This is a genomic window from Methylocystis sp. SB2, assembly GCF_049817085.1.
Lineage (GTDB): Bacteria > Pseudomonadota > Alphaproteobacteria > Rhizobiales > Beijerinckiaceae > Methylocystis > Methylocystis rosea.
This window is the reverse complement of the sequence record NZ_CP187401.1, coordinates 2412010-2520070: the sequence shown is the minus strand read 5'-3', so window position 1 is coordinate 2520070 and position 108061 is coordinate 2412010. Positions and strand designations below refer to the sequence as shown.

Below are 108061 nucleotides of genomic sequence, written 5' to 3'. Positions count from 1 at the left end.
CGGCAAGGCAGGCAATACGGCGGCGATCGGACCGAAGCGCTCGCGCAAGGCATCCAGCTCTGCCCCGCCGATTTCGTTGGTCTCAAGAGTTTCGGCGGGCGCCGCGTCAGACTTCGACTCGAGCGCCTTCGCCATACGCGCGACGCTGCGGCACTCGAAGATGTCTCGCGGCCGCAACAGAGCGCCACGCCGACGCAGCGCCGCGCAAAGGCCTGTCGCAGAAATGCTGTCGCCGCCAAGAAAGAAGAAATCGTCATCGGCGCCGACGTGGTCCACGCGCAGGATGCCGGCGATTAGATCGGCCAGCATCGCTTCGGGTCCAGGAAGCGGCTGGCGGCTTTTCGATTGAGCCGTTTCAGACGGATCGGGCAAAGCCTTCCGATCGAGCTTGCCGTTGGCGCTCAGCAGCAATGCCTCCAAAACCACGATCGCAACCGGCGTCATATAGGCAGGAAGGCGCTTGCTCAGCGCCGCGCGCAGCGCGTCGCCGTCGAGTTCGTCGCCGCGCGTCGCGGGCGTGACATAGCCGATGAGCTGTCGAGCGTCAGAAGCAAGCGCCGACGCATGTCCGGAGCCGAAAATGCGCGCGATAACCGCCGCCTGCCCGACGCCAGGCTGATCTCGCAAAGCGCTTTCGATTTCGCCGAGCTCGATCCGCTGGCCGCGAATCTTAAGCTGATCGTCGCTACGACCGAGATAATCGACGGTTCCGTCGGGCAGCCAGCGCGCGATGTCGCCGGTGCGATACATGCGTTCGCCATCGGCTTCAGGGTCGGCGACGAAGCGGCCGGCGGTCAGCGAAGCTCGGCGCCAATAGCCTTGCGCGAGTTGCGCGCCCGTCAGATAGAGATCGCCGGCGACGCCGATCGGCGCGGGGCGCAAGCGCGCGTCCAATATGCGCACGCCTGTGTTCCACAAAGGCCGCCCGATCGGCACGCCCGGTCCCCGCGCCGACGCGAGCGCCTGACCGAATGCAGGTTGATAGGTCACCTCGACCGTCGCTTCGGTCGGTCCGTAAACATTATGTAGCGGCGCGTGAAAAAGAATTTCGAAGGCTTCGGCAAGCTCTTTGGACAGAGCCTCGCCAATGCAAAACACTGCTCGCAGGCTTACAGCGTCACGCGCGGCGTTCGCCGTCGTCCGAACGCCGGCGACAAAGGCGGCGAGCAGCGAGGGCACGAAATTCATCGTCGTGACCCGATAGTCGCGGATGACCTGAAGCAGCGCTTCCGGATCACGGTCAACTTCTTCCGGAGCCATCACAAGACGCGCTCCGCATGTCAGGGGCCAGAAAAACTCGCCGACCGAGACATCGAAGCTGCAGGCCGTCTTCTGCAGAACCACGTCGTCGGCGTTTAGCGCATATTCGTCTTGAAGCCAGCAAAGGAGATTGACGACCGCGCCGTGAGAGACAACGACGCCCTTCGGTTTCCCGGTGCTGCCTGACGTGTAGATGATATAGGCCGGGTGGCCCAGCGTGAGCGTCGTCTTTGGCGCTGAGGGATGTCCTTCGACGCCGGGCGCAAGCTCATCGAAGATCAGAACCGGTCCCATGTTTTCGAACCGGCTTCGCAGAGTCTCGCTGGTGATGATCACACGCGGCGCTGCGTCCTCGGCCATATAAGCCAGTCGCTCGTCGGGATAATTGATGTCGAGGGGCAGGTAGGCGGCGCCCGTTTCAAGCACCGCCATGATCGCAAGACTTAAGTGAACAGTCCGGGGAAGCGCGATCGCGACACGATCCTCGGCGACGACCCCCGCATCTGCAAGCATCTGCGCAAATCGAGAGATCTGCCGTCGAACCTCTCGGTAGGTCAGCGTATGGTCTGCATCAACGAGCGCTATAGCGTCTGGCGTCTTTGCTGCCTGGGCGGCCAGCATGTCGCATAATGTCAGCCGTGGAACATCTTTCGCCGTGTCGTTCGCCGCCGCGATCAGCGCGCGCTCGCCTTCGGTCAGGAGCGGCGCCGCGCCGATTGCAAGCTTGGGATCTGCCGCAAGGCGCTCCACGAGACAGGCGAGCCTGTTCGCGTGCAGTTCCAGATCCTGCTCGTCGTAGCGATCGCAATTGCCGACGAGATCAATCGTCAACCTGCCGTCGTCGACATAAAGATCGATTTCCACATCTTCGACTGGCCCCGACGCCAGCTGATGCGTCACACCCGCGACGCCATCGAAATCGAGCCTATAGTCGAACATTTTTAGATTGAGCATCGGCCCGTAGAGAGAGCGATCCGAACCGACCAGCCCGAGATCTCGCCGCAGCTGTTCGGCTTCGTACCGTTGGCGTCGGCGCACCGCCTTCAATTCGGAGGCGAGCGCTGTCGCCGCCTCCGACAGTAACATCGATGGCGTCATGCTCAACTGTACAGGAAGGACGTTGACGACCGGACCCGCGGCGAAGAGCGCGATGGATCCCATGCGTCGCATGAAGGGCATGCCGACCGACAATCGCGTCGCGCCGCTCATCCGGTGCAGATATGCGAAGACGGCCGCCATCGCCATTTCGACGCCCGAGATACGAAAAGCGGCGCCTTGCGTCTCGAACGCTGTCATAACATCTGGCGGAAGAGATATTCTCCGCCGCAGTGCTAACGACACATCCGTAACCTGAGAGGCCTTCGCGCTCGGCTGCGACAATGCGATCGGAGTCGGCAGATTTTTGGCGTGGTCCCGCCAAAACAACCGGTCTGCTTCCTGCGCCTTCGAGCCCTCATAGGATTGGTATTCTTCGACGACCTCGGCGAAGGAGGTGAAAGGCGAATCCCCTAAAGGCTTGCCGCGCCTTAGCGCCGTGTAAATATCGGCGATGCGCCGCGCGATGGCGGTAAAGCTGAAACCGTCGACCATCAAATGGTGGTATCGCTGATACCAGAACCAACGCTCGCCATTCGATGTTTCGCCGAGACGAATCAGCGCGTGCCGATAGAGCAACGCGTCGCCATCCAGTGGCAGATCCGCCGCCAGATCGGCGCGCATGAAGGCAAGCGCTGCAGCCTCCGAATCGGGTTCTTCGCTGACGTCAACGACATCCGGATCAGGCGACTCTCCAGCGTGTCGGCGTTGAGGAATGATTTGCGAGAGCCGGCCCTCGGTCTCGATAAATCGGGCATGAACTGTATCGGCCTCGGAAAGTCCGATGCGAATGGCGAGGCGTAGAGATTCAAGATCGACGTCGCCATTCAGCTCTACATATTGCGCAACGATGAAAGCGTTTCGCGTCGGTGAAACCTGATCGCCCATCCAGATGCCCGGCTGCGCGGCGATGAGCGGGAGCTCAAGCGCGATCGGCAAGGAAGGTCGCAAAGGCGGAGCCAGAAGCACTTGTCGTTCCCCTCAAAAGAAAGCTGTTTACGAAATCATTCGATCAGCGCGGACGAGAAGCCTCACGAAGAGATTTCGGGCGCATGTCCGTCCAATGCTCATCGACAAATTTTACGCAGTCGCTCCGATCGCTCGGACCGAAGAGCCGTCGCCAGCCCGCGGGCTCCGGCGCGAATGTTGGCCAGAGACTGTGTTGTCCCTGGGAATTGACCAGAACGAGAAACGTAAGGCTTTCGTCGTCGAATGGGTTTGGCTGCGCGTCGTTCACACATTCACTCCGTCGCGTTTGTAATCGCCAATCTTGAAGCGTCCGAGCGAGACGCCGTAACGCCCGCGGGCGCCGCACGATGGTCGGCGAGCAGAAGAGATAGTCCGTCGATCAATCCGCCACGCCAGCAGAGCGGATCGTGCCCGCCCGAATAGACGCGATAGTGGGCGTCGTGCCCTGCGTCGATGAGAGTCTGGTGAACGCGGTCGCTGGCGACGCGAATGACTTTCTCAAAGCTTCCAGCCTCAAGAAAGACGCGAAGACGGAAAACGCCGCTCTTGCTGCTCTCGATCAAATCCGCGACGACGTCTCGCCCATGACTGCGCGTGTCAGGAACGTGCGCGCGTGGCTCCTCCCCCACATAACTTCCCGGCCACCAAAACGAGCCAGATTGGCTGAGCACGCAACCGAAGCGTTCCGGCGAGCGAAGTCCCGCGAAAAGCGCCGCGAGTCCGCCAAAACTCTGTCCAGCGATGACGGTCTTGCTCGGATCGTGGCCGTACGGCGCGAGGCTTGCCACGATTGGCAAAAGCTCCTGCTGAACGGCCTCCAGAAAGGCTTCGTCACACGCGAGTTCGCGACGACGCATGTTTGCGTCGAGCGAATCGATGAGCACATAGACGCTGGGCGGGAGCAAATCGGCGTGCGTGGCATGCTCCAGGGCCGAGAAGACCGGCATGGCTTCGGCCCAATATTGGCCGTCCAGGAGCACGACGAGAGGAAGCTTGGTTTCTTTAGGCGTCGCGCCCGTGCGATAGATCCAAACACGGCGACTGTTACGCAGCCGAGCGCTGTTCCATTCGATTTGATGCAGGCGACTTTGATCGGCTGCTGCGCGGTTTTTGCGGTCGACGTCTCGCCACGCCGTTTGGAATGGCGCCTGCGGAAGATGCGCCGCGGATAACGGCTGTCCGCGCAGACCGACATGGCCAAGGTTGGGGTTCAGCGGATCGGTCTGCGCGAACTTCAGCGCCGAACGCCACCACTCCTTCGGGGTCGTTTCGCGGCCAACACCCTGCGCGCCAAGGAGATGGTCGTCGTCGAGAGGAATGAAGCAATAGCTTCCGCGCCATTCAGCCTCTACCTCGAAGGACCAATGCCAGACGTCCGTTCCGGCGATCCGCTCCAAAGAGGCGGGTTCATTGCTATGATGATCGGTGACGGAGCAGATATCGATATAAACGGATAGAGTCCTTGAGGCCGTCGCATCGCCTTCGGGGTCTCGCCACAAGAACAAAACGCGCGCCCGGTCCCCGCCTATCGCCTGGACAATCGGACAGCCTTCGATGGCGACCCGACGCCACCAGCGATCGGAGCCCACGTCTTGGCCGAAGCGCGCTTCCAACAATTGCTCGCAGGGCGTCGTCATCGCGCCGCCTCCTGCAATTGGCGGCGTGACGCGGCCCAGACGCTGTCGGTGGGCCCATATTCCACGCGATGAGCTGCAGAGCGCGCCATCCAGACGAAGCATACGGCGGCGGAAAGCGCGACGAGGTCGACGCCGAGCGCGGCCAGGCTTGCCGAACCTTGCATGCCGAGCGCAGGCGACGCCCAACTGAACAGTGAGGTGAAAGGAATCGCAGCGGCCGCTATCGCGGCAAGCCAGAGAAGCTCAACACTGGCCGCGGCCGCTCCCCTGAGAAACGACCAAAACACGCTCGGCAGGAACACGGCGTAATAAACGCCATTGTGCCACACATCAATGTTCGCGACGCGGCCATTCAACCATTTCGCCGCCACGATCGTGATGGAGATCGCGCAGATCGCGCCGAGACAAACGCCGACCGTCGCGGCGGACATCAGCCGCGTCGATGTCTTCTGATTTACGGGCCCGCCGTTTCGCCGTTCAGTTCGCCGGCGAGACTCAATCCAAAGCAAATTGCCGGAATAGAACAGGAAGGCCCCCACGATGCCGAGAAGGAAGTAGCAGACACGCACGATATCGCCGCCGAAGGTAGCGAAATGCAGGGCGAAGAACGTGGCCACGACGCCCGTCCAAGTTCCCTCTCTGCCCGGCAGGTAGTCCGTGTTGGCGATCTCGCCGGTGACCGGACTGATGACCGCAAACCCCTTTCCTCGCGTCATATAGCGGGCGTCATAACCCCAAACCTGAACCGAGGCGCCGCGAAGTCCAGCGTTTCGGTAACGCATCTCGGCGGGGACGAAACTCGGCGACGCCGCCTTCACCCGCTCAAGGAGCGTGTTGACGGGCAGCATCGGCGCGGGTCGCTCGTCCTTCTTGATAGAGTTGAACGGGTTGCTCGCGGCCATGACTGACTTCAGACGGCCGTCATAGACGACGTAGTCGAGCGCGTCGTACAGGGGTTCGTGCAGGCAGAAAACGACCGCGCTCAGCGCGATGACGATGTGGAACGGCAGGCTGACGACGCCCACGACATTATGCGCGTCGAGCCACATGCGTTTGAGATTGGCGCCGATTCGCAGCGCGAAGAGATCCTTGACGAGCGAAGGCAGAACGATGATCAAGCCCGACACAAGCGCCACCGCATAGACGGCGCTCACGACGCCCATGATGGTCTCGCCGATGTCATTAGCGCCTGGAATGCCAGCGGTTCGGTGAATGTTGTCGACGAAGTCGGCAAGACTCGAGCGATATGACTGCGCAAGGCGCAAGTCGCCTCCGGGAGAGAGTTCCGCCGACCATGGCGTCTTATCGTCCTTGCCTTTTCGCCATGTGAGGCGCGTCCAAAGATCTTCGGTATCGGTGAGATAAAGTGTGAATTCCTTCGCTGCGTCAGGGCGAGCGGAAAGCGTGTGCGCGATCAATTCATCCGATCGGGCAAGCGCGGTGAGGCGGACTGGAGCGGGGGATGAAACCCAGCGCGCGAGCGGCTCGGCGAACACCGTGATGGAGCCGGCGTAGAAGGCGATGAACAGAAACATCCCGGCGGTGATGCCTGTCCACGTATGAACAACCTTATAGAGTCGAACAACGTCGCTGCGCATCGTGCGTTGTTCCTATTAGCGAAGGAAAAAGCGGCAGGCGAATAGGCCGGCGTACGCCATTAGATTTGCGCCGCCCAGCCAGAGCCACGCGCGCATACCGCTCGAAAAGAAGAAACACAGACTCAGCGTCGTCAGCCAGATCGGCGCGATAAGCCACATCACCAGCTGAAATTTATTCGGGGTTGCGAGTCCGCCGGGAGTAAGCCGCGCAAAGAGACCCGCAAGCCCGATCGCGAGGCTGAAGCCCAGGATGACGCCGGCCGAGGTTTTGCTGACCCAATCGCGTCGGATCTGATTCATAGCGCGTTCCTGATGAAGGTTCGCAGCGCTCCTAGGGCTGGGAAGACGATGAACAGAAGCATGATAAAAACGAGCGCCGCGAAAATCGCGGTCGAAAGCTGAACCACCTGACTCCACAGAAAAACGCCGAGAGGCAGCAGCGCCGCGCCCGTGAGGCCGCTCCACAGAGCAGGCAGAGGCCGCGACAGCCAGCGCTGGTTCTGTGCGCCGAGATAGAAGCCGGCGGCGCCCATTGCGATGGCCGCGCAGGCGGCGAATTGAATTGCTGCGGGCGAGAGGTTCATCGTCCGCTCCCACCTTAGAAGTTGAAGGTCGCCGACAGGAGGACGGTGCGCGGCGCGTCGAGCGTGGCGAAGCCGTCGTTGAAGGCGCCGGACCAATAGCTGTGGTTGAACAGATTGTTCACATTCGCCCGCAGCGTCATGTCTGTGCCGTAGATCTTCGTGGTGTAGCGAGCGCCTGCGTCGAAGCGCGCCCATTCAGGAATTCGGTAATAGTTCAACGAGTCGACATAGAGGGCGCTGGTATAGATGACGCGGCCTTCCACGGTCACCCCGACCAGATAGGGAAGGTCCCATTCGCCATAAAAGTTCGCCTGCCATCTCGGAATGCCGAAGGCGTTCTTTCCGGTGGTCTTTCCGTCAGCGCTGTGCGTGATGACGCCGACCATATAGGTGACGCCGCCCAGCACGCGGACGCCCGGAATCGGCTCGCCGAAGACGTTCCACTCTATGCCCTGGTTGCGCTGCCGGACCGGCTTGTAACTGATCAGGCCGCCGCTCGTTACGGTCGAAAGAGTCGGTTGGGTAATCTCGTAGAAGCTCAGCGTATTCGCAAGAATGCCCAAATCCAGCTTCGCGCCAGTCTCGATCTGCTTGGAGACAAAGGGCGGAAACGACTCGTTGAAATTGGTTGCAAGCGGATTGGTGACTCGCAACCCCTGACTGAGGCCCTCGATATAGTTGGCGTAAAGCGACAGCCGATTGTCGAACGGCTTCACGATCAACGCATAGGCCGGCGAGAGACGATGGCTATCATAGGAGTTGGTCTCCAAGCCGGTATTGGCTTGAAAGGTCTTGGTCATCACGCGTTGGCTGCGAAGTCCGCCGATGAACTGGATACGATCGTCGAACGCGGAAATAGTGTCGGCGAAGGCGAGGCTGGCGAGATAGTTCTCTCCGGTCTTTCGCGGATCGGTCTCGAAATACGGCCGACTGGGATTGAACGCCGTGTTCGGAACGACCGCCGGCGGCGGCGCCTGAGGCGGCACGACGGGCAGATAAATGTTCGATCTGTATGACCCGCTGAAGCCGAACTCCGAACTTTGGCTTAATTTCAGCGCCGAAGCGCTCAGCACGAATTGATGGCGCAGCGGGCCCGTGTCCAATTGGCCGCGAATGCCGCCCTGCGTCGACAGCGTATTGGTGTAGCCGCGCAGATTGACGATTCGTGGTCCAGTAAAGTTACCGAGGAGATTGACGCTTGGGGCCTGGGTTCCATTGGTGAAACCGAAGTTCCGGCTGTCCAAAAACCCGATCCCGGCGAAAACGGTGACATTTTCTGCAATATCGAGTTCGCCGCGCGCCATGACCGCCGCGTTCTCAAACCGGGCGTTCGTACCGATAAACAGATTCTTGCTTGCGCTGGGCGCAGCCGCCGCTCCAATGCCAGTGAAGCTCGCGAAGAATGCGCTGCCGTTCTTGAAGATTTCCTGGCTGTGATAGGCGTCGATCGACAGCCTGACGCGCTCTTCGCGGAAATCGAGCGCCAGCGCATTCAGGCCACGCACTTTCCACTGCTCGTCGAGCGCGGTCCCGCCGCTGCGATAAACGCCGTTGTAGCGAACGCCGAACTGGTTATGGTCGCCGCCGCGTCGCCCGACGTCGATATGCGTGCCGAACTGAGAACTGGATGTGTAATCGGTGCTGACGCTGGTGATTGGCGCGTCGCTGGCATGTTTGGTGACGAGATTGATCGAGCCGCCGACCGCGCCAAAGGGCGCCATCCCGTTGAGCAGCGCGCCCGGACCCTTGAGCACTTCGACGCGCTCCAGGAATTCGGTCGGCACATGGCCGTCGGGCGCGAGACCATACATGCCATTGAGCGCGAGCTCGCTGCCTAGCACGGGGAAGCCGCGAATCCGGAAATTCTCGCGAATGTGCCCGGCCGACGTGCTCATGCGGACCGACGGATCGTTCTCCAGGACCTGCTGCAGGGTGCGCGCCTGCTGGTTCTCGATCAGCGCCGACGTGTAGCTCGTCACATTGAATGGCGTATCCATGAAATCGCGATTGCCGAGCATGCCGAGCCGGGCGCCGCGAGCGACCTCGCCACCGGCGTAGGCCGGCGGAAGATTGCCGATTTCGCCCGTCGGCGGAGACGGCGCAACGCCGCTTGCGCCGGAGAGCAGCGGAGGACCGACCTGGGGGGCGGCGGACGTGGCGCCGCGCGACGTCGAAGCCACGTGCGGTCTGGGGCCGCTCGGATGAACGCTGCTCGCCCGTGCGCTCGATGCGACGGGACGTTGCGTCTGTTGCCGCGGATTGGCTTGCGGCTTTTCGCGCGGCGCGTCCACGGTCACCGGCGGCAATGTTTGCGAGGCGTTCTGCGCCGAAGCCGATGCGATTTCGAGCGCGATCACAACCGGCGCGCCAAGACCACATACAAGTCGGGATTTTTTCCCGATCGTCCAAGATTCGAGGCAGGAAAATTTGGAATGTTTCTTAGTCATTCTTCTGCCTCTACTAGTGTGCAGTGCGATGCTTCGCGTTCTATGCTGTAGATAGCTCTAATAAATTTTTTTCGTCAATCACGCTGCGGTTAATTCGGAAGTCTTTCAAGCATCATGTGACATATGTACCATAGTTTACCTGTATTTATTCTTATTCCAAAGTAGATAGTACTTTGTTGCTTAAGTTGTAAACAAAACGACTCGCACGCAGTCACCGAGCGGCGTCGAGCCAGCAGAATCCAATCGCGCGGCGGAGGGTCCGAGGAGATCGCAAGGGCGCTGGTCTGAGTTGCGTCGGAACTCGCAGGCACATCGAGCTTCAGATCGCGCGGTTGGGCGCAACGCTTGCAGCGAATCGTGATTCACCGGCGTGCGCTTACGCCGCCGAGCGGAAGGAGCGCTGCTATTGTTCCTGCGCCCGGCTGTGCTCGAGTGCGACTGAATCGCGTGAGACTTTCTCTGTGACGGGACTGCGCCCTCGTCCGCTCAGCAGCGCGCGCAGCAGGACGGCGATCCTCGTCCCATTGTGCAGCGTGGCGACGGCGAAAGGAAAATCGTCGGCATCGGACAAAATCCGCAACCGCAGTCGCTTGTCCAACTCATGGACAATTTCTACACACGCCGTGATCAGCGAGGACATCAAAGAGTTGCTGATCACGCCTGCGGCGAACGTCAGATGAGGGACCATCGAGTCCAAGCCGTGGCCGCTGCAGCCAGGTTCTTTGCCTTTCGCCTTGGGGACGATTAGCTAAGAACGCTGGCGGAACCCGCCGAGCTCAATGACAGGAGCCGAGTCATGTTTGTCGCAATGAACCGCTTCAAAATCGTCAAGGGAAAGGAACAGGCCTTCGAGGACGTCTGGCGGTCGCGTCAGTCGCGGCTTCAGGAAAGGCCCGGCTTCATCGTCTTCCATTTGCTCAAGGGGCCGGAGCGGGAGGACCACGTTCTCTATGCGTCGCATGCGCTGTGGGAGACTCGGCAGCACTTCATCGATTGGACGCATTCCGAACATTTCCGCGAGGCTCACAAAAACGCTGGTCAGAACCGCGATCTCTATTTGGGCGGTCCCGAATTCGAAGGTTTCGACGCGGTACTCACCGAAGCCAATCCAAACTATGCGCCTACTGCCGCAGCATAGGATTGACGCTGCAAGAGCACGGAGCGTCAGCCTCCCAAGGAGGGTGACGCAGCTGGATCGACGCGATCCGCGAGCGGTAAACTGACGATGAATTCGCTGCCGCGGCCGACGCCCGCGCTGCGCGCTTCCACCCGGCCGCCGTGGATCTCCACAAGGCTGCGCACAAGCGCGAGGCCAATGCCGAGCCCACCTTCGGAAAGCCGAATTTGGCCGTCCGTCTGCGCGAAAAGATCGAAGACGCGCGGCATCATGTCGGCGCTGATGCCGACGCCATTGTCGCGAACCCGCAGCACGACTTCGTTATCACCGCGCGCGGCGTCGATTTCGATGCGGCCGCCCGGCGGGGTGTATTTCGCCGCGTTGTTGATGATATTGGCCGCAATCTGCGCCAGACGGACGGAGTCGCCGAAAACCCGAAGCGGCTCATCCGCGACATTCACGGTTACGCGGTGACTCTTGTTTTCGATGAGCGGCTGACAGGCCTCCAAGGCATGCCGCAAGAAATCCGACACGGCGACGTTTTCCTTTCGCAAGTCGACTTTGCCACGGCTGATCCGTGACACTTCAAGAAGGTCGTCGACGAGGCGAACGAGGTGATCGACCTGTCGCTGAACCATAGCGAGCAGCGGAGTGTCAGGAAATTGGGGACCATATTTCCTCTTCAAGATATGCACGGCGTTCCGGATCGGGGTGAGCGGGTTGCGTAATTCATGCGCCAGAGTGGCGAGGAACTCGTCCTTACGGCGGTCGGCGTCTTGCAGCGCGCTTTCAGCCTCATGGCGCGCGGTCACGTCGGCATGAGTGCCGATCGCCCTTAGCGGCCGGCCAGCTGCATCCCGCTCCACGACCCGCCCGCGGTCCAGAATCCAGCGCCAGGAACCGTCTTTGTGGAGCAAGCGGTGCTCGCATTCATAGATTTCGGCGCGGCCCTCCAGATGATCGGACAATCGAGCGGCAACGGTTTCACGCTCGTCTGGATGAATCAGCCTTTCCCAGGCTCGGACATCGGGTTTCATTTCGCTGAGTTCATAACCAAGCATGGACGCCCAACTGCCGCCGAACTGAACCCGGCCGCTGGGCACGTGCCAGTCCCAGAATCCCAACTGGCCGGCTTCCAGCGCCAGCTCGAGTTGCTGCTGGCTTTCCCTTAGCGCCATTTCGGCCTGCTTGAGATCGTTGATGTCCGTATTGCTGCCGAACCATTCGACGATCTCGTCGGTTGCGTTGCGAATGGGTGCGGCCTGAACGCGCATCCAGCGCCACTCGCCATCATGTCGGCGGATGCGGTGCTCGCTCCAAAATGGCTCGCCGCGATCGAGCGCTGCTCGCCACCGCGCCGCCGCGGCCCGGAGGTCATCAGGGTGAACGACCTTGGTCCAGCCGTCCCCCAGCATTTCCTCGGCGGTCTGACCGGTGAAGGCCATCCATTCCTGTTGCGGCTTTTGATGCAGTCCGGATGGCGGACAGCTCCATGTGATCGCGCTCGCCGCTTCGACGAGAGAGCGATAGCGCAGCTCGCTTTCGCGCAGCGCCTCCTCGACCCGCTTGCGCTCGGAAATGTCGATGTTCACGCCTGTGAGGCGCACCGGCTTGCCGGCCGCGTCCTTGAAACCTTGAAAACGTCCGGCAATCCAATGCACGCTGCCGTCGGGCCAGACGACTCGCCACTCATGCTCGACGGGCTCGCCCGTGGCTAGCGTCTCGTTGACCTTGGCGGCTGCGCCCGCGCGGTCCTCTTGGTGCACCAACTGCTCCCAGGCCGACCGCCTCCGGCCGAACTCGCCCGGCGCCAGCCCATACATGGCCTCTAATTCCGGCGTCCAGATGTTCACGTCCGTCAGGATGCGCCAGTCGAAGGCGCCGATCTTGGCGGCCTCGGTCGCCAACCGCAGCCGAGCCTCGCTCTCGCGCAGCGCCTCCTCTGCCTGCTTTCGGTCGGTGATGTCCTGCGTAATGCCGAAGCCGCCAAGAAGTGCGCCCGCCGCGTCAAATTCCAGATAGGCCTTCTCACGCACCCATTTGACCTCCTCCCCGGACACTATGCGATGCTCGATGTCGTAGGGTTCGCCGCGAAGGGCGGCCTGCCACTTTGCGTCGACATCGGCCCGGTCGTCGGGATGCACGATGGAAAGAAAACTGTCGTAGGTCAGGGGCGTCCCCCTCGGCACGCCGAAGATTCGATAATTCTCGTCCGACCAGGTCAAAACGTTCCGGCGCACGTCGAGCCGCCACCAGCCGATCTTTCCGACCTCCTGGGCGCGGTCAAGATCATTGCGGCTTTGCTGCAGCGCCTCTTCAGCCAGCTTGCGCTCTGTGACGTCCTCAACGAAAGTGATGATCCACCGCGGTACGCCGTCGGCCCAGCGAGTGAGCGAGACGCTCTTGCGGACCCAAATGTTTTCGCCATTCTTTCGAACGTAGCGGTTTTCGACGACGAAGCCCGGGATCTCGCCGGCGAGCATTCGTTCGGTCAAGGCCTTATTGGCTGGCCAATCATCAGGATGGATCAGTTCCGACCCCTTGAGGGCAAGAAGTTCCTCACGCGTATAGCCGGTGATCACACAATAAGCGCGGTTGGCGTCCAAGTGCGTATCGTAAGGCCCGTTCATCGCAAAGCCGATCGACGCGTTGGCGAAGGATACGCGGAAGCGTTCCTCACTGTCGCGCAGCGCCGCCTCGGCCTGCTTGCGTTCGGTAATATCGCGCACGAATGCGCGCATGCCGACAACACGGCCCTTTTCGTCGACAACGGTCCACGTTCGCAGGCTTATCGGAAATACGGCTCCATCCTTGCGGATATATTCCTTCTCATATTCGGCAGATTCGCCGCGCGGAAGAATGTGCTCCCGCACGACCGCCGCTTCCATGTCATGCCAGACATCCGGTGTCAGCTCTTGATAAGTCAGACGCTTCAGCTCTTGGAGAGTGTAGCCGAGCATCTTCTGGTAAGCGGGGTTGGCTTCAAGAATACGGCCGCTCATATCGACGGTGACGATGCCGTCGCGACTCGTCTCAAAGAGCGAACGATAGCGCTCTTCGCTTGGCCGCAACGCGTCCAAGCGCTCTTTGCGCTCGGTTATATCTATCCGATCATGGAAATCGATGATGGAGCCGCTGTAGCCAACGAATCCGCCTTGCTCATCATAGTGCGGCGCGCCGACCGCCAACGCCCAGCGAAACTGGCCATCCTTGCGTCTAAGCCTTGCGACGATCTGAAACGGGCGCTCTGATCGTCCCGCCAAACCGAGCTCGACCTTCACCAACTCCAGATCGTCGGCGTGGATGGCTTTCAGCCATCCTTCTCCCATCGCAGCTTCGGCTGTTTGACCGGTAATTATTGTCCATTGCCGGCCGATGGAATTGCATTGTCCGTCGACATCCGTTGACCAGTTTACAACCCAGAACGTGTCCATGTCTGAAAAAGTCATTTGCTATCCGATGGACAGAAATATCTGAGGTGCCAAGCAGAGCGATCCAGCCCTATTGTACAGCTTGGCCGGCGCAATCCGGACGCCTGGAGGCGTTGGTTCCGGACAGCTTAAGCGTAAGCGTAACGCGCTTCGCGCAAGACGTATCCGCGGACGCTTGCGCAGCCGCGCCAGGGAGCTCAGTCGTCACGATGTTCCCCGCCAGGAATGTCAGGACAGGCGCGCCGCCGCAGCGTTCTTTCTAACGCCAGCGGTTATGAAAAATCTAGCTGAGGCGCGGCATTAACGGATCTCGCTGCGGCTGGCGGCTCCCTTAGCTATCTGCCGGGAGCGCGCCGCCGCCCGAAAGGGTGAGAGCGCCGAGGCGGCGCTCCATGCGTGCGCCGATATGTCGCTAAATCTGCTGTGATTCGTCCCCACACGCGGCGAGGATTTCTTCCAAAATCTCGATATCGGCCGGCTTGACCAGATGGCGGTCGAACCCCGCCTCGCGGCTGCGCTTCTTGTCAAGATCCTGCCCCCAGCCGGAGAGCGCAATAAGCTGCGCCTGCTGACCGGCCGGCGCGCTGCGGATGCGACGCGCGGCTTCATAGCCGTTCATCTCGGGCATGCCGAGGTCTAGGAACACGATCTTCGGCTGGAAAGCGGACACGAGCGAGACGCCCACCGCTCCGCTATAGGCCGTTCTCACGTCGCATCCCAACACGTCCAGCAGCATCGCCATGCTGTCGGCGACGTCCCTATCATCGTCGATGACGAGAACACGCCGCGCCGAGGGCGTCGTTACAGAGAACGCCTTCGGTTGGACAGCATCTGCCGGGGAGATTGGCGCTCGCATGACCAATTCGCTCCTCTTGCGCTCGGCGGCTTCCCTTCAATACTTAGCGCGCGCATTTTGGCAAGGCATCCTCAACGCACCCAATTTGCCTGCGACGCATGATCGACGACACGCAGTTTTGGCGAATGACGCTTTGCGACGTCACGCGCCGAAGCTCATATTCCGACCGTTGAGAACCATTCGGACCAACTCCGCGAGGTTCTTGACGCGCATTTTCGCCATGACATTGGCGCGATGCGCTTCCACTGTGCGCACGCTGATGCCGAGATCATGGGCAATGACCTTATTCGAGCGGCCTTCCGCGAGCCTTTCGAGAATTTCGCGCTCCCGCTTGGTCAATGACTTAAATCTTTCTAAGATCTGCCGCTCTTCCGCATATCGCGACTGCACGGCGTCGTGCTTGGATAGCGCGCGCTTGACGGCTGCGAAGAGCGCATCGTCATCGAACGGCTTCTCGAGAAAATCGACAGCGCCGCGCTTCATGGCCTCGACCGCCAGAGGCACGTCGCCATGACCGGTGATGATAATAATCGGCAGATGAAGATTGCGGTTCTTCATCTCGAAGATCAGGTCGAGTCCGCTCACCTCCGGCATGCGAACATCGGCAATGACGCACCCGGCGCTCTCCGGCCGGATGGACGAAAGCATAGCTGGCGCCGACGGAAAACTCGACACGGCGAACCCTTCAGATTCGAGTAGAAGCTGAAGGGCGTCGCGCACCGCCGCATCGTCGTCCACGACAAATACCGTTCCCGAGTTCATCCGCTAAATTCTCGCGCTCGCAACGGAAGATCACAGGAGAATATAGCGCCGCCTTCGGGATTGACCTTAGCCCACAGCCGGCCATCGTGCGCTTCGACGATTGCGCGGGAAATCGACAGCCCAATGCCCATTCCCTCTTTCCGCATTGCAAAAAGATCGAGCGGATCGGCGTTTTCCCGGCCGCCAGGTCCGCAGCCGGTGTCTTGAACTTCAACGCGTATGGCCTTTGCAGCTTGCGTCTGTGTGGAAATCACCAGCTCGCGTCGCGGCAAATCCTGCATCGCTTCAATGGCGTTTCGAATAAGATTCGCCAGAACATGTCTGATCTGGACGCGGTCGGCGACGATGCAATCGTCGTCTTTCGTTAAACGCTTGCTGATCGAGACGCCGGCCTCGGCGGCCTCCGCATCGAAGAGGGAAAGCGTCTCCTCAATCAGCGAATTAACGCTAACGAGCGTCTTGTCTGGCTCGCCCTGCGCAACAAGCTCGCTCAGACTGCGGACGACCTGCCCGGCGCGCATGATCTGCGTGACCGCCTTGTCGAGCGCTCCAACGATTGGCGCGACCGACTCCTTCGGAAGCCCTCCTGTGAGGCGCTGCGCCGCCCTGAGATAGGCGCTCGCCGCTGCCAGCGGTTGATTGATATTGTGGGCGAGAGTCCCAGCCAGTCCGCTAATGGCTCTCAGGCGTTCGAGCTCTCTACGACTAACGCCGAATACATTGGGACCAGCATCATCCACAGCAGCGACCCTATTGGCCTGATTCAACCGAAACTTCCGTCGCGCTCGCCGCCATACGCCGCATGTTCGGCAAACGCGAACTCCGGCTTAGATCGCCGTAAGCGTATCAGCGCCCCGCTCCGGTCGCCATTCTTTTTCCGGCGCGTCCGCTCACCAGTTAGAGTTCGCTGTTCTGAATTGAGCAGCAAGACGCGCCCGGATCTTTGGATGGGAGCTCACGCCAGAGGTTATTTGTCCCTCTGAGCGCGGACTGTAGGCTGAGTTTGCCTCGCGCGGTTCGCCGCCAAAAAGAGCGTCCGCCGCGTCGATTGATTCCCATACAAGCCTTTAAACGCTCGGTTCCGCCGCACCAGGGCCTCGAATTGCGGACGGTCCCGCATGAAAATACGCAGGACGACGAACACGTCGGTCGCAAGCGACTGAGCGCCGATATCCACAAGTCCCTGTATATCCAATACGATCATCTCGAATACGAACCACTCGCCCTTTTGCAGGTTCAGGAGGTAGCTCGCAAGCAGCTGTTTCTGCTTCAATGAAACCGTCGCAACCCCTTCGTGCGGTCCGAAACTCGACTGCTCCCTACGCCGCGACACAGACAACATTGCACGCTCCCGTCGTGTTTTCGTGCTCTGCTCAAGGCGCTGTTGCCGCTCTTGCGGCGGCATTTACTTGGAGAGATCGACACCTGCGGCATAAGAGCATGCTCGCGCGCAAGGCAAAATTGGTAGACTTACGTAAGAGGAATATTCAGTCAGCCAGTTTGGTGTATTCAGGGTATAGACGCATTGGCGCATCGAACAAAAGCAAGAGAACAGAGCGCACGTGGGACGGGAAAGATTCTGTTACGCAGTATCAGGCCGATCAGAGCGAACGCTTAACGAAGTCTTACCGCCAAAGGCAGTTCTTAACTCTGGGGCTGAGACCCCAGGCCTCACGAAACGGGCTGGAGCGCCGATCGACTCTGATCGTGCGAAAAGTGCAATTTCTACGTAAGATTACGAGCTTGGCAGCCGCTTAGTCTCAGCAAATATGAACATCGCTCAGCCTTTCGAAAAGGTAAGCCGGCGCCGTTGCTTGGCGCTGTTGAGCGGCTTCTGCAGCTTCGGTTGTTGCGGAGGCGTCTTCGACGCAGAATTGGAGCGCGACTGATGGATACGGTAACGGCGGCCACCAAGTCCCGGAGGGGTTTCGCGTCGATGACGCCGGAGCGGCAACGTGAAATTGCGCGCAAGGGCGGCAAGAGCGTGCCGGGCGAACAGCGCAGTTTCGCCAAAAATCCCGAGCTTGCGTCGTCGGCGGGACGCAAAGGCGGGCTTGCCGTCAACGCGGCAAAGCGCAGTTTTTCTGTGGATCGCCAGCTCGCGTCGCAAGCTGGCAAAAAAGGGGGCCATGCGTCGCGCAACACGCGCACAGAGGATGACGTCATTTCCGGAGGCGCGTGAAAAATCGTCGCGCCGGCGCCACTGCTCGCGCCTGACGCGCACTTCGCGCCGCAGCGAGGACTGGCGATCGCGGCGCTGATTGTCGCCGGAGAATCGGTTTTTCTGCTGCCTTTCGTATTGCCTCGCGTATTCCGGCCCACGCTCCTTGAGGTGTTCGGCGTCACTAATCTCGAACTCGGCGCCGCCTATTCGGTTTATGGCGTGGTTGCAATGGCCGCGTATTTGTTCGGCGGCCCGCTCGCCGACAGATATCCCGCACGCACAATGTTGACTGTCGCATTGACGTCCACCGCCCTCGGCGGCCTCGTGATGATGGCGGTTCCCTCCCCATCGACGCTGGCGATCTTATACGGGTATTGGGGAATCACCACGATCGCGCTGTTCTGGGCGCCGTTGATTCGCGCCACGCGTGAGTGGGGCCTCAACTTTTCGCAAAGTCGCGCATTTGGATTGCTCGAGGGCGGCAGAGGCGCGCTGGCGGCCGTCATGGCGTCGATCATGGTGGTCCTGTTCGCCGCGCTGCTGCCAGAGGACAGCGACACGGCCAGTTTCGCGATGCGCACAGAATCATTGCGATGGATCATCCTGCTGATGTCCGCGATGACCTGCGGAGCCGCCTTGCTCATCTGGCTGGCGCTGCCGGAGCGTAAAACGCCGGCGCAAGCAACGGCGTCGTTAAGCGACATCGCCCGCGTGTTCGCGATGCCGTCAGTCTGGCTGCAGGCTGCGGTCATCCTGTGCGCTTATGTGGGCTATAAGGCGATCGACGACTTTTCTCTGTACGCCAATCAGGTCATTGGTCTGAATCAGGTAGAGGCGGCGCGGGCCGGCGTCGCATCGCTCTGGATACGACCATTTGCCGCCATTGGCGCTGGCTACCTGGCTGAGCGGCTTGGCGCGCCGTTCATGATCATCGGCTGTTTCGTGCTTCTCGCAGCGGGGAGCTCCGTGCTGGCCTCCGGCGCGATTGGCGCGGGCATGGTATGGACGTTTGTTTTGACGATCATCTTCACCAGCATCGGCATCTTCGCGCTGCGCGGCCTGTATTTCGCGATCATGCAAGATGGCAACATTCCTATGGAGCACACGGGAAGCGCGGTTGGCTTGCTATCGGTGATCGGCTACGCGCCGGATATTTTTATGGGGCCGCTCATGGGCTATCTGCTCGACCGGTGGCCCGGGGCCGCCGGGCACAATTACGTGTTCTCGGTCGTCACCCTATTCGCGATGTTCGGACTGATCGCCAGCTACATTTTCGCCCAACGCGCCCAACTTCAGACCGGCCCGTGAGCCGCTCAAGCGCCCGAAGCGCGCATGACTGCCGCGCGGAGCTGTTCGGCTAAACGCTCGTCCTCTGTACGAACATCGCCAACATGTTCGTCGCCGTAACCCAGCTCTATGGTTGCGGCGCCGTCAGCCATAAACGTCGGCTCTTGCTTACTCGGCCGCCCGTTTCATCTCCGGATAGGTGCAGTGCGCCTCGGCGGCTTGGCGCGCGCGCAGCGGTATGACTTTAGCCTCGACGAACGGCAATCTGAGTGACGACCAGACGTCGACCAGCGCCTCAACGAGTTCGGCGACATGCGCCTCATTGTGGCGCGGCGTCGGCGTGATTCGCAGGCGCTCCGTGCCCAGCGCAACGGTAGGATAATTGATGGGCTGAATGTAAATCGAATGGCGGCGCAGCAGCAGATCGCTCGCTTCCTTGCAGCGCGCCGCATCGCCCACCATCACCGGCACGATGTGCGATTTGTTGTCCATCACCGGCAGGCCGGCGGCGCGCAAGGCATGTTTCGTCAACATCGCCATGTGCTGATGACGCGCGCGTTCTTCTCCCGAATGTTTGAGATGGCGCACCGCGGCGCGGGCGCAGGCCGCAACCATCGGCGGCAGCGTGGTGGTGAAGATGAATTGCGGCGCGTAACTGCGCACCGCATCGACGATCGCCGGGCTCGCGGCGATATAGCCGCCGAGCGCGCCAAAGCCCTTGGCGAGCGTGCCCTCGATGATGTCGATGCGGTCTTCGACGCCTTCGCGTTGACAGATGCCGCCGCCGCGCGCGCCATACATGCCGACCGCGTGCACTTCATCGACATAGGTGAGCGCATTGTACTTTTCAGCCAGCGCGACGATCTCCGCGACCGGCGCAATGTCGCCGTCCATCGAATAGAGGCTTTCGAAAACGATCAGCTTGGCCCGCTCCTTGCCGGCCGCCTTAAGCAATTCCTCGAGATGGCCGACGTCATTATGACGCCAGATCTGTTTTTCGCATCCCGACCGCCGAACGCCTTCGATCATCGAATTGTGATTGAGCGCGTCGGAAAGGATGAGACAATTCGGCAGCAGCGACGCGATCGTCGAAATGCCGGCGAGATTGGAAATCCAGCCCGATGTGAAGACGAGCGCCGCGGGTTTGCCGTGCAGATCAGAGAGCTCCGCCTCAAGCTCGACGATCGGATTGTGGGTGCCGGAGATGTTGCGCGTGCCCCCCGCCCCGGCGCCGTGGCGGTCTAGAGCGTCTCGCGCCGCGTCGACCACGGCGCGGTGGCCGCCCATCCCCAGGTAATCGTTGGAGCACCAGATCGTGACTTCGCGCGGCGCATGCTCTTCGCCCTCGGGACGCCACAACGCAGTGGGAAAGCGAACGGCGTCGCGTTCGAGATTGGCGAAAACCCGGTAGCGCTTCTCCATCTTCAACCGCGCAATCGCCGATTGAAAATGCTGGTCATACGTCAAAGCCATCGGATTCATGTGACTCTCCATCGGCGTAAACTTCCCTAGACGCGCCATTCTGCGGGCGCTAAACCTCACTGACGCGCGAGCGGCGCAGAGGCGCCTCGATCGTGACGATACGAAGCGAGTCGTATTCATTCGCTTCGTCCGGACAACCTTCTTTGACGCCCCAGGACCAGAGCGCATTGGCGCGCAGCGGCGCGACCAGAAACCAATGCTCTGCGACGGCGAGCGCCATGAGCGTCGCGAGAATTGTAAAGCCGACAAGCTCGAACGCCGTCGTCGCCACGAGCGCTTTTTGCGCGATCAGCACGGTGACGATGGTCGAGGCGCTAACCGAAAGCGGGAAAAACAGGTTCATCGGCCTGCGCGTCATGAAGGTCGCCAGATAGCGCAAATGCTCTGGCAGCAGCTCTTCGCTGAGGTTTGGCGCGCCGAAATAGAGATTGAGCTTGGCGCTCGTATGCATCCACCAAAGGATGAGGAAGGTCCACGCGCCAATCTGATTGGGCTGATTGCGAGTCAGCGCGACGAGCGCGACTGCGCACAGGATGATTGCGATTTCGTGATAGAGGCTCGTGCGCACCGCCTCGACGAACCGGGGCCAGCCGCGCAAATGTGGCGGACAGGCCGTTTTTCGCGGACCCGTGATGAAGCCCATGTAGTAACTCACGAGCTGCCAGGCCCACGCGGTCAGTCCGCAAACGAACGCGTAGTAGGCGGAGGAGGCCGTCGTTTCGCTGCGCGTCGCGACGATGCCCCATAGCGCCAGCGCGAACAGGGCGGTCGCGCCCGCCATGCTCCACATGAATGTGCGGCGAGAAAGGCCGTCGAGATAGAGCAGCACGCCGGTGCTCCCCCACCAGAGCAGGAGCGTTGCGACGATCGGCGGTGCATAGTCGGACATACGGCGCTCCTCACCACACCGGCGCAAGACGAATTTGCGCCGGCAGCGCGTTGGATTTCGCGGGCAGAAAATAGAGCCGCGCGAAGGTCGCGGCCGCCGCTGCGGTCAGCGCCGCCTGCTTGGCCCGGGCGACGACGCCCTTCTGCTTCTTTGCCGTGGCGATCGCGCGTTCGATCGCCACAAGACGGTCGAGGCCGGGTTTGAGCAGCGGATGATCGAGATCGAGCGTAATCGGGAACACCTGGCGAGAGATCTCGGTCGTGAGGCGCAACACCTTGAAGTCGTAGTCGTCAGGATGCATGCCGATCGCCGCGTGGAACGCGGGGCGGCAATGATCGCGCACATACATGGTTGCGAAGACGGCAAGCAGGAAGAATTTGATCCAGTAAACATTGAGGCCCGAGACGAGCTTCGGATTGGCGCGCATCAGCAATGCGAAGGCCTCGCCGTGACGGAACTCGTCGTTGCACCACTTCTCGAACCACTTGAAGATCGGATGGAAGCGGCGCTCGGGATGGCGCTCGAGCTGGCGGAAGATGGTGATATAGCGGGCGTAGCCGATTTTCTCGGACAGGTAGGTCGCGTAAAAAATAAACTTCGGCTTGAAAAACGTATATTTCTTCGTCTTCGTCAAGAAACTCAGATCGATGCCGATGCCGAAATCCTTCAGCGTATCATTGATAAATCCAGCATGGCGCGCCTCGTCGCGGCTCATGAAGCCGAAGAGGTCCTTCATGTCCTGATTGTGGGCGCGCTTTTTCATCTCGGCATAGAGCACGCAGCCGGAAAACTCCGCGGTGATCGAGCTGATGAGAAAGTCACGGAACTCCTTGTCGAGTTCTTCCGAATAGACGAAGGCGGCGTCAAACTCCTCGGTGCGCTGGAAATGCTTATTGTTGGGGTCGGCGCGCATCTCCTCCATCAGCGCATCCCACTCCTTGCGCACAGGAGAGACGTCCGTCTTGTCAAGCTCCGCGAAATCCGTGGTGTAGAAGCGCGGGCTCAGAAGGGTGTTTTCCTGGGCGACGCGGGTCGCTTCGATCGAGACGTTGTGGCGCAACGGGGCGTTCATAGCGCGCTCCTGTTCGTGAAGCTGACGTCGTAAAGTTCGGTGAGCTCGAAATTGCCAAGAAAGCGCGCCCACAGCCGTTCGATGAGGCCGGCGCGAATGATCGTCGCGCGGCGCTCGACCGTGACGCGATAGCCGAAGGGCGCATCAACTGGCGCATTTTGCACAAACACGCGATCGCCCGGCCTTATGTCGAAATCGCCTTCGATCTCGACATGAGCGAAGAGGCTTTCCGCCGTATGGCCGATTTCGACCCTACAGGGCGCTTCGAACGTCTGGCGGGTGATGGGGAGCAACCAGTTCATGGCTCGCGCCTCCTTTCCGAAAAGAGCTGCGCGAAGGCGCGCGCATTGTCCGGTCCAAAGGCGTCAAGATTGACGCGTCGCCCGGTCGCCGAATCTTCGAGCGAAACCGTGCCGTCGCTCCAACGCGTCAAAGCAAAGGGCGTCGATGCGTCGAGGCCCGATCGGCGCCGCTCACGCGCGAGCCCGCGCAACGTCGATCGAATGAAGCCGTAGGCGCCCGGCTGCACGACATAAAACAGCGCGCCGTCGCGAGCGTCGCGCACGGCCACCGAGCCATCATTGCGATCTTCGAAGAGCAATGCGAGACTCTCGACCGCATTCTTCAACGGCATATGCACCGCGCCGACGCCAGTGAATCTGGTCAAACCCGTCGCAAGCAGAGCAAACAGGATGAGAACGCCGGCGCCGCGTAGGATCGGGCGCGGCACGCCGTCTTGTGCGCTCGAAAGCTCTTGACTCTTGCCGATAGACGCCTGGCTCATGATCGAAGCCCTTCCCATCCGTCACGCTGCGACTGCATCGCCCGCCGGCATGCCTGCCTTTTGCGACGAAGCGGATGCGACTGCGTCGTCTTCGCCAATCACGAACATGTCGCCACGTTCGGCCGCGGCCGCGACAAGCGCGCGCCCCAAGATGTCGCCGACATGTCTTGCATCGGCGAGGCCGCGCAGCGCGGGCTCTGGATGCGCGAAGCGGAACGGCCGCGCGAAGGGCCAAAGATGCAGGTAGCCGATTCGCTTGTCGGGTGAGAGCGTCAGCATGACATCGCCCGAACCGTTGCTTTCGATGCGCAAGCCCGCGGCTCTAATCTGCGAGAACGGCAGATTGTAAAAGACCTGTAAGGCGACCCCGATCTTCATCACGACGCGGCGCGAGGTGATAATGAAGAGCGCCGTGCGGGCCGAGGCCCAGGCGAGCACGGCAAGCAGCGCCAGCGCGCCAAGACCGATCGCCAGGGTGCGCGCGCCCGCCAGCGCGGCGGACCCCGCCCCAGATTCAACCGCAGCATCGAAGACGTTCCACGCGGTCAGCGCCGCGAAGTAGCCGGCGACAATGTCGCCTCGGTAGGCGCGGCGGAAGAGACTCGTCCACTGAGGACGGCCGTGCCACAGGATGCGCTCTCCTTGTGGAACGTCTTCCGGCAAGAGCTTCTCGAGATTGATGGCCTTCACAGCAGCGGCTCCACTCTTGCGGGCGTCGCGTAGAGCGTGCCCGCGCCATAATAGGCGGCGATCTTTTCTTCCTCGAGCAGCGTCACCTGATCGGGATTGCGTGTCCTTGGAACGTTGGCGAACTGATCGCCAAGGATCGCTTCGACATGGATCTGTCGCCTCGCGCCGTCGACTTTGGCGAAGGGCACGGGCAGAAGCACGTCGCCTCGACCCTCGCTCAGCGTGACTTCATAGAAGCGTATAAAATCTTCCGCGCGATCAACCCAGGCGTCCTTGATGACGCCGGCGATGCGTCGATCCGCGGCGACGACCTCCATGCCAATGGGATTGGGATCTTCGCTCGACACCGCAAAATTTGTGGCGACGCGCAATGGCGCGATGAGATCGCGGCCGTCGTGCATTTTCTCCGGCACATCGACGCGCAGCGCATAGGCGCCCGGTCCCACTTCCGCGAGCATGGGATCGCCGTTCGGGGTCAGCGGCGCGCCAGGCCAGACGGCCACTTTCGTGGCGTTCGGCGTTCGTGGATCTGGTTTAAAACCCGGCGCTTGAATTTTTGCGCCGTCCCCCCGCAGGAAGGTCTTGGGCGTTGGGATCAGCAGGAAGCCGCGATCCCTCTGCGGACCAACCTCGGACTCCAGAGGATAGCCCTCGCGGCGATCCTCGCGGCGCAGATAGAAAACGAGGCCGGCGAAGAAGATGAAGAAGGCGTAAAGGACGACCTGCGCGACATCGATGTTGCTGGTGATGGCTCCGCGTATCATTGCATCACTCCGGAGTTGAAACTTGACGTGGGAACGAGATCGAAGTCCGTCGGCGCTTCGCCATCCTGCTCCTTAAAGCGGACCAAAGGTCCGATCGCGACGACCGTCGCGAGCAGCAGGAAGATTTCGATGACATAGACCATGGCGTAGCCGCTTGCGGGGCTCACAAGCGCCTCTCCCAGCGCGCCGCTGGCGGCAAGCATGGAGCCCGCGTCATTAATCACGCCGCTCGCCGCAATCGCGAGACCGGCCGAGGTCGCCTGCGCGGCGCCCCATGCGCCAAGCGCGAGCCCGCGATCTTCCGGCCGCGCCGTCTGCATGGAGGCGGTGAGCGTGCCATGCGCAAAAAGGCCACCCCCCAGTCCGATCAGCATGACGCCGATGCTGAACAGCGTCGAGGAGTCCGCCGGCGCCGCGAAGATCACCGCGAAGAAGGCGACGACGCCGACAACCGCGCCGACGCCGGCGACGCGGTGAGGGTCGGCGCCGCGCGTCAGCCAGCGCGCGGCGATGGCGAGTCCCACGCCGCTGCCGAGCGCCAGCATCGCGGTGAGCGCCGTTGTTGCGCTGACCGGCAAGTGCAGCACGCGCCCGCCATAGGGTTCGAGCAAGATGTCCTGCATGCTGAAGCCGGCGGTGCCGAGCGCGGTCGCGAACAGCCGCCGTCGCGCCCGGCCGGTGCTCGCGAAACGCTTCCAGGCTTCCGAGAAGTCGACGTTCTGCACGGGCGGGAGAGCGCCGCGCGCTTCTTGCTTCCACAGCGCCACGCAATTCAAGACCATCGTCACGACGGCGGCGCCCTGCACGACTTGAATGAGGCGGATGGCGCTGAAGTTCGCGAGCAGCGCGCCGAAAGCGAGCGCGCTTACCCCCATGCCGACGAGCAGCATGGCGCACAGCAGCGCAACGACGCGCGGCCGCGTATGCGTCGGCGCGAGATCGGTGGCGAGCGCGAGACCGACCGTTTGCACCGTGTGCAAACCTGCGCCGACGAGAAGAAACGCCAAGGCCGCCGCCGCCTGTCCGATGATGATCGGTCCCGTCGTATCGCCGGAGAGGATCAGCAGCGAGAACGGCATGATCGCGAGGCCGCCGAACTGCAGCATGGTGCCGAACCAGATGTACGGCACGCGCCGCCAGCCGAGCACCGAGCGATGCGTGTCCGAACGAAAGCCGATGAGCGCGCGCAATGGCGCAAAGAGCAGCGGCAGCGACAGCATTAGCGCGACAAGCCAGGAGGGCACGCCAAGTTCGACGATCATCACGCGGTTCAACGTGCCGATGAGCAACACCGCCGCCATGCCGACCGTCACCTGGAACAGCGAGAGCCGCAGCAGCCGCGGCATCGGCAGTTCGGCGGAACCTGCGTCGGCAAAGGGCAGAATCTGCGGACCGATGCGCATCAGGCCTTTGACCAGAACGGCGCTGGCGCGGTTCATGAGCGTCGCGCCTCCACAGCCTGCGAGATGTAGAAGCCGCTCACGATCTTCCCGCTTTGCGCGACGCGCCAATCGCCGAGCGCGTTCTGCGCCGCCATGTGGCGTTCGAGTGAAGAAAGCGCGATCGGCGCAATGGCCGGGGACCGATTGCCGCGCGGGAACAGCTGTCCGAGGGCGTGCATCGCCGCAAGAGCCGCAGTGCGCGGCGCGATGGTGAAGATCAGCTTGCCGTCGACGCGCGGCGCCAAAGCGGCGAGCGTTCGCGCGATATCGGCGCCCTCGTAATGGATCAGACTGTCCATGGCGACGACATGATCGAAACGCCCAAGGGCCGGATTCAGCATGTCGCCGACGGCGAAGGTCACGCGGCCCGAGCCGAAATCGCGCGGCGCGCGCTCTTGCGCCAGAGCGATCAGCGTCGGCGAAAGATCGACCGCGATGACCTCGGCGCCGCGACGCGCCGCCTCAATCGCCAGCGCGCCCGTGCCGCAACCGGCGTCGAGCAAACGCTGGCCACGAAGGTCCTGCGGCAGCCAGGACAACAGCCTGTTGCGCATGGCCTCACGGCCGGCGCGCACCGTGGCGCGAATGCGATTGACCGGCGCGTCGGAGGTCAGGCGCTTCCACGCCTCGACGGCGGTCCGATCGAAATAGGCCTCGAGTTCGCCGCGTCTTGCGACATAGCTTGGCGTCGTCATCAGTCGAACCCCAAAAATTCGAAAAGGTCGCGGTCCTTCATGGGCGCAGCGTCGAGCGGCGCGTAGCCGTTCCACAGCTCATCCGCGAGGCGCAGATATTCGTTCTGCACCGCCTCGAGTTCGGGCGATGGCTCCATCTCAAAGAGCGTCGATTTCTTGAGGCGGCTGCGGCGGATGACGTCGAGATCGGGGAAATGCGCGACGCGCCTGAGGCCCACCGCCTCATTGTAGCGGTCGATCTCATTGGTCGCGACGCTGCGATTCGCGATGACGCCGCCAAGCCGCACCTCGTAGTTCTTCGACTTCGCGCGGATGGCAGCGACGATGCGATTCATCGCGAAGATCGAGTCGAAGTCATTGGCCGTGACGATCAGCGCCCGGCCGGCATGCTGCAGCGGCGAGGCGAAGCCGCCGCAGACGACGTCACCGAGCACATCGAAGATCACGACGTCGGTATCTTCGAGGAGATGATGCTCCTTGAGGAGCTTCACCGTCTGGCCGACGACATAGCCGCCGCAGCCCGTGCCGGCCGGCGGCCCGCCGGCCTCGACGCACATCACGCCATTGTAGCCTTCGACGACAAAGTCCTCGACGCGCAATTCCTCGGAATGGAATTTCACGGATTCGAGCGCGTCGATCACCGTCGGCGCGAGGCGCTTGGTCAGCGTGAAGGTCGAATCATGCTTGGGATCGCAGCCGATCTGCAGCACGCGCTTGCCCAGTTTCGAAAAGGCGACGGAGAGATTCGACGACGTCGTGCTTTTGCCGATCCCGCCCTTGCCATAGATGGCGAAGACCTTCGCGGCGCCGATGCTGATCGCCGGATCCAGCTCGACCTGAAAGGAGTCGGTTTCGACCGGCTTGCGGATCGGAATGTTCATGCCGCGATCTCCTCGACGACGCCTTCGAGCCTGTCTTCGAGCTCTTCGCTCGCCTGCTGCAGCGCCGCCAGCGTTTCCTCGTTCGGCGTCCAGTATCGGCGCTGATGCGCCTCAATGAGACGGTTGGCGATTCGCGCCGAGGCGATCGGATTGAGCTGCGCCAGACGTCGCCGCATCTCGGCGTCGAGCACATAGGTCTCAGTCAGACGCTGATAGACCCATGGTTCGACTTGCCCGGTCGTCGCCGACCAGCCAAGTGTGTTCGTCACATGCGACTCGATGTGACGCACGCCTTCGTAGCCGTGCTTGAGCATGCTCTCATACCATTTGGGGTTGAGCGTGCGCGTTCTGGTCTCCAGCGACACCTGCTCGTTGAGCGTGCGCACCACGCCCTCGCCCCTGGTCTGGTCGCTGATATAGACGGGCGCGGCGACGCCCTTGGCGCGCTTCACCGAACGGCTGACGCCGCCCAGCGTGTCGAAGTAATGATCGATCGTGGTGACGCCGAGCTCGACCGAGTCGAGGTTCTGATAGGCGAAGTCGACGCCGGAAAGGACGCTCTGCAGCACCTCGTTGCGTCGCGTTGGCTGTCCGGAAACGCCATAGGCGAAGCCCTTGCGGCGCATATAGGCTTCGGCGAGCTGATCTTCGTCTTCCCAACAGCCGCCGTCGATCATTGTATTGACGTTTGCGCCATAGGCGCCGTCAGCGTTGCCGAAGACGCGGAGCGCCGCGGTTTCCATATCGCCGCCAAATTGGCCTATGAAAGCCAGCGCGTGTTTGCGAACGAAATTCTGTTCCACAGGCTCGTCGGCGGACGCCGCCAGCAAGCACGCCTGCGCCAGCAGTTTAATCTGAAGCGGCAGGAGATCGCGGAAGATCCCCGAGAGCGAAATCATCACGTCGATGCGCGGCCGGCCGAGTTTTTCCAGCGATAGAAGCGTCGCGCCGGCAAGCCGGCCGTAGCCATCGAACCGCGGCTCCGCGCCGATCAACGCCAGCGCCTGCGCGATCGGCCCGCCTTCCGTCTTGAGATTGTCGGTGCCCCACAGCACCAGGGCGATCGTTTCCGGCAGGTCGCCGACGTCGTTCATGTGGCGTTCGATGAGCCGCGCCGCCTGTCGTGCGCCATCCCGCACGGCGAAGACGCTCGGAATGTGGAACGGATCGAAGCCGTGTAGATTGCGGCCCGTCGGCAGCACGTCGGCCGTGCGCAAGACGTCGCCGCCTGGCACAGGCCGCACGAAGCGACCGTCCAGCGCATGGATCAGCGCCTTAAGTTCGTGATCCTGTGCGAGCGCAGCGTCTGCGCGCGCAAGCATGTGCAGCGTTTCGGCCGCCGCCTCATTGTCGGAGAGGCTTTCGGGCGAAGCACCTTGCGTCAGCGCCTCGATTGTCTCACGCTTGATCTGCCCGCCCGACGCCTCGGACATCGCCAGCAGCATGTCGATGCGCGCGTCCAGCGCCATGGGTTCGCCCACCACATGCAGGCCATGCGGGATGAGCGTGTATTCGAGTTCGAGAACGGCTCTCGCGAGTTTCGCAATCTGCTGTTCCGCCACGCCGCGCCATGCCGGCTCCGCCGCACAAAGGTCGAGCGCCGCCGCCTGGGCTTGAATGAGCTCGGCGAGTTCATTGCGCTCGCCCGTCTCGGCGGGGCTGACGCCGCGCCAGCGAGCGATCGAAGATTTCAATTCGCTCAGTCCGCGATAAAGCCCGGCGTTGGCGACCGGCGGCGTCAAATAGCTGACGAGCGTCGCGCCGGAACGGCGCTTGGCCAGCACGCCTTCGGACGGATTGTTGGAGGCGTAGAGATAGAAGTTCGGCAGATCGCCGATAAGCCGGTCGGGCCAACAGTCAGCGGAGAGGCCGGTCTGCTTGCCGGGCATGAATTCGAGCGCGCCATGCGTGCCGAAATGCAGCACGGCGTCGGCGCCAAAATCCTCGCGCACCCAGCGATAGAAGGCCGAGAAGGCGTGCGTCGGCGCAAAGCCTTTCTCGAACAGCAGCCGCATCGGATCGCCCTCATAGCCGAAGGCGGGCTGGACGCCGACGAAGACATTGCCGAAGCGCGCGCCGTAGATATGGATTGAGCCGCCGTCGCTCTGATGCCGCCCAGGCGCCGGACCCCATTGCGATTCGATGTCGCCGAGCCACGTCTCTCGGCGCACATGGTCGTCGGCGGCGACCCGCTCGTGGACGTTGGCCTGGGCGCCAAAACGCGCGGCGTTGCCTTCGATGACGGCTCTGCGCAGCGCCTCGACCGTCGCCGGCGGCTCAATCGCATAGCCGCTGCGCTTCATTTCCTGCAGCAGGAGATGAAGCGACTCAAAGACGGAGAGAAAGGCGGCGCTTCCCACCGCGCCGGCGTTCGGCGGAAAATTGAACAGCACGATCGCGACTTTTCGCGCCGCTCTCTCGGAGCGTCGGAGAAGTGCGAGCTTTTCGACCCGTGCGGCGAGCATCTCCGCTCGCTCGACGCAAACCTGCATGTCCCGCGCGCCGTCGCTTGCCGGGAAGACGCAGTTGCGAACGCAGGCCGCGCATAGGCCCGCGTCCTGCGGACGTCCGCCAAAGATCATCGGACCTGTCGAGCCATCGAGCTCCGGAATGGAGACCATGATGGTGGATTCGACCGGGAGCAGGCCGCGATCCGAGCCGCGCCATTCCGCCAGAGTCTGAAACTCAACCGGATGCGCCGCAATGTAGGGAACGTCGAGTTTGGCGAGAATTTCCTCGGCCGCTTTCGCGTCATTGTAGGCGGGGCCGCCGACGAGCGAAAATCCGACGAGCGAGACGAGCGCATCGATGATAGGCCTGCCGTCGCGCAAGAAGAAGTTCTCGATCGCCGGACGCGCGTCGAGTCCGGTGGCATACGCCGGAATGACTTTGAGTCCGCGCGCCTCCATCGCCGCGATGACGCCGTCATAGTGGCGCGCATTGTCCGCGAGCACATAGGAGCGCAACACGAGTAGACCGATCGTCGCTTTCGCGCCGCCGGCGGACTCGGGCAATTGATCGAGCCTTTCGCTCACCCTGCCCGGCAAGAGCGGGTGATAGAGGCCGACCTCCGGATATTCGATCGGCGCATGGGGATTCAGCGCGCCGCGCAACATGCGCCGCGGGCCGTCAGCGTAACGATCGATGAGCAAGCGGACCATATTGGCGATGTTCTCGTCGGAGCCTGCGAGCCAATATTGCAGCGTGAGGAAATAGGCGCGCACGTCCTGCGCCGTTCCTGGTATGAAACGCAGGATCTTGGGCAGACGCCGAAGCATTTTCATCTGTTTGGCGCCGGCGGCCTCCGACTTGCCCTTCTTTCCGCGCAAGCGTTTCAGAAGCGACATGAAGCCGGAAGTCGGCGCGCTCATGTCGAAGCGTCCCATGCGGGTCAGCTTCGCGACATCGCCCGCCGACATGATGCTGATCATGGCGTCGCAATGATCGCGGCGCGCCGCAAGCGCTGCAAGCAGAGGCGTGAAATGCTCTTCGAGGAAAAGCATGGCGTTGACGATAATGTCCGCCTCAGCGATCTCGGTGAGACAGGCGTCGAGCGCCTTGGGGCTGGCCGCGAACTCGGACGCCGCATGGACGCTGAGGGTAAGACCGGGGATTTCGCGCGAAAGCGCTCGGCGGGCGCGATCGGTCGCGGCGGCCACATGCGTGTCCATCGTCACGATGACGACTTTCACGGGCGTCGCCTCAGCGTGCGAAATGCGCTTTTGCGTCATAGAGCGTCTCGACGGTGATGGTCGCAAGGCCGCGCTCGGCGGCGAATTTTTCGGTGTTTCGGCGCGCTTTGCCGCGCACGAAGAAGGGGATCTTCTTGAGCTCCTTCTCGGCGTCGTCGGCCCAGGCGAGGACGATGTCGCTCACGACCGCCGCTGAAGTTGGTCGCCGAGGCTCCTGTTCCTCTCCGAGATGCGAGGGCGCGGCGCCGTCATGGAATTCGGCGTCGTCGCGAAACATCGTCAGAAGATGCTCCTCAAGCCCCATCATCAGCGGATGAACCCAGGAGTCGAAGATCACATTCGCGCCTTCGAACCCCATGTGCGGCGAATAGCGGGCGGGGAAATCCTGCACATGCACGGGCGCCGAGATCACCGCGCAGGGAAGGCCGAGCCGTTTGGCGATATGACGCTCCATCTGCGTCCCGAGCACGAGTTCGGGCTGCAGTTCGGAGACTTTCGCTTCGACGTCGAGATAGTCGTCGGTGACGAGCGCCTCGACCCCGTAGCGCGCGGCCGCCTCGCGAACGTCGCGCGCAAATTCGCGCGCATAAGTTCCAAGACCGACGACCTGGAATCCGAGTTCATCCTGCGCGATGCGCGCGGCGGCAATGGCGTGCGTCGCGTCGCCGAAGATGAAGACGCGCTTGCCGGTAAGATAGGTCGAGTCGACCGAGCGCGAATACCAAGGCAGGCGCGAGTCATTCGTCTCCAACGCCGGCGCTGGATCAATTTCGGCCATCCGGGCGACTTCCGCGATGAAGTCACGCGTCGCGCCGACGCCGATCGGAATGCTGCGGGTGAAGGGCTGGCCATGCGCACGCTCCAGCCATTGCGCGGCGGCGAGCCCGATTTCCGGATAGAGCAGCACATTGAAATCGGCGTCGCCGAGGCGCGTCAGATCCTTCGGACTGGCGCCAAGCGGCGCGACGACATTGACGTCGACGCCGAGCGTTGCGAGCAGTTTTGCGATCTCGCGCACGTCGTCGCGGCAACGAAAGCCCAGCGCCGTGGGACCAAGAATATTGCAGCTCTTGCGATCGCGTAATGGCCTGTCGCGGCGCGCGCCGGCCAGGCCGCGCACGAGACGATAGAAAGCCTCCGACGCGCCCCAGTTCTCCTTTTTCTGATAGGCGGGCAGTTCGAGCGGAATGACGGGACACGGCAGATCGAGCGCCTTGGCGAGACCGCCGGGGTCGTCCTGCAGCAGCTCCGCCGTGCAGGACGCCCCGACGATCATCGCCTGGGGGGAGAAACGCTCATAGGCCTCGCGCGCCGCGCTCTTGAACAATTCCGCCGTGTCGCCGCCGAGGTCGCGCGCCTGGAAAGTCGTATAGGTCACCGGAGGGCGCGTGTCGCGCCGTTCGATCATCGTGAAAAGAAGATCGGCATAGGTGTCGCCCTGCGGCGCATGCAGCACGTAATGCAAGCCGCGCATGGCCGCCGCGACCCGCATGGCGCCGACATGCGGCGGTCCTTCATAGGTCCAGAGCGTCAGCTGCATGGCCTAGACCTCGAGCCGGGCGCGGCGGTTGAGCGGCCGCGCGAAGAGTTCGGCGAGATCGCCGGCCTGGTCGTAACCCTGGATGGGCGAGAACAGGAGTTCGATCGACCATTTCGTCGCGAAGCCTTCCGCCTCCAGAGGATTGGCGAGGCCCAGGCCGCAGACGACAAGATCGGGACGCGCGGCGCGACAGCGATCGAGCTGCTTTTCAACGTGCTGGCCTTCGACGATCGGCGCGTCCTTCGGCAGCAGATCGAGCTCGGCGGCCATGTGACGGCGATGCAGATAGGGTGTGCCGATCTCGACGATCCGCATCGCCATTTCGCGCGCGAGAAAGCGCGCAAGCGCCGGCTCGAGCTGCGAGTCCGGGAAGAGGAAAACCCGCTTGCCGGCGAGCGCGTCGCGATAATGGGCGAGCGCCTCCTCCGCGCGCGCGCGCGCCGGCGACGTTACTGCGTCGAAACGCGCCTCGGAGACGCCGAAGGCTTTCGCCGCCGCGCGCAGCCAGAGCGTCACGCCTTCAGCGCCGAGCGGAAATGGCGCCTCGATCCAGCGGGCGCCCCGCTCCTGCAGCGCATGCGCCGTATCGGCGAGGAAAGGTTGGGCGAGAAGAAACGACGTGCTGGGGCCGACCGGCGGCAGGTCGGCGGCGTGGCGCATGGGGAGGAAGCGAACAGGCGCGACGCCCAGCACGTCGAAGAGGCGGGCGAACTGGTCCTCGACGATATCGGCCAGCGCGCCGACGACCAGCAGCGAATGTGAAGCATTTTCCGGCTCGGGCGGAAGCGTGGGCACGAGCGCGGCGAGACAGGCGTCTTCGCCCTGTGTGAACGTCGTCTCAATGCCGCTGCCCGAATAGCTCAGAATGCGCACGCGCGGCGCGTGCTGTCTCGACTGGCGCGCGGCCGCGCGCGACAGATCGATCTTGATCACTTCCGACGGGCAGGAGCCGACGAGAAACAGAAGCTTGATTTCGGGGCGTCGCGCCAGCAGCCGATCGACGACGGCGTCGAGTTCGTCGTCGATGTCGGCGACGCCGGCGAGATCTCGGTCCTCGAGAATGGCGGTGGCGAAGCGCGGTTCGGCGAAGATCATCACGCCCGCCGCCGACTGGATGAGATGCGCGCAGGTGCGCGAGCCGACGACGAGGAAGAACGCGTCCTGAATCTTGCGGTGCAGCCAGACGATGCCGGTCAATCCGCAGAACACTTCGCGCTGGCCGCGCTCCTGCATGACGGGCGCGGCGTCGCAGGCGCCTTTGGCGAGTCCCGAAAGTGGCGCGAGCGCATTCATAGCGCGCATTCCATTTCGGTTTTTTCGCGTGCAGGCTCCTGCAGGCGCGCGGCGCGCAGTTTGAGCAGGAACTGCGTGGCGTTGACGACATAGGCGGCGTAAGCGGCGAGCGCGAGGAACATGAGGCCGCGCGCATCGAGCCAGCCACAGGCGAGCGCGGCGAGATAAGCCGTGTGCAGCGCCAGCACCAGCATGCTGAACACATCTTCCCAGAAGAACGCCGGGGCGAAGAGATAGCGGCCGAAGACCTCTTTCTCCCAGATGGAGCCGGTGATCATGATGGCGTAGAGCGCCAGAGTCTTGACGACGACCGACGCCGTCGCGGCGGCTTCGCCTTCTCCGGTCGCGAGATAGCGCAGCACGAGAATCAAGCTGACGAGAAAGATGAAGAACTGCGCGGGCGCGAGCACGCCCTGGACGAGGGTCCAAACAGACGCGTCGCGGCGGCGGCGCTCCTCGGCCGTATACAGCGGTCTGGCAATTTGAGGCCGGTGATCGCTCATGCCCGCTTCCTCGCGCCGCATTGTTTTTGCGAGTGATTAGCCCCGTTTGCACGCGGCGCGCTTCACCCTTGGAGGAAGCTTAAGGCCGTTTGCCGGAAAGTGTCAACTAAAATTGACGTTATGTTTACATGACAAAACCGCCGTCCTGGTTTATGGTCCTTTGGAAGTAGGCGCCGGCGGGCGTCCCAGTTGGGTTCGGAAAAATTTTTATCGACGCGCGAGGATTGCGACGCGTCCCGGCCATTACAGCGAGACTCGGCCGGAAGGTCTTGAGCAATGCGCGCAATATCGCATGCGAGCGCCGGTGCGGCGTGGGGTGGCCGAGAGAGGCAGCCTTCTTGCTAAGCTTTGGGCGAGTTTGTAAGCATCAACGCACAGACCGCCTGTCGGAGAATCTGGTCGAAACCGAAAGAAACTCTTTGTGAGCGACGCGCCCTCCTCCGCGACCACGACGGGATTTCTAAGCGCCGACGCACGGCTCGGCGCGCTCGATGCACAAGGAATCGCCGGCCTTCTCGCCGCCGCCGCCGATTTGACGCTCATCGTTGACGCGAAAGGCGTCATCATCGACGCGGCGGCCAGCGCGGAATGCAATGCGCCCGTACGCGAATGGGTCGGTCGGCCGTGGATCGATACGGTGACAATCGAGAGCCGGCCGAAAATTGAAGCGCTGCTGCGCGACGCGCAAAAGGGGACGACGCCGCGCGGGCGGCAGGTCAACCATCCGGCGCCTTCGGGCCCAGACCTCCCGGTCCGCTACAGCGCCGTGCGGGCCGCGGCGGGCGGGGCCATCGTCGCGTTCGGCCGCGATCTTCGGCCGCTCGCCGTGCTGCAGCAGCGCGTCGCCGAGGCGCAGCAGGAGATGGAGCGCGAATATCACCGCATCCGCAACGCAGAGAAGCGCTATCGACTGCTGTTCCAGCTCTCCTCAGAGGCGATCTTAATCCTCGACGGCGCCGGCAGTCGGATCGCTGAGGCCAATCCCGCGGCGGTCGCGCTGGTCGGCAAAGCCGCCAAAAAAATCGTCGGCGCCCCTTTCGGCGATCTCTTCGACGAGGCGAGCCGCCGCGCCGCGCAGTCTTTTGTCACCGCGCTGCTCGTCGCGCCGCGCGTCGACAATGTCCACGCCCAGCTCGCCGAAAGCAGGGAATCGCTGCTGCTTTCTGGCGCACTGTTTCGGCAGGACGGCGACGCCAACATCATTGTCATACTGTCGCGGATGGGCGGCGCAACGGCGCTCTCGGGCGAAAAGACCGGCATGCTCACCGCGCTCGAGCGGATGCCGGACGCCTTTGCGTTGACCGACAGCAACCGGCGGATTCTTGCCGCCAATGCGGCTTTCGTGGATCTGGCGCAAGCGGGTTCGGAGGAACAGTTGCGCGGCGAACCGATCGAGCGTTGGATCGGCCGGCCCGGGGTCGACGCCGAGGTGCTCTTCGCCAATCTCCAGACGCATGGCATCGTGCGCCATTTCTCGACGCTCGCGCGCGGCCAATACGGCTCCTCGGAAGATGTCGAGATCTCCGCCGTCGACGTCGCCGAGGGCGCACGCCACTATCTTGGCTTTTGCATCCGCAGCGCCGGCTGGCGCGCCGGCCGCGAGCGGCTCGGCGGCCATGAGCTGCCGCGAACGGCCGAGCAGTTCGCCGATCTTGTCGGCCGCGTGCCGCTGAAGAATCTCGTGCGCGAAACCACCGATCTCATCGAACGATTGTGCATCGAAGCCGCGCTGGAGCTGACGCATGACAATCGCGCCTCGGCGGCTGAAATGCTCGGCCTCAGCCGCCAGGGTCTCTACACTAAGCTGCGCCGCTACGGGCTAGGCGACCTCGACGACGACGAAGTCGCGGGCGACGGCGAGTGACGCCACGTCCGCAGCCTTTGTGTAAATCTAGGTTGACATAAATTAGCGTCAAGCATAGCGTCGCATGATGCAGACGCCGAAACCTGCCGCCGTTCTCGAGCTTCTCAAGCCCATCACATGGTTCGCGCCGATGTGGGCCTTTGCTTGCGGCATCGTTTCGTCTGGAGTCTCGCCGCTCTCTCGCTGGTCCTTTGCGCTCGCCGGCGTGGTTCTCGCCGGACCGCTGGTTTGCGCCACGAGCCAGGCCGTGAATGACTGGTACGATCGTCACGTCGACGCCATCAACGAGCCGAACCGGCCAATTCCTTCCGGCCGCATTCCCGGCCGGTGGGGCTTTTACATCGCCTGCCTCTGGACCGTGTTGTCGCTCGCCGTGGCGGCGGCGCTCGGTCTCTGGGTGTTTGCCGCCGCGGTGCTCGGCCTCGTTCTCGCCTGGGTCTACAGCGCGCCGCCGCTGCGGCTGAAGCAGAATGGCTGGTGGGGCAATTCCGCCGTCGCGCTCTGTTACGAAGGCCTGCCCTGGTTCACCGGCGCCGCCGTCATGGCGGCCTCGCTTCCCGACTGGCGCATTATCGCGCTCGCCCTGCTCTACAGCTTTGGCGCGCATGGCATCATGACCCTGAACGACTTCAAGTCGGTCGACGGCGACCGCCGCATGGGCGTTCTGTCATTGCCGGTGCAGCTTGGCGTCGACGAAGCGGCCCGCTTCGCCTGTTACGTCATGGCGGCGCCGCAGTTCGTCGTCGTCGGACTGCTCGCCTATTGGGAGCGCCCTGTTTATGCGGCGATCGTCGCGGCGCTGCTCGCCGGACAATTCGCGCTGATGCGCAGACTTCTCGCACATCCGCGCGAACAGGCGCCCTTCTATAACGCCACGGGCACGACTCTTTACGTGCTTGGCATGCTGGTCAGCGCCTTCGCCATGCGTGGATAGGGGTACATCGATGAACGCGCCGCCGCTCGCCTGGTCCGGCATTATCCGGCTCGGACTTGTCCAAACCGCGCTCGGCGCCGTCGTCGTTCTGATGACCTCCACCATCAATCGCGTGATGGCGGTGGAACTCGCGTTACCGGCCTTTGTGCCTGGAGTGCTCGTCGCCTCGCATTACGCGATCCAGGTTCTGCGCCCCGCCTGGGGATATGGCGCCGACGTCGGCGGGCGTCGCACGCCCTGGATCGTCGGCGGCCTCGCGGCGTTGGCGCTCGGCGGCGTCGGCGCAGCGCTCGCCACGGCGCTTGCCGCGACAAACCTCGCCGCGGGCTTGGCGCTCGCCGCCTTCGCCTTTCTTCTCGTCGGCATGGGCGCCGGCGCCGCCGGCACGTCGGTGCTCGCGATGCTGGCGACGCGCGTCGCGCCTGAGCGCCGCGCCGCCGCCGCGACGACCGTTTGGGTGATGATGATCCTCGGCTTCGCGGTGAGCGCGCCGCTCGCCGGGCACTTTCTTGATCCCTTTTCGATGCAGCGCCTCGTCGTCGTCACGGCCTGCGTCTGCTCCGTGGCCTGGTTGACGGCGACGATCGCCGTCATTGGCTTGGAGACGGACGCCCCATCGCCGGTTTCGGCGGCGCAGAGGCCGCCCTTCCGTGCGGCCTTCATGCAGGTGTGGAGCGAGTCGGCGGCGCGCCGGTTCACCATCTTCATCTTCGTTTCGATGCTCGCCTACAGCATGCAGGAACTGCTCGTTGAGCCCTTCGCCGGCGTCGTCTTCGGCATGACTCCCGGCGCGACCACCAAGCTCGCTGGCCTTCAGCACGGCGGCGTCCTGCTGGGGATGATCGGCGTCGCGTTCGCCGCGACCGGAATCGGCGGACCGCGTCTGGGCTCGCTGCGGATGTGGACCGTCGCCGGCTGCGCCGCGTCAGCCGCTTCGCTCATCTGCGTCGCGGCAAGCGGCTACGCCGGACTCTCGCTGGCGCTGCGCGCATCTGTCTTCGCGCTCGGGATTTCGAACGGCGCCTTCGCGGTCGCCGCGATCGGGTCGATGATGGGGCTCGCAGGCGAAGGCGCGCACACGCGCGCCGGCACGCGCATGGGGCTGTGGGGCGCCGCGCAAGCCGTCGCCTTCGGTCTCGGCGGCTTCGGCGCGACGGTTCTGGTCGATCTCGCGAAACTCGCCGTCGCGACGCCGCTCGCTGCCTATTCGGTGGTTTTTATTGGCGAGGCCCTGCTCTTCGTCGTCTCGGCCGCGCTCGCGAGCCGAGTCGCCTCGCCGCAGCCCGCGCGCGCGAGCGCGCCATTGCCGCCGCATGTCGCGACGGCGCAGTCCTAAAGGAGCCGATGATGAGTGAAGACGCGCTCTTTGACGTCGCTGTCGTCGGCGGCGGACCCGCGGGCGCGACGGCCGCGCATGATCTCGCGCGGCGCGGCCGCAAAGTCGCGCTCATTGACAAGGCAGGCCGCATCAAGCCGTGCGGCGGCGCCATTCCGCCCCGGCTCATTCGCGATTTCGGCATACCCGATCATCTGCTGAAAGCGCGCGTCTCCTCGGCGCGGATGATTTCACCCAAGGGCGTCGCCGTCGACATGCCGATCAAGGGCGGCTTCGTCGGCATGGTCGACCGCTGCGAATTCGACGAATGGCTGCGCTGCCGCGCGGCCGCTTGTGGCGCGATGCGCGTGACGGGCGCCTATGAGAGGATCACGCGCGACGAAGACGGCGTTGCGCGCGTGCATTACCGCGCCAAAGGCGAAACCGAGCCGCGGACTCTTCGCGCGCGCTGCGTCATCGGCGCCGACGGCGCGCTTTCCCAGGTTGGCCGCCAAGAAGTGCCCGGTGCCGACAAGACGCGCTTCGTCTTCGCCTATCATGAAATCATCGAAACGCCGCCCGCCGAAGCCAGCGACCCCGATCGCTGCGAAATTCATTATCGCGGCGTGCTCTCGCCGGATTTCTACGCCTGGATTTTCCCGCATGGCGACACGATGAGCGTCGGCACGGGAAGCGCCAACAAAGGCTTTTCACTTAAAAACTCCGTGCGCGATCTGCGTGGCGGCACGGGCCTCTGCGATGCATCGACCGTGCGCCGCGAAGGCGCCCCAATTCCCTTGAAGCCGCTCAAACGCTGGGACAATGGCCGCGACGTCATTCTCGCCGGCGATGCGGCTGGCGTTGTCGCGCCCGCGTCGGGCGAAGGCATTTATTACGCCATGCTCGGCGGCCGACTTTCGGCGGACGCTGTCGAAGAATGCCTGCGCACGGGAGACGCTCGCGCGCTCTCGATGGCGCGCAAACGTTTCATGAAGCTGCACGGGCGGGTCTTCTTCATTCTCGGGATCATGCAATATTTTTGGTATCGCAATGATCGGCTGCGCGAGGCCTTCGTCAATATCTGCAAGGATCCTGACGTTCAGCGCCTCACCTGGGAGGCCTATATGAACAAAGAGCTCGTGCGCGCGGATCCGATGGCGCATGTGCGCATCTTCTTCAAGGATCTCGCGCATCTCTTGAGACTCGCCTCGCCATGATGGATTCGCTCGCGGCCGATCGCTGGACTCTCGTCGCAGTCGCGACCGCGAGTGTCGCGCTCGTGGCGCTGCTCGGCGGTCTCGCCACTGAAATAAACGATTGGTACGAGGGCTTGAATTTTCCGTCCTGGCGTCCGCCGAACTGGCTGTTCGGCCCGGCCTGGACGCTGATTTTCCTGCTGACCGCGACGAGCGGCGTTCTCGCCTGGGAACAGGCGCCGGACGATGGGACGCGCGTCGGACTTTTGGCGCTCTTTGCGATCAACGCCGTGCTGAACATCGCCTGGAGCCCGCTGTTCTTCAAGCTGCGGCGGCCCGACTGGGCGCTCGTCGAACTCGTCTTCCTGTGGCTGTCAGTCCTGTCGCTGGTCATCGCCGTCGGCGCGATCTCGACATCCGCCGCGGCATTGCTCCTGCCCTATCTCGCCTGGGTCAGTTTCGCGGGCTGTCTCAACTGGCGCATGGTCGAATTGAACAAGCCCTTCGCAACCTATTGGCCCAAGGCCAAACGCCCGGCGGAACGCGCATGAGCGCCTTCGTGGTAGACCCGCAACTCATCGACTGGATCTTGATCCTCGTGGCGCTCGAAGCCATCGGCGTTCTTGGTCTGCAAACACTCACCCGGCGCGGGCCGCCGCCAGCCGGCTTTCTCTGCAATCTCCTGGCTGGGGCGGCTCTGCTCGTCGCGCTGCGCTGCGCCCTCGCGGGCGCGCCGACGCTGGCGATCGCCGCAAGTCTCGCCATGGCCTTCCTCGCGCATCTCGCCGATCTCGCGCTTCGATGGGAGCCGCGCAAGACTCAGTCGACGATCGGGAACGTGACGGCCAGCGCCCAGGCGAGGCCGAAGGCTGCGCCGAGCGCCGAGACGCGCGGATCGCGCGTGCGCGCATAGACCCATCTCCCCACCAGCCCATAGACCGTCAACAGAATGACGATGACGATGGCGATAATGACGAGAAAGAACAGCCGCCTTGGATTCAGCGCCACCGCGATCGCAAGTGAGGCGATGAAGCAGAACTTGCTGAAGACATAGCCGCCGCGCGCGGCGCCCGGGCCGCGCGTCATCCATTCGTCGGCGAGAAAATAAAGCGCGCAACCGATAAACATTATTGGGACAAGCGGCGCGCGAACGCCCGTCGGCAGGTAAGAGATGACATAGGCGTCGAGCGGCAGGCCGAGAACGAGCGTGTACAAAGCGGCAAGCGCGACGGCCGCGATGAGCAAGGGCTTCCAGCGCGGCGGCCGAAAGACTGGCAAGCCTCCTTGTGCGAGCCACAGGCCGGCGAATATCAGGACGCCGTAGACCGCGAGATGAGCGACGAGATAATCGCCGAGCAGGATCGGCAGGAAATCCGTCGGCGCCTTCCACAGGATAAGCGGCGTCAGCAACGCTGGCGCTATGGCGATGGGCGCCAAGCGCCGCCATGGCAGCCCGGCGCCAAGCGGAACGGGCGAGACTTGCGGCAGGAACTGTGCGAGCGGCCGCATCAGGGCGATGAGGCCCGCAAACAGCAGCGCGAGCCAGGGGCCGCGGGCGTCAATGTAGCCGGACTCGCTTCTCCCGAACGCCGCGTTCACCCAATTGAGCGTTTCGGTCATCGCGTCGCGACTGTAGAGAACGCCGATATGTTCGACGCCCCGCGCGATCGCCAGCCGGCGCCCGGTTCCACGCGCGATGTCGCCATAGGTGACGCCCGCCTGCGCCGTCCCGCCGGCTGCTTGCGAAACGACGCGCACGCCGGCCTCGATCAGCCGTTGCGACTCCCATGCGCCGTCGATGATGATGAGATTTTTTGGCTGGTCGCGCGTGACGCCTTCGCCGAAAAAGGAAAACGCCGCGACCGCGGCGATCTGCGGATCGCTAATCGCGTGACGCACGACGAGATCGGTGGCCATCGAATGTCCGACGAGCGCGACCCGCCCATCGGCCCAGGGCTGACGCTGCGCGAAGCGCACGACCTCGTCGATGTCCTTGAGGAGCGCCGCCGTGCTCGTTTCGAGTTTGGCGAGACCGCCCGGCATCGGCCTCGGATTGCGGCCGTGCCCGGAGAAGTCGAAGGTGACCGCCACATAGTTGTTTCGCGCGAGTGTCCTTGCGATCGGCGCCATCAATTGCTGCGAGCCGGAAAAGCCGTGGGCGATCACGATCGCCGGCGCCGGCGGACTGTCGGACTTGCGCATGACCGTGACAGGAGTCTCACCGATATGAAGGCGTTGGATCACGAGTCCGGCCTCGGACTCCGACAAACCGCCAAGCGAAAGCGTAACGGCGCCAGTTGCGATGAGCGCAAAAAAAATCGAGCGCATCTTTTTCATCGTGCTGCCCTGCTCGATGTCGCAGTGAGCGGATTCTAAAGCCCATTGCCGGGCTCTCGCATGTGTCCGTGCTGCATGACACACCAAAGGCTACCGCAAAGCTATCGTCAATTAAGCTTTACTATCGCGTTTTTGTGCGTTTGAATGCTTTTCATGCGGGCGATGGCCTGCTGTGAGCTCGAATGGCGAACTCAGGAAAAGTTAAAAAACTCTTCATTCTCATAATAATAGAGGCGGGGCCGCTCGCCCGAAAATACCGGATGGCTGTCAAGATGTAGCGCTTGAAATGTCCGTTCGGAAGGTCGGAACGCAACAACGATGATTTCGGGGCATGGGCGCCGGCGGGCCATCGCCGTGGCGACCGGCTCGGGAGGCCAGACGATGACCGATCTAGGCGAATTCGATCCCGCTTCCGCCCGCCGCGCGATCCCTGGCGCGTCTCCCTGCCCGAACGAATTTCAAGAATGGCCCGAGCCTGACGTCATCGTGCGATCCGACCTCCAGGCCCGGCAGGCGCGACTCGCCTGCGTGATCCTCGACGACATCGTTCCACGTCTCCAGCTGATGCACCACGCGCTGTTGGCGCATGAACCGGAGAAGGCGTTTCAAACCGAGGAGATCGAAACCTTCGGCGCGCTGTTGACGCGCGACGACGGCGAAGAATCATCGGCGTTCTTCGACAAGATGCGCGCCAAGGGCCATTCGCTCGAAACGCTTTTCGTCGGACTTCTCGCCGAAGCGGCGCGTCACCTCGGCGTTCTTTGGGAAGAAGATCGCTGCGATTTCATCGACGTCACGCTCGGCGTCGCACGAATGCAGAAGCTGATGTGCCGCTTCGGCGGCGTCGAGGAATCGACGGCGTGCGATCCGCGCCAGCGCGCGCTGCTCGCAACGCTTCCCGGTGAAAAGCACGTCTTCGGCGTCGACATGGTTGCGGTGTTCATGCGCAACGCCTCCTGGGACGTACGCGTCGAGAGGGACCTCGACGCTGACGGCGTCGCCGACGTTTCGGCGAGCGGTTGGTTTGGCGTCTTCGGAATAACCCTGAGCGCCGAGTCAGAGTTGGAGACGCTGGCGCGCACCATTCGGGCGGTGCGCGAATCCTCCGCGAACGCCGACGTCGGCGTGATGGTCGGGGGGCCCCTCTTTAAGCGCAATCCCAATCTCGTTGCGCAGGTCGGCGCAGACGCCACCGCGTCTGATGCGGCGACAGCGACGATTCTGGCGAAAAAGCTGGTCCTGCGTCAGCCGTGCGCGTCGACGCGCCAGGCTAGGTCGGAACGCCGCCTCTAGTTTTCGCTGCCGGAGCTGACCGCCAAGCGATCGAGGCAAGACGGGGCGGCGCGCCAATCGAACATCCACTCTTCGAAGATTCGAAAGGTTTCGACCGCAGCGTCGATGGCGCGCGCTTGTTGCTCGCCAGGCGCCAGGGTCTCGACGCGCGCTAGCAGGCTTGGCCAGACCTCGCCGCCTGACGGACCGCCGAGAAAAAACCGGCGCGCCTCGCCAGCGACCGGTGCCAGCGCCGTCGCGATCAGCGCGCCGCCAAGCGCAGAGCCTTCGACGACATAGAGCGCGCCGAGCGCGCAAGCCTCGCTCGAAGGCTCACGCAGCGCCGCGCACCGCGGCAGGCGGCAAACGTCGAAGCGCATGATCCCCAGCGCGGCAAGATCCAATGCAATAAGCTCAGCGCGCGAGTTCGTGATCAATCCGAGATTCTGCATGGCGCTTGCGTGAGCGTCCTCGAAAGCTAGGTGAAAACCATAGAGCCGCATCAGCAATTGACGGTAATCATCAAGGCCGATCGCGCCGCGCGCCGCCGCCGAAAGTCCGGCATGGCGATGCAAACGCTGATGCGTCTGGCGAGTCGCGGCGCGCAGCGCCTCGCGAACGGACGCGCGCCCGGTCATTTTTTTCCGCCGTAGCTTTTCGAAGCCGAGCGTCCGTCCGCCGTCGAGGCGCCGCCGACCGAAATATGTTCAAGCACTTCCGCAGCCCGCGCGACCGAAGCCCGGACGCTCTCCAGCGTGTCCGGAATGCCGGCGGTGTCCAGACCGTCGGCGATTTCCAGCGCGGCGAGCTGCGCATTGTCGATGATGCTCGACATTACATTCTCGATGGCGAGCGCGGCGCTCGAGTCGATGCGACGCATCAGCCGCCGTTGGCTCAACAGGAGATTGTCGCGAAAATTCCGGCGCGCCGCCTCCGCCGCCCTGCGCTCGGCAAGGTCGGTGAAGAGAATGACATAGCCTAATATACGGTCGCGCGACGCCAGCACGGGATCGGCGCGTACGGCGATCGGCCGCGTTCCCCCCATTCGATCAACGAGCAGCGCTTCGCCGCGCCAGGGCGTGCGGCTGTCGCGCAGCGCACGCAACCTTTTCTCCACCTCGTCGGGATCAGCGAAATGGGCGCTTAATTCATCGAGATGACGAAGCGGTCGCGGCAGGCCAAGCAGGAGATTGAGCGCCGAATTCGCTTCGAGCACAGCGCCGTCGGCGGCCGCGACGACGATCTGCTGGCTGGAGGAATGAACCTGGCGCAAGACATGCTCGAGTTGATCTTGCGCGACGAGAATCCGCAGAGAGCGAAACTGCACAACGACGTCGGTGACGCTCTCGCCGATCAATCGCGCGGCCGCGCGATCCGCGGCGGTCCAAGGATCGGAGGTGCCCTCGACGACCTGGTGCCACTGGGCGAATGAGCGGCGCGGCGAGAGCTCGTTTGGATCGTCCCCGTCGGACGGCGCTTTAAATGGATTGCCGCCCCACGTCACGGTTCGCACGCGCTCCTTGCGAAACCAGATCAGCAGCTCGCCAGGTTCATTGGAAACGCGCGTCGCGATCACACCGCTCGCGACGCCCGTCAGAGACTCGAAGCCGGGCTCTTGCGACGAGAGGGCGGACGTTGCGAAGACGCCGTCATCGAGGCGCTTTTCCAGCCACTCGCCGAGGGCGCGGATTTCTTCCGACCCAGGCACGTCGCCGACGGTTTGCGTCTTGCCTTCAAACAGCAGCGCGGCGCCGCTGGCGTTGAGCGGCAGCAACAGGGAGCGTGCTCTGTCGAACAGCGCGCCACGCCAGTCTCCCTCGCGCGTCACGCTTTCGATCATGCGCTGCTCCAGGCGGCGCACGGAAAGGTCGGCCTGGCCCTGTGCGAAACTCTCCAGCGCCGCGATGCGCGTCCCCATGACCTCAGCCAGCAATTCGCAGACGGCGCGCATTTCGAACTGGATCAGGCGTGGCGCGTAATGATGACAGGAGATCAAGCCCCACAGTTCTCCGCCAACCATGAGCGACACGACGAGCGTCCCAGCCACGCCCATGTTTTTCAAATATTGCAGATGGATGGGCGACACGCTGCGCAGGAAGCACATCGACATGTCAAGCTCTTCGCCTGTGAGCGGCGAAAGTCGCGGTTCGAGCGCCGACGGCGTGTAGTCCACGTCTGCGAGCAGCCGCACCCGGTTGCGCTCGTAGAGACGTCGCGCGATCTGCGGAATGTCGGAGGCGGGATAGCGGTTGCCCAGAAAAGCTTCGAGCTCCGGGCGCTTTGTTTCTGAGAAGACCTCGCCATGCCCTTCATCATCGAAGCGATAAATCATGACGCGGTCATAGCCGGTCAGCTCGCCAAACATCGCGGCGCAGGCGTCGCAAAGCCCACGCAGGGTCGAGGATGAGAGGATCGTGTCAACGCCCCGCTGAATTGCGAGCGTATAGTCGACGGGGGGTCCCGCATATTCCAGTTCGACGATGAGGCCGCCACGCGGCGCACGATGTAAGAGCGCATTGAGCGGCTCTGCTCGGGCGCCGGCGGCGCACCGCAGGGCCACGGGGATGGCGTCTACCGGACGGTCAAGGTAAAGGCGGCTGCGGCTCCAGAGGTCGCCGCCAAGCTTGCGCAGATGCGCGCCGCGCAAGGGTTGGGTGTAGCCAAGAAAGGAAGCTGCGTTGCCGCTCTCCTGCACGATGACGCCGTCCGACTCGCGAACCGCCAGAAGCGCGCCATGCGGCTGTATCGAACCGGCGAAATGAATCTGCTCGCGTTCGCAGTTCGAAAGATTCGCCTGACCGAAGGCTGGCGGGGCGGCGGGATCGAGGGTCACGGCTTAGCTTCCCCTGCCTGCGAATGGAATGGCTTTTGTAACCTATTCTCGTTTGTATTTTTTTAGTTTCGCATGCAGGCTCTGCCGACTCAAACCCAGATGGCGGGCGGCGACCGTGCGATTGCCGCGGAACCGTTCAAGCGCACGCGCAATGGCTTTGCGCTCGATCGTTTCCGTGGTCATCTTGACGATCTGCTCCAGCGTTCGATTGTCAAAATCGTCGATCGCAACCGATGCATTCTCGACCGCTCGCGGCGGCGCGTCTGCGGCCGCACGGCGATGACCAAAATCGCGGATGAGCAGCCCGAAATAGCTCGGCTGTGAGGCGTCGTCGCCGATAGCGGAAATCTCGACGCCGGTCGATTGGCCAAGCTCTCCGTCAATCGCGGTCTGAAAGCGCCGCACATCGCCGTGTTTTTGAACGAGCGCAATCACCAGATTGGCGTCGGCGCCTGGGCTTGAGAGCCATCGCGTCAATTTACGGCCGATCGCCGCCGCCTCCGAACCGATCTGCACGAGATCAAGGAAAGCGTCATTTGCGGCCTGTACGACGCCGTCGCGGTCGACGACGACAAAGGCGTCGGGCATCCGATCGACGAAGGTTTTCATCGAAAAACCATCGGCCTTTTCGGCTGCGGGGCCCTGATCACGCATCGGCGCGAGCTGGCAAAGATAAAGCGCGCCCGACTCCGCATTCATCAAGGACGCGCGCAAGCTCCATAGTTGGCCAAATGGCGTCGCGCGCAGCACGACGCCAGGCGCGCGGCCTTCTTCGCGGGTCTTCGCCAGCATTTCGTCGAGGACGCGCCGATCGCGATCGTCGAGCCGCGCCAGGAAGGGCGCGCCGGGGGCGAGATCAAGATTCTTGGTTGCGCAGAGATTGGCCTCGACGACGCGCAGATCGGAGACGCCGACCAGAGCCACAGCCTCGCTCGTCGCATCAAACAGCGTGCGGTAGCGCGTCTCGATTTCGCGCATTTTCCAGTAGTCTCGCTCGCGCGCTTCCTGGGCGAGCTGAAGACGCGACTGCAATTCGCTGATCGCCTCGAGACTACGACCGATCGCGACAAAACCCGCCTTCTTGCCAAGACTGAAGGTCGTATATTCCATCGCCAGTTCGCGGCCGCTTGGAAACCGCTGACGCACCTGAAAACAGGAGGCGTCGCCACGCAAGCGCACATCCTCGATCTTCTGCAGCGCGCCGTCGTCGATCGCCGGCTCCATCATCTCGCCCCAGCGCCGGCCGAGCCACTGGTCGAGCGGCTCTTTCGCCAGTGATTTCGCTCGCACGACATTCTGGATGACGCCGTCTTTGTCGAGCGTCAGCGTCAGTTCGGGGCGCGTGTCGGACCTATCGGGCATAGCCGATCCCCAACGGGCCGACGGCAGGCCCCGCTAAGGCGCCCCACAGCCCCTCAAGGCGTCCGGCGTTGACGCCAGCAGACATGAACAGACCCCCGGTTTCATTCAGCCCACATCAGAGAATGGACCCTGTTTGAGGAGATTGCTACGCCACAGCCGTCAATTTCTGCCGATTATTGACTAAATCTGTCACGCGAGCTTGCGCGGAGCGGCCAAAGGTGTCAATTTAAAATGACACATGGCGTGTAAGTTTACTTCGCGCCAAGCCGAGAGGACCGTGCATGTCGCCGCTTCCGGTCAAGCTTTCCCGAACAACGACGCGCGCGATCGAGGCGCGCCGCCTGCAAACTGAAGGCGCGCTCGCGGCGCAGAATTTCTCGCCGCCCGACTCGCTCGCGCCATTTCCCTTCACCGCGATCGTCGGCCAGGACGACATGAAGCTCGCCTTCGTGATCGCCGCGATCGATCCGTCCGTCGGCGGCGTGCTGGTCTTTGGCGATCGCGGGACGGGAAAATCTACAGCGGTGCGCGCGCTGGCGCGCCTGCTGCCGCCCATGCGTTCGGTCGTCGGCTGCGCCTACAATTGCGATCCCGCGGCGACCGCCGCTCTTTGCGAGGGCTGTAAAAAAAGCGCCGCGCAGGGCGGTCTCAAAACGACGCTGCGCGCCGCGCCGGTCGTCGATCTGCCTCTCGGCGCCACGGAGGATCGCGTCGTCGGCGCGCTCGATCTCGAACGGGCGCTGACGCAAGGCGAGAAATCTTTCGAGCCCGGCCTGCTCGCCAAGGCGAACCGTGGCTTTCTCTACATCGACGAAGCCAATCTTCTCGAAGACCATCTCGTCGATCTCTTGCTCGACGTCGCTGCGTCCGGCGAAAATGTCGTCGAACGCGAGGGATTGAGCGTGCGCCATCCGGCGCGCTTCGTGCTGATCGGCAGCGGCAACCCCGAAGAGGGCGAGCTGCGTCCGCAGCTCCTCGACCGCTTCGGCCTCGCCGTCGACGTGAAGACGCCGACCGACATCCCGACTCGGATAGAGGTCGTGCGCCGCCGCGACGCCTTCGAGCGCGATCCGGCGCGCTTCGCCAAGGCCTGGTCGGTCGAAGAGCACAAGCTGCGACGCAGGATTGCGATGGGGCGCGAACGCCTCGCCGCCGTCGCGGCGCCGGACGAAGCGCTGGAGAAGGCCGCAATGCTGTGCGTCGCGCTTGGAGCCGATGGCCTGCGCGGGGAACTGACGCTGTTGCGGGCCGCCCGCGCGCTCGCGAGTTTTGAGGGCGTGGAGCGCGTCGGCGACGCGCAGCTGCGGCGCGTCGCGCCCTTCGCGCTCGGCCACCGGCTGCGGCGCAATCCGCTCGACGATATCGGCTCGGAGACGCGCGTCGCGCGCGGCATCGAGGAGATTTTCGGCGCATGAGCGGCGACGGCGAGGCCGCCGCCTGGGCGCGCGCGAGCCACGCCGCCGCGCTGTTTGCGGTCGACCCCGCGGGTTCCGGCGTCTCGCTCAGAGCCCCGCCGGGACCGGCGCGCGACGCCTGGGTCGCTCTGCTACGCGACTATCTCCCGAGCGGCGCGCCGATGCGCCGCGCCCCGCTCTCCATCTCCGACGATCGCTTGCTGGGCGGACTGGATCTCGCCGCCACGTTGCGCGCGGGACGGCCCGTCGCCGAAACCGGCCTGCTCGCGCAAGCCGACGGCGGAGTCCTCGTGCTGACCATGGCGGAGCGCCTTGGCGGCGCGACGGCGGCGCGTATCGCGGCGGCGCTCGACTGTGGCGAGATCGAACTCGCGCGCGACGGACTTTCGGCGCGCCAGCACGCGCGCATCGGGGTCGTCGCCCTGGATGAAGGACATGACGATGACGAGCGGCCGCCAGCGGCGCTGCTCGACCGCCTCGCGTTCCATCTCGACCTCGCAGAGGTGAGCCATCGCGCCGTCAGAGAGCGTTGCGCAAGCGCCGCGGAGGTCGCGGCGGCGCGCGCGCGACTCCCGTTGGTCGTCGCGCCTGCCAAGGCGATCGACGCGCTGGTCGCCGCCGCTGCACGGCTCGGCATCGACTCCTTGCGCGCGCCGCTGCTGGCGCTGCGCGTCGCCCGCGCGTCCTGCGCTCTGCGCTGCGCGGATGTGGTCGACGACGAAGACCTCGCGGTCGCCGCCTGCCTGGCGCTGGCGCCGCGCGCGACATGCGCGCCGCCGATCGAAGAGAGCGAAGTCCCTCCCGAAGAGGCGGGTGACGAGCCCGGCGCAGCGAAAAACGACCCCGACCCCAAGAACGACAATGCGCAGCCGCGCGAGGCGCCGGCGCCCGACGATCTCATCGTCGCCGCCGCGCGCGCCGCCATTCCGGCTGATGTCTTGGCGCGGCTCGCAACCGACGCACGAACGCGCGCGCCCTCCGCCCGCGGCGGAAAGTCTGGCGCCGCTCTCGTCTCCGCCCGGCGTGGCCGGCCGATGGGCGCAAGGCGCGGCGCGCTGCGCGAGGGGCGTCTCTGCCTCATCGAAACCTTGCGGGCCGCCGCGCCCTGGCAGCCGCTGCGACGCGCGCATGCGGCTGACGACGCGGGGCTCGCCGTGCGCGTGCGCGCCGACGATTTTCGCGTCACGCGTTTCCGCGAGCGTCGCGAAACCACCGCCATCTTTGTCGTGGACGCCTCGGGCTCCTCCGCCATGCAGCGCCTCGGCGAAGTGAAGGGCGCGATCGAATTGCTGCTGGCCGATTGCTATGTGCGGCGCGATAGCGTCGCCCTCGTCGCCTTCCGCGGCAAGAGCGCGGAAATCCTGCTGCCGCCGACGCGTTCGCTGGCGCGCGCCAAGCGGCTGCTCGCGGCGCTGCCGGGCGGCGGCGGCACGCCGCTGGCGCACGGGCTCGACGCCGCCGGCGCGCTGGCAGAGAGCGTCAAGCGCAAAGGACAAACGCCGCTCCTGGTGCTGCTCACTGACGGGCGCGGCAATATCGACCGCAAGGGCGCGCCCGATCGCGCCAAAGCGCTCGACGACGCGCTCGATGCGGCGCGGCGTTTACGCGCGCCGGGTCTCGCGGCGCTCGCGATCGACTCCTCGCCTGCAGCCGCGGCGCGCGCGGACGCTCCGACGCGCAAAATCGCCGAGGCGATGAACGGCCGCTATCTCAAAATGCCATTCGCCGACGCGGCCACTCTGTCGCAGGCGGTGCGCGCGGCTGCGCCGGCGCCGTGATCCTCCCGCATCTCTTCGCGCCCGTCGCGCGGCTCACTCTCGAGCGGGACGGCGCCGACTGGCCGAACCGGCATGCCAGCCGCATGATCGAGGCCGGCGGCGTCTGCTGGCACGTGCAGCTCATGGGCGAGGGTCCGCCGCTGCTTCTCTTGCATGGGGCGGGCGCATCGGCGCACTCCTATCGCGACCTCGCGCCGCTGCTTACGTCACGTTTTCGCGTCATCGCCCCCGATCTTCCCGGCCACGGCTTCTCGACATCGCCCGGCGCGCATACGCAATCGCTGCCCGGCATGGCGAAAGCGCTCGCCGCCCTGCTGCGCGCGCTCGGCACCGCGCCGGAGATCGTCGTCGGCCACTCCGCCGGCGCCGCCGTGTCGGCGCGCCTCGAACTCGACAAGGCGATCGCGCCGCACCTGATCGTCGCGCTCAACGGCGCGTTCACGCCCTTCGGCGGCGTCGCCAGCCACGTGCTGCCGTCGCTCGCCAAGGCGCTGTTCCTCAACCCTTTCGCGCCGCGCTATTTCGCCTGGTCGGCGGACCGCGCCGCGGTGGCGCGACTTCTCGCCGGCACCGGCTCGACGCTCGACGCGCGCGGCGTCGATCTTTACGCCAGACTGATGCGCAATCCGGCGCATGTCGAAGGCGCGCTCGCCATGATGGCGCATTGGGATCTGCATGCGCTCAATCGCGATCTGCCGCGCCTCGCCACGCCCCTTGCGCTGATCGTCACCGCCAATGACCGCACCGTGCGGCCGCAGAGCGCACGCAACATCGCCGCGCGCCTGCCGACGTCACGCGTCCAGGAGATTAGGGACCTCGGCCATTTGGCGCATGAGGAAGCCCCCGATCTGCACGCAAGATTGATTTTTGACCTCTGGGACGCCGCGCAGCGCCGCCGTCACTGCGAAGAACCGGCCACCGTCGCTCCGTGAGGCGATCCGTCGCGCGTTCATGGCGCCCTGAAATGTCAATCCCCGTTGCAAAACGTCAAGTATGATTTACGATCAGTGCAATTGACAAACGTCGGAAAGGGAAAGCATGCGCATCCTTTTCATTCATCCGAATTATCATTCCGGCGGCGCAGAGATCGCCGGCAATTGGCCGCCGGCCTGGGTGGCCTATCTTTCCGGCGCGCTCAAGAAGGCCGGCTACGCTGACATCAAATTCATCGACGCGATGACCTTCGACATCGGCGATGAGGATTTGCGCAGAGAGATCGCCGACTATGCGCCCGATGTCGTCGGCGTCACCTCGATCACGCCGTCGATCTACAAGGCGGAGCGCGTGCTGCAGATCGCCAAGGAGGCGGCGCCCGGAGCCATCGCCGTGCTCGGCGGCGTCCATGCGACCTTCATGTACGGTCAGGTGCTCGCCGAGGCGCCGTGGATCGACGCGATCGTGCGCGGCGAAGGCGAGGAGATCATCGTCGATCTTGTGCGCACGATCGACGAAGGCGGCTGGCCCGCGCGACGCGACGCCATCAAGGGCATCGCCTATGCACAGGACGGCAAGGCGGTCGCGACCGCAGCGGCGCCGACGGTGAAGGACATCGATTCCATCGTTGCCGACTGGAGCCTGCTGAATTGGGACAAATACAGTTACATCCCGCTCGGCGTGAAGGTCGCCATTCCCAATATGGCGCGCGGCTGTCCCTTTACCTGCAGCTTCTGCAGCCAGTGGAAGTTCTGGCGGGATTACCGCATTCGCGATCCGAAGAAAGTCGTCGACGAGATCGAGACGCTGATGCGCGATCACGGCGTCGGCTTCTTCATCCTCGCCGACGAGGAGCCGACGATCAACAAGAAGAAATTCGTCGCCTTCTGTCAGGAGCTGATCGACCGCAAGCTCGATATTCTCTGGGGCATCAATACCCGCGTCACCGACATTTTGCGCGATGAAGCGCTGCTGCCGTTCTACCGCAAAGCGGGATTGATCCATGTTTCGCTCGGCACCGAGGCGGCGGCGCAACTAAAGCTCGATCTCTTCAACAAGGAAACGACCGTCGCGCAGAATAAGAAGGCGATCGAGTTGCTGCGCAGCGCCGGCATCGTCGTCGAGGCGCAATTCATCGTCGGCCTCGAAAACGAGACGGCGGAAACGCTGGAAGAAACCTATCAGATGGCGCGGGACTGGAAGCCGGACCTCGCCAACTGGTCGATGTACACGCCTTGGCCATTCTCCGATCTCTTCAAGGAGCTTGGGGACAAGGTTGAAATCTTCGACTATGAAAAATACAATTTCGTCACGCCGATCATCAAACCGCAGGCGATGGACCGCGGCGAACTGCTCGATCGGGTGATGAACAATTATCGTCGCTTCTACATGAAGAAGGCGCTGTTCTCCTATCCATGGGCGGGCAGCGGACAGCGACGACGCTATCTCCTCGGCTGTCTCAAGGCCTTCCTCAAGGCGGGCTTTGAGCGAAAATTCTATGACCTCGGCAAAGTCGACTATTGGGGACCGCAGTCGCGCTCCAAGGTGAAGTTCAACTTCGATGCAACGCGCCGGCGCGCCGCTGACGAGGACGTCGAGTGGCAGGTCACGCATAAGCGCCCCGCCAGCACAATGCATGAGGCCGCGCAGACGATGGCCTGCGGCGGCGGCAAGGAGCAACTCACCGAGGAGGCGGACGACGCGCCGTTCGAGCCGGCCATTATGCGCGAATCGGCGACGCCGCATGAGCATCGCGCGCGCTGAAGGCGAGACGGCGCGCCTCGGTCTGATCGGACCGAACGCCATCACGCAAATGGCGGCGGCGCTGTCCGATGCATGCGGCGCGCCGCTGCGCCTCGAGGTTTTTGAAGACGCGGGGCTTGCGCGCTATCTCTGCGCGCCGCCGACGCAAATGATTTCCGAAGACGACGTCGCGCAGCTGCATCGGGCGGCGATCGACCGTCTCGGCGAAACGAAAGCCGCCGCGATCTCGCGCGAAGCGGGACGGCGCACCGGCGATTATCTTCTCGCCAACCGCATTCCCGCATTGGCCCAACGCGTTCTGAAATTCCTGCCGCGTCCGCTGGCGGCGCGGATTCTCGTCGCGGCGATTGCGCGCCATGCCTGGACGTTTTCAGGAAGCGGCGAGTTCACCTATGAATTCGCGCCGAATCTGCGTTTGTGCATCGCCCGTTCGCCGATCTGCAAGGGGCTTCGCACAGAGGCGCCGGCCTGCGCCTATTTCGCCGCGACCTTCGAGCGTGTGTTCGGCGAAATGCTTGGACCAACGCTGCGCGTCACGGAAGTCGAATGCGCGGCGACGGGCGCCGCAGCCTGCGTCTTCGAGGCGCGCTGGTAAGCGCCTCCCGCCTTGCGCGCGAAGCGAAGCAATCCATGAGCTCGCGCTCCGCCCTCGATTGCTTTGTCGCTTGCGCTCTTCGCAATCACGGCGCGCTTCTAGCTCCCGGCCGGCACGAGCCAGTCTTCGGCTGGCGCATAGCCTTCGCCCACCGCTTTGCGATAATGCATCGTGAAGCCGCTGATCGCTTTCCGCAATGCGTCGCCTGGGGTATCCGCCTCCGACGCGCAGCTCCAAAAGGGGCTCGGCTGACGCGGCGTTTTAATCGCGTGGCTCAGGCGAAACGCTGTCCGCGATCCCCAGGTCCGCCGCAATCGAATGGTGACGACGGTCTCGAGCGTTCCGATGCGAATCATATAGGCGCCTTCGTCGTCTTGCCTTTGAACGACGCTGACGCAATCATCTTGAAGCGCGCTTTCCACTGTGCACACGGCGTCATCCTCCCTGCTTTGCGCCCAGCGAAACGAAAGCAAAGCTGCAAACTGCCGGTATTGAGACGTGCGCGACCATCGTTGTCAAAAATGGCTAAAAAGCGCCCGGCCGATGTGGCCGTCGGCCGGGCGAAAGCCGACGGTCAGCGCGCGGCCTTGCCGCCGAGCTCGGGGAAGTCTTTCAACAGGCTCTGACCGTAGAGCGGTTTGCTCACGCCCTGATGACAGGTCCCGCAATTCGCCTTCGGGCTGTCGCCGAGCGGGCCTAACCGATTGGCGGGATAGAGCGATTTTAGCGTTTCGAGATAGACCGCGTTCACCTCGCGCATCATCTGCAAGCCGTTCCAGGCGGCAGCGCGCTGCGGCGCGCTCTGGGACCAATCCAGGAATGCGCGGGTATTGTGACAGAAGGTGCAATTAACGCCGAGCGCTTGTGACATGTGCATCATCAGCGAATAGCTCTGCTCCGTTTGCTGGATGGAGGCGCCCTGCGTGGTCGGCAAGGCGGTTTTGCCCACAACGCGAATATTATCGTCGCCGAGCAGATGCGGCGTAAACGGATCGACGGGAAGCGCCGTCGTTCCATTCGACGTCGATGGATGGCCGAAACCATAGTTATGCGCCGCCATCCCGCCGGCGTGCCGCGCGCCCGGATTTTCGTACCAGACGTTTTTGGGCACAGGCTGGCCGCGATGACAGGTGTAGCAGGTCACGCCGACATCGCCGACATGCGACGTCCATTCCTTGTTGATGTCACGCGTCATTGCAATCATACGCCGGGCGACGATCTTGGTGTAAATCCCGTCGTCGGCGAGATCGTCGGTGTGGCAATAGGCGCAGCCCTGGTCCGGCGACACCCATTGCGTGATGGCGACCATCAGACGGTTGAACTCATCCGTGCTGAGGTCGGTCAGCACTTTCACGTTCTTGTAGGCGCTGGTCGCGCGCTCGCCCGAGGGCGACGCCTTGTCGATCGGCGCCGGCAAAGCGTTGGCCGCTTCTAGAATACGCTTGTTCTGGGCGCTGATGAGCTGCTCCTGGCCCGTGCCGCGGTAGCCGGTTTGTGTGCTGATGATCGGCGGGCGAACCCATCCGGGGGTGAACAGCATGGCGACCGTGAGCAGCGTCGCCACGACGATGCCGAGGAGAGAGAAAGCCAGTCTCATGGCGCGCCTCCCGTGGTGAGCGCAGGATCGACGACCGGCGCGAAGACATGCGGGTATTCCGGCGCAATGCCATGCAGCACGCCCCAGAGATACCAATTGTCGACGACAGTGCCGGTAAGGAGAATGCCAATGCCGCCGCTCAACGGGCACAGCACGGCGAACCACCAGGCCCAGCGGTGGATGGACTCCATCGTTGCGTTGAAGCCCATCGTCCAGCGCCAGAACAGCGCCGCACGCTCCGACGCTGTGCCGCGATCGATGATCTGCTCGATCTCGCGCTCGCCGCCGAAGCGCCCGACCGCCAGAATCGTCGCGCCATGCATGGCGAAAAGCAGCGCCGATCCATAGAGGAAGACGATCGAGAGCATGTGGAACGGATTGTAGAAGAGATTGCCGTAGCGGATGGAAAAGGCCGCGGTCCAATCCAGATGCGGGAAGATGCCGAACGGCACCGCCTCACTCCAGCTGCCCATCAGCAGCGGACGAATGAAGCCCAGCACCAGATAGAGCCAGATCGCTGAAAGAAAGGCCCATGCGGTATGCGTGCCAAGACCCAAGGCCCGCGCCCGGCGATACATGCGCCACCACCACAGCAACACGGATGACGTTAGGAAGAAGCCGGCGAAGAGCCACCACCCGCCCTCGCTGAGCGGCGGAAAGATCTTGATTCCATATTGCGGCTTGGGCGGCTCAAGCGCCAGCCAGGGCAATTGCCGCACGAATTGCACCGGATCCCAATTCACCGACGCAAACATATTAAGGCCGATGATTTCGAAGGCGATGAATCCGAAGACAAGCGACAGCGTGCCGAGATAGCCGAGATAGATCGGCCCGATCTGCGCATTGCCGATACGTCCGAAAAGATGCGAAAACGTCGCCCAACTCGTTCGCTTCATTCCGGGAACGGGAACGCCGGGATGCGGCGCATCGGCGCGGACCTGAACCTGCGTAAAGATGTTCTGATAATAGGCCACGGTTCGTCTCCCTACGCGTTAGCGCCAGACGGGAAGATTGAGCCACCAGTTCCACCACTCGGGCCAGCCGCGAGTCCAGAACGGGCCGCTGATGATCATGCACACCGCGCTCCAGAATGCGGAGGACACCGCCAGAAACAGGCCGAGCCGATGAATGCCGAGCGTGCCGATGGAGTAGCCGATCGAGTCGCGGAAGAAGGTGTCTTCATGTTCGGGCGTCTTCACGGCCTCGCCCTTGCCGGGATTGGTCGCCGATAGCACCAGCGCGCCATGCAGCGACAAGGCGAAACATGTCGCGAAGAAGAACGACACCGCGATCATATGCGCGGGATTGTAGTGAAAATGCAGATATTGGTAGCCGGTGTTCGACACCCAATCGAGATGACTGATGATGCCGTAGGGGAAACCGAAGCCCCAGGCGCCCAGCAGCAGCGGACGAATCACGACGAGCGACACATAGGCGAAGATCGCGAAGCCGAATGCGATGGGCACATGATAGTTCATGCCGAGCTTGCGACAGATTTCGACCTGGCGCAGCGCCCATGAGATGAAGGCGCCGGTCGCGCAGAAGGTGATGATCTGCCAGAGCCCGCCTTCCTTCAGCGGCGCGAGCGCCAGACCATATTTAAGATCGGGCGGGGCGATGTTGATCTGCCAGATGTTCCAGGTCGGGCCCATCGCCGCGCCCCAGATGATCAGCGCCGTGCCCAGCGCCGAGCAAATGATCGTCGTCACGCCGAAAAAGCCGACGTAAAACGGCCCGACCCAGAAATCGAAGAGGTCGCCGCCGATGAGCGTGCCGCCGCGCACGCGATATTTTCGCTCGAAACTCAGCAGGGCCATGGCCGCGCCTCCCTCGGATGCCAGTCAAATTGTCTGCGTCCGCGGGCGGAAGCGAAACGCGTCCGTCCGCAGCGCGTGATGTGCGTCGAACCGATCAGCCGAACGCGGCGGGCGGGCCGCCGGGAATCGTCTGTTCGATCTGACCTGTGCGCGCGGGACGCGGTCCTTCCAGCCAGTTGAAGCGGTCGGTGCTGAGCAAAATGAAATGAATCAGCAGCGCCAGCGTGAACAGGAAGGTAAAGAGCGCGACCAGCGTGCGACGCGGATCGAAAAGCAGCCATACTTTGTGCATGCCGATCTCCTATCAGCCGAGGAGCGACAGCGCCGCATGAGCGGCGTTCGTCACGCCGTCGAGCAGAGCGTAGCCCTTCGGACCCGGCAACCAGGGCCGCCAGAACCACACCAGCACATGCGCGATGATCGCGATGAAGGTGAAGATCAGGAAGCTCCTGACGAAGAGGCTATGAAACTCCATAGCCTCCGGCTCTGTCAGACCTGACAGAGAACTCCTTTCTCTCTCGATGGCCATCTATTGACCTCCGTTAGAATTGCCGCGCACGCCTTACGCGGCGGTAGCATCGCAACCCGAGAGTCACGACAGGCGTTCCGCCCGGCTTTCCCGGGCGAAGCTCTGCAACATGGCGCGCGCGATCAAGGCGTAGGAGATCACGATCAGCATGTTCTCGCGCGCTTCGGCGACGACCGACGCGGTCGATGGGCGCCGCGCTTCGCCATGGCTGCGCGCGCGCTGCAAAAGGCGCTGCGCCGCCGTCGCGACGAGGAAAGCCGGAAACAGCACGCCAAGCAGCAGCTGGAATTTGAATTCGGTCGCGCGAAAATCGGGCGTCGAATAGATCGCGGAACTCATGGCTTCTCCTTCCATGCGAGAACGAGAGTTTTCACCGGCGTCGGTCTGCGCTGCGTCATGCGCCCCGCCCTTCCATCACCAAGTCGCGCGCGCGTTCGACGCGCGCCGCCGTCACCATGTCGTCGCCGGCGCTGCGCGCCGCGCGTTCGGCGGCGTCGCGCAGGCGTTTGGCCGCGGAGATGCGCACCAGCAGCGGCGTCGCTTCGACGAATTCGTCGAGCATCGATTTTGCGGCGTCATCCCAGGCGATTTCGCGATGCAGACGCGCCGGAGTCGGCTCGACTTTGTCGAGCTCAGTCCCGAGCGGCAGAATGTTGAAGAGCGCATCGAACAGCGCGTTGCAGACTTCCTGCACGAGATAGACGGCGCCCGAATAACCCATGAAGGGCGTGCCGGCGTGGCGCCGGATGATCGCGCCGGGGAAGGACGCCGGAATATAGATTGAGCGTCCGCCGGCTTCCGCCGCATACATGCGCTCATTGTAGCTGCCAAAGAGAACGAGCGGCGCCGTCTCCTTCACCGCCTTGCGCACCGCCGCGTTGTCGGTCTTCTCGCCCGGGCGCCGGCTGACGGCGAAGGCGCAGGGCAGGCCCATTTCGTCTTCGAGAAAATGCCGCACGCCGCGCGCATAGGTGTCCGTCGCGACGATGCCGAAGTTGGCGCTTCCAAAGAAATCCTGCGTCACCGAACGCCACAGATCCCACAGCGGCTTGATCGTCGTGTGCTTCTCGCGTTCGATGAACGGCTCGGGATCGAGACCCAGTTCCTGCCCGAGCGTGCGCAGAAATTTCGTCGTGCTGTGCAGCCCGATCGGCGCCTGGAGATAGGGACGCTCCAGCGCCTCGCAAAGATGGCGGCCGAACTCGCGATACATGCAGATGTTGACGTCGGCGTCCGCGAGTTTCGCCGTGTCGGCGATATGGCTGCCGAGCGGAAAGACCATGTTGATCTCGGCGCCGATTCCTTCGACCAGCCGCTTCATCTCCGCAAGATCGGACGGCATGTTGAAGACGCCGTAGCAGGGGCCGATAATGTTGACGCGCGGCTTCTCGCCGGCCGCGCGCGCTTTGCGCTTCGGGGCCTTGCCTTTCTTCGGGCCATATTCGCTCCAGAGCCAGCTCATCGCGCGATTGGCGCACTGCCACTGATCCTCGTCGATCGTGCGCGGCAGAAAGCGCTGAATGCCGGTGCCCTCAGGCGTCACCCCGCCACCGATCATTTCGGCGATCGAGCCGGTGACGACGACGCTCGGCAAATCGGGGTCAAGCGTCGCGTGGGCGCGCTTCATCGCGCCTTCGGTGCCGTGGCGCCCGAGTTCTTCTTCCGACAGTCCGGTGACGACGATCGGCAGCTCATGCGGCGGCAGGGCGTCGGTGTAATGCAGCACCGAGGTGACGGGCAGATTTTCGCAGCCGACAGGACCGTCGATGACGACCTGCAGGCCTTTGATCGCCGTGAAGACATAGACGGCGCCCCAATAGCCGCCGGCGCGATCGTGATCGAGGACTAGCATGCGCCCATCTCCTCGATGGGCTTCGCCGCGGTTTTCGCGCGCTGCTTCTTCGCGAACTCGGGACGGTCTCGCGGAACGTCCTGCCAGACTCCGGCCGCGAATCCCTTGCCCACGCCTTCGAAGAAGTCATTCATTTCGTCGAAGCGCGCCCGATTGGCGATCGCCGTGTTGACGACTTTCGCAAGCGAACCGGCGCCGGCGACGCCCATCAGCGGGCGCGCCGAGATGAGATTGGTGAAATAGAGCGCGGGCGTCGCATTCTGCTTCGCCTTCTGCACCACCGGCGTCGTCCCGATCGCAAGATCCGGCTTGAATTCCTCGAAGGCGGCGAAGTCCTGTTCGAGCGAGGCGCGAAACTGCACATGCACGCCTTTCGCTTCGAGCCAGTCGCGGTCGGCCTCGGAAAAGCGCGTGCGCGGACAGGCGGTGCCGACATAGCGAAGGTCGGCGCCGGATTCGACGAGCAGACGTCCAACGAGCAGCTCGGAGCCTTCATAGCCGGAGAGCGTTACGCGTCCGGAGATCGGGGCCGCTGACAGGGCGCCTTGTATTGCGGGCAGCAGACGGTTCTTCGCCGCGTCGATTGTTTCGCGCGCGACGTTGCAAGCTGCGCCGATCGCCTCGAGCCAGGCGGCCGTTCCGTCGTGACCGACGGGCGCCGAGCCCACCACGGCGCGCCCGGCGGCTTCGAATTCGCGCACGCAGGAGGCATAGAACGGATGAATCGCGGCGACCGCGGCGCAGTCCAGCGCGCCATAAAGTTCGCGCCATTCGCGCGTCGGCGTTACCGGGCCGGCGGCGAGGCCCATGAGATCCAGCATTGCGCCGATCTGCATAGGATCGGCGGGGAACATTTCGCCGAGCAGTGAGACGGTCGGTTTCTCGGCGCGCGGCGCGCGCGGCGCCTGGACGGGTCCCTGCTCCGCCTCGAGCCGCGCGAAACGCAACATGGCGCCGGCGAGCACATCCTTTGCCTCGGCATGCGTCGGCACGCCAAAGCCCGGCACGTCAATCCCGATGACGCGCACGCCATTAATCTCTTTCGGCAGCAGTCGTAGCGGCACACCCGACGCCGTCGGCACACAGAGATTGATGACGACGATTGCGTCGTAATTGTCTGGATCGGCGAGGGCGTGAACCGCGTCGCGAATGTCTTCGAACAATTTGCCGGTGACGAGCGTCTCCGAATTGAACGGCACATAGCCGACCGTGCGCTTCGCGCCATAAAAATGGGACGTGAAGGTGAGGCCGTAAACGCAGCAAGCCGAGCCTGAAAGCACCATCGCCGTGCGGCGCATGCGCAGGCCGACGCGCAACGATCCGAAGGCCGGGCACATGCTCTGCGGCTGATCATGCGGGCCTTGCGGATAGTCTTTCGCATATTGGCCGAGCGTGTCACTCATGCCGGCGGCTTCGGCGGCGGAACGCAGCCTCTCCTTGCCTGCATGACAGCCCAGTCCATCCGTCGGCAGCGCCGCGGCGGCGACATCATTCGCCGTGTCGAGAGCGACCGTGTTGGAGCCGAGATCATCCATCGTTCGCTTCCCTCAGATCGCTTCGTAGACGACTTCGAGAGAGGGCTTTTGCGTCAGCGTTCCGCCGCACATGTCCTGCGGCGTCGCAGGCTCGAGCACGACGTCGCGTCCGACAGATTCGCCGGAGAAAAGGCCGAGCAGTTCGTCCTGCGTCAGCGGCGTCGGACGATGCGCCTTCGCGTCTGCGACATTTGCGGCGAGTTCGGCGAACAGCGCGCCCCAGCGTCCATCGGGACGGCCAATGATTTCGTAATTCGCGCTCTTGCGGCGGATGTCGTCGTCGGCCGGGATCGAGGCGAGAATCGGAATGCCAGCGGCTTTTGCAAAGGCCTGCGCTTCGCCGGTGCCGTCGTCTTTGTTAATGACGAGGCCTCCGACGCCGACATTGCCGCCGAGCTTGTGGAAATATTCCACCGCCGAGCAGACATTGTTGGCGACGTAAAGCGATTGCAGATCATTCGAGCCGACGACGATGACCTTCTGGCACATGTCGCGCGCGATCGGCAGGCCGAAGCCGCCGCAGACCACGTCGCCGAGGAAGTCCAGCAGAACGTAGTCAAATCCCCATTCGTGGAAACCGAGCTTTTCCAAAAGCTCGAAACCGTGAATGATGCCGCGCCCCCCGCAACCGCGTCCGACCTCCGGCCCCCCAAGCTCCATGGCGAAGACGCCGTCGCGCTTGAAACAGACGTCGCCGATCGCGACCTGATCGCCTGCAAGCTTTTTCTTCGTCGATGTTTCGATGATCGTCGGGCAGGCGCGTCCGCCAAACAGCAGCGAGGTCGTGTCGCTCTTTGGATCACAGCCGATGAGCAGCACTTTCTTTCCTTGCTGCGCCATCATGTAGGAGAGATTGGCGAGGGTGAAGCTCTTGCCGATGCCGCCCTTGCCGTAGATCGCGATGATTTGCGTGTCTTTGGTCGCGGTCGTCGGCGCAGGATCTGGTTCTATTGCGGCTTCCTCGCGCAGAATGTGCGCGGGCGGATTGGCGAGTTCGTCGGCGGTGAGAAAGCCTTGCGCGTCATTCATGCTACCGCTCTCCAATCGAGAACCATTTTCAGACAGCGCGGATCGTCGAAGGCGATCGGATAGGCGTCTCGCGCCTGCAGCGCGAAGCGTCGATGCGTGATCAGCCCTTCGAGCGAAAGGCGTCCGTCTTCGACGAGACCAATGACGCTCTTGAGATCGCCGGGGCGCCACTGGGCCGCGACCCGCAGTCGCGCCTCGCGCATGAAGGCGGGCGGAAAGGCGAAAGCGAGGGGACGCTCATAAAAGCCGGCGAGAACGATCTCGCCGCCAGGCGCGAGACGCGCGATGAGAACATCGAGGATGGTCGGATCGCCGCTGACGTCATAGATCACGCGATAGTCGCGGCGCGCATCTTCTTCCGGCGTCGTCACGAGATAGGCTTCTGCGCCTTCGGCGCGCTGCGGATCGCGCTCCCACACAGTCGGCGCGCCGCCGGCGGCGACGGAAAGACGCGCGAGCAACCTTCCGAGAACGCCGTGTCCGACAATGAGCTCCGCGCCTTCCGGCGCCACGTCGCTTCGCGCGTGCTGCGCGGTCGCTGCGAGCGCAAGCAGCACGCCTCTGTCGCCAAGCTCCCTGGGAATGGCGGCGACGCGCGCGCCTTTGACGACAAGATGCGAGGCGGCGCCGCCAAACAGCCCGCGAACGGCGCCGTAGCAGGTCGCTCCCGGCGCAAAGACGCGCTGACCGACGCTGTAGCCGCTGTCGGGCCCCGCTTCGACGATTTCGCCGACGGTCTCGTAGCCGGGGACCAGCGGATAGCCCATGCCCGGGAAGTCCGGCATGCGCCCGCTATAGAGGAGCCGCTCGGTGCCGGTGCTGATTCCGCTCCAGGCGGTTTCGACGACGACGTCGTCGGTGCCCGGCGCGTCGAGCGGCAGGCGGCTGAGCGCCAGCCTTCCTGGCTCTTCAAGGACGATGGCGAGCGCTTCCAACATCATCGGCCTTTCGCGGCATGCGCTTGGGGCGACGTAAACCTACCCCTACATTCTGTCAGTCTATAAAGACAGATTAAAACGTCAAGTAAATATTACACTCGGCGCGCGGTCAGAACGCTGGCAAAGAGCGGACGCGGCGATTTGAGGAGGCGAATGCCTTCAAAACCAGAGGCTTGGAGTAGCTGAATCATTTCAGGGTGTCGGCGGGGGCGGCCGCTGCCCATCGCCAGCAAATAGAAGCCGAAATAAGCGTCGCCGATCGCCTCGGCCCCGCGCGTCTCCGCCATGGGTTCGGCGACGAGCAGCGTTCCGCCCGGCGGCAGCGCGGCGTAGGCGGCGCGCAGCGCGGCAAGGGCTTTCTCGTCGTCGTGATCATGCAGGACGCGAATGAGCGTGACGACGTCGGCGCCTTGGGGCGGCGGCGTATCGAGAAAGCTCCCCGAGTGGACTTCGACCCGCGACAGCCCTTGCGACGCAAGCAGGCGGCGCGCCCGCGCAGCCACCGGCGGCAGATCGAAGAGCTGCAGGCGTAGCGCCGGGTGGCGGGCGGCGACGACGGAGAGGAATGCGCCCTCGCCGCCGCCGATGTCGAGCAGACATTGGTGGCGACCGAGGGGATAGGCGTCGAGCACGTCTTGCGCGATGAGCTTTTGCGAACGCGCCATCAGCTCGCTATAGGCGCCGCACGCCGCCTCATCCCCGGCACCGCCTTTAGCGTAGGGCCAGAAATCCGAGAGCCGCGTCGTCGTTTCGCCGCGCAGCAGCGCGACCGGGTCCCGCAGATCGTCGTAAAGCAGCGTGTGATGTTCGACGAAGGCGGCGACCGAAGGATTGCCGAGCATCGAGGCGCCAAGATCGTCGAGCGCGAAACGGTCACCAGGCAGTGCGCGCAAGAGACGCAGCGACGCCGCGGCGCGCAGCAGGCGTTGCGCGGCCTCTGGCGGGAGAGCGAGCCGCGTGGCGATATCGCTTACATCCTGCGGGCCGGCCGCGAGCGTCTCAAAGAGGCGCAGCCGCACGCAGGCGAGCAGGATCTGCGAATAGACGAATCCGGCGCAAAGGTCGAAGAGCGCCTTGGCGCGGCGCTGCGCAATGAAACGCGTGAACGGCGAAACCGCCGCCCAGCGCTGGAATCGCGGGTCGGCGACGAGGCCGTTGCGCCAGTTGAGCCAGCGTTCGCGCCAGGCCGCGCGACCGCCAGGCGCAGGATGCAATGCGGCCGACACCCGCCGGCCCCTCAGGCCGCTTCGCGGGCGAGCTGTTTGGGAAAGAACAGCGCCGTCTGCGCCTTGATCAGCGCGTGCAGCTCCGTGGCCCCGGGACAATCGGGAATAGACTCGACTGCGGCCCTGACCAGCTCCTCGAGCCTCGCCTTGGCGCCGCCGACGCCGAGCTGCGCCGCCGCGTTGGGGCGCAGGCGAACGGCGTCCTGGCCGATGGGCTTGCCGAGTTCGTCAGAGTCGCAGAGCACGTCGCGCAGATCGTCCGCGACCTGATAGGCCTCGCCGAGTTTGTCGCCGAGCATGCGCCAGGGCTCGGCGTCAACGCCGGCGGCGGCCGCGCCGGCGCGGGTCGCGGCGACAAAGAGCGCGCCGGTCTTCGCCCGCTGGTAATCGGCGAGCGGCACGGCGACTTCGCATTCCCAGGCCTGCCCGGCGACGATGCCGCCGGGCGATCCGACCGCTTCCGTGACGATGCCGAGCAGCGTCGCCATCCGCGCGGCATCGCGCGCCGCGACCGGCCGAAGCGTCGCAAAGGCGTGAACAATGAGCGCGTCGCCGGTCAGCACCGCGATCGGCGCGCCATATTCGGCGTGAACCGAGGCCTTGCCGCGACGCAGGGCGGAATCGTCGAAACAGGGCAGATCATCGTGGACGAGCGAGGCGCAGTGCAAAAGTTCGATCGCCGCCGCGGCGGCGTCGGCCGACTCCGGATCGGCGTCGCCACAGGCGCCGGCCACGGCAAGGCAAAGCTGAGGGCGGATGCGGTGGCCTGCGGGAAACACGGCGTAGCGCAGCGCCGACGCCAACAGCGGCGGCGCGCCGGGGCCTTGCGCCAGCGCCACGGCGCGGTCGAGCGCCTGTTCGATACGGTCGGCAATTTGCATGGCCCGCCTCCGCTATGTAATGTTTCGTGGTCTTCATTTATGTCAATATAGATTGACACAAGCTGGAAGTTCGATCAACTCTTTTCCGACGTAGTGATGCAGCGGCGCGGCGCTCGCGGCCCGCTTTCTGCGATCAGGATGGAATCGAATGAGAACGCATCGCGTCGTCGTCATCGGCGCTGGGATCGGCGGGCTCGTCTCCGCGATGCTGCTCTCGGCGCGCGGTTTCTACGTCACCGTGCTCGAGCGCGCGCAGTCTCCCGGCGGCAAGATGCGGGAGATCGAAGCGGGCGGCGTAGCGCTCGACGCGGGTCCCACCGTCATGACAATGCGGTGGGTCTTCGATGAAATCTTCGATGAAGCCGACGCCGATTTTTCCGATCGCGTAAAGCTGCTTCGCCTCGAGACTCTTGCGCGCCACGCCTGGAGCGAAAGCGAAAGGCTGGATCTCTTCGCTGATCCGGCGCGCAGCTTTGACGCCATCCACGCCTTCGCCGGCAAAAGAGAAGCCGAAGGTTTCGCGCGCTTCTGCGCGCGGGCGCGCGGCATCTACGAGACGCTGCGCGACTCCTTCATTCTCGCGCAGCGGCCGAATCCGATCGATCTCGTGCGCCACGCCGGCGTTTCCGGCCTTCCTAATCTAATGCGCATCTCACCCTTTGCGTCGATGTGGGATGAACTCGGCAAATATTTTGGCGATCCGCGGCTGCGCCAGCTGTTCGGGCGCTACGCGACCTATTGCGGCTCCTCGCCGTTTTTGGCGCCGGCGACTCTGATGCTCGTCGCGCATGTCGAGATGGACGGCGTCTGGCGCGTCGAAGGCGGCATGCACCGGCTCGCTGTCGCGCTTGCCGATCTCGCCCGCGCGCGCGGCGCCAACATTCACTACGGAGAGGGCGCCAAACGCGTTCTCGTCGAGGGCGGGCGCGCCACGGGCGTCGAGACCGAGCAAGGCGAGATCATCAGCGCCGATGCGGTGGTGATGAACGGCGACGCCGGCGCGCTGCGGGCGGGCCTTCTCGGCACGCCCGCGATCGCCGCGCTGAACAGCGCGACGCGCGCGCAGCCGTCGCTTTCGGCCGTGACATTCGCCATGCGTGCGCGGGTCCGCGGCTTTCCACTCGCCCATCACAATGTTTTCTTCTCGCACGACTACCGCGCCGAATTCGACGACATCTTCCGCGATCGACGACTGCCGCGCGCGCCGACGGTCTATGTGTGCGCGCAAGATCGCGGCGACGAAGACGTCAGTTCCAGCGACGAAAGGCTTTTCGCGCTCGTCAACGCGCCCGCCGTCCATGGCGCAGGAGAACTTTCGACTGAGGAGTTACGCCAATGCGAGGAAAGGACCTTTCGATTTCTCGCCCACTGTGGTCTCGACATCCAGGCGCCGCGGCAGGCGATCGCGCGCACGACGCCCAAGGATTTCGCGCAGCTCTTCCCGGCGACTGGCGGAGCGATCTACGGCCAGGCGTCGCACGGCTGGATGGCCTCCTTCACGCGGCCGGGGTCGCGCACGCTTCTTCCGGGTCTATATCTCGCGGGCGGCAGCGCGCATCCGGGCCCCGGCGTGCCGATGGCGGCGATCTCGGGTCGTCTCGCTGCGAAGAGTCTGATGGCGGACCTTGCTTCGACGCGGCCGTTGCGCCGAGCGGCTATCGCTGGTGGTATGTCGATGCGCTGAGCGATGATGGCGAATACGGTGTGACGGTCATCGCTTTCATCGGCAGCGTCTTCTCGCCCTATTACGCCTGGTCGGGATGGGCCGACCCCTTCAATCATTGCGCCGTCAATGTCGCGCTTTATGGGCCGCGCGGCGCGCGCTGGGCGATGACCGAACGTGGCCGCCAAAGTCTTAAACGCACGCGCGACGTTCTCTTGATCGGACCGAGCTCGCTGGAATGGCGCGACGGCGCGCTGACAATTCGCGTCAACGAGGTTGCGGCGCCCCTGCCCAAACCGATCCGCGGCGAAATTGTTGTGAAGCCTCTGGCGATCAACACGAAGGAATTTTTGCTGGAGACCAAGGGCAATCACATTTGGCGGCCGATCGCGCCCGTTGCGCGCGTGTCGCTTGATCTCGATGCGCCAGACCTGCGCTGGAAAGGCCACGCCTATTTCGACACGAACGCCGGCGACGAGCCGCTCGAAAAGGCCTTTGCTTTTTGGACATGGTCGCGCGCCAATATCGGCGACGACGCCGCAATCCTCTACGACGCCGAGCGACGCCGCGAAGCTCCGCTGTCGCTCGCCTTGCGATTCAGCGCATCGGGTATGGAAACGCTCGACCCTCCGCCCCTAGCGCCGCTGCCTTTGACAAAATGGCGCGTTCAACGCCGCACGCGCGCCGATGATGGGGTCGCGCAGGCTCTGCGCAGCTTCGAGGACGCGCCTTTCTATTCCCGCTCGCTTGTTGCGGCGAAGTTTCGGGGCGAAACGATCCGTTGGGTGAACGAGAGCCTGTCGCTCGATCGCTTCGCGAATCCGCTCGTCCGGCTGATGCTGCCGTTTCGGATGCCGCGCCGCGCCTGACGCCGCGCAAGATCAGCCTCTCTCGTCAGGCTTCGACTGTTCGTCGCGCAGGCGCTTTCTTGCCTTCTCCAGCGACCACAGTTGCCAGAGGCAGAGACCGATCACTACGCCGAAAGAGAACACCAGTTCGATCACACCGAAGTAGTCATCAAACATTTGCTAGTCGCCGTAGCGCTCGGCGCGCTCGAGACGTTCGAATATTTCGAGCACGCGCAGGAACTGCGGCAGGGCGCCGTCGTCTGCCTCGCGCAGCGGCCGGCCCGGATGCCGCGCAATCGCTTCGATCAAAAACATCGCGGCGTCGAGCGGCGGCAATGGCGCGCCACCCGAAAGCCAGGGCGATGCGAAGCCGGCTCTCGCAACGAGCGCCAGCTTGCGCGCGCCGCCGACGCGCGCGCGTTGCGTGATCGAGTCGAGCGCGTAGCGCCCTTCGAGTTCGCGCCCGATTTCGGCGTAAAGCAGCGCGGCGGCGAGAATGGCAGGCCGGCATGGAAGAGGAAGTTGCGCGATGCCGCGCCGCGCGCGCGTGTAGAGCACATCGGCTTCGCGTAGCAGCCGCGCGACGACACTTTTGAGCGCCGGCGTTGCGCCGGGACGCGCGAGAAGCCCTTCGGGATCGACGCCCGCCTCGCGCAGCCAGCAACGCGGCAGATAGAGCCGGCCGGCGCGCGCGTCCTCGCCGACGTCGCGCGCGATGTTGGTCAGTTGCATGGCGATCCCGAGATCGCACGCGCGAGCCAATGTCTGCGGCTCGCGCACGCCCATCAGCAACGTCATCATCACGCCGACGGTTCCGGCGACGCGCGCGGCGTAATCGAAGAGTTCGTCGAGCGTCTCATAGCGGCGCCCTTCGGCGTCCCATGCGAGACCTTCAAGCAGCGCCTCCGGCACGGCGCGCGGAATGGCGTAACGGCGCACGAGATCCGCCATAGCGCGGTCCGCGGCGACGGGATTGGGACGGCCCTCATAGGCGCCCGCCAATCGCTCCCGCAGCCGTTCCAAGGCGGAAAAGGAGCCGCCTTCGACATCAACCGCATCGTCCGAAAGTCGGCAGAAAGCGTAAAGCCCATAGGCCGGCGCGCGCACGCGACTCGGCAAGATCAACGAGGCCGCGAAAAAAGAACGCGACCCCTGTCTGATCGCCTCCCGGCAGGCGGCATGATCGTCTCGAGCGGCGAATGCGACGTCAGGCGAAAACGGATGCATCGGGCGCCACCTTGTCGAGTATCCGCGCCGACGACAGAACGCCCGGCAGTCCGGCGCCGGGGTGCGTGCCTGCCCCGACAAGAAAGAGATTGCGCACGTCCTCGCTCGCATTATGCGGGCGGAACCAGGCGCTTTGCGTCAGTATCGGCTCCAGTCCGAAGGCTGCGCCGTGGAAGGCGTTGAGGTCCGTTTCGAAACTCAGCGGAGTCGCAACGCGCGACGTCACGATGTCCGAAGTGAGGCCCGGCAGGATCGTCGCTTCGAGCGCCTGCGCGATCCTCTGGCGATAGCGCTCCGCGAGCGCTGACCAGTCCTGGCCGCCTTCGAGATTGGGCACGGGCGAAAGCACGTAAAATGTGTCGCAGCCTGGCGGCGCCAGCGTCGGGTCCGTCGCTGTCGGTCGATGCAGATACAGGCTGAAATCTTCGGAGAGGGTCTTGTGCTGAAAGATGTCCTTCAGCAGCTCGCGATAACGCGGCCCGAGCAGAATCGTATGATGCGCGACGTCCTCATATCTGCGCCGCACGCCGAAATACCAGAGGAAAAGTCCCATCGAGTAGCTGGCACGATCGAGCTTGCGATCGCTCCACCGACGCCGAGCGGAAGCAGGCAAAAGATAGCGATAGGTCCAGGCTGAGTCCGCGTTCGAAACCACGATGTCCGAGTCGATGCGTTCGCCCGACGCCAATTGCACGCCCTTGGCGACGCCCTTCTCGACGATGATGGAGCCGACCTCCGCATTACAGCGAATCTCGCCGCCCTGACTTTCTATGAGTTTGACAAGACCAGAGAGCAGGCTGCCCGTGCCGCCCATCGCGAAATGCACGCCCCAACGTTTTTCCAGCGCCGCGATCAGACAATAAATCGCGCTGGCGCGAAACGGGCTGCCGCCGATGAGCAGCGGATGGAAGCTGAAGATTGTGCGCAACCGCTCGTCGCGAAAGAATTGCGACACGAGCCCATGGACGCTGCGGTAGCCCTGAAGGCGGATGAGATCGCCGGCGATGCGCGCCATGTCGAGCGGCGAGGAGAAGGGAACATCGCCAAGCTCTTCGAAGCCGATGCGACAGATCTCTCGGCTTTTATCCATGAAGCGCGTGAAGCCGTCGACGTCCTGCGGCGAGAAGCGGGCGACCTCGGCCCGCATCGCATCCATGTCGCCGCTGTAGTTGAAGCAGACGCCGTCGGAGAAACGAATGCGATAAAAGGGCGACATTGGCCTCAGGTCGATATCATCGGCCATCTGGCGCCCGCAGAGCGTCCAAAGCTCTTCGAAAAGGAAGGGCGCCGTGATGATCGTCGGCCCGGCGTCGAACGTAAATCCGTCTTGACGATAGACAGAGGCGCGGCCGCCGGGGGCATCGCGCTTTTCCAGAACAGTGACGCTGTAGCCGCGAGCGCTCAGCCGGATCGCGGCGGCAAGGCCGCCAAAGCCGCTGCCGATCACGACGGCGCGGGGCTTCCTCCCGGTGGCCGCCGCCAAGCGGGGTCGCTCAGCTAGTGTCAACATAAGTAGACACTAGCGCGGTCAGGCGGAACGATCAAGGGTTTCGAGTGGGCCGTGTCTAAGCCATAAGGCGCCCGCACGCAGCCTTACAAATTCAGCACCAGCAGATCGCTCTTGGCGCGCGAGACGCAGGCCAGGAAAAAGCCTTCCGCCTTCTCCTGATCGGAGAGACGCTTGTCGCGATGGTCCGGCTCGCCTTCGATGACTTGGATCTTGCAGGTTCCGCACATGCCCTGTTCGCAGGACGTGGGAATTTTGATGCCCTGCTCTTCGAGGAAAGCCGTGACGGTCTTGTCACCGGGGACCTTATACACGGCGCCCGTGCTGGCGATCTTGACCTCGAAGACCTTGTCGAGCACGGCCGGCGGCACTTTCGCAGTAAATCGTTCGACGTGGATCCGCTCCTTCGCCCAACCTTTCTGCTCGGCGAGGTGAATGATCGGATCCTGCCACCAATCGACGCCACAGATGAAGAGCTGCGTCTCTTCCGGCTGGTCCTGCAGAAGAGTCACTGGATTGAGCAGCTGATTGAGTTCGCTCGCCTCATAATAAAATTTCGTATTCTCCGCGAAATTCGATGTCGCGATCATCTCGCTGAATGAACCCGGCGACATCATTGCGTAGACATAGTGCAGATCGAAGGGAATATCCTGGCGCTTGAGATGGTCCGCGATGCTCAGGATCGGCGTCACGCCGATGCCGCGCGCCATCAAGATCGCGCGTTTCGTTTGCCGCGGCACGCGAAACCGATTTCTCGGCAAGCCCACCTGCAATTTGTCGCCGACATTCACCTGCGTATGCAGCGCCTTGGAGCCGCCGCGACTGTTGGCGTCGTTCCAGACGCCAATGACGTAGCGATGGCGTTCCGTAGCGCTGTTGCACAAGGAATATTGCCGCACCAAACCGCCGGGAACCGTGACGTCGACATGCGCGCCAGGCGAGAAGGTCGGCAGTTCGGCGCCGGTGGGATCGACCAGTTCGAACGAGGCCATATTGTGGGCCTCCTCGCTCTTCTTGGCCACAATCACTTCACGCAGAGTTTCGTCCATCGCGTCGTCCGATCAAGATGCGGAACAGAGCGCAGAAAGTAGCAAGAAGCATACCCTTGGGGTCGCCGCAGACCCGAGCCGCGGCGAACCGACAATGTCACCTATCGGCCAAAAGCCCCGGGTTGCGTCTCCACTGTCGCGGTCTTGTGCGACATTCTTCCTCGCTATCTGGGCGCACTCCTTCCCGGACCTGTAAAGATCATTGATCTCGTTGGCTATTCTCCAACCACAAAACTGGGCGCCCTTCTTGAATTAAGAAGTCGACGAGGAGGCCGCATGGCTGACGCCGAAACCGAAATTCAGAGCCTGAAAGAACGCCCGCAGGACGCAGACGACCTGCCAAGCGACATCCGCGGCTATCACCTGCGCACGAAACATGCCCCGACGCGCTATGCGCTTGGGCCGGCTTTTCTCGATTGGACCTCGCAGCCTTCGCCCTTCCGGCGCTTCGACGGCGCGCCGCGGATCGAACTGCCGTTACGCGATCGCGAAGAGACCGCGCCTTTCCCCGGCCCTGCGCTGCGCGCCGCGCCGCTCGACCGCATGGCGCTCGGCCTGTTCATGGAGCTCGGCTTCGGGATCAGCGCCTGGAAAAGTTACGAAGGCTCGACGTGGGCGCTGCGCAACAATCCGTCTTCCGGCAATCTGCATCCGACCGAAACCTATCTCCTCGCCAACGCCGCCGAGGGACTCAGCGAGACCGCCGCCCTTTATCACTACGCGCAGGAAGATCATGCGCTGGAGCGGCGCGCTGATTTTGAAACGCCGCTCATTCTGCCCGAGGGCGGCTTTCTGCTCGCACTGAGTTCCGTCCCCTGGCGCGAGAGCTGGAAATATGGCGAGCGGGCGTTTCGCTATTGCCAACTCGATGTCGGCCATGCGATCGGCGCCGCCGCGCAGGCCGCCGCCGCGCTGGGCTGGCGCGCGCATCTTTTGTGCGAACCGGGCGACGCCGACATTGCGGCGCTGCTCGGACTCGATCGGCCGGACGCTTCTCATCGGCGCGAAGAAGAACATCCCGATGCGCTCTTGTGGATCGCGGCTGATGGGAACGCGCCGCCCGACATCGACTTCGCCGGACTTGCGCGCGCGCCGCGAACCTGGACGGGCGCGGCAAATCGCTTGAGCGACGACCACGACGGCTGGCCGCTCGTCGACCGCGCGGCGCGATTCTGCGTCAAGCCGCGCACGCCGGCAGTGGAGCCCTTGTCACGCATGGCGCCGAAAGCCGCCTTCCCGTTCCCGCTGCCGGACATCGGGCGCGTGGTGCGGCGTCGGCGCAGCGCGCAGCGCATGGACGGGATCGCCCGCCTCTCGCAGGAGGCGTTTTGCGCGATGCTGACGTCGACGCTTCCCGGCGCCGAGCCTTGCCTGGCGCCTTTCCCCTGGCCGCCGCGGCTAAATCTGCTGCTCTTCGTGCATCGCGTCGAGGGCGTGGAGCCCGGGCTCTATCTGCTGCAGCGCGACGCCGAAACCACGGCGCGGCTGCGCGAGATGTCGGCGCTGGCGCTGCTTTGGACGCCGATCGAAATCGGGCCGCTCAAACTTTTTCGTCTGCGGCGCGGCGCCGTCGAACGCGAGGCGAGCATGAACGCCTGCCGCCAGGCGATCGCCGGCAAGGGCTGCTTCGCCGTCGCGATGATCGCCGATTTCGATCGCACGCTTCAAGAGGATGGCGGCTTCGGCTATCGCCGGTTGCACTGGGAGGCCGGCGCGATCGGCCAGGCGCTCTATCTCTGGGCCAGCGCCATTGGCCTCTCCGGCACGGGGATCGGTTGCTTCTTCGACGACGAGATCCACGCGATGCTGGGTCTGTCGCCAGAGCAATACGCCTTTCAGGACGTCTACCACTTCACCGTCGGCGCCGCGCTGGAAGACCCGCGCATGCTGACGCTCCCCGCCTACCCTGAAGAGATGCGCGAGCGAACATGAACATCCAAATCGAAAGGCCGCATGTCGAGGCGCTGATTGCGCGCTTTCCCGCCCATTCGGGGCTCTCGTCGCAACTGCGCTTCGGCGACAGAGTCGAACTCGATCTTGCGCATCTCTCCGGCCCCGAATTCGATTTCCTCGAGGAGCTGTATCAGCATTCGGGTCCCGAATTGCGCGCCAGAGCCGCGCAGCTTGCGACGTTGCGCTCGGCGCTGGAGTCTCAGGGCAAGCGTTTTGAGGCAGGCGATCTTGAGGACGTCTTGCCGGCGCTGGTCAAATACATGACGACCGATGGGTTACGCGGCTGGCTGTTCACGGCCAGCGTCGCCGCCAAGGCGCTGCCCTATGTCGTGACGCGTTTCGACTATGTGCCGACTTCCAACGACGAGGCCGGCAAGATCCTGGTGGAACTGAAGGCCAACGCCAAGGGCACGCTGCAAACCAATCTCATGCGCATCATGGCGCCCGACATCGTCGGCCGAACGATCAGCGAAATCCTCGCCGCCAAGGGTTTTCTGCGCGAAACGCCGGCCCTGATCGAGGCCTTCGACGCGGCGAGCGAGACGTATTTCGATTGGCGCGGCCGCTATGGCACGCAATTTTCCGGCAAAGGCTCCGGCTTTCACGCCGAAGACCCCAACGCCACGCATCGCGACACGGACTGGACCCGCAAGGACGTCATCGTGCTCTCGACGAGCGGCGGCGAGGCGCGCCTCGTCAACGACGAGGCGGTGCTGTCAGCGCGCAATCTGACATTGGAGGCGCCGGGCGACGTGCTCGGGCATTTCCTGCGCAAGGCGGGCAAGAGCAACAATTTTTCCGGCGAGGACGAAATCGCCGAGCTGCGCGAACAGATTCCGCCGGGACTCTTCACGCAAGTTCCCGTGCATCCCTACATTCTGATGTTTCATCTCGATCTGCATCATCACGTCTGGGTGCATGTCGACGAGATGCGGCTATATCGCTATCAGCCCGAGTTGAAGAGCAAGCTGGTGCTGCCGGAGGAGCAGACGGATCTCATTGACATTCTGACCGCCGAAATGGACGTGCTGATGGATGACATCGTCCAGGGCAAATCCGGCGGCACCACGGTGCTTTGCGCCGGACCGCCCGGCGTTGGCAAAACGCTGACCGCGGAAGTCTATTCGGAAATCATCCAGCGTCCCTTGTACCGCGTGCATTCGGGGCAACTGGGCCTCAATGTCGGCACGATGGAGACGGCGCTAAAAGAGATTTTGACGCGCGCTCAGCGCTGGGGAGCGGTGATGTTGATCGACGAGGCGGACGTCTACATCAAGCGCCGCGACGACAACATCGCGATGAACGCCGTCGTCGGCGTTTTCCTGCGCGTGCTTGAATATTTCAATGGTCTGCTCTTCCTGACGACGAACCGCGTCGACGACATCGACGAGGCGATCGTCTCGCGCTGCATCGCGCTGATCAAATACAACCCGCCAGACGCTGACGCGAAGCGCCGGATCTGGCGCGTGATGACCGAGCAATTCGCGCTCAACGTCGATGACGCGCTCATCGACGACCTCGTCGAGATTTTCCCCGCCGCCACGGGCCGCGACATAAAGGGGTTGGCGAAGCTCACGGCGAAGTTCTGCCACCAGAAGAATGTCCCGCCGAGCGTCGCCGTTTTCCGCCGCTGCGCGATCTTCCGCGGCCTCGACACGGCGCATGCGGCGTAGCAGATTCAGTCGTCGAATCCGCCGGACAGTCGCTCGCGCCAGCGTTCGCGAAAGGCGTTCGCCACTTCCTCGCTCGCAAACGTGACCTCGATCGACCATTCCGTGGTGCGCGTGTCGTCGGACCACGCCCGTTCCGCGCGACGCCAGAAAATGTTTGGCCAGTCGGGATTGCGCTGCGGCTTGCCGCTCTCGCGCGACGACGGCCGGCCGACGCGCGCGATCAGCCACTCCATGATCTCCGGCCGAAAAGCGGCGCCAAAAAACAGCCCGTGCCGACCCATGCGGTCGGGCGTGCGAAAGATGCGCTGGTTAAGCCAGGCGAAGGCAGGCGGATCAGGATCATTGTGAAAGCAACGCAGCGCCAACAGCCGGAACCCCATCGGAACGGAAAGCGCCGGCACAGCGTTGACGCATCCCGCAGACTCCTGCAGCGCCGCCGTGTCGGAGCCATGATTTTCCGTCCTCACGCGCTCTCCCCCCGCGCCTCGGGCGGCGGCCGGTCGACGGCCTTTAGCGCATCGAGCACGGCGATCAGCGCCCTGCGCCCGTCTTCCACCGCCTCCGCCTCGGTGCCGCCGACGCCAAAGCAGCCGGGAATATCTGGATAAGACAGCACGTAATAGCCGCCCTCTTCTGGCGGTCCGCGGCCGAGCTCGGTTCGATAGACGGGCGCCTCGCTCATCTGTCCAACTCATCCATGAGGTCCACCATCGCGACGAAGGCCTTCACGTGAACGCTTCTCACCTTCGCCTTCATGGGGATGGCGACGCAATTCGGCACGGAAGGATGCGTGAACACGACATGCGTTCCCGTCACCTTGCGGAACTTGATCGCATATTGCGAGGCGGTGATTTCAAAATCGGCGGGCGTCCAGGCGCCGCCCGGATCATTGCGAAACGCCTCCAAGCGCTTGTTATGCACGGCGTCGCCTCCCGTCGGTCACGGCTCGAATCTTGCTCGCCGTCGATGCAAATTCGCAGCCAGCAGCACGGAGCGCCTTCATGTTTGTTCGCGTCTGCAAGGAAGACACCCTCATGGAGGGCGGAATGCGCGTGGTCATCGCCGACGCGCAACTCATCGTTCTCGCCTGGCCGGAAGACGGCGTCGTAAAGGCGTTTCAGGGAGTCTGTCCGCACACCAACGTTCCCTTGGCGGACGCCGATTTCGATGGGACGACGCTGACCTGTCCGCTGCATTTCTGGTCATGGGACATGAACAGCGGTCAACCCACCCACGAGCATGCGACGCCGCTCGCCGAATATCCGGTGCGGATCGAAGACGGCGTCGTCTATATCGACGCCGAAGGCGTCGCGCCGATCTTCGCAGAACCCTGAACAACGCTGGTCCGCATATTGCGAGACCGCGATCACGCAAGGAAGGTGGGCGAGCATGGCGGTGGATCTGAAGACCGATTGGACGAATGACGATCTCGCCAGTCTGATGGGGTCCGTCGAAGACGACCGCGACTGGCGTCTCGAGGTCAGCGCCGCGGGAGTCGCCGAGCTTAGCGACAAGACCGCCAATCCCACCGGCGCCGACTACGACGAGACTCTGCACTGTTTCTTCGAAACCTGGATGCAGGGAACTGATTTTGTTGGCGCCTCGGCCGCCGCCGACAAGACGCTCGTCGGAAAGATCGCGAACGCCTTGCGCGAAAATTATCCCGGACTGAAGGCGGGAAAGTTCATTTACGTGGCTTTGTAGCGCATTTGGCGACGCGGCGAAGACGCGCGTCGCTTCAGTCGCTGGCGTGGGTCTTGCTTTCGCTGGGGCGCGGGGGGACGATGACACACGTGCGATTCTGCGAATTTCTGTCCAAGCGAAGCGCCCCCTTCGTGATCGTTTTGGGCGCGAATGAGATTGCTTCGGCGGTTGCGGCGCGTCTGACGCGGGAAGGCTACCGCGTCGTGCTCAGTCACGACCCTTACCCGCCGGTCATTCGGCGTGGCATGTCGTTCCACGACGCTCTGTTCCAAGATCGCGCCGAAGTCGACGGCATTCAGGGCTACCGCGGCGAGACTGCGCTGGACATCGTACGGGTGTTGACCGCAACCGGCGTCGTCGCGGTGACCTCGCTGCAACTGACCGATCTCCTCGCGCTCCGCACGCCTGACGTGTTGATCGACGCCCGAATGCAAAAGAACCGCATGACGACCAATCTGCGCAAGATCGCCAATCTCGCCATCGGCCTCGGCCCGCATTTCGCCGCCGGCTTGAACTGCGACGTCGCCATCGAGACGCATCCCGAACACGCCGGCGAGCTCGTCGAAACCGGCGAAACTCGGCCCAACGACCATGTTCCACGCTATCTTGGCGGCGTCGGCCGCGGACGCTTCGTCTATTCCGCCCGAGATGGCGTCTGGCGCACGCCGCTCGACGTTGGCGCGCGAATCTTCAAGGATTACCTCCTCGGCCTCCTCGACGGTCACCGCGTCCTTTCGCCGATGGACGGGTTCCTGCGCGGCATCGCGCGAGACGGGGTCGTCGTGCCGCAAAATGTAAAACTCGTCGAGGTCGATCCGCGCGGGCGCGCCTCGACTTGGACGGGCACCGACGAATATGGGCGCGCCATAGCGGACGCGGCCTATCGCGTGATCGCCAAAGCGGCTCGCGCACGCCATTGGACGCGGCCCGTTACCGTATCCTATCACTGAGGCTCGAGGCCGTGACGACGACCACTATCGAACATACCGTATCCATATACGATCGCATCGGCGGCTTCGACACGGTCGACCGACTCGTCGAAACCTTCTACCGCAACATGGACGAACTACCGGAAGCGCGCGGCATACGCGCCGTTCACGCGGACGACCTGGGACCGACGCGCGCCATTTTGAAGGTCTATCTGGCCGAATGGCTCGGCGGCCCCAAGGATTATTCCGCCAAGAAGGGGCATCCGCGTCTGCGCATGCGGCATGGCCATTTGCGCATCGGTCCCGCCGAGCGCGACGCCTGGATGCTGTGCATGAACGGCGCGCTGGATGCGACGATCGAAGACGTCGGCATACGCGAAAGCCTGCGCGAAAATTTCGCAAAGCTGGCCGATTGGATGCGCAACGATCCGGACAATGCGCATGACAAGCGCCATTGAGCGCGCAGTGCATGCATCACTCAATGTTGATGTCTAACGAAATCAAGAAAACTGTGCGCCTCACACGGCCTATCGGCTGAAGCCCGCGCGTCGAATCAGCTGCGATAGCCTTCTTCGGCGAGCACCTGACGCACGGCCGGACGCGTTTTCATAAGCGCGTAATGCGCCTGGCAATTGCGCGGCAGCGTCATGCCCGTCTTGTCGGCCCAAAACTCCACATAGAAGAGCGCCGCGTCGGCGATCGAAAAGCCGCCGGCGACATAGTCCTTGCCCGCAAGTTCCGTATCGATCGCGATCAGCGCCGCCACGACGATTTCGCGTCCTTCGGCCTTGATCGCCTCGACGTCGGCCTGTCGCCCGGCGTAGCGCTCCGGCGTGAACACGCGTCGAAAGCCTTCGCCGTGAATATGCTGAACGCAAAAATGCATGGCGGCCAACGCCGACTCGCGCGCATCCGCGCTTTCCGGCAGGAGCTTGCGGCGCGGATAGGTCTCCGCAAGCCATAGGGCGATGGAGTGAAAATCCGTCAGCGCGACGCCGTCGTCGCGCAACAGAGTCGGGATCGTCCCATTCGGGTTGATCGCCAGATAGTCCGGCTTGAGGTGATCGCCTTTGACCAGATTGACGATATAGGCCTCGAAAACCAGCCCGATCTCTTCGAGCAGGATGTGTATGCCCGTGGAGCAGGATCCGGGCGTCATGTAGAATTTCATTCCCGGCTCGCCTTGCGCAGCTGATCGGCGTCGATTGATTTAGCCGAATTTGAACAGCACGCCGTAGCCGCCGCGCGGATAGTTCCATTCGATGTCGCCGCTCGGCTCGGCGATGATCCGGCACGTGCCGCATTCGACGCAGCCGTCGGTCGTGATCTCGACTTGCCCGGTCGAGTTCATTTCATAGCAGTGCGCCGGACAGACGTTCACCAGACTGAGCAGTTGCGGCGAAGGCGTGGTGTGCGGACGCACCTTGATGTGGGCGCGGCCGGCGTCGACGAGATAGCGATTAAGGTAGAGCTTGTCCTCCACCCGGACAGCTGCTTCTGCGCTCATTGTCCTACTCCGTTGCTAGAGGGGCATCACGCCCAACTACCTCCACGCGCGCGCCAGCCGAAAGGCGTCGCCGACCAGTCCTGTCAGCGAACGCGCCGCCAGGAAGGAGCGGAACGTGGTCTTCTCTTTTTCGCGCTTCGGCGTGCCGTCGACGCGCAGGAAATTCGTCATCGCCTTCGAGACGAGCTGCGGATAGGTCAGGAAGAAGTTCTGCGCCTGAATGTGAAGCAGATCCGGCATGTCGCGATATTTCTTCAAATCCTTCATGACGAAGGACTCGTCGAGCATCTTCTTGTAGAGCGCCAGATTCTCCTTGGTCATCGGATCGCGGCGCGATTTGATCTGGAAGATCGCTTCCGCGGCGATCCGTCCGGAGGTCATCGCCAGATTTGAGCCTTCACGATGTATGGCGTTGTTCAACTGCGCGGCGTCGCCAACGACGACCCAGCCGTCGCCATAAAGCTGTGGGATCGCCTTGAAGCCGCCTTCGGGGATCAGATGCGCGGCGTATTCCTTGACCTCCGAGCCTGCGATGAGCGCCGCCACCGATGGATGCTGCTTGAACTTTTCCAACAGTCCGTAGGGCGTCTGTCCCGTCTTCTCGAAGTCGGCGACCAGACAGCCGATGCCAAGCGAAATCGACTCCTTGTTGGTGTAAATGAAGCCCATCCCGGTCATGCCTTGCGAGATGGTGCCGACCGCTTCGATGACCGCGCCTTCGTCGCCGCGCAGATTGAAGCGGGCTTCCAGAGTTTCCTGCGGGAGGAAGTGCATTTCCTTCACCGCCAGAGCGACATTGCTCTTGTCGGGCGTCTTGCGCAGGCCGGCTCTTGTTCCGAGCAGCCCGCTCACGCCTTCCGCCAGCACGACGACATCGGCGCCGACCTGTCCGTTCTTGCGGTCCGTGCGCACGCCGATGACTTTTCCATAGGCGTCCTGCAGCAGCTCCAGGACCGTAGTTTCGCACAACACGACCGCGCCGGCCTCCTGAACCTTCTTGGAGAACCATTTGTCGAATTGCGCGCGGATGATGGTGTAGCGGTTGGGACGCTCCTCGTTGAATTCGTCCGAGCGATAATGGAGTCCCGTATGGGAGTTGTCGTCCATCATCCAAAAGCGCTGCTCGACGAGATGGCGCTCCAGCGGCGCGTCCTCACGGAAATCCGGGACAAGCTTCTCAAGCATGTCGGAATAGAGGATCGCGCCCTGCACATTCTTGGAGCCGGAATATTCGCCGCGCTCCAACTGCAGGACTTTGAGGCCCTTGCGCGCCAGGGTCAGGGCGGCGGCGTTGCCCGCCATGCCGGCGCCAACGACGATCGCGTCGAATCTTTCTTCGATCATGCCTATCTCCTCTAGCTCGCTAGACGGTCGCGCTGATGCGGAGACAATCGTTTCGAGAACGCTTCCGTGAGTGCAGGCAAAAGCCGTACCGCGTCGGTGACGATTCCAACATGAGCGAAATCGAAGATTGGCGCATTCTTGTCGGTGTTGATCGCGACGATGTAATCCGCGCCCTCGACGCCGACGCGATGCTGGATCGCGCCGGAAATGCCCGCGGCGATATAAAGCTTGGGTCGGATCGTCTTACCGGTCTGGCCGATCTGCCGGTCAGAACTGACCCATCCCTTTTGCACCAGCGGGCGCGAACACCCGAATTCCGCGCCGATTGTGCTCGCCAGCTGACGGATGAGTTGGAAGTTTTCCGGAGAGCCGAGACCGAGACCGCCCGCGACGACCACGTCGGCGAACGCCAAATTGGACTTTGTCGAATCGCGGTCGGGCAGAAACGACAATACTTTCGTGACAATGTCGTCTTCCACCAGGCCGAGCGGATGTTCGATCACGCGGCCGAGCGGCTTTTCGACTCGCTCCGGCATCGGCATCACGCGCGGGCGAACGGTCGCCATCTGCGGGCGATAGTTCAGCGTGAAGATCGTGCAGAGCAGCGAACCGCCGAACGTCGGACGCGTCGCGGCGAGCGAACCTTCCGCATCGACGTCGAGTTCCGTACAATCGGCGGTGAGGCCGGTCAGCAGCGTCGTCGCAACAGAGCCGGCAAGATCGCGCCCCAAAATCGTCGCGCCCAGCAGCAGGATTTCCGGCTGATAGGCGTTGACGAGATCGGTCATCGCCTTGGTGTAGCTCTCATTGCGGTAATCCGTGAGGATGTCGTCCGCGACGAGATAGGCGAGATCTGCGCCGTAGTTGAAGCTTTCCCGCACGACCGCCTGCGTCGCCTCGTTGCGTGCGCCGACAACGACCGCGGCGAGATTGACGCCGAGCTTATCGGCGAGAATCCGCCCCGCGCCCATCAGTTCCCAAGACACGGGATGCGCTTGTCCACGCTCCTGCTCGATGAAGACCCAGACGTGCTTGTAGGCTTTGAGATGTTCAGGCAGCTCTTTTTTCGCCGCCGCGCGCCCCGCCGGAGCAGGAGCCTTAGCCGTGTCGTTCATGTGTCGCGCTCCTGTTTCAAGATCAATAGCCGCGCGTCAAGTGTCCGAGCTCGGATTCGAGTTTCGGCCGGCGCTTGAACAATTCATCGACGAAGGCGTCTCCCGGCTTGTCGCCGAGTTCAATGAACTGAGCCTTTTCCGCACGCGGCTTCGGCGCGAAGACGCGCTTGACGATCGTCGGCGAGCCCCGCAGTCCGCATTTGGTGATGTCCTCGACGCCGGCGTCCTGCGCGCTCCATTTGATGATCGTCGCGCGCGCCGCCGCCAGCGCGTCGCTCAGCGAACCAATGCGCATCTCGTTGACGCCTTCGAGGACGGAGATCAGGCAGGGCATTTTACTGCGCAGTTTCTGAACGCCGCCTTCGCTGCGCCGCTCGACGTCGATCGTTCCCGCCTCAAGATCGACGTTGTCGATGTGCGAGACATAGGTGAGCTGCATCAGGCCGAGCCGCTTGGCGACGCCGGGGCCGACCTGCGCGGTGTCGCCGTCGATGGTCTGCTTGCCGGTGAAGACGACGTGAGGCGGACCAAACTCCACGCCGATCTTGCGGATCGCCGTGGCCAACGCATAGGTCGTCGCCAGCGTGTCCGCGCCGGCAAAGAAGCGGTCGGTCAACAGCACCGCGCGATCGGCGCCAAAGCTCAGCGCCTTGCGCAGACTGTCCTCGGCGGAAGGCGGGCCCATGGTAAGAATGGTGACCGCGCCGCCGAATTTTTGGCGCAGCCGCAACGCTTCTTCGATCGCGAACAGATCATATGGATTGATGATCGTCGGAACGCCCTGGCGCATGATCGTGTTGGTCACCGGGTGAACGCGGATCTGCGCCGAGTCGGGCACTTGCTTCATGCAGACGACGATATGCATTCGAGTTGTCCCCGTTGATCCTTAGACGTTCACTTCAGAACGTTGAGCTGCACCAATGACGGCGGCGCCGCCGGCTTGACGGCGTCTTTGTGAACTTTGAACAGGCGCTCGTCGATCGGCGTCGACGTTAGGAAGTCCTGATAGGCGCGCTCCAAAAAATCCTTGCAGCGCTGGGTCACCGTCGCGTCGTCCAGCTCGGCTAGATCCTCGCTGAAGAGATATTGTCCCATGCGCCGCAGAATATGGAGGCGCGCGACATTGACCACTTTCGGATCATATTCGACGCCAAGCAGCGAGAAGAACTCTTCGGCGCAGGACGCCTTTTTCAATTGCTCCAGAACGGCGGGCTCCGACATTTTGGTCTCCTTCATGTGATTTCCGCCGGCTCCGCCTTTGGCGCGGCGCCATCAGGGGCCTTGATGGTCGATTGGCGTTCCCGCAGACGCCTTTGCAGATGTGACACGCGCGTCTCCAAGAACTCGACGCGATCGAGCAGGACCGAGAATGCCTCACCGACCGGATCCGGCATCAGATGGTGATTGAGGTTGATGCGGCCATCGAATGTGCAGCGGCCGACGTCGCGGTGCACGATCTTCGCCGGGATTCCCACCACCGTCGCGTCGCGCATCACACTTTCGATCACAACGGAATTGGCGCCGACACGCGCATTGCGGCCGATCGTGATCGGACCGAGAATCTTTGCGCCGGCGCCGACGATGACTTCGTCCTCGAGAGTCGGATGGCGCTTGCCCGGCGACCAGGAGACGCCGCCGAGCGTCACGCCGTGATAGAGCGTCACGTCATCGCCGACGACCGCCGTCTCCCCGATGACGACGCCGGCGCCATGATCGATAAAAAAGCGTCGACCAATCGTCGCGCCGGGATGAATGTCCACATTGGTCAGAAAGCGCGCGAACCAGGAGAGCAGACGCGCCCAGAAGCGATGTTCATTGATCCACAGCCAATTGGCGAGGCGGTGCCAAATGACGGCGTGCAGTCCAGGATATGTGAGCAGCGTCTCGAAACGTCCACGGGCGGCGGGATCGCGCGTCGCCACGCACGCCAGATCCTCGCGGATCAGTTGCAAACGCGTCGGCGCGGGCGCCGCGGGCGCCGCCTTGGTCTGCGCTGCCTGGTTCGTCATTGTGGCGACTCGTTCGAGCATGACGCTCACATGCCTCTCGCATGAGTGCTCGCGCAGACATTGCGCCAGATCGAAGTCAAGGCTTCGCCGCTGACCGGCCCCTTGTGATCAAGCGCATGGGCGCGCACGCAGGAGACGATCTCGCCGAGCTCCTCGACGCTGACCGACAGATCCAATCGCCGCAGCATCGCGGTGACGGCCGCTGAGCCGGAATGTTTGCCGATCACGATCTCATGCGCGCGGCCGAGCATGCTCGGATCGAAGGCTTCATAGGTACGCGGGTCCTTGAGCAGACCGTCGACGTGAATGCCGGATTCATGTGTGAAGACGTGCTCGCCGACGATGGATTTGTTGAGCGGGATCGGCCGGCGCGCCGCGGCGGAGACAAGCGCCGCGACGTTCCGCAATTCGGTGAGCACAATGCCGGTTTCATATTTGTGCAACTGACGCGCCGCCACCGCGACTTCTTCAAGCGGCGCATTGCCGGCGCGCTCGCCGAGACCCATCACGGTGACCGACGCATGCGTCGCGCCCGCCTTGATGCCCGCCAGGGTGTTGGCGGTGGCGAGGCCCAGATCGTCATGACAGTGGATTTCGATTTCGAGATCGCTCTGCGCGCGCAGTTTAGCGATCAGATCGAACGCGGCGAAAGGATCGAGCACGCTCAACGTATCGGCGACCCGGAATCGGCGCGCGCCGGCGGCTTGCGCGACCGCCATCGTCTCCATCAGGAATTCGGGTTCGGCCCGCGAAGAATCTTCGCCGCCGACCGCGACGTCGAGACCCTTGTCGCGCGCGTAGGCGACGACGCGCCGCGTCATCTCCAGCGCTTGGGCGCGTCCGCCGCGCAATTTCGCTCTGATTTGAGTCTCGGAGACGGGCACGGAGAGATTGACCATGGAGACGCCCGACGCCAGCGCCGCGTCGACGTCCTCGACGCGCATCCGGCACCAGGCGATGGCGCGCAGCGGCAATTGGGCGTCGACGATCGCTCGGATCATCGCGATCTCCACGCCGCCCATGGCCGGCGTTCCGGCTTCGAGTTCGGTAACGCCGGCGCGCGCCAGGGCGCGTGCGATTTCGAGCTTTTCTTCGCAGGTGAAAGCGACGCCCGGGGCCTGTTCGCCGTCCCGAAGCGTGGTGTCGTTCAACACCACATCCAGCGCTCTCTGCGTCGGCGAAGCGACGGGAGGGAGCCAACTCTTTCGGGGCACATATGTCGTCATCGACTCATACGAACGCTCGAGGCGCCCGCTTCTATGCAACCAAGGAACAACCGCAAAAACGCTTCACGCATCCGGGCGCTCCTTCAGTTGAAGGATTTTTGACAGCCGCAGGTGGAGCTTGCGTTGGGATTCTCAAAGGTGAATCCGGATCCGGCGAGATCCTGGCGAAAGCCGAGCGTCATGCCTTCAAGGCGCGGACGCGAGGCCGGATCGATCAGCACGCGTATGCCGTCCGCCTCCACGACGATGTCGTCGTTTTTCTGCTGCGGATCAAGATCGACGACATACTCGTAGCCGGCGCAGCCGCCTTCCTTGACCAGAATGCGCAGACCACCCTCTCGTTGAGAGGCCCGCGCCATCGCATCCTTTACCGCGGCGACGGCTGCCTGCGAGACCGTGATCATACTGGAGCCTCCGAGATGAACTTGCCTATGCCTGTATCAAGCAATCGACATGCCATCGCCAACGCGGGCAAAAACCGCCAGTCCGACCAGCAAATTATGAGATTGTCGAAAACTCGACAAAAGTTGTTCGAATGAACTTACACTGTCTGTCCGGCAGGCGTCGCGGGCGATTGCGCCGACGACGCGACGCGGCTCGTCCCGGTTTCCGCGCCATAGCAGAGCACGTAATCCGCGCAGTTCGAGCACACGGGCGTGCTGCACATGACGAAACCGTCGTTCTCGCACATCATGCGGTAGATGAACCGCTTCCAGCGCATGTTCTTGTCGTTGCGCCGCGCAAGCGGCGCGAAATGACGCGCGATCAGCCGCGTCAATTCTGTTCTGTCGCGAAGCCCGAGGTCCTCCCACAGATGGTTGGGCTCCATGGCGCGGCGCGCGATCATCGCGGCGAGCCAGCGACCCAATTCGCCCTCGCTGGAGCAATTCTCAAGAAGGAGATCCCGCACCATTTCGATTTCGTCCGCGTCGGCGAGACTCGTCTCGCGGTCGTCGGAAGATTCGATGCTTCGCGCAGCGAAGTAGTGAGAAAAGAGATCGCCGAGTTCAGCGTCCGTCAGACCGGCTTGCGCCGCGAGACTTCCGCCCTCGCTCGACGCTAAGGCGAGGATCGACGCCAGAACGTGGCGGTCGAAATGCGCGTCGGCGTCGATATTCGCCGCTTCGGGCAAAACGCCAGTCAGCTCGCGATAGGCGCTTTCAGCGTCACGAACGCCTGGCCCGCTCTCCATCGCCGTGGATGCGGCGCCGGCGCTCTCGATATTGGGGAAGGCGTGCACCATCACGTCACGCTCCGCTGACAACATAACGTCGACCTCCCGCGTGCGGGAGGTCGACGCTCATGCGTTGACGGGTTAGGCGATCGCCTGGAGTTCGGCAGCGGTCTTGCCGATCTGGCTCTCATCGACCGCCTTCATGATGCCGTGCTCCATCAGCATGTCTTCGAGCTCGTCCATCGTGATCGGCGTCGGAATGATGCCCTTGCCCTGGTTGGCGTGGATCTTCACCGCGAGGTTGCGGTAATGATTCGCCTGCTCGGACTGCGGCGCATATTCCAGCACCGTCATGCGGCGCAGTTCCGCGTGCTGCACGATATTGTCGCGCGGCACGAAGTAGATCAGCGTCGTGCCGAGCTTCTTCGCCAGAGCTTCCGCAAGCTCGAGCTCCTTGTCGGTCTGACGCTCGTTGCAGACCAGACCGCCCAAGCGCACGCCGCCGGAATTGGCGTATTTCAAAATGCCCTTGGAGATGTTGTTGCCGGCATACATCGCCATCATCTCGCCGGACATGACGATGTAGATTTCCTGCGCCTTGTTCTCACGGATCGGCATGGCGAACCCGCCGCAGACCACGTCGCCGAGCACGTCGTAGGACACATAGTCGATGTCCTCGTACGCGCCGTTTTCCTCGAGGAAGTTGATCGAGGTGATGACGCCGCGGCCCGCGCAGCCAACTCCAGGCTCCGGTCCGCCCGACTCAACGCAACGAATGTTGAGATAGCCAACCTTCATCACTTCTTCGATTTCCAGATCCTCGACGCTGCCTGCATTGGCGGCGAGGCTCAGGATGGTGTCCTGCGCCTTGGCGTGCAGGATGAGGCGCGTCGAGTCCGCCTTCGGATCGCAGCCGACGATCAAAATGCGATGACCCATCTCGGCCAGAGCGGCGAGCGTGTTCTGGGACGTCGTCGACTTGCCGATGCCCCCTTTGCCATAAAATGCGATTTGCCGTAGTGACGACATGTCTGTCTCCTCTTGAGCCCTTCGACAGCTACCCAGAGTTACTGGGCAGTTCCTATGCATCAGAAACTGGTCGCGGGTTAAGGGAAGGAACACATCGCTCGGCGTAACGTAGGCGTGCGTTCAGCCCTCACTCGCGCTCAACTGGTAGCAACCGCCATGCCAGTGCGGCAATTGTTGCTAGTCGATTGTTTTCTTGTGATTTGATCAATCGATGAGCGCAGCCCACATCGGCCGCTTATGTGAGGGAAGCCGACAGTCACGACATTTGTTGTGAACAGAACATCGCACGCCCTCGTTGATCCCCGACATTTGGAACAGAGCTTGCTTCATTATATCCGCACGGCATTTGACGGCGTATTCGAAAGGAGCAGGGATGCAGATTGGCGTCGAAACCGCGAAGGCGGTCGATCAACGGCGGGTGTTCGTCCTCGACGAAGACGAGATCGTGCGCGCCGCGCTCCAGTTCATGCTGCACGACGAGATCGAGACCCACGAAATCGCCAGCATCCAGGAGGCCTATGAAAAGGGCGTCGGCTGGCTGAAGCCCGATGTCGTTCTGCTCGGGGCTTCTTTTCTGAAGAGCAATGGCGTCTCGGTCCTTAAGGAATTGGCGGAGCGTTTCGCCGGCGTGCGCATATTAATCGTCTGCGATAAAGCCGACGAGGCGCTCGCGGTCGACGCGATGAAACATGGCGCGCATGGCATATTGGTGAAACCGCTGAAGATCGAGAATGTGCGGCAGAAGGTTGACACTGTCCTCGGGCGCGGCGGCGCCAAGCCGCTCGTGCAGTTGGGGCTACTTTAGTTCAATACACGCCGACGTCTCGTCGGCGCTGCGATGGAGTGACGGCATTACCCCGCAGTTGACGCAATGGTTGACGATGCAAGGCTTTCGAACGGAAGGCGTGAACGCCGTCGGCGCCGACGGCCTCACGCCGCTTCTTCGAGCGGCGGCCGAGGCGAACGTCGAGGCGTTGCGCGAAATCATCGCCGAGGGCGGAGATCTGGACGCCATGACGCGTGATGGCAACAACGCGGTTTGGTTGGCGTGCAAGCAGGACAGCGTGGAGGCCATCGACTTGCTCTCCGCCGCCGGGGCCAACCTTCACCATCGCAATCCCGACGGCTCGACGGCGCTGATCTATGCGGCGTCGGCGGGCAAGACCGCGGTCGTGACGCTCTTGCTGGCGCTTGGCGCGGATCCCCTGGAAGAGAACGTCGATGGATTTTCGGCGCTTGATCTGGCGTCGAACATCGAATGCCTCCAAGCCTTGCGCGTGGCGTCGCGCCAGCGCCGCGATCGGCTCAAAGCTGAAGGAATGGTCGAAACATGACGACGATCGACGACATCATCGAAAATTTCTCCCTGCTCGACGATTGGGAGGACCGCTACCGCTATGTCATCGAGCTCGGCAAAATGCTCGAGCCGCTTCCGGATGCGCTGAAGAACGATCAGAATAAAGTCTCGGGCTGCGCCAGCCAGGTCTGGCTGGCGACGACGATTTCGGACGCTAACGGCGGCGAACCGGCGTTGATGATCCGCGGCGACAGCGACGCGCATATTGTCCGCGGCCTCGTTGCAATCTTGCTGGCGCTCTGCTCCGGCAAGACTGGCGCGGAAATCCTGAAGGCGGATCCTGTCGCGCTATTCGAGCGCCTTGGCCTACGCGAACATCTGACGCCGCAGCGCTCCAACGGCTTCAAGTCGATGGTCGGGCGCATCCACGCTGAGGCGCGCGAGTTGCTCGCGGCCTCCAGCGCGGTGTCTTGAACGCTCGGGAGCGCTAGCGCGACAAGATCATCACCAGGCGATCGACGCGCTTGCCGCCCTTGAGATGCGAGTCGTAAATCTCGTCAATGTCTTCGGCCGTCGTCGGCCGATACCAGACGCCCTCCGGATAAACCACCATCAGGGGCCCCGCCGAGCAAAAGCCCATGCACCCCGCGGAGGTGAAGCCGATCTCACCGCCGCCGTCCGCTTCAACGCGCTTGCCGAGCCGGTCCCAAAGCGGCTGCGCGCCGAGCGAGCCGCAGCTGCCGCGCGGATGGTTCGGCGGCCGCTGCGTGAAACAAGCAAAGACATGTCGCTTGTAAAGTTGAGGCAGCTCAAATTCTTCTTCAGGCGTATCCGACATACTGCACCGAGCCTTTGTGAGGATTGTAACACGGCGCTCTGTGAGAAATGCGCTTCGTAGACGAAGGCGCTCAACCATGACGCCGCGGACCGTGGACGTGGAATGATTGCAAATTTCAGTCCAGCCTCAGCAAAGCTGACTGGCGCCTTACTTGCTCGTTTGAACAGAGCAGTCGCGTACGCGGCTCGCGCCACGCAGGATACTCAGATGGAACCAGGAAGCGACATGACACAGCTTTCCGAGCCGAACAGTAGCGTCGGCCGCAGCGATTCTTCGCCCGAGGCGCAGGCGCTTTATGAAGAAGTCGTCCTTGCGCTGCGGACCGTGTTCGACCCGGAAATTCCGGTGAACATATACGATCTGGGACTGATCTATCGCATCGACGTGATCGATCGTCGCGATATCGACATCGACATGACGTTGACGGCGCCGGGTTGTCCCGTCGCGGGCGAAATGGTCGGGATGACGAAGAAGGCTGTCGATGCGGTCGATGGAGTCGCGAGCGTAAAAATCAATCTCGTGTTCGATCCGCCGTGGCATCAAAGCATGATGAGCGACGAAGCCAAGCTGGAATTGGGATTTTTCGACTCCTAAGCCGAGAGTCGCTTGCCTAAACGTTGAACGATGCGTCTCGTCATGCAGGCATGATATTCGCAATGGGATGTGCAGGCGTGAGATGATTCCGCCGTCTCTCTTCGAGAGCTTCCGTAATCTTCCTGCACATCGAGGCCGTCATGATCGAACTTACTTCCGGAGACGGACGCAGTTTTTCCGCCTATCGAGCCGAACCCGCTGAGGCTCCCAAGGGCGCCGTCGTCGTGCTGCCGGACGTCTACGGCGTCACCCCACATCTGCAAAAGGAAGTCGAAAGCTTCGCGGCCGAGGGTTATGTCGCGATCGCGCCAGCGCTTGCGTCTCAGGAAGGCGAGAGCGACGGTCCTTCCGTCACGACGGCCCTGCAGGACATTCAGGCTACTGTCGACGCCGTCAAGGGCGTCGGCAAGGTGGCGATCGTCGGCTATGATTGGGGCGGCTATCTCGCCTATGTTTCGGCCAATAGCCTCAGCGACGTCGCCTGTGCTATCAGCTATTATCCGGCCGGAATTTCAGAGGAACGCTGGGTGAAGCGGAAAATTCCGACGCTGCTGCACCTGCCCGAGAATGATCCGTCGTTGCCGATGGAAGAAATCGTCCAATTTCGCGCCCAACGACCCGACGTAAGCGCCTTCTCCTATCCCGAAGCCCGCAACGGCTTCAATTTCGACGCCGCGGAGAGTTTCAATGAAGCCGCCGCGCAATCGGCGCGCGAACGCACTTTGTTTTGGATCTCGCAATATGTCGAGGGTCAGAAGCCGATCGCGCTGAAGAACTCCGGCTCCTATGCGCAGGCCAAGGTCGATAAGAAAAAGAAAAAGAGCGGCGACGACATGGGTCCGCCGGACGCGTAAGGATGCGCTTCGCCGCAAGCGCCTTGGCGCATGCGGCGCCATTTTCGACCGACGTCATTTGAGTGCGAGCTTGGCGACTAAGGGCTCGTCAGGTTGCGCGGTTCGAATAAAGCTCGCGCAGCAACGGGACATGTCCCCGATGCGAGGCAGGAAGCCGGCGCCTTCTCGAAGGCTCCGTCAAGACAAATGATCAAAGCTGGGCGGTCTTGCCTCAGTCAGACGTGATCATGACTTCGGGAGCCTCGTCCGGCTCTTCGAGACCCAGCCCATCCTCCTCCGCGAGCTCCACGCCGGTGAGGCAAACGTCGCCGTCATCAATCACGATTTGAATGGATTGCAACTTCTTGCCCTGGCAGGGACCGATGAAGCAATGCCCCGTGTCGAGATCGAACTGCGCCTGGTGATGGCCGCAGGTGAGGAAATTCCCCTCTTCATCGAGAAAATGCCCTGCCTCCGCGTCGAGACGCTCGCCCTTATGCGGACAGGCGTTCTCGAATCCATAGAAATTATTGCCTTTGCGCGTGATCAGGATCGGCCAGGGCTTTGGCTCGCCAGTCTCCTCGATCCGCATCAGAATGAAGCCCGTGGCGTCGCCGTCCTCGATCTCCCCCGTCTGACAAATCGCATAGAGTTCGTTCATCCGCCGGCTCCTCGTTTGGCGCGCGCTTTGCAAAACCACGCTGTCTCAGCGACGCGCCCTGCCCGTGCAATTGACGAGCCATGCGTTGCGCGCTGTGATGCAAGAATTGAAGCCCATCAGAACTTCTGGCCAAAGATCCGGCCCACAAGGAGCGACGATCATGAGCGTCATCGAACATGATTTCGGCTTATCGAACCGCCTCAGGGAGCGGCGCTTCGGCAAATTGCTGGAACTCGACGCGCTGCATGAGGCGAATATTCGCGCCAATCCGCTGCCCTATCTCGAACGCGCCAGCGAGCGCATCTTCCGCCTGCAAGCCGCCATGTTCGAGGCGATCCAGGCCGCCAAGCCGCCGACGCCCGGCCCCGCGCCAGATGTGGAGAATGTCCTGGTCGACAAGGCGGAGTATCAGCGTCTGAAGACCTGTGTCGCCTTGCTCGAAAAAGCCTACGCCGACTATGGAGCGCAAGAGGAAGGCGCCTGAAGCGCGGCGCGAAACGCGCCCGCTCCACGCTCTGGAAGCGACATTCAGGCAGCTTTGGCTTCCGTCGCCGGCTCCCATTTGTAGAGCTCTGCGCCGTCTTCGGTCTTCGTCAAGGAGAAGCCGCAGCCTTTGAGTTCCGCTGCCAACCCCTGCGCCTCGCCGGCTTTCACTTCGACATAGACCGGCGCATTGCGCTTCAATATCGCGTCGATCAGCACTTTGAATGCGCCGTTCTCGCGATGGTCGGCGGACACCGCCGCCAGCGAGACGTTGATTGTTTCAATGTTGCGCAGGCCCCAATCGAGTTCATCGCGACGCGCCAATAAGGCCCCGACGACATTACGCTTCGCATCGAGAATAACCGGCGAGAATTCGGCCGTGCAGCACTTCATGATCTCCGTCAGCGCTCGCTCCTGATCGCTTTCGCTTTCGATCGAACACGGAATGTCGGCAGCCGTTTGCCGCATCAAGGCCCAAAGGTCTTTCATGTCGTCAAGCGATGCATTTCTATGCGCGAGGTCAGCCACCGGTTTCTCCTTCGATTGCGCGCTTGCGTGCATTGCGCGCGAACATGCCTTTTGCAAGCAAGTCTCGTTCCCGCTGCAGCGCCGAAGGCATTGGCAAGAAACTTGCTGCCCTCCGGTGTGAGAATTCAAACATCAACGCGTGAGGAAACATGGCTGACGAAGGCTTTTTTATCGACTGGGACGGCAACGCGCGAAGCACGAGCGATCCAGGCGGCGGCTATTTATGCGAAGCCGATACCGTGGCGCGCTATGTGGCGATCATGACCAAGAGCGGCGCGCTCATGCATGAAGGCACCTATTACAAGACCCTCGCCGACATCGAAAAGGCGGGAATCAAGGCCTCGCTCGTTCCCGGTTCGCATCCCTGGGGAAGCAAGGCGGAAGGCTTTTGATCCATCGCAACGGGAGCTGCGCTCATGCTGCCGACGACCATTCTGATCGATGAAGACCCGCGCTGCGTCGTCCGCCCGATCGACACGAAGGATCTCAATCGATTCTTGCGCAACGGCAAGGCGTTTCTACTCGCCGAAAAGCCGGCCGGGAAAGTGACGCATCGCGCGGCGACGGAAGCCGAGCAGATCCGGTGGCGCGAAGCTTTCGCGCTGCATAAGGCATGGGGCGGCGACGACGAGGCATTCTTCGGGATACCGCTGCACGGAGAGCCTTCAGCGGCCCCCGAGTAAAGACTCAGGCGACAGCCGGGAGGCCAACCTTCATTCGTCGAGACTCGGCGCGAGGATGACTTCCGCCGGCGCGCCTGGCCCCTGGCCCTCGACGAAGTCCAATCCGCTGACGCGAGAAAGCCCGCCGTCGCTGTCGATCAGCACAACGGCCTCCTGCGGCAACTCCGCCAATTTCACGATCAATTCAGCCACGGTCATCGTGCGCCTTTCATACGTGCCATCCGCTGCGCCACTCAGCCTGGATGGATCATGATCTCCATCGTTTCGTCCAGATCGTCGTCGTCGGAAATCTCTTCTTCGGCGAGTTTGACGCCGCACAGGCACACGTCGCCATCCATGACGACGAGCGCGACAGGCTCGATCATTTTATCCACGCACGGTCCCGTGACGCACACACCCGTCTCGACGTCGAATTCGGCCTTGTGCCTGCCGCAACGCAACCTTTGACCGTCCTCGCTAAAGAATTTGCCGTCGCCGATGTTGAGCCAGGAGCCTTGGTGCGGGCAGATGTTTACATAGCCCACACATTGGTCATTTTCGGTCCGAACGACGAAAATCGAAAAGGGGCGTGTTTCTCCTTCATCCGTGACGCGCGACAGGCTGAAGGGCGCCGCTTGGCCGCGCTCCAGACTGTCGAGCGCGCAAATGACGTAGAGACTCACATCGCCCTGCATGCCAAAATCCCCGTCGTCGTCTATCCGCTCCCTCGTAGGCGCAGCGCCCTCGAGAGCGGACTTTTCGGCGCGCGACAGTGTCTGAAAGACAACAATCTTCCTCGCGCAGCGTCCAGGGCGCGAACAAGCATTATTCTTGCCGAACCCTGCGCCAAGCGTGATTATTGCTTCGTCGTAGAATCGATGGCTATCAGCGGAGGCGAAAAGTGGTCATGCTCCAGGTTGACGAACGCAATCAAGACGATCTTTCGCGACTTGCCGGCTGTTACCTCTACGCGGGGACGCAGATCAGCGTCGAAGACGGCATCGTGCATCGCGAAGACGGCCCCGCGGTTATTTTTCCCGATGGCGTGGTGCGCTGGTATTTGCGCGGCAAGGAAGTCAGCCGCGCCGTCAATTCATTATTTTACGACAATAAATGGCCCATCGCGAATGGGCTCGATACGGCCGAAAAACGCGCCCGTTTCGCCGAAACCTTCCTGACCTGAAACCAAGCTTCCCTTCCGCAATACGTCCTTCGCGGAAGGGATCCTTTTACGCGACGCGATGGGCCAAATCAGGCCGCCGCATTGTTGGCGGCGATGCTCGCGCGCAGTTCTTCGAGCTTGTCGCGCGTCAGACGGAACACGCCACGACCGCCGGAAAGCGCCTGATAGGCGTCGGGCGCGTTCAGGCTGACCCAGTCGAACCAGGCCTGCGCGGAATTCGGCGTCGGCCGCTCGCTGATTTCAACGACGCCGCCGTCAGGCGCAAAGCGAACATGAAGCATGACGATGTCGGAAGACATTTCTCCCCCCTCCCTTATAGGCCCGACGCAAAGCCGAGCAGTTCGACCTTGACATTTTCCGTGCCGAGGATCTTCGCCTGGCACGCCAGGCGGGACTTCGAGCCGATGCCAACGATGGTGTCGAGCCTTTCGTTCTCTTCGCGCGCGATCTTCGAAACGCCCTTGCGGCCTTCATGCACGTAGATGTGGCAAGAGCCGCATTGCGCTTTTCCTTCGCACTTGTGATTGATCTCCTCGCCGCTCGACATGATGATCTGCAGCAAGGTTGCGCCCTCGGCGGCGTCCACCGTCTTTCCGGAGGGCATGATGGTTACGGTCGGCATTTCGATACTCCTGGTTGGGATCTAGACGATTAGTAAATGGCGGCGCCCGCGCCGACATTGATCGACGCCTCCTTCATCGTCTGCACGATGAAAGCGATTTGGCGCTCTTGCAGATGGACGTGGAAAGGCATCGCGACGGCGCGGTCCGAAACTTTTTCGGCGACGAGAAAACTTCCGCGACGATAGCCGTAGTCGAAATAGCGCCGCTGCGTATGCAAGGGATTGCTGTAAGCGGCGGCTTCCACCTTTTCGACGAGCAAATCCTCGACGATCGAGTCCCGGCTGGATTTGCTGAAGCGCGTGCCGAGATGCACGACGTAAAGAAACCAGTGCACCTCGTCGACTTCTGGCCCGATGAAGGGATCCTTGATGCCTTCGAAGGATTTGACGTGCTTGAAGTAGTAGTGCTCGATGAGCTTACGCTTCTCGAGAATTTCTTCGAGCCTTCGCAGCTGCGCCATGCCCAGCGCCGCGCTCATGTCGCTCATCGCCGCCTGATAGGGCGCGCTGGAGCCCACCACGACCGATGATCGCTCGCTCGGCCTATGCGCGCGAAAGCGCCGCATCGCCACCGCGACGTCGATGTCGTCGGTGACCACCATCCCGCCTTCGCCGCAGACCAGCGGCCCGGGCTGCGAGAAATCGAACACCGACGCGTCGCCGAAGGTGCCGACAAGCGCGCCCTTGTACTTGGAGCCGATTGCTTCGGTGGAATCTTCGAGCAGGATGAGCCGATGCTTGGTGGCGATGTCGCGCAGCTCCGCCCATTGCGCCGGATGGCCATTGGTGTTGCTCGCCACGATCGCGCGCGTTTTGTCGGTGATCAGCGCCTCGATCTTTCCGGTCGCGATGACGCCAGACCAATAGTCAATGTCGGCGAACACCGGCTTGGCGCCAGCAAGCGCGATCGCATGCACGGTTTCGCGGAAGGAATGCGGAGAGGCGATCACTTCATCGCCCGGACCGATCTCGTACGCGGCGAGCGCGAGCAGCAGCCCCATCGTGCCGCTTGGCGCAGCCACCGCGTATTTGCGCCCGAGATAGGCGGCGAAGGCGGCTTCGAAAGCCTCCATCACCGGACCGCTGGACAAGCGGCTGGAGCGCAGCACCGCCTCGACCGCGGCAATGTCGTCGAGCGTGATGTCGGGGTCGGAGAGCGGAATGAGATCCCCGCCCAACGCCTCACCGGGAGCAGGCGGCTTTGCTTCGAATTTATCGTTCACGTCGGCCCGGGCATTCATCGCAAACTCCCCCGAAAGGCGACGATAACGCCGGTGGCGCGCGCCGGATCGTCGGTAACCGTCACGCAATGATCGGCGCCGTCGAGCAAATGCACGTCGCAGGTCGTAAAGCTGCGGAAAGGCGTTTCGATCACGTCCGACACGTCGCAGCGCGTCCAGGAGAGATGGGAGAATTTCGCGCGCAGCTCCGAAAGCGCCGGCGTCGCCTCGGCCCCGAGCAGTCTTTCGATCTCCGTCAGTTCCACGTCGCTGATCGCCATCATCTATCCTCTGTCGAGATCAAACTCACTGCCAGAAGCGCCGCTCGGCGTCTTCCTTGAGATGGTCGAGCAACTCCGCAAGACGTGAAAACTCGCTGTCCAGCTCCCACACGCCGATTGCATGGTCCTTGCGAAGAAGGCGCCAATTGCCTTTGCGCTCGTCGAAGAGCACTAAGGCGATATCGATGACGCCGCCGTCCGGATCGACGTTCCGCGAACAACACGGGCTCTGAATGCGATAGCCGTTCGCGGTTTTCGTCACGACTGGCGTGACATAGCGGTAGCGACGCCGTTGTTCCAAGGCGCGCACGATGCGCTTGTAGTCGAATTCATTCGGCTGAGCCGACGCGGCGCCACCGAGTGTCGTGACCGTCGATCGCATGCTCGCCAACGCTCCTCTTACAAGGGCGCGATCTCTTCCTCGAGACAACCGACGACACGGCCGTCGGGAAATTCAACGAGATAGATCGGCGTATTCGTATCCGTATGCGATCCGACCTGCACGATTTCGCCCAAACCGCCGTTGGCGACGAGCAGCGCCTCCGGTTTCTCGTCGGGATAACTCCCATCATTGACCAGATCGACGAGCGTCTTCACTCGCTGACCCCATTGATATTTCGGCATTCGTGGTTCGAACACGTTCACACTCCTCAAGGCAGCGGGAGATCGACGTCATCGCGCGGATTAGCCGACTCGAGTTCCTTGCGCTTCATGCCGACGCGATTGCCGCTTTCGGTGAACTCAATCCCGTAGATATAGAATTGTTGGAGAAAGGTGCCGATGCTCACGACGTACCCTTCCTCGCCTTTCTTGGCGAGAACCTCGCCGATCTCCTTGCCCGCGTATGTCCCGTCGTTGCGGATCGTACGCTTCGCCTTCACTTTCTCGCCGAAGGAAAAGACGGGCGGCGCAGTCAGTTCACAAACTTCACTGTCGCGAACGATGTTGCTCATCGCTGTCTTCTTCCATGGTGTCGGCCTGCAGTTACACGCCGCTCAAACCGCCGGGAATCGTCTCGTCATCGACCTGACTCGGCGCCGTCGAACTGCGTGACGGAACCGCGAAGCCGCGTCTTTCGCTTCGCCGAACAAGAGGCAACATGCGTGCCACGCTGCAGTGTGAAGAGGCCGAGCGAAAAAGGGCTGCGGGCCTGTACCATTGCCGACAAGCGAGACATGGCAGTCAAGAATGAATGTAAAAAATGCTACATCCGTCGAAACTTGTTTGGCTTCGCTTCTGCGTTGAAGGCGCGACGACAGTTTCGGCCATGCATCTTCCGCCGACGCGCACGAATCACCGAGCGCTTTGGCCGGGTCGCCCGCCGCCGCGCCAGTAAGGTAGCGATCCCTTAGCGGATCAGGATCTCGCATGCGCGATCGATGGGAAGCGCGATCGGTATGATCCCCTGGATCGTGAGAAACTTCAGCTCGTTTTTCGTCAGCACGGCCGGATCGACGATGGCGTGATGCGTCGTCGTCGAACGCTTCATGATCTGCCGGGCGTATGTGCGCAACAACTGATCGTGGAAGCGACAGCCGACAAACAGGAAGCTGCGCTCGGACCGGCGATTCTTTACCGCCTCCGGCAAGGGCGTCTGAATGTCGATCTCTGTTAGCACCTCGACGTAATCGGCGTCAGAGATCAGAAAATTCTTGGCGGGCGCGATGCTGCCATGCGGCTTGTAGAGGACGGTCTTCCAGGCGTCGGCTTTTTCCTTGGTGGTTTCCGTTCCGTCCGCTTCGTAGAACCGGTACCAGCGGTCCTCGCCGATGCCGGCGCGGGTGATGCCCTGGATCTCGCCCCAGTCGCTACGTCCTTCGAGCGCCGAACGCATCGTCGCGTCGTACCAGCTGTCAACGATCATCGGCAGCTGCAGCGACGCAAGGTAGAAATGCAGCGGCGTCGGCGCGATGCTGTCGTTGAAGGCCTGCGACATTAACGTCGAGACGGTCGAACGATGCTTCATGTTCTCGATGTGCTGCGCGCTTGCCCAGCAGTTGCCTTTGGCGCGTTTTGGCAGCGCCACCTTTGTCCCGAAAAACGCGGCGAGCGTCTCGGGCGTCATCGGCACTTCGGTTGGCGTGAGCTGCGTCAACCCAGGACCGATATAGGGAATAACGGTCCCCGTCTTCAGCTCAGCGGCGATTTTGCCGAGCGCTTCCTCGGCCTTCTCGCCTTCAAGGAGGACATAGCTGTCAAATGGCGCGTTCATCGCGTTCACTCCCCTTCGCCGCGCTTGCGCGCATTGACTGTGATCGGAAGCGAAGTGCCGGCCGCCATCTCCGGCAGATCGAGAACCCAGCCGTTGGCGATCTTGATCCAGCCGCCCCACAAACTCTCGTGCTCGGTTTCAACGATCGGCTCTTCCAGGTCCTTTTTGGGGACGTAGATCGACAAGCCGGTCTCTGGCGAACGGCGGATCATGATCTTCATTACATCAACTCCTTTGGCGCGGTCATCGCGCCCGCGCTAGTTCGTGAGCAGCTGCGCTTCCGTATGGCGCGACGCCCGCGCGATTTCCCTCAACTTGGCGACGATGCCGGGCAGCGTCTCCAGCACATCGTCGATCTCTTCAATCGTGTTTTCTCGCGACAGGGAGAAGCGTATCGCGCCATGCAACGCCTCCTCCCGCACGTTCATCGCACGCAGCACATGCGAAGGCTCGGTCGATCCCGCCGTGCAGGCCGAGCCGGTTGAGGCGGCGATGCCGGCGCGATCCAAATGGGTCAATATCGCTTCGCCCTCTATGTCGGAAAAGGCGATGTTGGAGGTGTTGACGAGCCGATTGTCGACGTCGCCGGAAATCTGGCACTGACCGATCCGCTGCGTCACGCCGGCTTCGAGCCTGTCACGCAAGGCCGCGATATGGACGGCGTCTTCTTGCAGGCGCAATCGCGCCAATTCGGCGGCGGCGCCAAGTCCGACGATCCCCGGCGTATTCTCCGTCCCGCCGCGGCGCGCCCGTTCCTGATGGCCGCCACGAAGGAACGGAGCGAATTTCGTTCCCTTACGCACATAGAGCGCGCCGATTCCCTTCGGGCCGTGCAGCTTATGTCCGGAAAGCGAAAGGAAATCGATCTGCGTCGTTTTCAGATCGATCGGAATCTTGCCGACCGCCTGCACAGCGTCGGTATGAAACAAAGCGCCTGCCTCATGCGCGAGACGCGCAAGTTCTTCGACAGGAAACAGCGTACCGGTTTCGTTGTTCGCCCACATCGCCGAGACGATCGCAGTCTTCGGCCCCAGCGCCGCGCGAAAAGCGTCGAGATCGATGCGCCCGCGCGCGTCGACGCCAATGAGATGCACGGTGACGCCACGAGTCTTTTGCAGATGTTCGACGAGCGACAGGATCGCGGGGTGCTCGACGGCGGTGGTCACGATCTCGTCGCGACCCTCGCGCGCCGCGAGCCCGGCCAAGACCGCCGCATTGTCCGATTCCGTACCGCCTGAGGTGAACACGATCTCGTGATCATGCGCCGCGCCCAGCAGCGCCTGCACGCTGCGCCGCGCCTCTCGGACCGCGCCCGAGACCTCGACGCCGAAGCCGTGTGATGACGAGGCGTTGCCGAATTCCTCGCTGAAAAACGGCAGCATCTTCGCCACGACCTCAGGGTCGGTGCGCGTCGTCGCGTTATTGTCGAGATAGACGCGCCGCATCGACACTCTCGCTCAAAGACGCGCCGCGGCACCCGGCACAGGCACGAGCCGCACGAACTCGCCGAGCTCTTCGATCAGCTTGGCCTGGATTCCTTCGAGCGTGGCGCTGCTCAACTTGCAGAGCACGCAGGCGCCGGTGAGTCGCACCATGATTTTGTTGCCGCAGATTTCGATGAGCTCACAGTCGCCGCCGTCGCGGCGCAGATTGGGGCGAATCTCGTCGATGACGGCGCGAATGACCTGCTCGCGCTCCGGCGACGGAGCCGTTTCGATCTGGCCAGCTTCTTCGGTCTTCTGGTTGTCGTGCAACATAGCTTCGTCCTCCGCAACGCAGTCCCGCGGACGCGCTCTCATGAATTGTGAAGTCGGTCTTATCCGAAAGACTTGCCGCAGGAGCAGCTCGATTGCGCGTTCGGATTGTCGAAGGTGAACCCCGAGCCCTGCACCGCGACGACATAGTCGATGGTCGTGCCTGTCAGGAGTTCGTGGCTGGTGTTGTCAATGAACACCTTGACCCCGCTGCGCTCAATCACCGTGTCGTCGGGACTGGCTTCGCGCACAAGACCCATTTTGTATTGATAGCCCGCACAGCCGCCGGCCTCCACCATGATCCTCAGCCCATCGACGGGATCGGCGGCGCTCGAAATGGCCGTCTGCACTGCATTCAGGGCGCTGTCGGTCAGGTTGATCATGTCGCTGTTCCACTATCCAAATGCGGCTGCCTCACTCAAAGCAATTCATGTGCCGCGACAATTGCGGGCTAAACAGCGCGATAGCCCGGAATATCGGGAGGTTTTGTCTTGTTTCGTACATTGCCAACCGCTCCGTGTCGGTTCCGTCGCGCCGATCGCGCCATCGAGGCTTCGAAACTGCGGCGAAGTTTTTGCATGGGGCGCGGCGTAACGAAGGATCCCCCGCGCGGATGCTGCGTACGGATTGCAAAGCGGAGAACTGTCGATGACTCAAATTGAGAAGACTGCCCTTGCTCGGCTGGATCGGGAGGGCCGCCTGCTCAACGCAGTGCTTAAGGGGCCGACCGGCAAGCCGGGACGTTTCGGTTTTCGGGGCGATATCGCGCTAAAATTCCAGGCGCAGCTAGCCGACGAGAAGCGGCCGCCGGATTATAGCATCGAGCAGGTGCTCACCTACGCGAACGAAGGCGAAGCGACGATCCCGATCCTCGCCGGCTATCTGCACAATTTCGCTTATCTCGAAGCGGCCCATGAAGTGATCGGCGATCTTCTCTCGCCCACCGGCGCCTACTTCATGTTCTGCAACAATATCGACCTGCTCGCGAAATTCCGCGTCAAGCTCGGCGAGATCACTTACAACGTGCTGCCCTGCGACGAGTCGACGGTGTGGAAAGAGATGATGGATCTCGCCATGGTCGACAAGAATGACATCAAGAAGCTCGACACCGGCGGCAAGCTCGACGTTCTTCTCGACACCGCGCAGAAGTTCAACGACGCTTACGAAGTCATCGCGTATCAACAGGGCGTCGAGCGCATGGAGCCCGTCAAGAACCGTAACGAAAACCGGCCGGTTTGATCCGGTGGGGGCAGGCCGAACGCCGGCTCCGACCGCCACTGTCCCTGCTCTAGAGCGCGCCGCAAAGAAGTAGAATTGGAGCGCGTGCTCTAGAGAGCGGTTCAATCGCGATGCGATTTGGGAAACGACGCCGCGGACGTCAGATCTTTACCTCCGCTAGCCCACGGTTTCAGGGCGAACTTTCCGCTGAGGCGGAAGCGGATCGCGTCCGCGTCATTCGCCGGCGCATTCCCCTTCTTCGGCGTCTTCGTCGACATCTTCCGCCAGTTTGACGCCGACGACGCAGATGTCATTGTCGATGATCGCGAGAGGCACCGGAACGAGGCCGCGTCCCTTGCACGGGCCCTCAATGCACATGCCAGTGCCGAGCTCGAACAGCGCGCCGTGCTTGCCGCACATTAGCCGCAGCCCGTAATTGGGCTCGAGAAACGTATTTCGCTCCCAATCGAGATTGACGCCGTCGTGCGGGCACTTGTTCAGATAGCCGAACACTTGCTTGCCCCAGCGCACGACGACGATCGGAAACGGCTTCTCTTCGCCATTGTCGTCGAGCCGCACGAGGTTGAAGCCGCGCGCCTTCTGGCTCGGAATGTCGCTCATTGCGCAAAAGGCGTAGACGACCGCTTCCGGCGCCGCGTCGTCCTGCTCGATCGTCGTTCCCTGCTCGCTCATCACGACACCTCCTGCCTCTGCGCTTCGCGCCGCTTCGCCAACAACAGCCCATTCGCCGAAAGCGAAAACTCCCGCCAGGCCGCGGCGATGTCCTGCATGATGACCCGGGTGTATTCTTGAGACAATTTATGTTCGTCCGGGAAGTTGGAAAGGGCGCAGGACGTCTGGTTGAAGGCGACCACGTCGTCCATGATCGACTGCAGCAAGTCGCCAAAAGGTTTTTGGATGCGCGGCGTCAGCGCGGCGCGGCCGCGTTCGATCGCGACGTCGTCCATGTCGAAGGGCAGCGTCGCCAACAGGCTCAGCGCCTGTTGAAACACCTCCTCCATCGCCCCGAGCACAGCCACCTGCGTAAGATTGTCGCGCTCTTGCGACGCCAGGGCGCGATTGAGCCGCCGGCGGTAATTTTCGAAAACCTCGTCGGCGCGCGTGTCCACCCAAGCGGAGAAACGCGCCAGACTCGCCTCGTTCACCGGCATATCGTCGAAGAGGGCGTCGCCGGAGGTCGTCTTTTTCGCCTCGAGCGCCGCCAAGGCGCGCTCGATGCGTCTCGCGGCGTCCAAAGCGCCTTCCAGATAGCCGGCGTTGCGCGCCGCTGTTTCCGAGCCGCCGAGAAACAGCTTCTTATCCCACAGCGCTTGGCGCAATAGAGGATTCGCGACGTCGTGCGAACCGTCGCCGCCCTGCTGCGCGCGGTCGGCCGCGCTGCACGTTAGTCGCTCTTTCGCCCAATCCTGATAGTGAATGTGCAATGGTTCGACATTGCGGGCAAACACATTGCAGATTTGACTCTCAAGCAACACCGGCAGACCCACGCCGAAGGACTCGCGCAAGTCGGCGTTGAGGGCAAGAAAGCCGCCGAGCGCATAAAGACCCGCCGCCATGTCGCAGGCGTCGAAGATTTCGCCGATCACGGCTTGCTCATGCGTGACGAAGGCGGAGCCGGACAGATTCTGCTCCCGCCAAAAGGCGTCGCGATATTCCATCGCAACCTTCGCCTGCGCCGCCATCCAGGTCTCGGCGCCAAGCATGGCTTGGTCCGTCGCCTCGTCCAAAGGCGGCGTGAAGAGAACGGCCTCGCACAGCAAGCGCGGCGGCAGAGCGAGAACGACGCGGCGCGCCGCGATCTCCATGGGTTCTTCGCCGGTCTTGAATGCGAGCATGACGTGGTCGCCGCAATCCCGCAGGCTCGCCAGCTCGTGACCGAGATGCATTGACGCCGCTGGCAGTGCGCGGGCCAAAGCCTCCACCAAGACCGTCATCCCGCCGTGCAAACGCCGCGCGTCGTCGTAAAGGCGCTTGTCTTCGATGCGCTCGGCGCTTTTTTCGCCTTCGCGCAAATGCAGCACGGCGCCTTCATCGTGCTGGGCGAAGTCAGGCAGCGCCAGTTCTTTGACGAGTTGCGCCATCAGCGGCTGCGTTTTCGGCCAAAACCACGTCGGGCCGAGGTCCAAGCCGCCGCCGCCGTCGCGCGGCGCCGTGAGAATGCGCCCGCCGAGGCGATCGCGCGCCTCGAAGATCGCAATGTCTTGTCCGCGCAGGTGGAGCTTTCGCGCCAGCGCCAAACCGCATAACCCGCCGCCGATGATCGCCACGTCCAACATGTTGCGTCGTCCGCTCCCTGTTCGATGCAGGGGATAGCAATTAGTGTGCAAGATTCTCGGCGACGCGCGAACGGCTGATCTATCGGACGTCATGGCACGAAACTTGAACCTCCCTGCTGGAGTTGCACAGCTAAGGAGTCGAAGATGAATCTGGCCACCGAATTCGCTAACTGCTCGCCGGACGAGTTGAAGGAACTGCTGAGCGGCGGCACGTTGACCGTCTACTCCGTCGCGCGCCCCGCGACGGCGAACATCGCGGTCGACCGCAGTGGCGTGTTGGCGGCTTTTACGTTCGCCTCGCCGGCGTTTGGTCCCTCCACCGACGGCGTTGAGACGCCCTTGTTCGTCGCCGATTCCGTTCCGGCGTCCACGACCGGCACGCCGGGATTTGCGCGGGCGCGCAAGGCCGACGGCACGGTGGTCGCGGATTTTTCCGCCGGCAGCGGCGATCGTGAAATCAAATTCGCCGAGGTCTCCTGCTCGCCCGGCGCTCCGGTGAAGGTTGTCAAATTCACCATCAAGCAGGGCGACTGGCCGGAGCGGCCCGACTATTACGGCACGCGTCCGCGCTCCGGCTATCCGCTTCCCGTCGCCCCGTGACGCTCCGTGACGCTTGGCGACGCGCCACAATTGTGAACTTGCAGACAAGAGGTCCGACCGATGGCTGAACCCCTGACCGGCGCGCTCGTCAGCGCGGCATGGCTAGCCGAACATCTGAGCGACGGCGACATTCGCATTCTCGACTGCACCTGGCATCATCCGAGCACCAATCTCGACGGCCGCAATCAATATCGCGGCCGGCATTTGCCGGGCTCCGTCCATTTCGACGTCGATCACATCGCCGATCCGAATTCCGATCTGCCGCACATGTTGCCGGATGCGGCGGACTTTGCCAAAAAAGTCGGACTGCTCGGCATTGGAGACGGCGACCGCGTGATCGTCTACGACCGGCTCTTCGGCGGTTCGGCGGCGGCGCGCGTGTGGTGGATGTTCCGCGTCTTCGGCCATGACAACGTCGCGATGCTCGACGGCGGATTCAACCAATGGGTCGCCGCCAAACATCCAACCGAAATGTCGCCGGTGCGTCCGCAGCCCAGGACCTTCACGCCGAACTTCAGGCCGGAGCTCGTCCGCAATTTCGATCAAATGAAAAGCGTTGTCGGGAACGGCGGCGAGCAGATTGTCGACGGCCGCGGGCCGGGCAAATTCGACGGCTCGCAAGCCGACGTCTTTCCCTTCAAGAAACTCGGACATATTCCGGGCGCCGTGAACGTGCCTTGGGCCGATCTGGTCGATCCGCAGACAGGCGTGCTCCTCGATTCCAAGGGGCTGCGCGCGCGGTTCGAAGCAGCCGGCGTGGATCTGAGCAAGCCGATCGTCGCCACCTGTGCTTCGGGCATGACGTCCTGCATGGACGCCCTGGCGCTCTATCTCCTCGGACGGGGCGATGTCGCCGTCTACGACGGATCCTGGGCGGAGTGGGAGCGCGCCGAACAAGCGGCGGTGGCGGCTTAAGAAGGAGTGCAGCGCGTGAGCGTTCGCGATGACCATGAGCTCGAAACGGGAGACGAGTATGCTCTCTCCACCGCGGCCGATCGGACGCGCTTCACGCTTCACAACAAAGCCGACGGAATGATCGCTGAATTGCACGGCGACGACGCCGCGCGCTTTCTCAAGGACTACGACGAATTAAAGCTCCAATATCCCGACTGGAATGCAGATAAGCTACTCGCCCAACTTTGGGATCAGGGCGGCTATGGCTGGCTCGCGCAACAGGAAGAGTGACGATGACGACTCTCGTGAAGATCACTGAAGATGGACGAAAACTCGAAGTCAAAGGCTTTGCGCTCTATCTTGACGGCGCTCTCGAAGCGGTCGATCTCACCGAGGTGAAGATGCACCCCGCGAAGCGAAAAATCTGGTCGATCATGCCGGACGCGACCCATGTCGCCGGCCGCGTGGCGCTGAACGCGGAAGAGACCGCAACTGTCAGGAAGGCGCTCGCCGACGCTCAGGCGATGATGTTGGCCGATCCCATCGCGATCGCTGAGCGCTTTCGCATCGCCGCCATGTGGAAGGCGCGCGAGCAGGGCATCGAGTAGCAAATTCAGGCTTGGCGTTGCGAGCCTCCTTTTTGGAGGCTCGCATTTTTTCTACTCAAACCAGCGCGACGTCTTCCGCCGCATGCGTTTGACAATTGGTCGGACACACGCGCGCGCAGGCGCCGCAGCCGATGCAGGCGCCGGTATCATTCATCACCATAATTTTCTTTTCGACTTCTTCGTCCTCATCGTCGTCCAGCGCAACGAGTTCGCCGTCCTCGTTCAAACCTTTCAGCGTCATCACGTCGCGACCGCACACCTTGAAACAGCGTCCGCAACCGATGCATTTACCGGGATCGATCGCAACAAGGTATTCTGGACACCAATCGCGCCCATCGCGCGTCGCTTGTGACATGGCCGTATACTTTCTTTCTCGAGTTAGACCGTCTCCAGGGACTTCAACTTGGCGCGCTTCTTCTCCAGCTCGGCAAAAGCTTCATGCGCCCTTTGCGCAATCTCGGGGATTGTGGGCCAATTGATCGGCAGCTCTTCCGAAAGATCATGCAGATCCATTTTGGCCTGCATGGCCTTTGCCGAAAGCTTTTTGATTTCCGCCTTCAGATCGTCGATCTCGCTCATCACTGACCTCAGTATTTTGCGACGTCCGGGTATTTTTCGATCATCTCGACGCCGGACTGAACATATTTGTCGCCTTCTGACGCGAGCTTCTCGAAACTGTCGAATCCGAAGCGATGCACGTCGCGAAGTTGCTTGTTCACGACGATCAAGCGTCCGCCGATCAGCACCATGCGGCCGAAACCTTCGTGGCTCATCTTCAGCATGGGCGAGATCATGACGCCCGTGGCGCGTTCGATGGAGAGCGCGATAGCGTTGAAGAAGAGCTCCATGCGCCAGATCGTCTCTGGATCGGGATCGCCGATGATCGGCAGCGCGCGGCGCGCCTCTTTGTCGAGGACATAGGGAGCCAAGAGTTCGAGGTCGCCCTTCGTCTCCCAGGTCCCGTGCGTGTCCTGGGCGCGCCAGACCTTGATGAGCTCCTTCATGAACGGAAGCTCGGAGACCGGAGTTTTTTCGAGCACGGCGGTAGGTTCAGTCATGAGCATTCCTCACTCTTCGAAATCGAGCACGCGCTCTTTTCCCTTGGTCAATGCTTTGCGCAGCCATGGCGGCGGCACGCCTCTCAACACTTCCTGGAGTTTGTCCAGGAGGTCTGAGATGGCTTCCGGCTGATTGACCTTCATCGGATGAATGTTGTTGGCGACGACTCGCGCCGCGCCAGAGCCGCCGATCGCGGCGACGTAAAGAATGGCGCAATTTTTGATCGCGTCGATCTTCGGCGCGAGCTTGTCCTCATTGCCATCTTCCTTGAGATCGCCGTCAAATTGGATGGCCTCGACGAATTCGTGACCTTCCGGTCCGATC

At 62.9% G+C, this 108061-nt stretch carries 122 protein-coding genes (2 of these 122 running past the window's edge); 37 read left to right on the top strand and 85 right to left on the bottom strand.

The window, feature by feature from the left end; translation table 11 throughout:
- The 8 genes from ACPS74_RS12435 to ACPS74_RS12400 form a co-directional block, all read right to left on the bottom strand.
- Positions 1-3324, bottom strand: partial view of a non-ribosomal peptide synthetase gene (locus ACPS74_RS12435; protein WP_029648401.1) — the start only. Its footprint begins 3879 nt before the window's first position; the window shows 3324 of its 7203 coding nt (coding positions 1-3324); the start codon lies at positions 3322-3324; the stop codon falls past the left edge of the window.
- Between the two features lie 43 nt (positions 3325-3367).
- Positions 3368-3592, bottom strand: coding sequence for an MbtH family protein (locus tag ACPS74_RS12430; protein ID WP_029648402.1), 225 nt, complete (start codon positions 3590-3592; stop codon positions 3368-3370).
- A gap of 4 nt (positions 3593-3596) precedes the next feature.
- The gene (gene fes / locus ACPS74_RS12425; protein WP_029648403.1) at positions 3597-4961 is read right to left on the bottom strand and encodes an enterochelin esterase; all 1365 of its coding nucleotides are present in this window, start codon (positions 4959-4961) and stop codon (positions 3597-3599) included.
- Complete coding sequence (locus ACPS74_RS12420) at positions 4958-6559, bottom strand: PepSY-associated TM helix domain-containing protein (protein WP_029648404.1); 1602 nt, start codon at positions 6557-6559, stop codon at positions 4958-4960. The genes fes and ACPS74_RS12420 overlap by 4 nt, the downstream gene beginning before the upstream one ends.
- Positions 6560-6574: 15 nt before the next feature.
- A complete protein-coding gene (locus ACPS74_RS12415) occupies positions 6575-6859 on the bottom strand; it encodes a hypothetical protein (RefSeq protein WP_029648405.1) in 285 nt (94 codons plus the stop codon).
- On the bottom strand, positions 6856-7143 hold the full coding sequence (locus ACPS74_RS12410; protein ID WP_029648406.1) for a hypothetical protein: 288 nt from the start codon (positions 7141-7143) through the stop codon (positions 6856-6858). The genes ACPS74_RS12415 and ACPS74_RS12410 overlap by 4 nt, the downstream gene beginning before the upstream one ends.
- Positions 7144-7157: 14 nt before the next feature.
- Positions 7158-9590, bottom strand: a complete 2433-nt coding sequence (locus ACPS74_RS12405) for a TonB-dependent siderophore receptor (RefSeq protein WP_029648407.1) — start codon at positions 9588-9590, stop codon at positions 7158-7160.
- Between the two features lie 403 nt (positions 9591-9993).
- Positions 9994-10278 carry a hypothetical protein gene (locus ACPS74_RS12400; protein WP_029648408.1) on the bottom strand — a complete coding sequence of 95 codons (285 nt, stop codon included), beginning with the start codon at positions 10276-10278 and terminating at the stop codon, positions 9994-9996.
- 108 nt (positions 10279-10386) lie between these two features.
- On the opposite strand from ACPS74_RS12400, the gene ACPS74_RS12395 reads away from it, so the two are divergent.
- Positions 10387-10728: an antibiotic biosynthesis monooxygenase family protein gene (locus ACPS74_RS12395; RefSeq protein ID WP_029648409.1), complete on the top strand. Its 342-nt coding sequence runs from the start codon at positions 10387-10389 to the stop codon at positions 10726-10728.
- Positions 10729-10754: 26 nt separating this feature from the next.
- Here ACPS74_RS12395 and ACPS74_RS12390 read toward each other — a convergent pair whose 3' ends face one another.
- From ACPS74_RS12390 to ACPS74_RS12370, 5 genes are all read right to left on the bottom strand, one after another.
- Positions 10755-14156: a PAS domain S-box protein gene (locus tag ACPS74_RS12390; protein WP_029648410.1), complete on the bottom strand. Its 3402-nt coding sequence runs from the start codon at positions 14154-14156 to the stop codon at positions 10755-10757.
- 394 nt (positions 14157-14550) lie between these two features.
- On the bottom strand, positions 14551-14994 hold the full coding sequence (locus tag ACPS74_RS12385) for a response regulator (RefSeq protein ID WP_029648411.1): 444 nt from the start codon (positions 14992-14994) through the stop codon (positions 14551-14553).
- Between the two features lie 141 nt (positions 14995-15135).
- A complete protein-coding gene (gene fixJ, locus ACPS74_RS12380; protein WP_029648412.1) occupies positions 15136-15756 on the bottom strand; it encodes a response regulator FixJ in 621 nt (206 codons plus the stop codon).
- Positions 15753-16496 (bottom strand): sensor histidine kinase, encoded by a 744-nt coding sequence (locus ACPS74_RS12375; RefSeq protein WP_425622376.1) that lies wholly within the window; start codon positions 16494-16496, stop codon positions 15753-15755. The genes fixJ and ACPS74_RS12375 overlap by 4 nt, the downstream gene beginning before the upstream one ends.
- A 227-nt stretch (positions 16497-16723) precedes the next feature.
- Positions 16724-17098, bottom strand: coding sequence for a hypothetical protein (locus ACPS74_RS12370; RefSeq protein ID WP_239755177.1), 375 nt, complete (start codon positions 17096-17098; stop codon positions 16724-16726).
- Between the two features lie 546 nt (positions 17099-17644).
- Here ACPS74_RS12370 and ACPS74_RS12365 point away from each other — a divergent pair.
- Positions 17645-17938, top strand: a complete 294-nt coding sequence (locus ACPS74_RS12365) for a general stress protein (RefSeq protein ID WP_029648415.1) — start codon at positions 17645-17647, stop codon at positions 17936-17938.
- Between the two features lie 150 nt (positions 17939-18088).
- Positions 18089-19228, top strand: a complete 1140-nt coding sequence (locus ACPS74_RS12360) for an MFS transporter (protein WP_239755178.1) — start codon at positions 18089-18091, stop codon at positions 19226-19228.
- Positions 19229-19375: 147 nt separating this feature from the next.
- Here the strand turns inward: ACPS74_RS12360 and hemA are convergent, their stop codons facing one another.
- From hemA to bchF, 14 genes are all read right to left on the bottom strand, one after another.
- Positions 19376-20674: a 5-aminolevulinate synthase gene (hemA, locus tag ACPS74_RS12355; protein WP_029648417.1), complete on the bottom strand. Its 1299-nt coding sequence runs from the start codon at positions 20672-20674 to the stop codon at positions 19376-19378.
- A gap of 64 nt (positions 20675-20738) precedes the next feature.
- Positions 20739-21578, bottom strand: coding sequence for a putative photosynthetic complex assembly protein PuhE (gene puhE / locus ACPS74_RS12350; RefSeq protein WP_029648419.1), 840 nt, complete (start codon positions 21576-21578; stop codon positions 20739-20741).
- Positions 21579-21588: 10 nt separating this feature from the next.
- Entirely contained in the window at positions 21589-22650 is a 1062-nt protein-coding gene (acsF, locus tag ACPS74_RS12345) for a magnesium-protoporphyrin IX monomethyl ester (oxidative) cyclase (protein ID WP_029648420.1), read from the bottom strand.
- Positions 22647-22952: a hypothetical protein gene (locus ACPS74_RS12340; RefSeq protein ID WP_029648421.1), complete on the bottom strand. Its 306-nt coding sequence runs from the start codon at positions 22950-22952 to the stop codon at positions 22647-22649. Before ACPS74_RS12340 ends, acsF begins: the two co-directional genes overlap by 4 nt.
- On the bottom strand, positions 22949-23434 hold the full coding sequence (puhC, locus tag ACPS74_RS12335; RefSeq protein ID WP_029648422.1) for a photosynthetic complex assembly protein PuhC: 486 nt from the start codon (positions 23432-23434) through the stop codon (positions 22949-22951). The genes ACPS74_RS12340 and puhC overlap by 4 nt, the downstream gene beginning before the upstream one ends.
- Before the next feature lie 21 nt (positions 23435-23455).
- The gene (gene puhB, locus ACPS74_RS12330; protein WP_051381670.1) at positions 23456-24124 is read right to left on the bottom strand and encodes a photosynthetic complex putative assembly protein PuhB; all 669 of its coding nucleotides are present in this window, start codon (positions 24122-24124) and stop codon (positions 23456-23458) included.
- Positions 24121-24888: a photosynthetic reaction center subunit H gene (gene puhA, locus ACPS74_RS12325; RefSeq protein ID WP_029648425.1), complete on the bottom strand. Its 768-nt coding sequence runs from the start codon at positions 24886-24888 to the stop codon at positions 24121-24123. Before puhA ends, puhB begins: the two co-directional genes overlap by 4 nt.
- Positions 24885-26327 (bottom strand): MFS transporter, encoded by a 1443-nt coding sequence (locus ACPS74_RS12320; protein ID WP_029648427.1) that lies wholly within the window; start codon positions 26325-26327, stop codon positions 24885-24887. Before ACPS74_RS12320 ends, puhA begins: the two co-directional genes overlap by 4 nt.
- Positions 26324-27025: a magnesium protoporphyrin IX methyltransferase gene (bchM, locus tag ACPS74_RS12315; RefSeq protein WP_029648428.1), complete on the bottom strand. Its 702-nt coding sequence runs from the start codon at positions 27023-27025 to the stop codon at positions 26324-26326. The genes ACPS74_RS12320 and bchM overlap by 4 nt, the downstream gene beginning before the upstream one ends.
- A complete protein-coding gene (gene bchL, locus ACPS74_RS12310; RefSeq protein ID WP_029648429.1) occupies positions 27025-27906 on the bottom strand; it encodes a ferredoxin:protochlorophyllide reductase (ATP-dependent) iron-sulfur ATP-binding protein in 882 nt (293 codons plus the stop codon). The genes bchM and bchL overlap by 1 nt, the downstream gene beginning before the upstream one ends.
- Positions 27903-31637 (bottom strand): magnesium chelatase subunit H, encoded by a 3735-nt coding sequence (locus tag ACPS74_RS12305; protein ID WP_029648430.1) that lies wholly within the window; start codon positions 31635-31637, stop codon positions 27903-27905. The genes bchL and ACPS74_RS12305 overlap by 4 nt, the downstream gene beginning before the upstream one ends.
- Complete coding sequence (gene bchB / locus ACPS74_RS12300; RefSeq protein WP_029648431.1) at positions 31609-33138, bottom strand: ferredoxin:protochlorophyllide reductase (ATP-dependent) subunit B; 1530 nt, start codon at positions 33136-33138, stop codon at positions 31609-31611. Before bchB ends, ACPS74_RS12305 begins: the two co-directional genes overlap by 29 nt.
- Before the next feature lie 3 nt (positions 33139-33141).
- Positions 33142-34431 carry a ferredoxin:protochlorophyllide reductase (ATP-dependent) subunit N gene (locus tag ACPS74_RS12295; RefSeq protein WP_029648432.1) on the bottom strand — a complete coding sequence of 430 codons (1290 nt, stop codon included), beginning with the start codon at positions 34429-34431 and terminating at the stop codon, positions 33142-33144.
- Positions 34428-34934 carry a 2-vinyl bacteriochlorophyllide hydratase gene (bchF, locus tag ACPS74_RS12290; RefSeq protein ID WP_029648433.1) on the bottom strand — a complete coding sequence of 169 codons (507 nt, stop codon included), beginning with the start codon at positions 34932-34934 and terminating at the stop codon, positions 34428-34430. Before bchF ends, ACPS74_RS12295 begins: the two co-directional genes overlap by 4 nt.
- Before the next feature lie 421 nt (positions 34935-35355).
- Here bchF and ppsR (ACPS74_RS12285) point away from each other — a divergent pair, with 421 nt between their 5' ends.
- From ppsR (ACPS74_RS12285) to ACPS74_RS12260, 6 genes are all read left to right on the top strand, one after another.
- Positions 35356-36798, top strand: coding sequence for a transcriptional regulator PpsR (gene ppsR, locus ACPS74_RS12285; protein WP_029648434.1), 1443 nt, complete (start codon positions 35356-35358; stop codon positions 36796-36798).
- 67 nt (positions 36799-36865) lie between these two features.
- A complete protein-coding gene (chlG, locus tag ACPS74_RS12280) occupies positions 36866-37732 on the top strand; it encodes a chlorophyll synthase ChlG (RefSeq protein WP_029648435.1) in 867 nt (288 codons plus the stop codon).
- Positions 37733-37742: 10 nt separating this feature from the next.
- The gene (locus tag ACPS74_RS12275) at positions 37743-39068 is read left to right on the top strand and encodes a BCD family MFS transporter (protein WP_029648436.1); all 1326 of its coding nucleotides are present in this window, start codon (positions 37743-37745) and stop codon (positions 39066-39068) included.
- A gap of 8 nt (positions 39069-39076) precedes the next feature.
- Positions 39077-40264 carry a geranylgeranyl diphosphate reductase gene (locus ACPS74_RS12270; protein ID WP_029648437.1) on the top strand — a complete coding sequence of 396 codons (1188 nt, stop codon included), beginning with the start codon at positions 39077-39079 and terminating at the stop codon, positions 40262-40264.
- Positions 40264-40794, top strand: coding sequence for a TspO/MBR family protein (locus ACPS74_RS12265; protein WP_029648438.1), 531 nt, complete (start codon positions 40264-40266; stop codon positions 40792-40794). The genes ACPS74_RS12270 and ACPS74_RS12265 overlap by 1 nt, the downstream gene beginning before the upstream one ends.
- Positions 40791-41156, top strand: coding sequence for a hypothetical protein (locus ACPS74_RS12260; protein WP_036241271.1), 366 nt, complete (start codon positions 40791-40793; stop codon positions 41154-41156). The genes ACPS74_RS12265 and ACPS74_RS12260 overlap by 4 nt, the downstream gene beginning before the upstream one ends.
- Here the strand turns inward: ACPS74_RS12260 and ACPS74_RS12255 are convergent.
- Positions 41063-42580 (bottom strand): alpha/beta hydrolase, encoded by a 1518-nt coding sequence (locus ACPS74_RS12255; RefSeq protein WP_029648440.1) that lies wholly within the window; start codon positions 42578-42580, stop codon positions 41063-41065. The genes ACPS74_RS12260 and ACPS74_RS12255 overlap by 94 nt on opposite strands.
- 381 nt (positions 42581-42961) lie before the next feature.
- Between ACPS74_RS12255 and ACPS74_RS12250 the strand changes: the two genes are divergently transcribed.
- Entirely contained in the window at positions 42962-43873 is a 912-nt protein-coding gene (locus tag ACPS74_RS12250; protein WP_162231960.1) for a cobalamin B12-binding domain-containing protein, read from the top strand.
- Here ACPS74_RS12250 and ACPS74_RS12245 read toward each other — a convergent pair.
- Genes ACPS74_RS12245 through ppsR (ACPS74_RS12235) form a run of 3 tightly spaced genes read right to left on the bottom strand, consistent with a single transcriptional unit; the run spans position 43870 to position 48047 of the window.
- On the bottom strand, positions 43870-44490 hold the full coding sequence (locus ACPS74_RS12245) for a biliverdin-producing heme oxygenase (protein ID WP_051381672.1): 621 nt from the start codon (positions 44488-44490) through the stop codon (positions 43870-43872). The two genes, ACPS74_RS12250 and ACPS74_RS12245, sit on opposite strands and share 4 nt — an antisense overlap.
- Positions 44487-46685: a GAF domain-containing protein gene (locus ACPS74_RS12240; protein ID WP_029648443.1), complete on the bottom strand. Its 2199-nt coding sequence runs from the start codon at positions 46683-46685 to the stop codon at positions 44487-44489. The genes ACPS74_RS12245 and ACPS74_RS12240 overlap by 4 nt, the downstream gene beginning before the upstream one ends.
- A gap of 42 nt (positions 46686-46727) precedes the next feature.
- Positions 46728-48047, bottom strand: a complete 1320-nt coding sequence (gene ppsR, locus ACPS74_RS12235) for a transcriptional regulator PpsR (protein WP_036241277.1) — start codon at positions 48045-48047, stop codon at positions 46728-46730.
- A gap of 434 nt (positions 48048-48481) precedes the next feature.
- Between ppsR (ACPS74_RS12235) and bchI the strand changes: the two genes are divergently transcribed.
- From bchI to bchJ, 5 genes are all read left to right on the top strand, one after another.
- Positions 48482-49462, top strand: a complete 981-nt coding sequence (bchI, locus tag ACPS74_RS12230) for a magnesium chelatase ATPase subunit I (RefSeq protein WP_051381673.1) — start codon at positions 48482-48484, stop codon at positions 49460-49462.
- The gene (locus ACPS74_RS12225) at positions 49459-51240 is read left to right on the top strand and encodes a magnesium chelatase subunit D (protein WP_029648446.1); all 1782 of its coding nucleotides are present in this window, start codon (positions 49459-49461) and stop codon (positions 51238-51240) included. Before bchI ends, ACPS74_RS12225 begins: the two co-directional genes overlap by 4 nt.
- Positions 51237-52172 carry an alpha/beta fold hydrolase BchO gene (gene bchO, locus ACPS74_RS12220; protein ID WP_029648447.1) on the top strand — a complete coding sequence of 312 codons (936 nt, stop codon included), beginning with the start codon at positions 51237-51239 and terminating at the stop codon, positions 52170-52172. Before ACPS74_RS12225 ends, bchO begins: the two co-directional genes overlap by 4 nt.
- A gap of 106 nt (positions 52173-52278) precedes the next feature.
- Positions 52279-53937 carry a magnesium-protoporphyrin IX monomethyl ester anaerobic oxidative cyclase gene (gene bchE, locus ACPS74_RS12215; protein ID WP_029648448.1) on the top strand — a complete coding sequence of 553 codons (1659 nt, stop codon included), beginning with the start codon at positions 52279-52281 and terminating at the stop codon, positions 53935-53937.
- Positions 53918-54532, top strand: coding sequence for a bacteriochlorophyll 4-vinyl reductase (bchJ, locus tag ACPS74_RS12210; RefSeq protein WP_029648449.1), 615 nt, complete (start codon positions 53918-53920; stop codon positions 54530-54532). The genes bchE and bchJ overlap by 20 nt, the downstream gene beginning before the upstream one ends.
- 98 nt (positions 54533-54630) lie before the next feature.
- Here the strand turns inward: bchJ and ACPS74_RS12205 are convergent, their stop codons facing one another.
- The 13 genes from ACPS74_RS12205 to ACPS74_RS12145 all read right to left on the bottom strand — a co-directional run bounded on the left by ACPS74_RS12205 (position 54631) and on the right by ACPS74_RS12145 (position 65936).
- Positions 54631-54888: a hypothetical protein gene (locus ACPS74_RS12205; protein ID WP_239755188.1), complete on the bottom strand. Its 258-nt coding sequence runs from the start codon at positions 54886-54888 to the stop codon at positions 54631-54633.
- Positions 54889-55106: 218 nt separating this feature from the next.
- On the bottom strand, positions 55107-56129 hold the full coding sequence (gene pufC, locus ACPS74_RS12200; RefSeq protein ID WP_029648450.1) for a photosynthetic reaction center cytochrome PufC: 1023 nt from the start codon (positions 56127-56129) through the stop codon (positions 55107-55109).
- A complete protein-coding gene (pufM, locus tag ACPS74_RS12195; RefSeq protein WP_029648451.1) occupies positions 56126-57103 on the bottom strand; it encodes a photosynthetic reaction center subunit M in 978 nt (325 codons plus the stop codon). The genes pufC and pufM overlap by 4 nt, the downstream gene beginning before the upstream one ends.
- 18 nt (positions 57104-57121) lie before the next feature.
- Positions 57122-57946: a photosynthetic reaction center subunit L gene (gene pufL, locus ACPS74_RS12190; RefSeq protein ID WP_029648452.1), complete on the bottom strand. Its 825-nt coding sequence runs from the start codon at positions 57944-57946 to the stop codon at positions 57122-57124.
- Between the two features lie 94 nt (positions 57947-58040).
- The gene (gene pufA / locus ACPS74_RS12185; protein ID WP_018406829.1) at positions 58041-58238 is read right to left on the bottom strand and encodes a light-harvesting antenna LH1, alpha subunit; all 198 of its coding nucleotides are present in this window, start codon (positions 58236-58238) and stop codon (positions 58041-58043) included.
- 12 nt (positions 58239-58250) lie between these two features.
- Complete coding sequence (gene pufB, locus ACPS74_RS12180) at positions 58251-58475, bottom strand: light-harvesting antenna LH1, beta subunit (protein ID WP_026222719.1); 225 nt, start codon at positions 58473-58475, stop codon at positions 58251-58253.
- A 63-nt stretch (positions 58476-58538) separates the two neighbouring features.
- Positions 58539-58814 (bottom strand): hypothetical protein, encoded by a 276-nt coding sequence (locus ACPS74_RS12175; protein ID WP_146189994.1) that lies wholly within the window; start codon positions 58812-58814, stop codon positions 58539-58541.
- 55 nt (positions 58815-58869) lie between these two features.
- A complete protein-coding gene (bchZ, locus tag ACPS74_RS12170) occupies positions 58870-60327 on the bottom strand; it encodes a chlorophyllide a reductase subunit Z (RefSeq protein ID WP_029648454.1) in 1458 nt (485 codons plus the stop codon).
- Positions 60321-61862, bottom strand: coding sequence for a chlorophyllide a reductase subunit Y (bchY, locus tag ACPS74_RS12165; protein WP_029648455.1), 1542 nt, complete (start codon positions 61860-61862; stop codon positions 60321-60323). The genes bchZ and bchY overlap by 7 nt, the downstream gene beginning before the upstream one ends.
- Before the next feature lie 12 nt (positions 61863-61874).
- Positions 61875-62891 carry a chlorophyllide a reductase iron protein subunit X gene (locus ACPS74_RS12160; RefSeq protein WP_029648456.1) on the bottom strand — a complete coding sequence of 339 codons (1017 nt, stop codon included), beginning with the start codon at positions 62889-62891 and terminating at the stop codon, positions 61875-61877.
- On the bottom strand, positions 62888-63826 hold the full coding sequence (bchC, locus tag ACPS74_RS12155; RefSeq protein ID WP_029648457.1) for a chlorophyll synthesis pathway protein BchC: 939 nt from the start codon (positions 63824-63826) through the stop codon (positions 62888-62890). The genes ACPS74_RS12160 and bchC overlap by 4 nt, the downstream gene beginning before the upstream one ends.
- A gap of 95 nt (positions 63827-63921) precedes the next feature.
- Entirely contained in the window at positions 63922-65055 is a 1134-nt protein-coding gene (locus tag ACPS74_RS12150; protein ID WP_029648458.1) for a methyltransferase, read from the bottom strand.
- Positions 65056-65066: 11 nt separating this feature from the next.
- Positions 65067-65936: a polyprenyl synthetase family protein gene (locus ACPS74_RS12145; protein WP_029648459.1), complete on the bottom strand. Its 870-nt coding sequence runs from the start codon at positions 65934-65936 to the stop codon at positions 65067-65069.
- Between the two features lie 148 nt (positions 65937-66084).
- Here ACPS74_RS12145 and crtD point away from each other — a divergent pair, with 148 nt between their 5' ends.
- Both crtD and ACPS74_RS12135 read left to right on the top strand, forming a co-directional pair.
- The gene (gene crtD, locus ACPS74_RS12140; protein WP_029648462.1) at positions 66085-67620 is read left to right on the top strand and encodes a 1-hydroxycarotenoid 3,4-desaturase CrtD; all 1536 of its coding nucleotides are present in this window, start codon (positions 66085-66087) and stop codon (positions 67618-67620) included.
- Positions 67621-67640: 20 nt separating this feature from the next.
- Positions 67641-68468 (top strand): hydratase, encoded by an 828-nt coding sequence (locus ACPS74_RS12135; protein ID WP_083481294.1) that lies wholly within the window; start codon positions 67641-67643, stop codon positions 68466-68468.
- A gap of 12 nt (positions 68469-68480) precedes the next feature.
- On the opposite strand, the gene ACPS74_RS12130 is transcribed toward ACPS74_RS12135, so the two are convergent.
- The 4 genes from ACPS74_RS12130 to ACPS74_RS12115 all read right to left on the bottom strand — a co-directional run bounded on the left by ACPS74_RS12130 (position 68481) and on the right by ACPS74_RS12115 (position 72230).
- The gene (locus tag ACPS74_RS12130; protein ID WP_157055193.1) at positions 68481-68624 is read right to left on the bottom strand and encodes a hypothetical protein; all 144 of its coding nucleotides are present in this window, start codon (positions 68622-68624) and stop codon (positions 68481-68483) included.
- A gap of 3 nt (positions 68625-68627) precedes the next feature.
- Complete coding sequence (locus ACPS74_RS12125) at positions 68628-69674, bottom strand: phytoene/squalene synthase family protein (RefSeq protein WP_239755237.1); 1047 nt, start codon at positions 69672-69674, stop codon at positions 68628-68630.
- A complete protein-coding gene (locus ACPS74_RS12120; RefSeq protein ID WP_029649174.1) occupies positions 69655-71184 on the bottom strand; it encodes a phytoene desaturase in 1530 nt (509 codons plus the stop codon). Before ACPS74_RS12120 ends, ACPS74_RS12125 begins: the two co-directional genes overlap by 20 nt.
- 83 nt (positions 71185-71267) lie before the next feature.
- The gene (locus ACPS74_RS12115; RefSeq protein WP_029649175.1) at positions 71268-72230 is read right to left on the bottom strand and encodes a PDR/VanB family oxidoreductase; all 963 of its coding nucleotides are present in this window, start codon (positions 72228-72230) and stop codon (positions 71268-71270) included.
- Positions 72231-72506: 276 nt separating this feature from the next.
- On the opposite strand from ACPS74_RS12115, the gene ACPS74_RS12110 reads away from it, so the two are divergent.
- Both ACPS74_RS12110 and ACPS74_RS12105 read left to right on the top strand, forming a co-directional pair.
- Positions 72507-74162 carry a SagB/ThcOx family dehydrogenase gene (locus ACPS74_RS12110; protein WP_029649176.1) on the top strand — a complete coding sequence of 552 codons (1656 nt, stop codon included), beginning with the start codon at positions 72507-72509 and terminating at the stop codon, positions 74160-74162.
- Complete coding sequence (locus ACPS74_RS12105) at positions 74159-75856, top strand: ATP-binding protein (protein ID WP_029649177.1); 1698 nt, start codon at positions 74159-74161, stop codon at positions 75854-75856. Before ACPS74_RS12110 ends, ACPS74_RS12105 begins: the two co-directional genes overlap by 4 nt.
- Positions 75857-75861: 5 nt before the next feature.
- Here the strand turns inward: ACPS74_RS12105 and ACPS74_RS12100 are convergent, their stop codons facing one another.
- Genes ACPS74_RS12100 through ACPS74_RS12090 form a run of 3 tightly spaced genes read right to left on the bottom strand, consistent with a single transcriptional unit; the run spans position 75862 to position 76777 of the window.
- On the bottom strand, positions 75862-76323 hold the full coding sequence (locus ACPS74_RS12100) for a hypothetical protein (protein ID WP_029649178.1): 462 nt from the start codon (positions 76321-76323) through the stop codon (positions 75862-75864).
- The gene (locus tag ACPS74_RS12095) at positions 76320-76538 is read right to left on the bottom strand and encodes a type II toxin-antitoxin system HicB family antitoxin (RefSeq protein ID WP_029649181.1); all 219 of its coding nucleotides are present in this window, start codon (positions 76536-76538) and stop codon (positions 76320-76322) included. The genes ACPS74_RS12100 and ACPS74_RS12095 overlap by 4 nt, the downstream gene beginning before the upstream one ends.
- Positions 76535-76777: a hypothetical protein gene (locus tag ACPS74_RS12090; protein WP_029649183.1), complete on the bottom strand. Its 243-nt coding sequence runs from the start codon at positions 76775-76777 to the stop codon at positions 76535-76537. The genes ACPS74_RS12095 and ACPS74_RS12090 overlap by 4 nt, the downstream gene beginning before the upstream one ends.
- Before the next feature lie 80 nt (positions 76778-76857).
- Between ACPS74_RS12090 and ACPS74_RS12085 the strand changes: the two genes are divergently transcribed.
- The 4 genes from ACPS74_RS12085 (at position 76858) to ACPS74_RS12070 (ending at position 78947) form a co-directional block, all read left to right on the top strand.
- Complete coding sequence (locus ACPS74_RS12085; RefSeq protein WP_018406809.1) at positions 76858-77190, top strand: Rieske 2Fe-2S domain-containing protein; 333 nt, start codon at positions 76858-76860, stop codon at positions 77188-77190.
- A 55-nt stretch (positions 77191-77245) separates the two neighbouring features.
- A complete protein-coding gene (locus ACPS74_RS12080) occupies positions 77246-77560 on the top strand; it encodes a hypothetical protein (protein ID WP_029649185.1) in 315 nt (104 codons plus the stop codon).
- Between the two features lie 80 nt (positions 77561-77640).
- On the top strand, positions 77641-78510 hold the full coding sequence (locus ACPS74_RS12075; protein WP_029649187.1) for a xanthine dehydrogenase: 870 nt from the start codon (positions 77641-77643) through the stop codon (positions 78508-78510).
- An 11-nt stretch (positions 78511-78521) separates the two neighbouring features.
- A complete protein-coding gene (locus tag ACPS74_RS12070) occupies positions 78522-78947 on the top strand; it encodes a group II truncated hemoglobin (protein ID WP_029649189.1) in 426 nt (141 codons plus the stop codon).
- A 95-nt stretch (positions 78948-79042) separates the two neighbouring features.
- On the opposite strand, the gene ACPS74_RS12065 is transcribed toward ACPS74_RS12070, so the two are convergent.
- The 11 genes from ACPS74_RS12065 to nifH all read right to left on the bottom strand — a co-directional run bounded on the left by ACPS74_RS12065 (position 79043) and on the right by nifH (position 87893).
- Positions 79043-79660 carry a glutathione S-transferase family protein gene (locus tag ACPS74_RS12065; protein ID WP_029649190.1) on the bottom strand — a complete coding sequence of 206 codons (618 nt, stop codon included), beginning with the start codon at positions 79658-79660 and terminating at the stop codon, positions 79043-79045.
- Positions 79661-79699: 39 nt separating this feature from the next.
- On the bottom strand, positions 79700-79996 hold the full coding sequence (locus ACPS74_RS12060) for a ferredoxin family protein (protein ID WP_018406804.1): 297 nt from the start codon (positions 79994-79996) through the stop codon (positions 79700-79702).
- 36 nt (positions 79997-80032) lie between these two features.
- Positions 80033-81340, bottom strand: a complete 1308-nt coding sequence (locus ACPS74_RS12055) for an FAD-dependent oxidoreductase (protein WP_018406803.1) — start codon at positions 81338-81340, stop codon at positions 80033-80035.
- An 11-nt stretch (positions 81341-81351) separates the two neighbouring features.
- Positions 81352-82455 carry an electron transfer flavoprotein subunit alpha/FixB family protein gene (locus ACPS74_RS12050; protein ID WP_029649192.1) on the bottom strand — a complete coding sequence of 368 codons (1104 nt, stop codon included), beginning with the start codon at positions 82453-82455 and terminating at the stop codon, positions 81352-81354.
- Between the two features lie 22 nt (positions 82456-82477).
- Positions 82478-83320: an electron transfer flavoprotein subunit beta/FixA family protein gene (locus ACPS74_RS12045; protein ID WP_029649196.1), complete on the bottom strand. Its 843-nt coding sequence runs from the start codon at positions 83318-83320 to the stop codon at positions 82478-82480.
- 29 nt (positions 83321-83349) lie between these two features.
- On the bottom strand, positions 83350-83691 hold the full coding sequence (gene nifW, locus ACPS74_RS12040; RefSeq protein ID WP_029649198.1) for a nitrogenase stabilizing/protective protein NifW: 342 nt from the start codon (positions 83689-83691) through the stop codon (positions 83350-83352).
- Positions 83688-84464, bottom strand: coding sequence for a serine O-acetyltransferase (gene cysE, locus ACPS74_RS12035; RefSeq protein ID WP_029649201.1), 777 nt, complete (start codon positions 84462-84464; stop codon positions 83688-83690). The genes nifW and cysE overlap by 4 nt, the downstream gene beginning before the upstream one ends.
- 26 nt (positions 84465-84490) lie before the next feature.
- Positions 84491-85690 (bottom strand): homocitrate synthase, encoded by a 1200-nt coding sequence (nifV, locus tag ACPS74_RS12030; protein WP_083481321.1) that lies wholly within the window; start codon positions 85688-85690, stop codon positions 84491-84493.
- A gap of 83 nt (positions 85691-85773) precedes the next feature.
- Positions 85774-86094: a HesB/IscA family protein gene (locus tag ACPS74_RS12025; protein ID WP_018406797.1), complete on the bottom strand. Its 321-nt coding sequence runs from the start codon at positions 86092-86094 to the stop codon at positions 85774-85776.
- Between the two features lie 137 nt (positions 86095-86231).
- Positions 86232-86957: a nitrogen fixation protein NifQ gene (locus ACPS74_RS12020; RefSeq protein ID WP_425622375.1), complete on the bottom strand. Its 726-nt coding sequence runs from the start codon at positions 86955-86957 to the stop codon at positions 86232-86234.
- A 48-nt stretch (positions 86958-87005) separates the two neighbouring features.
- Positions 87006-87893, bottom strand: a complete 888-nt coding sequence (nifH, locus tag ACPS74_RS12015) for a nitrogenase iron protein (protein ID WP_018406756.1) — start codon at positions 87891-87893, stop codon at positions 87006-87008.
- Between the two features lie 373 nt (positions 87894-88266).
- On the opposite strand from nifH, the gene ACPS74_RS12010 reads away from it, so the two are divergent.
- From ACPS74_RS12010 to ACPS74_RS12000, 3 genes are all read left to right on the top strand, one after another.
- A complete protein-coding gene (locus ACPS74_RS12010) occupies positions 88267-88698 on the top strand; it encodes a response regulator (RefSeq protein ID WP_018406795.1) in 432 nt (143 codons plus the stop codon).
- Positions 88699-88774: 76 nt separating this feature from the next.
- Positions 88775-89227: an ankyrin repeat domain-containing protein gene (locus ACPS74_RS12005; RefSeq protein WP_425622374.1), complete on the top strand. Its 453-nt coding sequence runs from the start codon at positions 88775-88777 to the stop codon at positions 89225-89227.
- The gene (locus ACPS74_RS12000; protein ID WP_018406793.1) at positions 89224-89664 is read left to right on the top strand and encodes a SufE family protein; all 441 of its coding nucleotides are present in this window, start codon (positions 89224-89226) and stop codon (positions 89662-89664) included. The genes ACPS74_RS12005 and ACPS74_RS12000 overlap by 4 nt, the downstream gene beginning before the upstream one ends.
- 13 nt (positions 89665-89677) lie before the next feature.
- On the opposite strand, the gene ACPS74_RS11995 is transcribed toward ACPS74_RS12000, so the two are convergent.
- The gene (locus ACPS74_RS11995; RefSeq protein WP_029652179.1) at positions 89678-90028 is read right to left on the bottom strand and encodes a (2Fe-2S) ferredoxin domain-containing protein; all 351 of its coding nucleotides are present in this window, start codon (positions 90026-90028) and stop codon (positions 89678-89680) included.
- A 225-nt stretch (positions 90029-90253) separates the two neighbouring features.
- Here ACPS74_RS11995 and ACPS74_RS11990 point away from each other — a divergent pair, with 225 nt between their 5' ends.
- The gene (locus tag ACPS74_RS11990) at positions 90254-90622 is read left to right on the top strand and encodes an SUF system Fe-S cluster assembly protein (RefSeq protein ID WP_029652180.1); all 369 of its coding nucleotides are present in this window, start codon (positions 90254-90256) and stop codon (positions 90620-90622) included.
- A 140-nt stretch (positions 90623-90762) separates the two neighbouring features.
- Positions 90763-91476, top strand: coding sequence for a dienelactone hydrolase family protein (locus ACPS74_RS11985; protein WP_029652181.1), 714 nt, complete (start codon positions 90763-90765; stop codon positions 91474-91476).
- A gap of 211 nt (positions 91477-91687) precedes the next feature.
- Here the strand turns inward: ACPS74_RS11985 and ACPS74_RS11980 are convergent, their stop codons facing one another.
- A complete protein-coding gene (locus ACPS74_RS11980) occupies positions 91688-92116 on the bottom strand; it encodes a Rieske (2Fe-2S) protein (RefSeq protein ID WP_018406789.1) in 429 nt (142 codons plus the stop codon).
- 160 nt (positions 92117-92276) lie between these two features.
- On the opposite strand from ACPS74_RS11980, the gene ACPS74_RS11975 reads away from it, so the two are divergent.
- Positions 92277-92600, top strand: coding sequence for a hypothetical protein (locus tag ACPS74_RS11975; RefSeq protein WP_029652182.1), 324 nt, complete (start codon positions 92277-92279; stop codon positions 92598-92600).
- A 44-nt stretch (positions 92601-92644) separates the two neighbouring features.
- Here ACPS74_RS11975 and ACPS74_RS11970 read toward each other — a convergent pair whose 3' ends face one another.
- Positions 92645-93127: a hypothetical protein gene (locus tag ACPS74_RS11970; RefSeq protein WP_239755269.1), complete on the bottom strand. Its 483-nt coding sequence runs from the start codon at positions 93125-93127 to the stop codon at positions 92645-92647.
- 149 nt (positions 93128-93276) lie between these two features.
- On the opposite strand from ACPS74_RS11970, the gene ACPS74_RS11965 reads away from it, so the two are divergent.
- Positions 93277-93519 carry a hypothetical protein gene (locus ACPS74_RS11965; protein WP_029652184.1) on the top strand — a complete coding sequence of 81 codons (243 nt, stop codon included), beginning with the start codon at positions 93277-93279 and terminating at the stop codon, positions 93517-93519.
- A gap of 24 nt (positions 93520-93543) precedes the next feature.
- Complete coding sequence (locus ACPS74_RS11960; protein ID WP_029652185.1) at positions 93544-93810, top strand: hypothetical protein; 267 nt, start codon at positions 93544-93546, stop codon at positions 93808-93810.
- A gap of 30 nt (positions 93811-93840) precedes the next feature.
- Here ACPS74_RS11960 and ACPS74_RS11955 read toward each other — a convergent pair whose 3' ends face one another.
- Positions 93841-94008 (bottom strand): hypothetical protein, encoded by a 168-nt coding sequence (locus ACPS74_RS11955; RefSeq protein WP_014892132.1) that lies wholly within the window; start codon positions 94006-94008, stop codon positions 93841-93843.
- Positions 94009-94043: 35 nt separating this feature from the next.
- Positions 94044-94484 (bottom strand): Rieske (2Fe-2S) protein, encoded by a 441-nt coding sequence (locus ACPS74_RS11950; protein ID WP_029652186.1) that lies wholly within the window; start codon positions 94482-94484, stop codon positions 94044-94046.
- 212 nt (positions 94485-94696) lie between these two features.
- On the opposite strand from ACPS74_RS11950, the gene ACPS74_RS11945 reads away from it, so the two are divergent.
- Positions 94697-94972: a hypothetical protein gene (locus ACPS74_RS11945; RefSeq protein ID WP_029652187.1), complete on the top strand. Its 276-nt coding sequence runs from the start codon at positions 94697-94699 to the stop codon at positions 94970-94972.
- Between the two features lie 68 nt (positions 94973-95040).
- On the opposite strand, the gene ACPS74_RS11940 is transcribed toward ACPS74_RS11945, so the two are convergent.
- The 12 genes from ACPS74_RS11940 to ACPS74_RS11885 all read right to left on the bottom strand — a co-directional run bounded on the left by ACPS74_RS11940 (position 95041) and on the right by ACPS74_RS11885 (position 101444).
- Positions 95041-95271, bottom strand: coding sequence for a hypothetical protein (locus ACPS74_RS11940; protein WP_029652188.1), 231 nt, complete (start codon positions 95269-95271; stop codon positions 95041-95043).
- Positions 95272-95285: 14 nt separating this feature from the next.
- Positions 95286-95594: a 2Fe-2S iron-sulfur cluster-binding protein gene (locus ACPS74_RS11935; protein WP_029652189.1), complete on the bottom strand. Its 309-nt coding sequence runs from the start codon at positions 95592-95594 to the stop codon at positions 95286-95288.
- A 29-nt stretch (positions 95595-95623) separates the two neighbouring features.
- On the bottom strand, positions 95624-96835 hold the full coding sequence (locus ACPS74_RS11930; RefSeq protein ID WP_029652190.1) for a DegT/DnrJ/EryC1/StrS family aminotransferase: 1212 nt from the start codon (positions 96833-96835) through the stop codon (positions 95624-95626).
- Complete coding sequence (locus ACPS74_RS11925) at positions 96832-97098, bottom strand: hypothetical protein (RefSeq protein WP_014892126.1); 267 nt, start codon at positions 97096-97098, stop codon at positions 96832-96834. Before ACPS74_RS11925 ends, ACPS74_RS11930 begins: the two co-directional genes overlap by 4 nt.
- Before the next feature lie 22 nt (positions 97099-97120).
- The gene (locus ACPS74_RS11920) at positions 97121-97477 is read right to left on the bottom strand and encodes a hypothetical protein (protein ID WP_029652191.1); all 357 of its coding nucleotides are present in this window, start codon (positions 97475-97477) and stop codon (positions 97121-97123) included.
- A gap of 17 nt (positions 97478-97494) precedes the next feature.
- A complete protein-coding gene (locus ACPS74_RS11915) occupies positions 97495-97734 on the bottom strand; it encodes a nitrogen fixation protein NifZ (protein WP_026222711.1) in 240 nt (79 codons plus the stop codon).
- 11 nt (positions 97735-97745) lie between these two features.
- Positions 97746-98048 carry a nitrogen fixation protein NifZ gene (locus ACPS74_RS11910; RefSeq protein WP_014892123.1) on the bottom strand — a complete coding sequence of 101 codons (303 nt, stop codon included), beginning with the start codon at positions 98046-98048 and terminating at the stop codon, positions 97746-97748.
- Between the two features lie 395 nt (positions 98049-98443).
- Entirely contained in the window at positions 98444-99307 is an 864-nt protein-coding gene (locus ACPS74_RS11905) for an SIR2 family NAD-dependent protein deacylase (protein WP_029652193.1), read from the bottom strand.
- Positions 99308-99312: 5 nt separating this feature from the next.
- Entirely contained in the window at positions 99313-99528 is a 216-nt protein-coding gene (gene nifT, locus ACPS74_RS11900) for a putative nitrogen fixation protein NifT (RefSeq protein WP_018406774.1), read from the bottom strand.
- A 36-nt stretch (positions 99529-99564) separates the two neighbouring features.
- Complete coding sequence (gene nifS, locus ACPS74_RS11895) at positions 99565-100752, bottom strand: cysteine desulfurase NifS (RefSeq protein WP_029652194.1); 1188 nt, start codon at positions 100750-100752, stop codon at positions 99565-99567.
- A gap of 12 nt (positions 100753-100764) precedes the next feature.
- Positions 100765-101064: a NifU family protein gene (locus ACPS74_RS11890; RefSeq protein ID WP_029652195.1), complete on the bottom strand. Its 300-nt coding sequence runs from the start codon at positions 101062-101064 to the stop codon at positions 100765-100767.
- A 59-nt stretch (positions 101065-101123) separates the two neighbouring features.
- A complete protein-coding gene (locus tag ACPS74_RS11885) occupies positions 101124-101444 on the bottom strand; it encodes an iron-sulfur cluster assembly accessory protein (protein ID WP_014892118.1) in 321 nt (106 codons plus the stop codon).
- A gap of 265 nt (positions 101445-101709) precedes the next feature.
- Here ACPS74_RS11885 and ACPS74_RS11880 point away from each other — a divergent pair, with 265 nt between their 5' ends.
- Positions 101710-102300 carry a hypothetical protein gene (locus ACPS74_RS11880; protein ID WP_029652196.1) on the top strand — a complete coding sequence of 197 codons (591 nt, stop codon included), beginning with the start codon at positions 101710-101712 and terminating at the stop codon, positions 102298-102300.
- Positions 102301-102513: 213 nt separating this feature from the next.
- Here ACPS74_RS11880 and ACPS74_RS11875 read toward each other — a convergent pair whose 3' ends face one another.
- Both ACPS74_RS11875 and ACPS74_RS11870 read right to left on the bottom strand, forming a co-directional pair.
- Complete coding sequence (locus tag ACPS74_RS11875) at positions 102514-102972, bottom strand: Rieske (2Fe-2S) protein (RefSeq protein WP_029652197.1); 459 nt, start codon at positions 102970-102972, stop codon at positions 102514-102516.
- Positions 102972-104576, bottom strand: coding sequence for a flavin monoamine oxidase family protein (locus tag ACPS74_RS11870; protein ID WP_029652198.1), 1605 nt, complete (start codon positions 104574-104576; stop codon positions 102972-102974). Before ACPS74_RS11870 ends, ACPS74_RS11875 begins: the two co-directional genes overlap by 1 nt.
- Before the next feature lie 144 nt (positions 104577-104720).
- Between ACPS74_RS11870 and ACPS74_RS11865 the strand changes: the two genes are divergently transcribed.
- From ACPS74_RS11865 to ACPS74_RS11850, 4 genes are read left to right on the top strand one after another with little or no spacing between them, the layout of a single operon-like run.
- Positions 104721-105176 carry a hypothetical protein gene (locus tag ACPS74_RS11865; RefSeq protein WP_018406768.1) on the top strand — a complete coding sequence of 152 codons (456 nt, stop codon included), beginning with the start codon at positions 104721-104723 and terminating at the stop codon, positions 105174-105176.
- A gap of 60 nt (positions 105177-105236) precedes the next feature.
- Complete coding sequence (locus ACPS74_RS11860; RefSeq protein ID WP_029652199.1) at positions 105237-106091, top strand: sulfurtransferase; 855 nt, start codon at positions 105237-105239, stop codon at positions 106089-106091.
- Positions 106092-106106: 15 nt separating this feature from the next.
- Complete coding sequence (locus ACPS74_RS11855; protein WP_029652200.1) at positions 106107-106361, top strand: hypothetical protein; 255 nt, start codon at positions 106107-106109, stop codon at positions 106359-106361.
- A 2-nt stretch (positions 106362-106363) separates the two neighbouring features.
- On the top strand, positions 106364-106678 hold the full coding sequence (locus tag ACPS74_RS11850) for a hypothetical protein (RefSeq protein ID WP_026222706.1): 315 nt from the start codon (positions 106364-106366) through the stop codon (positions 106676-106678).
- A 55-nt stretch (positions 106679-106733) separates the two neighbouring features.
- Here the strand turns inward: ACPS74_RS11850 and fdxB are convergent, their stop codons facing one another.
- The 4 genes in view from fdxB to nifX are tightly spaced (at most 23 nt apart) and all read right to left on the bottom strand, a layout consistent with a single transcriptional unit that may run on beyond the window.
- Positions 106734-107033, bottom strand: coding sequence for a ferredoxin III, nif-specific (gene fdxB, locus ACPS74_RS11845; protein WP_026222705.1), 300 nt, complete (start codon positions 107031-107033; stop codon positions 106734-106736).
- A 23-nt stretch (positions 107034-107056) separates the two neighbouring features.
- Entirely contained in the window at positions 107057-107257 is a 201-nt protein-coding gene (locus ACPS74_RS11840) for a CCE_0567 family metalloprotein (protein WP_029652201.1), read from the bottom strand.
- An 8-nt stretch (positions 107258-107265) separates the two neighbouring features.
- Complete coding sequence (locus tag ACPS74_RS11835; protein WP_026222704.1) at positions 107266-107736, bottom strand: NifX-associated nitrogen fixation protein; 471 nt, start codon at positions 107734-107736, stop codon at positions 107266-107268.
- Between the two features lie 9 nt (positions 107737-107745).
- Positions 107746-108061: the 3' portion of a nitrogen fixation protein NifX gene (gene nifX / locus ACPS74_RS11830; protein WP_018406761.1), read on the bottom strand. The gene runs 80 nt beyond the window's last position; only the last 316 of its 396 coding nucleotides appear in the window; its start codon lies off the right edge, out of view; the stop codon is at positions 107746-107748.

What these genes read in the sequence shown, in the direction of transcription:
- fes (WP_029648403.1), bottom strand. Translation starts at nt 4,961, where the DNA reads ATGACGACGCCCTGCGAGCAATTGTTGGAAGCGCGCTTCGGCCAAGAC.
- ACPS74_RS12420 (WP_029648404.1), bottom strand. Translation starts at nt 6,559, where the DNA reads ATGCGCAGCGACGTTGTTCGACTCTATAAGGTTGTTCATACGTGGACA.
- ACPS74_RS12415 (WP_029648405.1), bottom strand. Translation starts at nt 6,859, where the DNA reads ATGAATCAGATCCGACGCGATTGGGTCAGCAAAACCTCGGCCGGCGTC.
- ACPS74_RS12410 (WP_029648406.1), bottom strand. Translation starts at nt 7,143, where the DNA reads ATGAACCTCTCGCCCGCAGCAATTCAATTCGCCGCCTGCGCGGCCATC.
- ACPS74_RS12405 (WP_029648407.1), bottom strand. Translation starts at nt 9,590, where the DNA reads ATGACTAAGAAACATTCCAAATTTTCCTGCCTCGAATCTTGGACGATC.
- ACPS74_RS12400 (WP_029648408.1), bottom strand. Translation starts at nt 10,278, where the DNA reads ATGGTCCCTCATCTGACGTTCGCCGCAGGCGTGATCAGCAACTCTTTG.
- ACPS74_RS12395 (WP_029648409.1), top strand. Translation starts at nt 10,387, where the DNA reads ATGTTTGTCGCAATGAACCGCTTCAAAATCGTCAAGGGAAAGGAACAG.
- ACPS74_RS12390 (WP_029648410.1), bottom strand. Translation starts at nt 14,156, where the DNA reads ATGACTTTTTCAGACATGGACACGTTCTGGGTTGTAAACTGGTCAACG.
- ACPS74_RS12385 (WP_029648411.1), bottom strand. Translation starts at nt 14,994, where the DNA reads ATGCGAGCGCCAATCTCCCCGGCAGATGCTGTCCAACCGAAGGCGTTC.
- fixJ (WP_029648412.1), bottom strand. Translation starts at nt 15,756, where the DNA reads ATGAACTCGGGAACGGTATTTGTCGTGGACGACGATGCGGCGGTGCGC.
- ACPS74_RS12370 (WP_239755177.1), bottom strand. Translation starts at nt 17,098, where the DNA reads ATGTTGTCTGTGTCGCGGCGTAGGGAGCAGTCGAGTTTCGGACCGCAC.
- ACPS74_RS12365 (WP_029648415.1), top strand. Translation starts at nt 17,645, where the DNA reads ATGGATACGGTAACGGCGGCCACCAAGTCCCGGAGGGGTTTCGCGTCG.
- puhE (WP_029648419.1), bottom strand. Translation starts at nt 21,578, where the DNA reads ATGTCCGACTATGCACCGCCGATCGTCGCAACGCTCCTGCTCTGGTGG.
- acsF (WP_029648420.1), bottom strand. Translation starts at nt 22,650, where the DNA reads ATGAACGCCCCGTTGCGCCACAACGTCTCGATCGAAGCGACCCGCGTC.
- ACPS74_RS12340 (WP_029648421.1), bottom strand. Translation starts at nt 22,952, where the DNA reads ATGAACTGGTTGCTCCCCATCACCCGCCAGACGTTCGAAGCGCCCTGT.
- puhC (WP_029648422.1), bottom strand. Translation starts at nt 23,434, where the DNA reads ATGAGCCAGGCGTCTATCGGCAAGAGTCAAGAGCTTTCGAGCGCACAA.
- puhA (WP_029648425.1), bottom strand. Translation starts at nt 24,888, where the DNA reads ATGATACGCGGAGCCATCACCAGCAACATCGATGTCGCGCAGGTCGTC.
- ACPS74_RS12320 (WP_029648427.1), bottom strand. Translation starts at nt 26,327, where the DNA reads ATGAACCGCGCCAGCGCCGTTCTGGTCAAAGGCCTGATGCGCATCGGT.
- bchM (WP_029648428.1), bottom strand. Translation starts at nt 27,025, where the DNA reads ATGACGACGCCAAGCTATGTCGCAAGACGCGGCGAACTCGAGGCCTAT.
- bchL (WP_029648429.1), bottom strand. Translation starts at nt 27,906, where the DNA reads ATGAACATTCCGATCCGCAAGCCGGTCGAAACCGACTCCTTTCAGGTC.
- ACPS74_RS12305 (WP_029648430.1), bottom strand. Translation starts at nt 31,637, where the DNA reads ATGACGCAAAAGCGCATTTCGCACGCTGAGGCGACGCCCGTGAAAGTC.
- bchB (WP_029648431.1), bottom strand. Translation starts at nt 33,138, where the DNA reads ATGCAGCTGACGCTCTGGACCTATGAAGGACCGCCGCATGTCGGCGCC.
- ACPS74_RS12295 (WP_029648432.1), bottom strand. Translation starts at nt 34,431, where the DNA reads ATGAATGCGCTCGCGCCACTTTCGGGACTCGCCAAAGGCGCCTGCGAC.
- bchF (WP_029648433.1), bottom strand. Translation starts at nt 34,934, where the DNA reads ATGAGCGATCACCGGCCTCAAATTGCCAGACCGCTGTATACGGCCGAG.
- chlG (WP_029648435.1), top strand. Translation starts at nt 36,866, where the DNA reads ATGCAGACGCCGAAACCTGCCGCCGTTCTCGAGCTTCTCAAGCCCATC.
- ACPS74_RS12275 (WP_029648436.1), top strand. Translation starts at nt 37,743, where the DNA reads ATGAACGCGCCGCCGCTCGCCTGGTCCGGCATTATCCGGCTCGGACTT.
- ACPS74_RS12270 (WP_029648437.1), top strand. Translation starts at nt 39,077, where the DNA reads ATGATGAGTGAAGACGCGCTCTTTGACGTCGCTGTCGTCGGCGGCGGA.
- ACPS74_RS12265 (WP_029648438.1), top strand. Translation starts at nt 40,264, where the DNA reads ATGGATTCGCTCGCGGCCGATCGCTGGACTCTCGTCGCAGTCGCGACC.
- ACPS74_RS12260 (WP_036241271.1), top strand. Translation starts at nt 40,791, where the DNA reads ATGAGCGCCTTCGTGGTAGACCCGCAACTCATCGACTGGATCTTGATC.
- ACPS74_RS12255 (WP_029648440.1), bottom strand. Translation starts at nt 42,580, where the DNA reads ATGAAAAAGATGCGCTCGATTTTTTTTGCGCTCATCGCAACTGGCGCC.
- ACPS74_RS12250 (WP_162231960.1), top strand. Translation starts at nt 42,962, where the DNA reads ATGACCGATCTAGGCGAATTCGATCCCGCTTCCGCCCGCCGCGCGATC.
- ACPS74_RS12245 (WP_051381672.1), bottom strand. Translation starts at nt 44,490, where the DNA reads ATGACCGGGCGCGCGTCCGTTCGCGAGGCGCTGCGCGCCGCGACTCGC.
- ppsR (WP_036241277.1), bottom strand. Translation starts at nt 48,047, where the DNA reads ATGCCCGATAGGTCCGACACGCGCCCCGAACTGACGCTGACGCTCGAC.
- bchI (WP_051381673.1), top strand. Translation starts at nt 48,482, where the DNA reads ATGAAGCTCGCCTTCGTGATCGCCGCGATCGATCCGTCCGTCGGCGGC.
- ACPS74_RS12225 (WP_029648446.1), top strand. Translation starts at nt 49,459, where the DNA reads ATGAGCGGCGACGGCGAGGCCGCCGCCTGGGCGCGCGCGAGCCACGCC.
- bchE (WP_029648448.1), top strand. Translation starts at nt 52,279, where the DNA reads ATGCGCATCCTTTTCATTCATCCGAATTATCATTCCGGCGGCGCAGAG.
- bchJ (WP_029648449.1), top strand. Translation starts at nt 53,918, where the DNA reads ATGAGCATCGCGCGCGCTGAAGGCGAGACGGCGCGCCTCGGTCTGATC.
- ACPS74_RS12205 (WP_239755188.1), bottom strand. Translation starts at nt 54,888, where the DNA reads ATGATTCGCATCGGAACGCTCGAGACCGTCGTCACCATTCGATTGCGG.
- pufC (WP_029648450.1), bottom strand. Translation starts at nt 56,129, where the DNA reads ATGAGACTGGCTTTCTCTCTCCTCGGCATCGTCGTGGCGACGCTGCTC.
- pufL (WP_029648452.1), bottom strand. Translation starts at nt 57,946, where the DNA reads ATGGCCCTGCTGAGTTTCGAGCGAAAATATCGCGTGCGCGGCGGCACG.
- pufA (WP_018406829.1), bottom strand. Translation starts at nt 58,238, where the DNA reads ATGCACAAAGTATGGCTGCTTTTCGATCCGCGTCGCACGCTGGTCGCG.
- pufB (WP_026222719.1), bottom strand. Translation starts at nt 58,475, where the DNA reads ATGGCCATCGAGAGAGAAAGGAGTTCTCTGTCAGGTCTGACAGAGCCG.
- ACPS74_RS12175 (WP_146189994.1), bottom strand. Translation starts at nt 58,814, where the DNA reads ATGAGTTCCGCGATCTATTCGACGCCCGATTTTCGCGCGACCGAATTC.
- bchZ (WP_029648454.1), bottom strand. Translation starts at nt 60,327, where the DNA reads ATGCTAGTCCTCGATCACGATCGCGCCGGCGGCTATTGGGGCGCCGTC.
- bchY (WP_029648455.1), bottom strand. Translation starts at nt 61,862, where the DNA reads ATGGATGATCTCGGCTCCAACACGGTCGCTCTCGACACGGCGAATGAT.
- ACPS74_RS12160 (WP_029648456.1), bottom strand. Translation starts at nt 62,891, where the DNA reads ATGAATGACGCGCAAGGCTTTCTCACCGCCGACGAACTCGCCAATCCG.
- ACPS74_RS12145 (WP_029648459.1), bottom strand. Translation starts at nt 65,936, where the DNA reads ATGCAAATTGCCGACCGTATCGAACAGGCGCTCGACCGCGCCGTGGCG.
- crtD (WP_029648462.1), top strand. Translation starts at nt 66,085, where the DNA reads ATGAGAACGCATCGCGTCGTCGTCATCGGCGCTGGGATCGGCGGGCTC.
- ACPS74_RS12130 (WP_157055193.1), bottom strand. Translation starts at nt 68,624, where the DNA reads ATGTTTGATGACTACTTCGGTGTGATCGAACTGGTGTTCTCTTTCGGC.
- ACPS74_RS12125 (WP_239755237.1), bottom strand. Translation starts at nt 69,674, where the DNA reads ATGCATCCGTTTTCGCCTGACGTCGCATTCGCCGCTCGAGACGATCAT.
- ACPS74_RS12120 (WP_029649174.1), bottom strand. Translation starts at nt 71,184, where the DNA reads ATGTTGACACTAGCTGAGCGACCCCGCTTGGCGGCGGCCACCGGGAGG.
- ACPS74_RS12115 (WP_029649175.1), bottom strand. Translation starts at nt 72,230, where the DNA reads ATGGACGAAACTCTGCGTGAAGTGATTGTGGCCAAGAAGAGCGAGGAG.
- ACPS74_RS12110 (WP_029649176.1), top strand. Translation starts at nt 72,507, where the DNA reads ATGGCTGACGCCGAAACCGAAATTCAGAGCCTGAAAGAACGCCCGCAG.
- ACPS74_RS12105 (WP_029649177.1), top strand. Translation starts at nt 74,159, where the DNA reads ATGAACATCCAAATCGAAAGGCCGCATGTCGAGGCGCTGATTGCGCGC.
- ACPS74_RS12095 (WP_029649181.1), bottom strand. Translation starts at nt 76,538, where the DNA reads ATGAGCGAGGCGCCCGTCTATCGAACCGAGCTCGGCCGCGGACCGCCA.
- ACPS74_RS12085 (WP_018406809.1), top strand. Translation starts at nt 76,858, where the DNA reads ATGTTTGTTCGCGTCTGCAAGGAAGACACCCTCATGGAGGGCGGAATG.
- ACPS74_RS12080 (WP_029649185.1), top strand. Translation starts at nt 77,246, where the DNA reads ATGGCGGTGGATCTGAAGACCGATTGGACGAATGACGATCTCGCCAGT.
- ACPS74_RS12075 (WP_029649187.1), top strand. Translation starts at nt 77,641, where the DNA reads ATGACACACGTGCGATTCTGCGAATTTCTGTCCAAGCGAAGCGCCCCC.
- ACPS74_RS12065 (WP_029649190.1), bottom strand. Translation starts at nt 79,660, where the DNA reads ATGAAATTCTACATGACGCCCGGATCCTGCTCCACGGGCATACACATC.
- ACPS74_RS12060 (WP_018406804.1), bottom strand. Translation starts at nt 79,996, where the DNA reads ATGAGCGCAGAAGCAGCTGTCCGGGTGGAGGACAAGCTCTACCTTAAT.
- ACPS74_RS12055 (WP_018406803.1), bottom strand. Translation starts at nt 81,340, where the DNA reads ATGATCGAAGAAAGATTCGACGCGATCGTCGTTGGCGCCGGCATGGCG.
- ACPS74_RS12050 (WP_029649192.1), bottom strand. Translation starts at nt 82,455, where the DNA reads ATGAACGACACGGCTAAGGCTCCTGCTCCGGCGGGGCGCGCGGCGGCG.
- ACPS74_RS12045 (WP_029649196.1), bottom strand. Translation starts at nt 83,320, where the DNA reads ATGCATATCGTCGTCTGCATGAAGCAAGTGCCCGACTCGGCGCAGATC.
- nifW (WP_029649198.1), bottom strand. Translation starts at nt 83,691, where the DNA reads ATGAAGGAGACCAAAATGTCGGAGCCCGCCGTTCTGGAGCAATTGAAA.
- cysE (WP_029649201.1), bottom strand. Translation starts at nt 84,464, where the DNA reads ATGACGAACCAGGCAGCGCAGACCAAGGCGGCGCCCGCGGCGCCCGCG.
- nifV (WP_083481321.1), bottom strand. Translation starts at nt 85,690, where the DNA reads ATGACGACATATGTGCCCCGAAAGAGTTGGCTCCCTCCCGTCGCTTCG.
- ACPS74_RS12025 (WP_018406797.1), bottom strand. Translation starts at nt 86,094, where the DNA reads ATGATCACGGTCTCGCAGGCAGCCGTCGCCGCGGTAAAGGATGCGATG.
- ACPS74_RS12020 (WP_425622375.1), bottom strand. Translation starts at nt 86,957, where the DNA reads ATGTTGTCAGCGGAGCGTGACGTGATGGTGCACGCCTTCCCCAATATC.
- nifH (WP_018406756.1), bottom strand. Translation starts at nt 87,893, where the DNA reads ATGTCGTCACTACGGCAAATCGCATTTTATGGCAAAGGGGGCATCGGC.
- ACPS74_RS12010 (WP_018406795.1), top strand. Translation starts at nt 88,267, where the DNA reads ATGCAGATTGGCGTCGAAACCGCGAAGGCGGTCGATCAACGGCGGGTG.
- ACPS74_RS12005 (WP_425622374.1), top strand. Translation starts at nt 88,775, where the DNA reads ATGCAAGGCTTTCGAACGGAAGGCGTGAACGCCGTCGGCGCCGACGGC.
- ACPS74_RS12000 (WP_018406793.1), top strand. Translation starts at nt 89,224, where the DNA reads ATGACGACGATCGACGACATCATCGAAAATTTCTCCCTGCTCGACGAT.
- ACPS74_RS11995 (WP_029652179.1), bottom strand. Translation starts at nt 90,028, where the DNA reads ATGTCGGATACGCCTGAAGAAGAATTTGAGCTGCCTCAACTTTACAAG.
- ACPS74_RS11990 (WP_029652180.1), top strand. Translation starts at nt 90,254, where the DNA reads ATGACACAGCTTTCCGAGCCGAACAGTAGCGTCGGCCGCAGCGATTCT.
- ACPS74_RS11985 (WP_029652181.1), top strand. Translation starts at nt 90,763, where the DNA reads ATGATCGAACTTACTTCCGGAGACGGACGCAGTTTTTCCGCCTATCGA.
- ACPS74_RS11980 (WP_018406789.1), bottom strand. Translation starts at nt 92,116, where the DNA reads ATGAACGAACTCTATGCGATTTGTCAGACGGGGGAGATCGAGGACGGC.
- ACPS74_RS11975 (WP_029652182.1), top strand. Translation starts at nt 92,277, where the DNA reads ATGAGCGTCATCGAACATGATTTCGGCTTATCGAACCGCCTCAGGGAG.
- ACPS74_RS11965 (WP_029652184.1), top strand. Translation starts at nt 93,277, where the DNA reads ATGGCTGACGAAGGCTTTTTTATCGACTGGGACGGCAACGCGCGAAGC.
- ACPS74_RS11960 (WP_029652185.1), top strand. Translation starts at nt 93,544, where the DNA reads ATGCTGCCGACGACCATTCTGATCGATGAAGACCCGCGCTGCGTCGTC.
- ACPS74_RS11955 (WP_014892132.1), bottom strand. Translation starts at nt 94,008, where the DNA reads ATGACCGTGGCTGAATTGATCGTGAAATTGGCGGAGTTGCCGCAGGAG.
- ACPS74_RS11950 (WP_029652186.1), bottom strand. Translation starts at nt 94,484, where the DNA reads ATGCAGGGCGATGTGAGTCTCTACGTCATTTGCGCGCTCGACAGTCTG.
- ACPS74_RS11945 (WP_029652187.1), top strand. Translation starts at nt 94,697, where the DNA reads ATGCTCCAGGTTGACGAACGCAATCAAGACGATCTTTCGCGACTTGCC.
- ACPS74_RS11940 (WP_029652188.1), bottom strand. Translation starts at nt 95,271, where the DNA reads ATGTCTTCCGACATCGTCATGCTTCATGTTCGCTTTGCGCCTGACGGC.
- ACPS74_RS11935 (WP_029652189.1), bottom strand. Translation starts at nt 95,594, where the DNA reads ATGCCGACCGTAACCATCATGCCCTCCGGAAAGACGGTGGACGCCGCC.
- ACPS74_RS11930 (WP_029652190.1), bottom strand. Translation starts at nt 96,835, where the DNA reads ATGAATGCCCGGGCCGACGTGAACGATAAATTCGAAGCAAAGCCGCCT.
- ACPS74_RS11925 (WP_014892126.1), bottom strand. Translation starts at nt 97,098, where the DNA reads ATGATGGCGATCAGCGACGTGGAACTGACGGAGATCGAAAGACTGCTC.
- ACPS74_RS11920 (WP_029652191.1), bottom strand. Translation starts at nt 97,477, where the DNA reads ATGCGATCGACGGTCACGACACTCGGTGGCGCCGCGTCGGCTCAGCCG.
- ACPS74_RS11910 (WP_014892123.1), bottom strand. Translation starts at nt 98,048, where the DNA reads ATGAGCAACATCGTTCGCGACAGTGAAGTTTGTGAACTGACTGCGCCG.
- ACPS74_RS11905 (WP_029652193.1), bottom strand. Translation starts at nt 99,307, where the DNA reads ATGAACGCGCCATTTGACAGCTATGTCCTCCTTGAAGGCGAGAAGGCC.
- nifT (WP_018406774.1), bottom strand. Translation starts at nt 99,528, where the DNA reads ATGAAGATCATGATCCGCCGTTCGCCAGAGACCGGCTTGTCGATCTAC.
- nifS (WP_029652194.1), bottom strand. Translation starts at nt 100,752, where the DNA reads ATGCGGCGCGTCTATCTCGACAATAACGCGACGACGCGCACCGACCCT.
- ACPS74_RS11890 (WP_029652195.1), bottom strand. Translation starts at nt 101,064, where the DNA reads ATGTTGCACGACAACCAGAAGACCGAAGAAGCTGGCCAGATCGAAACG.
- ACPS74_RS11885 (WP_014892118.1), bottom strand. Translation starts at nt 101,444, where the DNA reads ATGATCAACCTGACCGACAGCGCCCTGAATGCAGTGCAGACGGCCATT.
- ACPS74_RS11880 (WP_029652196.1), top strand. Translation starts at nt 101,710, where the DNA reads ATGACTCAAATTGAGAAGACTGCCCTTGCTCGGCTGGATCGGGAGGGC.
- ACPS74_RS11875 (WP_029652197.1), bottom strand. Translation starts at nt 102,972, where the DNA reads ATGAGCGAGCAGGGAACGACGATCGAGCAGGACGACGCGGCGCCGGAA.
- ACPS74_RS11870 (WP_029652198.1), bottom strand. Translation starts at nt 104,576, where the DNA reads ATGTTGGACGTGGCGATCATCGGCGGCGGGTTATGCGGTTTGGCGCTG.
- ACPS74_RS11865 (WP_018406768.1), top strand. Translation starts at nt 104,721, where the DNA reads ATGAATCTGGCCACCGAATTCGCTAACTGCTCGCCGGACGAGTTGAAG.
- ACPS74_RS11860 (WP_029652199.1), top strand. Translation starts at nt 105,237, where the DNA reads ATGGCTGAACCCCTGACCGGCGCGCTCGTCAGCGCGGCATGGCTAGCC.
- ACPS74_RS11850 (WP_026222706.1), top strand. Translation starts at nt 106,364, where the DNA reads ATGACGACTCTCGTGAAGATCACTGAAGATGGACGAAAACTCGAAGTC.
- fdxB (WP_026222705.1), bottom strand. Translation starts at nt 107,033, where the DNA reads ATGTCACAAGCGACGCGCGATGGGCGCGATTGGTGTCCAGAATACCTT.
- ACPS74_RS11840 (WP_029652201.1), bottom strand. Translation starts at nt 107,257, where the DNA reads ATGAGCGAGATCGACGATCTGAAGGCGGAAATCAAAAAGCTTTCGGCA.
- ACPS74_RS11835 (WP_026222704.1), bottom strand. Translation starts at nt 107,736, where the DNA reads ATGACTGAACCTACCGCCGTGCTCGAAAAAACTCCGGTCTCCGAGCTT.